General features: G+C 69.6%; 81 protein-coding genes and 1 tRNA gene (1 of these 82 running past the window's edge). 24 read left to right on the top strand and 58 right to left on the bottom strand.

From position 1 onward, the window contains the following. Positions 1 to 477: 477 nt before the first annotated feature. The 6 genes from ACUYTF_RS08100 to ACUYTF_RS08075 all read right to left on the bottom strand — a co-directional run bounded on the left by ACUYTF_RS08100 (position 478) and on the right by ACUYTF_RS08075 (position 8,276). Positions 478 to 1,884, bottom strand: coding sequence for an aminotransferase class V-fold PLP-dependent enzyme (locus tag ACUYTF_RS08100; RefSeq protein ID WP_434144610.1), 1,407 nt, complete (start codon positions 1,882 to 1,884; stop codon positions 478 to 480). A 276-nt stretch (positions 1,885 to 2,160) separates the two neighbouring features. Further along, positions 2,161 to 3,450: a tyrosine--tRNA ligase gene (gene tyrS / locus ACUYTF_RS08095; protein ID WP_434144612.1), complete on the bottom strand. Its 1,290-nt coding sequence runs from the start codon at positions 3,448 to 3,450 to the stop codon at positions 2,161 to 2,163. Between the two features lie 144 nt (positions 3,451 to 3,594). Then, positions 3,595 to 4,065 (bottom strand): hypothetical protein, encoded by a 471-nt coding sequence (locus tag ACUYTF_RS08090; protein WP_434144609.1) that lies wholly within the window; start codon positions 4,063 to 4,065, stop codon positions 3,595 to 3,597. A 21-nt stretch (positions 4,066 to 4,086) separates the two neighbouring features. Then, positions 4,087 to 5,553, bottom strand: coding sequence for an argininosuccinate lyase (gene argH, locus ACUYTF_RS08085; protein ID WP_434144608.1), 1,467 nt, complete (start codon positions 5,551 to 5,553; stop codon positions 4,087 to 4,089). Between the two features lie 38 nt (positions 5,554 to 5,591). After that, a complete protein-coding gene (argF, locus tag ACUYTF_RS08080; protein WP_434144606.1) occupies positions 5,592 to 6,515 on the bottom strand; it encodes an ornithine carbamoyltransferase in 924 nt (307 codons plus the stop codon). Positions 6,516 to 6,770: 255 nt separating this feature from the next. Then, positions 6,771 to 8,276: an NAD(P)-binding protein gene (locus ACUYTF_RS08075; RefSeq protein ID WP_434144605.1), complete on the bottom strand. Its 1,506-nt coding sequence runs from the start codon at positions 8,274 to 8,276 to the stop codon at positions 6,771 to 6,773. Positions 8,277 to 8,397: 121 nt separating this feature from the next. Here ACUYTF_RS08075 and ACUYTF_RS08070 point away from each other — a divergent pair, with 121 nt between their 5' ends. Together ACUYTF_RS08070 and ACUYTF_RS08065 are read left to right on the top strand one after the other, a co-directional pair. Continuing rightward, complete coding sequence (locus ACUYTF_RS08070) at positions 8,398 to 9,684, top strand: DUF6986 family protein (RefSeq protein ID WP_434144603.1); 1,287 nt, start codon at positions 8,398 to 8,400, stop codon at positions 9,682 to 9,684. Between the two features lie 72 nt (positions 9,685 to 9,756). Further along, a complete protein-coding gene (locus ACUYTF_RS08065; RefSeq protein WP_434144602.1) occupies positions 9,757 to 10,521 on the top strand; it encodes an HAD-IIB family hydrolase in 765 nt (254 codons plus the stop codon). A gap of 208 nt (positions 10,522 to 10,729) precedes the next feature. Here the strand turns inward: ACUYTF_RS08065 and ACUYTF_RS08060 are convergent, their stop codons facing one another. From ACUYTF_RS08060 to ACUYTF_RS08035, 6 genes are all read right to left on the bottom strand, one after another. After that, on the bottom strand, positions 10,730 to 12,214 hold the full coding sequence (locus ACUYTF_RS08060; protein WP_449279577.1) for a malate:quinone oxidoreductase: 1,485 nt from the start codon (positions 12,212 to 12,214) through the stop codon (positions 10,730 to 10,732). An 11-nt stretch (positions 12,215 to 12,225) separates the two neighbouring features. Then, complete coding sequence (gene radA / locus ACUYTF_RS08055; protein ID WP_434144600.1) at positions 12,226 to 13,560, bottom strand: DNA repair protein RadA; 1,335 nt, start codon at positions 13,558 to 13,560, stop codon at positions 12,226 to 12,228. 64 nt (positions 13,561 to 13,624) lie between these two features. Then, on the bottom strand, positions 13,625 to 15,655 hold the full coding sequence (locus ACUYTF_RS08050) for a helicase HerA-like domain-containing protein (protein WP_434144598.1): 2,031 nt from the start codon (positions 15,653 to 15,655) through the stop codon (positions 13,625 to 13,627). A gap of 41 nt (positions 15,656 to 15,696) precedes the next feature. Beyond that, positions 15,697 to 16,890, bottom strand: a complete 1,194-nt coding sequence (locus tag ACUYTF_RS08045; RefSeq protein ID WP_434144596.1) for an HTTM domain-containing protein — start codon at positions 16,888 to 16,890, stop codon at positions 15,697 to 15,699. Beyond that, positions 16,887 to 17,792: a DUF5819 family protein gene (locus tag ACUYTF_RS08040; RefSeq protein WP_434144595.1), complete on the bottom strand. Its 906-nt coding sequence runs from the start codon at positions 17,790 to 17,792 to the stop codon at positions 16,887 to 16,889. Before ACUYTF_RS08040 ends, ACUYTF_RS08045 begins: the two co-directional genes overlap by 4 nt. A gap of 198 nt (positions 17,793 to 17,990) precedes the next feature. Further along, a complete protein-coding gene (locus tag ACUYTF_RS08035; protein WP_449279576.1) occupies positions 17,991 to 22,529 on the bottom strand; it encodes a choice-of-anchor G family protein in 4,539 nt (1,512 codons plus the stop codon). A 456-nt stretch (positions 22,530 to 22,985) separates the two neighbouring features. Here ACUYTF_RS08035 and ACUYTF_RS08030 point away from each other — a divergent pair, with 456 nt between their 5' ends. Together ACUYTF_RS08030 and ACUYTF_RS08025 are read left to right on the top strand one after the other, a co-directional pair. Then, positions 22,986 to 25,412 (top strand): helix-turn-helix transcriptional regulator, encoded by a 2,427-nt coding sequence (locus ACUYTF_RS08030; protein WP_449279575.1) that lies wholly within the window; start codon positions 22,986 to 22,988, stop codon positions 25,410 to 25,412. A 104-nt stretch (positions 25,413 to 25,516) separates the two neighbouring features. Continuing rightward, a tRNA-Ser gene (locus tag ACUYTF_RS08025) sits at positions 25,517 to 25,607 on the top strand. 120 nt (positions 25,608 to 25,727) lie between these two features. Here the strand turns inward: ACUYTF_RS08025 and ACUYTF_RS08020 are convergent. After that, positions 25,728 to 26,801, bottom strand: coding sequence for an IS1249 family transposase (locus ACUYTF_RS08020; protein ID WP_449279593.1), 1,074 nt, complete (start codon positions 26,799 to 26,801; stop codon positions 25,728 to 25,730). A gap of 181 nt (positions 26,802 to 26,982) precedes the next feature. Beyond that, the gene (locus ACUYTF_RS08015) at positions 26,983 to 27,468 is read right to left on the bottom strand and encodes a YetF domain-containing protein (protein ID WP_434144243.1); all 486 of its coding nucleotides are present in this window, start codon (positions 27,466 to 27,468) and stop codon (positions 26,983 to 26,985) included. Between the two features lie 173 nt (positions 27,469 to 27,641). Between ACUYTF_RS08015 and ACUYTF_RS08010 the strand changes: the two genes are divergently transcribed. From ACUYTF_RS08010 to ACUYTF_RS08000, 3 genes are all read left to right on the top strand, one after another. After that, positions 27,642 to 28,124, top strand: a complete 483-nt coding sequence (locus ACUYTF_RS08010; RefSeq protein ID WP_434144244.1) for a DUF892 family protein — start codon at positions 27,642 to 27,644, stop codon at positions 28,122 to 28,124. A gap of 309 nt (positions 28,125 to 28,433) precedes the next feature. Further along, the gene (locus ACUYTF_RS08005) at positions 28,434 to 29,663 is read left to right on the top strand and encodes an MFS transporter (RefSeq protein ID WP_434144246.1); all 1,230 of its coding nucleotides are present in this window, start codon (positions 28,434 to 28,436) and stop codon (positions 29,661 to 29,663) included. A 94-nt stretch (positions 29,664 to 29,757) separates the two neighbouring features. After that, positions 29,758 to 30,822 (top strand): pirin family protein, encoded by a 1,065-nt coding sequence (locus ACUYTF_RS08000; RefSeq protein WP_434144247.1) that lies wholly within the window; start codon positions 29,758 to 29,760, stop codon positions 30,820 to 30,822. 217 nt (positions 30,823 to 31,039) lie between these two features. Here ACUYTF_RS08000 and ACUYTF_RS07995 read toward each other — a convergent pair whose 3' ends face one another. The 3 genes from ACUYTF_RS07995 to ACUYTF_RS07985 all read right to left on the bottom strand — a co-directional run bounded on the left by ACUYTF_RS07995 (position 31,040) and on the right by ACUYTF_RS07985 (position 34,919). Further along, a complete protein-coding gene (locus ACUYTF_RS07995; RefSeq protein WP_434144249.1) occupies positions 31,040 to 31,975 on the bottom strand; it encodes an ABC transporter permease subunit in 936 nt (311 codons plus the stop codon). A 1-nt stretch (position 31,976) separates the two neighbouring features. Next, the gene (locus ACUYTF_RS07990; protein WP_449279574.1) at positions 31,977 to 33,473 is read right to left on the bottom strand and encodes an ABC transporter permease subunit; all 1,497 of its coding nucleotides are present in this window, start codon (positions 33,471 to 33,473) and stop codon (positions 31,977 to 31,979) included. A 198-nt stretch (positions 33,474 to 33,671) separates the two neighbouring features. After that, complete coding sequence (locus tag ACUYTF_RS07985) at positions 33,672 to 34,919, bottom strand: extracellular solute-binding protein (RefSeq protein ID WP_434144253.1); 1,248 nt, start codon at positions 34,917 to 34,919, stop codon at positions 33,672 to 33,674. 203 nt (positions 34,920 to 35,122) lie between these two features. On the opposite strand from ACUYTF_RS07985, the gene ACUYTF_RS07980 reads away from it, so the two are divergent. Both ACUYTF_RS07980 and ACUYTF_RS07975 read left to right on the top strand, forming a co-directional pair. Then, positions 35,123 to 36,790, top strand: a complete 1,668-nt coding sequence (locus ACUYTF_RS07980) for a glycoside hydrolase family 13 protein (RefSeq protein ID WP_434144255.1) — start codon at positions 35,123 to 35,125, stop codon at positions 36,788 to 36,790. Between the two features lie 13 nt (positions 36,791 to 36,803). After that, positions 36,804 to 37,820 carry a substrate-binding domain-containing protein gene (locus ACUYTF_RS07975; protein WP_434144257.1) on the top strand — a complete coding sequence of 339 codons (1,017 nt, stop codon included), beginning with the start codon at positions 36,804 to 36,806 and terminating at the stop codon, positions 37,818 to 37,820. A gap of 109 nt (positions 37,821 to 37,929) precedes the next feature. Here the strand turns inward: ACUYTF_RS07975 and ppgK are convergent, their stop codons facing one another. Then, the gene (gene ppgK / locus ACUYTF_RS07970) at positions 37,930 to 38,724 is read right to left on the bottom strand and encodes a polyphosphate--glucose phosphotransferase (protein WP_434144259.1); all 795 of its coding nucleotides are present in this window, start codon (positions 38,722 to 38,724) and stop codon (positions 37,930 to 37,932) included. Between the two features lie 70 nt (positions 38,725 to 38,794). Then, positions 38,795 to 39,385 carry a phosphorylase family protein gene (locus ACUYTF_RS07965; RefSeq protein ID WP_434144261.1) on the bottom strand — a complete coding sequence of 197 codons (591 nt, stop codon included), beginning with the start codon at positions 39,383 to 39,385 and terminating at the stop codon, positions 38,795 to 38,797. Between the two features lie 384 nt (positions 39,386 to 39,769). On the opposite strand from ACUYTF_RS07965, the gene ACUYTF_RS07960 reads away from it, so the two are divergent. Both ACUYTF_RS07960 and ACUYTF_RS07955 read left to right on the top strand, forming a co-directional pair. Next, on the top strand, positions 39,770 to 40,072 hold the full coding sequence (locus ACUYTF_RS07960) for a hypothetical protein (protein WP_434144263.1): 303 nt from the start codon (positions 39,770 to 39,772) through the stop codon (positions 40,070 to 40,072). A 92-nt stretch (positions 40,073 to 40,164) separates the two neighbouring features. Then, positions 40,165 to 40,656, top strand: a complete 492-nt coding sequence (locus ACUYTF_RS07955) for an S-ribosylhomocysteine lyase (protein WP_434144264.1) — start codon at positions 40,165 to 40,167, stop codon at positions 40,654 to 40,656. A gap of 68 nt (positions 40,657 to 40,724) precedes the next feature. On the opposite strand, the gene ACUYTF_RS07950 is transcribed toward ACUYTF_RS07955, so the two are convergent. The 3 genes from ACUYTF_RS07950 to ACUYTF_RS07940 form a co-directional block, all read right to left on the bottom strand. Next, the gene (locus ACUYTF_RS07950; protein ID WP_434144266.1) at positions 40,725 to 41,069 is read right to left on the bottom strand and encodes a hypothetical protein; all 345 of its coding nucleotides are present in this window, start codon (positions 41,067 to 41,069) and stop codon (positions 40,725 to 40,727) included. A gap of 46 nt (positions 41,070 to 41,115) precedes the next feature. Further along, entirely contained in the window at positions 41,116 to 42,450 is a 1,335-nt protein-coding gene (locus ACUYTF_RS07945) for an amidohydrolase family protein (RefSeq protein WP_434144268.1), read from the bottom strand. Between the two features lie 88 nt (positions 42,451 to 42,538). Next, positions 42,539 to 43,324: an isoprenyl transferase gene (locus ACUYTF_RS07940; protein ID WP_434144270.1), complete on the bottom strand. Its 786-nt coding sequence runs from the start codon at positions 43,322 to 43,324 to the stop codon at positions 42,539 to 42,541. Between the two features lie 114 nt (positions 43,325 to 43,438). On the opposite strand from ACUYTF_RS07940, the gene trhA reads away from it, so the two are divergent. After that, positions 43,439 to 44,221 carry a PAQR family membrane homeostasis protein TrhA gene (trhA, locus tag ACUYTF_RS07935; protein WP_434144272.1) on the top strand — a complete coding sequence of 261 codons (783 nt, stop codon included), beginning with the start codon at positions 43,439 to 43,441 and terminating at the stop codon, positions 44,219 to 44,221. A gap of 168 nt (positions 44,222 to 44,389) precedes the next feature. Here trhA and ACUYTF_RS07930 read toward each other — a convergent pair whose 3' ends face one another. Then, positions 44,390 to 45,136, bottom strand: a complete 747-nt coding sequence (locus ACUYTF_RS07930) for a WHG domain-containing protein (protein ID WP_434144273.1) — start codon at positions 45,134 to 45,136, stop codon at positions 44,390 to 44,392. Between the two features lie 126 nt (positions 45,137 to 45,262). Between ACUYTF_RS07930 and ACUYTF_RS07925 the strand changes: the two genes are divergently transcribed. Then, positions 45,263 to 46,171 (top strand): NAD-dependent epimerase/dehydratase family protein, encoded by a 909-nt coding sequence (locus tag ACUYTF_RS07925; RefSeq protein ID WP_434144275.1) that lies wholly within the window; start codon positions 45,263 to 45,265, stop codon positions 46,169 to 46,171. 139 nt (positions 46,172 to 46,310) lie between these two features. Here ACUYTF_RS07925 and recQ read toward each other — a convergent pair whose 3' ends face one another. The 3 genes from recQ to mca are packed head-to-tail and all read right to left on the bottom strand — an operon-like array spanning position 46,311 to position 49,436. After that, a complete protein-coding gene (gene recQ, locus ACUYTF_RS07920) occupies positions 46,311 to 48,176 on the bottom strand; it encodes a DNA helicase RecQ (RefSeq protein ID WP_434144277.1) in 1,866 nt (621 codons plus the stop codon). Between the two features lie 13 nt (positions 48,177 to 48,189). Then, positions 48,190 to 48,570, bottom strand: a complete 381-nt coding sequence (locus tag ACUYTF_RS07915) for a hypothetical protein (protein ID WP_434144279.1) — start codon at positions 48,568 to 48,570, stop codon at positions 48,190 to 48,192. Further along, positions 48,567 to 49,436, bottom strand: a complete 870-nt coding sequence (gene mca / locus ACUYTF_RS07910) for a mycothiol conjugate amidase Mca (protein ID WP_434144281.1) — start codon at positions 49,434 to 49,436, stop codon at positions 48,567 to 48,569. The genes ACUYTF_RS07915 and mca overlap by 4 nt, the downstream gene beginning before the upstream one ends. A gap of 85 nt (positions 49,437 to 49,521) precedes the next feature. Between mca and ACUYTF_RS07905 the strand changes: the two genes are divergently transcribed. Then, positions 49,522 to 49,956: a DUF4307 domain-containing protein gene (locus ACUYTF_RS07905; protein ID WP_434144283.1), complete on the top strand. Its 435-nt coding sequence runs from the start codon at positions 49,522 to 49,524 to the stop codon at positions 49,954 to 49,956. Between the two features lie 131 nt (positions 49,957 to 50,087). Next, positions 50,088 to 50,573, top strand: a complete 486-nt coding sequence (gene greA, locus ACUYTF_RS07900; RefSeq protein WP_434144285.1) for a transcription elongation factor GreA — start codon at positions 50,088 to 50,090, stop codon at positions 50,571 to 50,573. 311 nt (positions 50,574 to 50,884) lie between these two features. Here the strand turns inward: greA and ilvA are convergent, their stop codons facing one another. From ilvA to ACUYTF_RS07880, 4 genes are all read right to left on the bottom strand, one after another. Beyond that, positions 50,885 to 52,126 (bottom strand): threonine ammonia-lyase, encoded by a 1,242-nt coding sequence (ilvA, locus tag ACUYTF_RS07895; protein WP_434144287.1) that lies wholly within the window; start codon positions 52,124 to 52,126, stop codon positions 50,885 to 50,887. Beyond that, complete coding sequence (locus ACUYTF_RS07890; RefSeq protein ID WP_434144289.1) at positions 52,123 to 53,319, bottom strand: AI-2E family transporter; 1,197 nt, start codon at positions 53,317 to 53,319, stop codon at positions 52,123 to 52,125. Before ACUYTF_RS07890 ends, ilvA begins: the two co-directional genes overlap by 4 nt. A 62-nt stretch (positions 53,320 to 53,381) precedes the next feature. Further along, the gene (locus ACUYTF_RS07885) at positions 53,382 to 53,681 is read right to left on the bottom strand and encodes a hypothetical protein (RefSeq protein ID WP_434144291.1); all 300 of its coding nucleotides are present in this window, start codon (positions 53,679 to 53,681) and stop codon (positions 53,382 to 53,384) included. After that, positions 53,678 to 54,994, bottom strand: coding sequence for an inorganic phosphate transporter (locus ACUYTF_RS07880; RefSeq protein WP_434144293.1), 1,317 nt, complete (start codon positions 54,992 to 54,994; stop codon positions 53,678 to 53,680). The genes ACUYTF_RS07885 and ACUYTF_RS07880 overlap by 4 nt, the downstream gene beginning before the upstream one ends. 248 nt (positions 54,995 to 55,242) lie before the next feature. Between ACUYTF_RS07880 and ACUYTF_RS07875 the strand changes: the two genes are divergently transcribed. Then, complete coding sequence (locus tag ACUYTF_RS07875) at positions 55,243 to 55,521, top strand: mycoredoxin (RefSeq protein ID WP_434144294.1); 279 nt, start codon at positions 55,243 to 55,245, stop codon at positions 55,519 to 55,521. On the opposite strand, the gene ACUYTF_RS07870 is transcribed toward ACUYTF_RS07875, so the two are convergent. The 7 genes from ACUYTF_RS07870 to truB all read right to left on the bottom strand — a co-directional run bounded on the left by ACUYTF_RS07870 (position 55,508) and on the right by truB (position 63,358). After that, complete coding sequence (locus tag ACUYTF_RS07870) at positions 55,508 to 56,545, bottom strand: ATP-dependent 6-phosphofructokinase (protein ID WP_434144296.1); 1,038 nt, start codon at positions 56,543 to 56,545, stop codon at positions 55,508 to 55,510. The genes ACUYTF_RS07875 and ACUYTF_RS07870 overlap by 14 nt on opposite strands. A 174-nt stretch (positions 56,546 to 56,719) precedes the next feature. Then, positions 56,720 to 58,858, bottom strand: coding sequence for an SNF2-related protein (locus ACUYTF_RS07865; RefSeq protein WP_434144298.1), 2,139 nt, complete (start codon positions 58,856 to 58,858; stop codon positions 56,720 to 56,722). A 129-nt stretch (positions 58,859 to 58,987) separates the two neighbouring features. After that, positions 58,988 to 59,935, bottom strand: a complete 948-nt coding sequence (locus tag ACUYTF_RS07860) for a bifunctional riboflavin kinase/FAD synthetase (RefSeq protein ID WP_434144299.1) — start codon at positions 59,933 to 59,935, stop codon at positions 58,988 to 58,990. Further along, positions 59,935 to 60,405, bottom strand: coding sequence for a hypothetical protein (locus ACUYTF_RS07855; protein ID WP_434144301.1), 471 nt, complete (start codon positions 60,403 to 60,405; stop codon positions 59,935 to 59,937). Before ACUYTF_RS07855 ends, ACUYTF_RS07860 begins: the two co-directional genes overlap by 1 nt. A gap of 115 nt (positions 60,406 to 60,520) precedes the next feature. Continuing rightward, positions 60,521 to 61,816 (bottom strand): haloacid dehalogenase-like hydrolase, encoded by a 1,296-nt coding sequence (locus ACUYTF_RS07850; RefSeq protein ID WP_434144302.1) that lies wholly within the window; start codon positions 61,814 to 61,816, stop codon positions 60,521 to 60,523. A 208-nt stretch (positions 61,817 to 62,024) separates the two neighbouring features. Then, complete coding sequence (locus ACUYTF_RS07845) at positions 62,025 to 62,381, bottom strand: hypothetical protein (protein WP_434144303.1); 357 nt, start codon at positions 62,379 to 62,381, stop codon at positions 62,025 to 62,027. Continuing rightward, positions 62,378 to 63,358: a tRNA pseudouridine(55) synthase TruB gene (gene truB / locus ACUYTF_RS07840; RefSeq protein ID WP_434144305.1), complete on the bottom strand. Its 981-nt coding sequence runs from the start codon at positions 63,356 to 63,358 to the stop codon at positions 62,378 to 62,380. Before truB ends, ACUYTF_RS07845 begins: the two co-directional genes overlap by 4 nt. A gap of 111 nt (positions 63,359 to 63,469) precedes the next feature. On the opposite strand from truB, the gene ACUYTF_RS07835 reads away from it, so the two are divergent. Further along, positions 63,470 to 64,354: an A/G-specific adenine glycosylase gene (locus ACUYTF_RS07835; RefSeq protein ID WP_434144307.1), complete on the top strand. Its 885-nt coding sequence runs from the start codon at positions 63,470 to 63,472 to the stop codon at positions 64,352 to 64,354. 21 nt (positions 64,355 to 64,375) lie between these two features. Here the strand turns inward: ACUYTF_RS07835 and rbfA are convergent, their stop codons facing one another. Continuing rightward, entirely contained in the window at positions 64,376 to 64,810 is a 435-nt protein-coding gene (rbfA, locus tag ACUYTF_RS07830) for a 30S ribosome-binding factor RbfA (protein WP_434144309.1), read from the bottom strand. 155 nt (positions 64,811 to 64,965) lie between these two features. Between rbfA and ACUYTF_RS07825 the strand changes: the two genes are divergently transcribed. Further along, positions 64,966 to 65,547, top strand: coding sequence for a DUF805 domain-containing protein (locus ACUYTF_RS07825; RefSeq protein ID WP_434144311.1), 582 nt, complete (start codon positions 64,966 to 64,968; stop codon positions 65,545 to 65,547). Positions 65,548 to 65,667: 120 nt separating this feature from the next. Beyond that, a complete protein-coding gene (locus ACUYTF_RS07820; RefSeq protein WP_434144313.1) occupies positions 65,668 to 66,630 on the top strand; it encodes a DUF805 domain-containing protein in 963 nt (320 codons plus the stop codon). A 425-nt stretch (positions 66,631 to 67,055) separates the two neighbouring features. Here the strand turns inward: ACUYTF_RS07820 and infB are convergent, their stop codons facing one another. From infB to ACUYTF_RS07790, 6 genes are all read right to left on the bottom strand, one after another. Next, positions 67,056 to 69,809 carry a translation initiation factor IF-2 gene (infB, locus tag ACUYTF_RS07815; RefSeq protein ID WP_434144315.1) on the bottom strand — a complete coding sequence of 918 codons (2,754 nt, stop codon included), beginning with the start codon at positions 69,807 to 69,809 and terminating at the stop codon, positions 67,056 to 67,058. 74 nt (positions 69,810 to 69,883) lie between these two features. After that, on the bottom strand, positions 69,884 to 70,141 hold the full coding sequence (locus tag ACUYTF_RS07810) for a DUF448 domain-containing protein (protein WP_434144317.1): 258 nt from the start codon (positions 70,139 to 70,141) through the stop codon (positions 69,884 to 69,886). Positions 70,142 to 70,229: 88 nt separating this feature from the next. Further along, a complete protein-coding gene (locus ACUYTF_RS07805; RefSeq protein ID WP_449279573.1) occupies positions 70,230 to 71,045 on the bottom strand; it encodes a carbohydrate ABC transporter permease in 816 nt (271 codons plus the stop codon). Beyond that, positions 71,042 to 71,995, bottom strand: coding sequence for a carbohydrate ABC transporter permease (locus tag ACUYTF_RS07800; RefSeq protein WP_449279572.1), 954 nt, complete (start codon positions 71,993 to 71,995; stop codon positions 71,042 to 71,044). Before ACUYTF_RS07800 ends, ACUYTF_RS07805 begins: the two co-directional genes overlap by 4 nt. A gap of 79 nt (positions 71,996 to 72,074) precedes the next feature. Further along, entirely contained in the window at positions 72,075 to 73,430 is a 1,356-nt protein-coding gene (locus ACUYTF_RS07795) for an extracellular solute-binding protein (protein WP_434144323.1), read from the bottom strand. 43 nt (positions 73,431 to 73,473) lie between these two features. Continuing rightward, positions 73,474 to 74,634 carry a PfkB family carbohydrate kinase gene (locus tag ACUYTF_RS07790; RefSeq protein ID WP_434144325.1) on the bottom strand — a complete coding sequence of 387 codons (1,161 nt, stop codon included), beginning with the start codon at positions 74,632 to 74,634 and terminating at the stop codon, positions 73,474 to 73,476. A 71-nt stretch (positions 74,635 to 74,705) separates the two neighbouring features. Here ACUYTF_RS07790 and ACUYTF_RS07785 point away from each other — a divergent pair, with 71 nt between their 5' ends. Further along, a complete protein-coding gene (locus ACUYTF_RS07785) occupies positions 74,706 to 75,500 on the top strand; it encodes a DeoR/GlpR family DNA-binding transcription regulator (protein WP_449279571.1) in 795 nt (264 codons plus the stop codon). After that, positions 75,497 to 76,843 carry a family 4 glycosyl hydrolase gene (locus ACUYTF_RS07780; protein WP_449279570.1) on the top strand — a complete coding sequence of 449 codons (1,347 nt, stop codon included), beginning with the start codon at positions 75,497 to 75,499 and terminating at the stop codon, positions 76,841 to 76,843. The genes ACUYTF_RS07785 and ACUYTF_RS07780 overlap by 4 nt, the downstream gene beginning before the upstream one ends. A gap of 339 nt (positions 76,844 to 77,182) precedes the next feature. Here the strand turns inward: ACUYTF_RS07780 and nusA are convergent, their stop codons facing one another. The 7 genes from nusA to ACUYTF_RS07745 all read right to left on the bottom strand — a co-directional run bounded on the left by nusA (position 77,183) and on the right by ACUYTF_RS07745 (position 88,197). Next, positions 77,183 to 78,178 (bottom strand): transcription termination factor NusA, encoded by a 996-nt coding sequence (gene nusA / locus ACUYTF_RS07775; protein ID WP_434144331.1) that lies wholly within the window; start codon positions 78,176 to 78,178, stop codon positions 77,183 to 77,185. Positions 78,179 to 78,204: 26 nt separating this feature from the next. Next, positions 78,205 to 82,794, bottom strand: coding sequence for an FtsK/SpoIIIE domain-containing protein (locus ACUYTF_RS07770; protein WP_434144332.1), 4,590 nt, complete (start codon positions 82,792 to 82,794; stop codon positions 78,205 to 78,207). After that, positions 82,791 to 83,435, bottom strand: a complete 645-nt coding sequence (locus tag ACUYTF_RS07765) for a hypothetical protein (protein ID WP_434144334.1) — start codon at positions 83,433 to 83,435, stop codon at positions 82,791 to 82,793. Before ACUYTF_RS07765 ends, ACUYTF_RS07770 begins: the two co-directional genes overlap by 4 nt. Beyond that, a complete protein-coding gene (locus tag ACUYTF_RS07760; protein ID WP_434144335.1) occupies positions 83,432 to 85,510 on the bottom strand; it encodes an alpha/beta hydrolase in 2,079 nt (692 codons plus the stop codon). The genes ACUYTF_RS07765 and ACUYTF_RS07760 overlap by 4 nt, the downstream gene beginning before the upstream one ends. Next, complete coding sequence (locus ACUYTF_RS07755; protein WP_434144337.1) at positions 85,507 to 85,812, bottom strand: hypothetical protein; 306 nt, start codon at positions 85,810 to 85,812, stop codon at positions 85,507 to 85,509. The genes ACUYTF_RS07760 and ACUYTF_RS07755 overlap by 4 nt, the downstream gene beginning before the upstream one ends. Before the next feature lie 46 nt (positions 85,813 to 85,858). Then, entirely contained in the window at positions 85,859 to 86,152 is a 294-nt protein-coding gene (locus ACUYTF_RS07750) for a WXG100 family type VII secretion target (protein WP_434144338.1), read from the bottom strand. Between the two features lie 281 nt (positions 86,153 to 86,433). Continuing rightward, positions 86,434 to 88,197 (bottom strand): proline--tRNA ligase, encoded by a 1,764-nt coding sequence (locus ACUYTF_RS07745; protein WP_434144339.1) that lies wholly within the window; start codon positions 88,195 to 88,197, stop codon positions 86,434 to 86,436. Between the two features lie 195 nt (positions 88,198 to 88,392). Between ACUYTF_RS07745 and ACUYTF_RS07740 the strand changes: the two genes are divergently transcribed. After that, the gene (locus ACUYTF_RS07740) at positions 88,393 to 90,033 is read left to right on the top strand and encodes a phospholipid carrier-dependent glycosyltransferase (RefSeq protein WP_449279569.1); all 1,641 of its coding nucleotides are present in this window, start codon (positions 88,393 to 88,395) and stop codon (positions 90,031 to 90,033) included. Positions 90,034 to 90,117: 84 nt separating this feature from the next. On the opposite strand, the gene ACUYTF_RS07735 is transcribed toward ACUYTF_RS07740, so the two are convergent. Next, a complete protein-coding gene (locus ACUYTF_RS07735; protein WP_434144343.1) occupies positions 90,118 to 90,849 on the bottom strand; it encodes a LuxR C-terminal-related transcriptional regulator in 732 nt (243 codons plus the stop codon). After that, complete coding sequence (locus tag ACUYTF_RS07730; protein ID WP_449279568.1) at positions 90,846 to 92,501, bottom strand: ATP-binding protein; 1,656 nt, start codon at positions 92,499 to 92,501, stop codon at positions 90,846 to 90,848. Before ACUYTF_RS07730 ends, ACUYTF_RS07735 begins: the two co-directional genes overlap by 4 nt. A gap of 113 nt (positions 92,502 to 92,614) precedes the next feature. Between ACUYTF_RS07730 and ACUYTF_RS07725 the strand changes: the two genes are divergently transcribed. Both ACUYTF_RS07725 and ACUYTF_RS07720 read left to right on the top strand, forming a co-directional pair. Beyond that, positions 92,615 to 94,519 (top strand): PspC domain-containing protein, encoded by a 1,905-nt coding sequence (locus ACUYTF_RS07725; protein WP_449279567.1) that lies wholly within the window; start codon positions 92,615 to 92,617, stop codon positions 94,517 to 94,519. Beyond that, positions 94,516 to 95,034 (top strand): hypothetical protein, encoded by a 519-nt coding sequence (locus ACUYTF_RS07720; protein WP_434144349.1) that lies wholly within the window; start codon positions 94,516 to 94,518, stop codon positions 95,032 to 95,034. Before ACUYTF_RS07725 ends, ACUYTF_RS07720 begins: the two co-directional genes overlap by 4 nt. Positions 95,035 to 95,206: 172 nt before the next feature. Here the strand turns inward: ACUYTF_RS07720 and ACUYTF_RS07715 are convergent, their stop codons facing one another. The 5 genes in view from ACUYTF_RS07715 to ftsH are tightly spaced (at most 20 nt apart) and all read right to left on the bottom strand, a layout consistent with a single transcriptional unit that may run on beyond the window. Then, positions 95,207 to 96,718 carry a histidine kinase N-terminal domain-containing protein gene (locus tag ACUYTF_RS07715; protein WP_434144351.1) on the bottom strand — a complete coding sequence of 504 codons (1,512 nt, stop codon included), beginning with the start codon at positions 96,716 to 96,718 and terminating at the stop codon, positions 95,207 to 95,209. 5 nt (positions 96,719 to 96,723) lie between these two features. Next, positions 96,724 to 97,236, bottom strand: coding sequence for a DUF3180 family protein (locus ACUYTF_RS07710; protein WP_434144352.1), 513 nt, complete (start codon positions 97,234 to 97,236; stop codon positions 96,724 to 96,726). Positions 97,237 to 97,256: 20 nt separating this feature from the next. Further along, positions 97,257 to 97,856 (bottom strand): 2-amino-4-hydroxy-6-hydroxymethyldihydropteridine diphosphokinase, encoded by a 600-nt coding sequence (folK, locus tag ACUYTF_RS07705; protein WP_434144354.1) that lies wholly within the window; start codon positions 97,854 to 97,856, stop codon positions 97,257 to 97,259. Beyond that, a complete protein-coding gene (gene folP, locus ACUYTF_RS07700; protein WP_434144356.1) occupies positions 97,853 to 99,142 on the bottom strand; it encodes a dihydropteroate synthase in 1,290 nt (429 codons plus the stop codon). Before folP ends, folK begins: the two co-directional genes overlap by 4 nt. A gap of 5 nt (positions 99,143 to 99,147) precedes the next feature. Then, positions 99,148 to 100,630 carry the 3' portion of an ATP-dependent zinc metalloprotease FtsH gene (ftsH, locus tag ACUYTF_RS07695; protein ID WP_434144358.1) on the bottom strand. It continues 755 nt past the right edge of the window, so only the last 1,483 of its 2,238 coding nucleotides appear in the window; its start codon lies beyond the right edge, outside the window; its stop codon occupies positions 99,148 to 99,150.

The following is a 100,630-nucleotide window of genomic DNA, read 5'->3' as shown; positions in this document are numbered from 1 at the left end:
CGGGATAAAAAATTGGCATTTGACAATCAAGTGCACACTATTGAGTTCTCAAAGACCAGACACCACCCGTACACACCCCATCACAAGGCTTCCGAACAGCAACCTGTCCAAGTACCCCCACCAACCTTCTGCGGGAGTCGATAACGCAACAAAATTGAGCCGGACTGTTTCTCGCCCGGCTCCGTCGCGCTGACAAGGGAAAACATTACGCCGTCCCGGCACGCAGGGCAACACGGGCACGACTCTCGGGCGTGTCGCCCGAGAGTCAGTGATGCTCCGACTTCGGGCCGGAGGCCCTCAGCGCTCGCTACGGACAGCCAGAAATGGCTGTCCGCCACACGCTCGCGCAGGCGTGTCGCGTGCGGGTACCGAGGCCCGGACGGCCTCGGCTACCCGCACGCGAAGGCCAGAAATGGCCTTCGCCCCCAGTGCGACAAGCAGGCGTGTCGCGCCCCTGAAGGAGGGCCCGCACCTGTGTCACCGCATGGTGTCGAGGATGCCGGTGAGCTGCTCGAACGTGGTGAGGGGGTTCACGATCGCGAACCGCGCGTTCGGTCGCCCCTGGTACGAGCTCGGCACCACGAAAGCGCGCTGCTCGGCGAGCAGTTCTGCCGACCACCGGTCGTAGTCCGCGCGCTCCCACCCGTCGCGTTCGAAGACCACGACGGACAGGTGCGGTTCGCGCACGAGGGTCAGCCCGTCGCGCTGGGCGATCTCTTCAGCGATCTGCCGGGCGAGCTCTACCGAGTGCGTGATCGCATCGCGGTAGACGCCGGCGCCGTAGGTGGCGAGCGAGAACCAGAGCGGCAGGCCGCGCGGGCGCCGGGTGAGTTGGGCCGCGTAGTCCGACGGGCTCCAGTCGGCGGCTTCGGTGAGCGTATCGAGGTACTCGGCGTGCTGGGTATGCGCGCGGCGCCCGGTCTCGGGGTTGCGGTAGATGAGCGCGCAGACGTCGTACGGCGCGAAGAGCCACTTGTGCGGGTCGACGATGAGCGAATCGGCGTGCTCGACCCCGGCGAAGCGATGCCGCGCGGCGGGCGACAGCATGGCGGTGAGCCCATAAGCACCGTCGATGTGCAGCCAGAAGTCGAATTCCTCCTTGAGCGCGGCGATCCCTGCCACGTCATCGACGATGCCGAAGTTCGTGGAGCCGGTAGTCGCGACGACCGCGATAACCCGGTCTCCGTGCCGCTCGAGCGCTTCGCGCACCTCGGTGGCGCGCAGCACTCCGCCCGCGTCCGCCTGCACCAGGCACAGGTCGACGTCCATGACCTTCGCGGCGGAGGCGATGGAGGAATGCGCTTCGGCGCTGCACACGATGACCCAGCGGCCGCGCTCCGCCCGCGGGTCGCCGCTGCGTTCGCGAGCGACCTCGCGCGCCGCGACGAGCGCCGATAGGTTGCCCGTGGTGCCGCCCTGCACGAACACTCCCCCGGCACCCTCGGGCAGACCGAACTCAGCGGCGAGCCAGCGCAGCACCTCGTTCTCGGCGTGCACGACCCCGGCGCCCTCGAGCCAGGAACCGCCGTAGAGCGCGCTCGCCGAGACGACGAGATCGAACGACACCGCAGCCTTCGACGGCGCGCTCGGAATGAACGACAGGAACTGCGGGTGATCGGTGGTGATGCACGCCGGCGCGAGCACATGCTCGAAGATCGCGAGCGCCCGCGACGACCCGATGCCGGCCTCGCTGATCGTGGTGCCGGCGAGACGGGTGAGTTCCGCCTCGGTCGCGGCGTGATCGAGCGGTACATCGGTGGCGAGAATGCGACGGCGAGAGTACTCGAGCACCTCGTCGACGATGCGGCGCGTCTCTCCCGAGACCGAGTGCATTCTCGCGAACGATTCGGGCTGCATCGGGGCCGTGGGGGTACCGGGGTTCATCGTGTTCTCTCCTTCGAGAAGCGCTCGCTTTGCTCGTGCTCGACCGCCGGATCTGCACCCGTCTGCGCGGCCGCATGGCGTCCACAGCCATCATGCTCGTGCCGGGGCGGGTCTCGCAAACCCTGAGCGGTCCGGGCGACGCCCGTGCGACGTCCGCACCATCGCGGGCGATGGTCAGCGCAGGTTCGACCCGCAAATGAGGGTCGCCCGGGTAGACGGGCACACCGGTCGTGATCGGCAGGGTGAGATCGATCACGCGCATGGCGGTGCGGCGTTCTACTCCGCCGCGTGCACCGCGGCGAGCGTCTTCTTGCCGCGCCGCAGCACGGCGTACTTGCCGTGCAGCAGGTCGTCCGCCGCGAGCGCGGCGTCATCGACCTCGACCTTGGCGTTGTTCACGTAGACGCCGCCCTGGGCGATCGCGCGACGTGCTTCGCCGAGACTCTTCACGAGCCCGGAGTCGACGAGCAGCTGCGCGATCGGCGATCCCTGGAGACCCGATGCCCGGGGCAGCTCGGCGACAGCGCCCCGCAGCGAGACCTCGTCGAGCGAGGCCAGCTCGCCCTGCCCGAACAGCGCGGCCGAGGCGTCGATGGCACCCTGCGCGGCCGCGGCGCCGTGCACGAGGGTCGTGACCTCGAGCGCGAGACGCTTCTGCGCGGCACGGCGGAAGGGCTCGTCGGCGACCTGCTGCGCGTACTCCTCGATCTCGGCGCGCGACAGGAACGTGAACACCTTGAGCCGGTCGATCACATCGGCATCGGCCTGATTGAGCCAGAACTGGTAGAACGCGTAGGGCGAGCACATCTCGGGGTTCAGCCAGATGGCGTTGCCCTCGCTCTTGCCGAACTTCGTGCCGTCGGCGTTCGTGATGAGCGGCGTGCCGATCGCGTGCGCCGAAACGCCCTCGACCTTGCGGATCAGATCGGTGCCGCTCGTGAGGTTGCCCCACTGGTCGCTGCCGCCGGTCTGCAGCATGCAGCCGTACTGACGGTGCAGTTCGAGGAAATCGAGGCCCTGCAGGATCTGGTAGCTGAACTCGGTGTAGCTGATGCCCTCCTCCGAGTTCAGGCGCTTCGCGACGATGTCCTTCTTGACCATCGTGCCGACGCGGAAGTACTTGCCGATATCGCGCAGGAAGTCGATGGCCGACAGCGGGGCCGTCCAGTCGAGGTTGTTCACGAGGCGCGCGGCATTCTCGCCCTCGAAGCTGAGGTAGCGCGACACCTGCTCGCCGAGCGAGTCGACCCACTCGGCGACGGTCTCGCGGGAGTTGAGCACGCGCTCCGCGGTCGGACGCGGATCGCCGATGAGCCCGGTCGAACCGCCGACGAGGCCGAGCGGCTGGTGCCCCTTCAGCTGCAGGCGGCGCATGAGCAGCAGCTGCACCAGATGGCCCAGGTGCAGGCTCGAGGCGGTCGGGTCGAAGCCGCAGTAATACGTGAACGGGTCGCCCTCGAACAGTTCGGACAGGGCCCCCGGGTCGGTCGAGACGTGCACCAGCCCGCGCCACTCCAGCTCGTCCCACAGGGTCGCGAAGCTGTCGTCGTTGCGCTGGGCCGCCATCATCTCGGCGCGTTCGTTCACTGCAGTCACGCCTGCCATCGTACCGCGCGCGGGCGCTCTGCGATCACGCGCGGGCTCGTACCGGTCGAGGCCGCACCTGCGCATGTTCGCGAATCCGAGGAGATCGGCGACCGGACGACTGGCTCAGCGCCGGGACCCGGCGAGCAGGTTCTTGACCGCGTACCAGCCGAGGGCGATGCCTCCGGCCCACATCAGCACCGCGAACACCCAGAACGGTGCGCGACGGTGCCCGGCGCCGACGATGCGGAGCCAGTCGTAGCCCGAGGCGAGCATGACGAACGGGCCGATCATGAAGCAGACCGCCGCGATGACGAGCATGACCCAGCCCCGGGTGGTGAAGCGGGGCCGGGCGGCCGGCGCTGGTGCCTCAGCACCCGCTGAGACCGCCCTGTCTTCCGGCGACTCGGGCTGCCGGGTGAAGAGCGCGGCGGCGCAGCAGAGCACGAGCCCCAACCCCATCGTGGTGAAGCCGACCCCGACCAGTTCGCCGGTACGCAGCGTGGTCGCGAACCCTACGATCGTGAACAGCCCGAAGAACACGGCCGCGAACCACAGTCTGCGCCGCGCCTTGCGCGGGTCCATCCGCGTCGCCATGACTCTCGTTCCCGGTGAACGCTACGCCGCGCGGAACTCCGCGATGCGCTCGTCGAGGCGGGCGAGCTGCTCGTAGACGCGCACCCGCGCCGTGCCGCCGGCGCCGACGCGCGAGTTCACCGACCCTTCGATGGTGAGCACGTCGCGCACGCCGGGCGTCAGGTGCGGCGAGACCGTGGCGAGTTCCTCGTCGGAGGGCTCGTGGAGTTCGAGGCCGCGCTCCTCGCAGTACCGCACCAGCTCGCCGGAGATCTCGTGGGCGTCGCGGAAGATGACGCCCTGCTTGACGAGCCATTCGGCGACGTCGGTCGCGAGCGAGAAGCCCTGCGGCGCCAGCTCGGCCATGCGGTCGGTGTCGAAGCTCAGGGTCGCGACCATCCCGGTGAAGGCGGGCAGCAGCATCTCGAGCTGGTCGACCGAGTCGAAGACGGGCTCCTTGTCCTCCTGCAGGTCGCGGTTGTAGGCGAGCGGCAGGCCCTTGAGCGTGGCGAGCAGTCCGGTCAGGTTGCCGATGAGGCGGCCCGACTTGCCGCGCGCGAGCTCGGCGATGTCGGGATTCTTCTTCTGCGGCATGATGCTCGAACCGGTGGAGTAGCCGTCGTGCAGCTTGACGAAGCCGAACTCCTTGGTGTTCCAGAGGATGATCTCCTCGCTCAGGCGAGAGAGGTCGATGCCGATCTGGGCGCAGATGAAGGTGAACTCGGCGACCACGTCGCGCGCGGAGGTGCCGTCGATCGAGTTCTCGAGCGGATCGCCGAGACCGAGTTCGGCCGCGACGAGGCGCGGGTCGAGTCCGAGCGACGAGCCGGCGAGCGCGCCGCCGCCGTACGGCGAGTGGCTCGCGCGCACCGACCAGTCGCGCAGACGTTCCAGGTCGCGCACGATCGGCCAGGCGTGGGCGCCGATCTGGTGCGCGAGCAGCACCGGCTGCGCGTGCTGCAGGTGGGTGCGCCCCGGCAGGATCGCGTCGGGGTGCTTGCGCGCCTGCTCGGCGATCGCGTCGAGCAGGTCGAGCAGCTGGTGCCTGATGATCGCGGCGTGGTCGAGAAGGTAGAGGCGCACGAGCGTGGCGATCTGGTCGTTGCGGCTGCGGCCGGCGCGCAGCTTACCGCCGAGTTCGACACCGGTGATCTCGATGAGCAGGCGCTCGAGCGCCGAGTGCACGTCTTCGTCGGCCTCGCCGGGCACGGCGCGCCCGTCGGCGACGCGCGCCGAGAGCTCGTCGAGGGCGTCGTGCATGCCGTGCAGCTCGTCATCGCTCAAGTAGCCGGCAGCGGCGAGCGCCGTCGCGTGGGCCTTCGAGCCGCGGATGTCGTACTGGGCGAGCGCCCAGTCGAAGTGGGTCGACTTCGACAGCACGGCGAGTGCGGGCGACGGGCCGCTCGCGAAGCGTCCGCCCCAGAGGGCGCCGGCCTCGGCGGCCCGATTTCCGTTCTGCGCGCCGGCCTCGGCCGCGCGGTTGCCGTTTTCGGGGTTCTCTGCAGACATTTCGCTCACCGTTCCAGCCTACCCCGCGGCGGGCGGGGTCAGGCGCGCTCGAGCAGCCACGCCATGAGGGCCTTCTGGGCGTGCAGGCGGTTCTCCGCCTCGTCCCAGACGACGCTCTGCGGGCCGTCGATGACCTCGGGAGCGACCTCGAATTCGCGGTAGGCGGGCAGGCAGTGCAGGAAGATGGCATCGGAGGCCGCGTGCGCCATGAGCTCGGGGGTCACGCGGTAGGCGCCGAAGGTCTCAATGCGTGCAGCCTTCTCGTCCTCCTGCCCCATCGACACCCAGGTGTCGGTGATGACGGCGTCGGCGCCCTCGACTGCGGCGATCGGGTCGGTGATGACCGTGACCGACCCTCCCGTCGACGCGGCGATGCGCTCGGCGTCGGCGACGATGTCGGCCCGGGGGTGGTAGCCCTCGGGCCCGGCGACGCGGATGTGCATGCCGGCGGTCGCGAAGCCGAGCAGGTACGAGTGCCCCATGTTGTTGGCGGCGTCGCCGACGTAGGCGGCGGTGAGGCCCGCGAGCGTTCCGCGGTGCTCGCGGATGGTCTGCAGGTCGGCCAGGATCTGGCAGGGGTGGAAGTCGTCGGAGAGCGAGTTGATGACGGGCACGGTCGCGTGCGCGGCCATCTCTTCGAGGCCGGCGTGGGCGAAGGTGCGCCACACGATGAGCGACACCATGCGCGAGAGCACCTGCGCGGTGTCGGCGATCGACTCCTTGGCGCCGAGCTGCGCCTCGCCGGGGTTCACGATGATGGGATTGCCGCCGAGCTCGGCGACGCCCGCGTGGAAGCTGAAGCGGGTGCGGGTCGAGGTCTTGTCGAAGAAGACGGCGGCCGACTGCGGGCCGGCGAGCGGCCTCGCCGAGTAGGGCTCGCGCTTGAGCCGGGCGGCGAGGTCGAGCACCTCGAGCTGCTCGGCGGGGCTCAGGTCGTCATCGCGCAGAAAGTGCCTAGTCACCCGGCCAGCTTACCGCGCGGTGCGGCGGCGCGGCGGTGCTACGGCGGTACGGCGGTGATGCGGCGGTACAGCGGTGCTACGGCAGCACGGCGCGGCGGTGCGATCCTCGACAGGGATCGCCGACCGCTGTCGAAAGCACCGAGGGCCGGCCGACCTCGCCGAGGGGGCGAGAATTCGATCAGGGATCGCGAGTTCGGGCGGATATTTCGCCCTTCGACGCCCTCGATCCCTCGATCCCTCGACCCTCTCCAGCCTCTACCCCAGCCCGAGCTCGGGGGCGGGCAGCCCGTACTCGCGCCGTAGCGCGGCGCGCGCCGCGTACCAGCCCGAGAGTCCGTGCACGCCGGGGCCTGGCGGCGTCGCCGACGAGCACAGGTAGAGACCGGCAACCGGCGTGCGCCACGGCTCCGTCGAGACGATGGGCCGGGCGAGCAGCTGCCGGAGCGAGACGGCGCCGGCGCTGAAGTCGCCGCCTCCGTAGTTGCGGTTGTAGCTCGCGAGCTCGGCGGCGGTCGTGACCTGCATCGCGGTGATGCGGTCGCGGAATCCGGGGGCGAAGCGCTCGATCTGGGAGATCACGCGATCGGAGACATCAACGTTCGAGCCGCTCGGCACGTGGGTGTAGCTCCACACGGCATTGACGCCGGGGGCGTTGCGCTCGGGGTCGAGCCCGGCGGTCTGCGCGAGCAGCACGTAGGGCCGTTCGGGGTGCCGGCCGCGGGCGACCTCGAGCTCGGCGGCTGCGGCCTCGTGCCGGGAGCCGCCGAGGTGCACGGTCGGCGCCTCGCCGACTCGCGGGTCCGACCACGGAATGGGGCCGTCGAGCACGAAGTCGACCTTCGTGGCGGCGTCGCCGAAGCGGAAGCGTTCGAGCGAGCGGCGGTAGGGCGCGGGCAGCCGTTCCCCCGCGATGCCGAGCAGTCCCTTCGCCGAGGTGTCGAGCAGCCGCACCCGGTAGCCGTCGAGCTCACCGAGGTCGTCGATCGCGTGCGAAGTCTCGATGCGACCGCCGTGCGCGATCAGATCTGCGGCGAGCGCGTCGCTGATGGCGCGGGATCCGCCGAGCGGCACGGGCCAGCCGCGGGCGTGGCCGAGCGCGCCGAGCACGACGCCGACGCCCGAGGTGGCGAGGTTCGGCATGCGGCCGATGCTGTGGGCGGCGACGCCCGAGATGAGGGCGGGCGCGGCGGCTTCGCGGAACCGGGCGTTCCAGAGCGGGGTGCCCTGTTCGAAGGTGCGCAGCGCGGTGGCCAGCGCGGCCGGCAGGTTCGACGGCCAGCGCAGCATGCTGCCGCCGAGAGCGAAGTCGACGACGCCGTCGAGGCGTTCGAGCAGCGGCCGGTAGAAGCGGTGGTAGGCGGCTCCGTCGCGGCCGAGTTCGGCCGCCGTGCGGTCGAGGCTGCGGTAGGCGATCGCGGCGCGATCCCTGTCCCCGCGTCGGCCGCGGCCTCGGCCTCGGCCGCTCCCGCCGGAAGCGCCGTCGAGGGGGTTCGCGTACGACGCTTCGGGCACGGCGAAGCGCACGCGGCGTTCGAGCTCGAACTCGCGGAAGAAGCCGGTGGCGAGCGCCATCGGGTGCACGGCCGAGCAGACGTCGTGCAGCACGCCGGGGCTCACGACTTCGGCGGTGCGGGTGCCGCCGCCGATGGTCTCGGCCGCTTCGAACACGGTCACGGGCACGCCGGCCCGGGCGAGGGTCACCGCCGCGGCGAGCCCGTTGGGGCCGGCGCCGACGACGGCCGCGCCGTTCGTATGCGTCATACCTCTCAGGCTACCGGGCCATGCACCCGATCCCCCGCTGACACCGCGCCCCTCGCGGAGTATCGTCGAAGTGGGCGGAGGCCGCCCCGCCCGAACCGCCCGGCTCACGATGGAGTGTCCTATGACCGATCTGCACCGTTCCTCGTTCGACGACGCCGACCTCGCGTTCGCCGATGCCGCGCTGGCCGGCACGGACGACCTGCTGCGCACGGCCTACCCGGGCGATACCGGGCTGCGGCAGCCGGTGCACACGGTCTACGTGCCCGCGCACCGGTTCGCCGCCCGGCTGGCCGCGACCTGGGGCGCCGAGGCGACGCGGCTGGTCGAGGCGGCGGGCGGGTTCGGGCGTCTGGTCGCGGAGCTCGAACTGCCCGACTCCGACAGCGGCCGGGTCGCCGAGCGCGTTCGTCTGAAGCTCGCGACCGAGCCGTTCGAAGACCTGCGCATCGATTTCGAGGACGGCTACGGCGACCACGGCGACGCGGCTGAGGATGCGGCGGCGACGGCGGCGGCGACGCAGCTCGCCGACGATATCTCGACAGGGATCGCACCGCCGTTCACGGGCATCCGCTTCAAGTGCCTCGAGCCCGAGACGCGTCGGCGCGGTCTGCGCACGCTCGATCTGTTCGTGACGGCGCTCGTCGAGCGGTCCGGCGGCTCGGTGCCCGCGGGGTTCGTCGTCACGCTGCCGAAGGTGACGACGGTGCAGCAGGTGGAGGTGGCCGCAGAGCTGTTCGAGCGGCTCGAGACGAGGCTCGGCCTGCCGCAGGGGGCGCTGAAGTTCGAGGTGCAGGTGGAGACGCCGCAGGTCATCATCGGGGCCGGCGGCACCCATCCGGTCGCCGAGCTGCTGCACCGCGGCGGAGGGCGCATCACGGGCCTGCACTACGGGACGTACGACTATTCCGCGTCGCTCGGTATCGCGGCGGCGCAGCAGTCGATGGAGCATCCGGCCGCCGATTTCGCGAAGCACGTGATGCAGGCGGCAGCGGCGGGCACGGGCGTACGGCTCTCGGACGGATCGACGAACGTGGTGCCCGCGGGCGGCAACGACGTCGACGGCACCATCGCGACGTGGCGGCTGCACAGCCGGCTCGTGCGGCGATCGCTCGAGCGCGGCTACTACCAGGGGTGGGATCTGCACCCCGCCCATCTGCCGAGCCGCTTCGCCGCGAGCTACGCGTTCTTCCGCGACGGGCTCGCCGAGGTCACCGCGCGGCTGAGGGGCTACATCGAGCACAGCGCGGCGGGGTTCCTCGATGAGCCCGCAACGGCGCGGGCGCTCGCGGGCTTCCTCGCCCGCGGGGTGCAGGCGGGCGCGGTCGGGCACGATGAACTGGTCGAGCTCGTGGGCATCACCGAGGAGGAGCTCGTCGCGCTCGCGTACCCAGTGCGCGCGGCCGGATAGCCGCTGCGGGCGCTGCGGGCGCTGCGGCCTTGCGTCGACCCGGTGCCTGCTCGGCTGTGGCACAATCGGGGCATGCCGACGATCCCTCGCCTCATCGCCTTCGATCTCGACGATACGCTCGCACCCTCGAAATCGCCCGTCGACCCGCGCATGCTCGCGGTGTTCGCGCGCCTGCTCGACCGCACGACGGTCGCGGTGATCTCGGGCGGCAATTTCGAGCAGTTCGAGATGCAGCTCGTCGCGCGCCTCGACGACTTCGCGGGGGTGGGCGAAGCGGCGCTGTCGCGTCTGCATCTGCTACCGACCTGCGGCACCCGCTACGAGCAGCGCGATGGCGGTGTCTGGCGCACCGTCTACCGCGAGAACCTCGAGCCCGGCGACCGCGATGCGGCCCTCGCGGCGCTGCGCGAGGAGGCGGAGCGGCTGGAGCTGTGGGAGGCGGAGCCGTGGGGCGAGATCCTCGAGGATCGCGGCTCGCAGGTCACCTTCTCGGCGCTCGGCCAGCAGGCGCCGGTCGAAGCGAAGCGGCAGTGGGACCCGACGGGCGAGAAGAAGAACGCGCTGCGCGCGGCGGTCGCGGCCCGGGTACCGCAGCTCGAGGTGCGCAGCGGCGGCTCGACCTCGGTCGACATCACCCGCCGCGGCATCGACAAGGCGTACGGCATGCGCAAGCTCGCCGAGTACACCGGCATCGCGCTCGACGAGATGCTGTTCGTGGGCGACCGTCTCGACCCCGACGGCAACGACTATCCGGTGTGGGCGATGGGCGTCGCCTGCCATGCGGTCACGGGCTGGGAAGACACGGCGGCCTTCCTGGAGCAGCTGCTCGCCGAGTAGTCGCTCACCGAGTAGTCGCTCACCGAGCCGCCGCTCGCGCTACGTTCTCGACAGGGATCGCCCCGCGCTCCTCTGCCGCCACGTCTATCAGCGGAGCACCGGAGCACCGGAGCACCGACGACAATGGGTCGCGAATTGCAATTTCATCGCTCAGAGATTGCAATTCGCGACCCATTGTCGCTGACCCGGCACGAGCGCCGGTTCGAGCTCAGACGCGGGTGTTCAGGCCCAGCACCTCGGCGGTGTCGGCGAGCGACTTCGCGGCGATCGCGGGGTCGGCATTGATGTCTTCGCCGAGCGACGGCACGTGCGACTTGAGCACGGCCTTCCACTCGTTCTCGAACTGTTCGGGGAAGCACTTCTCGAGCACGCCGAGCATCGCGTGCACGGCGGTCGACGCGCCGGGCGACGCGCCGAGCAGGCCGGCGATGCTGCCTTCGCCGCCGGTGATGACCTCGGTGCCGAACTGCAGCACGCCGCCCTTCTGCGGGTCCTTCTTCATGATCTGCACGCGCTGACCGGCGGTGATCATCTCCCAGTCCTCGGTGCGCGCGGTCGGCATGTACTCGCGCAGCGACTGCATCTGCTTCTCGCGGCTCGCGAGCACCTCGCTGACGAGGTACTTCTCGAGCGAGAACTGCGTCACGCCGACCTTGATCATGGGGCCGAGGTTGTGCGCGCGCACCGACCCCGGCAGGTCCCACCAGCTGCCGTTCTTGAGGAAGTTGGGGCTGAAGCCGGCGTACGGGCCGAAGAGCAGGCTCTCCTCGCCGTTCACGATACGGGTGTCGAGGTGCGGCACCGACATGGGCGGGGCGCCGACCGCGGCTTTGCCGTACACCTTGGCGCGGTGCTGCTTCACGATCTCGGGGTTGCTGCACTTCAAGAATTTGCCGCTGATCGGGAAGCCGCCGAAGCCACGGATCTCGGGAATGCCCGACGACTGCAGCAGCGGCAGAGCACCGCCGCCGGTGCCGACGAAGACGAACTTCGCGTTCACGCGCTGGTGCCCCATGCCCGAGCGGGCGGGCAGGTGCACATCCCAGGTGCCGTCGGCGCGGCGCGAGAGCTTCTGCACGGGAGTGCGCAGGTGCAGGCGCGCGCCCTCGTTCACGAGGTGCGAGATGAGCTGACGGGTGACCGAGCCGAAATCGACGTCGGTGCCGGTGAGCGAACGGGTCGCGGCGAAGACCTCGTCCTTGGCGCGGCGGTCGACGAGCAGCGGCGCCCATTCGGCGATCTGCGCCGGGTCGTCGCTGAACTTCATGTCGGCGAAGAGCGGCTCGCTCTGCAGCACCTGGTGGCGGCGGCGCAGGTAGTCGACGTTCGCTTCGCCGCGCACGAAGGTCATGTGCGGGGTCGCGTTGATGAAGCTCTGCGGCTCGCCGAGCACGCCGGCATTCACGAGCGATGACCACCACTGGCGCGAGAGCTGGAACTGCTCGTTGATCTGGATGGCCTTCGCGGGCGACAGGCTGCCGTCGGCCGCTTCGGGCATGTAGTTCAGTTCGCAGAGCGCGGCGTGGCCGGTACCCGCGTTGTTCCAGGCGTTCGAACTCTCCGTCGCGACCTCTGCCGCAGACTCGTAGATTTCGATCGACCATTCGGGGCGCACCTGCTTGATGAGAGTACCGAGGGTCGCGCTCATGATCCCGCCGCCGATGAGGGCGACGTCAACAGTGTTATTACTCACGGTGCTCCAGTCTACCCTCCCCCGGAACCGCCGAGCCCCGCGGCCGTTCGGGCATCGTCGAGGGTGTGCGCCGTCGAATCGATGATGCGCCGGTAGCCGAGCCTGCGCGCCTCGTTCGTGCGCTGCGCGGCCCCGACGACGGGCCTGATCTCGCCGGCGAGGCTGATCTCGCCGAACGCCGCGAGATCGTGCGGCAGCGGGGTATCGCGGGCGGCCGAGAGCACGGCGAGGGCGATCGCGAGGTCGACGGCGGGTTCGGTGAGCTTCACGCCGCCGACGGTCGAGACGTAGACGTCCTGGTCGTGCAGTTGGATCTTCGCCCGCCGTTCGATGACGGCGAGGATCATCGCGACGCGGGCCGGGTCGACGCCGCTCGTCACGCGGCGCGGGTTCGGCGTCGCGCTCTTGGCGACGAGCGCCTGCACCTCGACCGGCAGCGCACGGCGGCCCTCGAGCGAGATCGCGGCGCAGGTGCCGCTGACAGGGATCTGCGAGCGGCTGAGGAACAGGCCGCTCGGGTCAGGCACCTCGGAGATGCCGTCGCCGGTCATCTCGAAGCAGCCGACCTCGTCGGTCGGGCCGAAACGGTTCTTGAGGGTGCGCAGGAAGCGCAGCGGGGTCTGCCGGTCGCCCTCGAAGTGGCAGACGACGTCGACGAGGTGCTCGAGCAGGCGGGGCCCCGCGACCGAGCCGTCCTTCGTGACGTGGCCGACGAGGATCACCGGGGTGCCGCGGCCCTTCGCCGCACGGATGAGGGCGCCCGCGACCTCGCGCACCTGCGCGGGCCCGCCGGGAGAGCCGTCGATGTCGCCGCTCGCGAGCGTCTGCACCGAGTCGATGATCACGAGCGCCGGATCGACCTCCTCGATATGCCCGAGCACGGTCGCGAGGTCGGTCTCGCTCGCGAGGTAGAGCGCATCGTAGAGCGCGCCGGTGCGTTCGGCGCGCATGCGGATCTGCCCGGTCGACTCCTCGCCGCTCGCGTAGAGCACCCGTGCACCGCGCGCTGCGGCCCGGGCCGCCGCGTCGAGCAGCAGCGTCGATTTGCCGACGCCGGGTTCGCCCGAGAAGAGGATCGCGGCGCCGGGCACCACGCCGCCGCCGAGCACGCGGTCGAGTTCTCCGATGCCCGTCGGGCGGTGGCTCACCGTCTCGCCGTGGAGCTCGGTGATGGGCCGGGCCTCATGCCCGGCACCGGGCGCGACGGCGCGCGTCGACCGCGCACGGTTCTGCACGGCGCGCTCTTCGACGGTGCCCCACTGCTGGCACTCGCCGCAGCGGCCGACCCACTTGGAGGTCTGCCAGCCGCATTCAGTGCAGGTGTAGGTGCTCGTCGCTTTCGCCATGCCGCGAGCCTATCGGGCGCCGCCGACGTCGCCGCCGCTGCCGCCCGAAACGCCCGCCGGAGCGCTACTTCTTGAAGAGATTGCGCAGCACCTGGTTCACGATAGTGCGTGCGCCCGAGGTGACGACCGAACCGACTCGGTCGGTCGTCTTCTTCACGGCGGCGGCACGCTCGCGCTCCTTGCGCTCCGCTTCGCGCACCCGACGGCGCTCCGCCTCGGCGGCTTCGCGTTCGAGACGCTTCGCCTCCGCTGCGGCCGCCTTTTCAGCCTCCTTCTGCGCCTTCGCCTCGGCGGCCGCGGCCTCCTTCGCGGCGGCCGCCTCCTCTGCGGCCTGCGCCTGCGCCTCGGCCGCCGCGGCGCGCTGTTCTTCGAGCATCTCGGTCGCGGAGCGCGATTCGACGGCCTCGCCGTACTTCGCCTGCAGCGGCGACACCGTCACGGCGGCCTGCATGTTCGCGTCGGGAATCGGGTCCATGAGCCCCTGCGGCGCCCGCAGACGCGTCCAGGCGACCGGGGTGGGCGCGCCCTTCTCCCCCATCACCGTGACGACCGCCTCGCCCGTGCCCATGCTCTGCAGCACTTCGGCCAGGTCGTAGCCCGACTTCGGGTAGGTCGAGACGGTGGCCTTCAGCACCTTCGCATCATCGGGGGTGTGGGCGCGCAGCGCATGCTGCACGCGCGAACCGAGCTGCGCCAGCACATCTCCCGGTACGTCCTTCGGGGTCTGCGTCACGAAGAAGACGCCGACGCCCTTCGAGCGGATGAGGCGCACGGTCTGCGTGATCTCCTGCAGAAACGCCTTCGACGCGTCGGCGAAGAGCAGGTGAGCCTCGTCGAAGAAGAAGACCAGCTTCGGCTTGTCCTGGTCGCCGACCTCGGGCAGCGTGGCGAAGAGCTCGGAGAGCAGGTACATGAGGAAGGTCGAGAACAGCGCCGGCTTGTCCTGCACGCCCGGCACCTCGAGCAGGTTGATGATGCCGCTGCCGTCGGGGGCGACGCGCAAGAGATCCGCCGGTTCGAACGCGGGCTCCCCGAAGAATGCGTCTGCGCCCTCGGCGGCGAATCCGATCACGTTGCGCTGGATCACGCCGACGGTCTGCTTCGACAGACCGCCGATCTGCGAGATCTCGGCCTTGCCCTCGTCGCTCGTGAGGTAGGCGAGCAGGGCCTGCAGGTCGTCGATGCCGACGAGGGGCAGGCCCTGCTCCTCGGCGTAGTGGAAGACGAGTCCGAGGCTCGACTCCTGGGTCTGATTGAGGCCGAGCACCTTCGAGAGCATCACCGATCCGAAGCGTTCGATGGTGGTGCGGATCGGCACGCCGATGCCTATGCCGCCGAGAGTGAAGAACTCGGTCTGGGCGGCGCGGGGCTGCCAATCCTGCCCGATGCCCTGCGTGCGGGCGAGCAGCTTGTCGCTCGAGACGCCGGGCGCTGCGACGCCCGAGAGGTCGCCCTTGATATCGGCGGCGAACACGGGCACGCCCTGCGCCGCGATCTGCTCGGCGAGGCCCTGCAGGGTGCGCGTCTTGCCGGTGCCGGTCGCGCCGGCGACGAGACCGTGCCTGTTGAGCATGCCGAGCGGAATGCTGATCTGCACGTCGGCCCGCGGGTCGCCGTTCATGAGCGCGCCGAGGTTCAAGAGCGTCGGCCCGCCGCCCGCCGCCTGCGGGTAGCCGGCGACGATCGCCTGCACCTGCTCTTCGCTCAGCGGGCCGGGCTTCGCTTCCGATACGACCGTCGAGGCCGCCGGTGCCGCCGGCTCTACGGGTGCAGCAGCCGACTCGGGCTCCGCGGCCGGCTCGGCGGCTGCGGCTTCGGGCGGTGCGGCTTCGGGCGGTGCGGCTTCGGCAGCAGGCTCGGCCTCGGCCTCGGCAGGCGCCTCCGACGGCACCGCTTCCTGCGCCTCGGCGGCGACCGCGTCAGCCGCGGCCTTCGCCGCCGCTTCCGCCTTCGCGATGGCCGCCTGCAGCTCCTCCTGCGCCTGGCGCGCCGCATCGGCCGCTTCGGTCGCCGATACCTTCCCGTCGCCGTCGAGGTCTCCGGCGACCGCGTTCGCGGTCGGCTGGTCCGAGTTCTGCTCCTGCGCATCCGTCATGATGCGAGCATACCGTCAGCCGTGAGGGTCGAGCGAGAGGCTCAGGAGCGCCCCATCGAGGCCCGCCATCTGCGCGAGACGCCGTCGCCGAAGCGCTTCCAGCTGCGATCCCTGATGAAGATCGAGTCGATCGCGATCATCGTGAGCGAGAACCAGGGCAGGCCCATGAGCACGCCGATCATGATGTGGAAGCCGAGGATGCCGAAGAGCGCGATGAGGCGCGTCGGCCGCGACAGCAGCGCGAGCAGGAAGGCGCCCTGCAGGAGGATCGACCCCCACGTGCCGATGGCGACCATCGGACCCCATGCGGTGATGAGGTCGCTGAGGATGGGCCAGGTGCCGAAGCGTGCCGTGTGCAGCGGGTCGTACACCGCGTACCCCGATGCCCACGGTGCGCCCTGCGCCTTGTAGAGCGCACCCGAGCCGTACACGAACGCGACCTGCGCGGTGAGCGCGACGAGGGCGAGGTTGTGCAGCACGGTGCCGATGTGGTTCGGCGACGAGCCGGCGGCGAACCAGTCGCCCTTCGCGGCGCGGCGGCGCGCGTCGAGCGACCAGCGGGCGGCGGCGTCGGTGAAGAACATCAGGATCATGGCGATGCGGAACATGTTGTCGCCCTGGTCGCCGACCATGTCGTTCATCTCGATGAAGCCGACCCACATGACGAAGAACACGGGCAGCACGATGCGGAAGCGCCAGCCGATCGTGAAGAGCACGGCGAGGCCCATGAGTGCGATGTAGAGCACCGTGAAGGCGAAGTCGTTGGCGGCGGCATTGTGGAAGGCGCTGAACAGCCAGATCTTCGGGAAGTCGCTGAGGGGGCGGGCCATCTCGCCGTTCCATGCCGACCCCGACCCGAAGGTGTAGAGGCGGGTCGAGAAGTTCGAGAGGAGCAGTCCGAGGGCGGTGAGGCCGAAGACGATGCGCGTCACGGCGATGCCGTAGAGCGCCTTCTTGCCGCCGAAGAGCCAGCGTTCGAGAAAATCGACCGCATCGCCGATGCTGTTCGCGAACGACAGCCAGGCGGCGGCGATGACGCTGCCGATGAAGGCGAAGAACCCGGCGACCGGCGTGCGGGGCGCGGTGGTCGCGCCCGACGCCCGGCCGGCCTCGGGGCGCTCGCCAGAGGTCTCGAGGGGCTCGGGCGCCTGGGGGTCTGCGGTCTCGAGCGGCGCGCTGTCGCGCGTCTTCGTCTGCGGTCGCTGCGCAGTCTGCTTCGTGCTCGGCCGGTTCATCGGGTCGTCCTCTCGAACTGGTCGCGGAACACGTGGGTGAAGTTCTCGCTGCTCTGGTGCTCTTCGACGAGCGGGCCGCGCCAGCCGGGCAGCACGACCGTGGGGTCGGGGCGCTGCGCCTGCGCGTTGTGCCGGTCGGCGAAGGGGATGATGTTCTGGCGGCTGACCCGGAACTGCACCTTCTCGACGTCTTCGCCCCAGATGGCCGTGGCCACTTGAGTGGCGTAGGCGGTGGTGCGGTGCTCCTCGGCGAGCAGCTGATCGATCTCGGCGGTGTTCATGGGCTGGGTTTCGGCGCCCTCGGTCTTCGCGGCCTTCTCGTTCGCGTTGGTGATCTGCGCTTCGAGGGCGGCGCGCATGCCGACCTCCCACTGGTCGACTGCGAAGTCGCCGGAGACGATATTGCGCTGCGACGCCTCGACTTTGTCGTAGGCCGACTTGTAGTTCGAAGCCACTTCGCTCGACTGGATGCCGGCGCGCGGCGGGAAGAGGTTGTAGCGGATCATCGAGAGTTCGACGTCGGTGGCGCTCACCCAGCCGGTCTCGGTGCCGTCGGCGAGGGTGGCGCGCACGTTGAAGTGGTAGTCGCCGTTGATCGGCTCGGGGGCGAACACGCTCCACGATTGACCGAAGAACGGGATCATGTAGGCGCTGAGGGTCTGCTGCTGCCCGGGCACGACCTCGCGGGCGTTCTCGGAGTACGGTGCGATCCAGAGGAACGATGCCAGGATGTGCCAGCCGGTGAGCAGCACCGCCGCGAGGGCGACGAGGCGCACCCAGGTTCTCGGGGCGGGCGTCTTCGGCGCGGTCGGCTTCGCTACGGGCTGCTCGTCGACGTTCTGCGTCGCCTCGATAGCCTCGTCGGCCGGTGCACTCGCCCGTGAAGAGCGTGTCTTACTCAAGTTGTTCCCCCGAAGTACTCGAATGAAGTTCGTGAACAGTTCTGCCTGTTGCCGATCTGCGTGCCGCAGCTGTTCGCAGAATACTCACAGTACGGGATGCAGGGCGGGTGCAGAACCGCGTGTGGCCGGAATCGCTGGTGCAGTGATTCCGGCCACACGGTTCGGGGCCGCCGTCAGGCGGCCCCTTGCCTATTCAGTTCAGGCGTCGGCGTTCTCGCGACGACGCTTCACGACCACCAGGGTGACCGCGCCGGCGAGCAGTAGCAGGAGGCCTGCGGCGGCGAAGCCGGTCAGCGGGGCACCGCCGGTCTGCGACAGGTGCTTCGCACCCGCTGCAGTGGCCGAGCCCTGCGAGTTGCTCGATGCCGAGCTCGTCGCGGTTGCGGTCGAGGTCGCGCTCGCCGAGGCGCCCGAGGCGTTCGCCTTCGCGCCCTGGGTGTTCGCGCTCGCGCCCGAGGCGCTGGCGTCGGCACCCTGTGCGTTCGCGCTCGCACCCTGCGTGTTGGCGCTCACACCCGGGTCTGCGGCAGCAGCCGCGTCGGGGTCGGCCGCAGCAGCAGCGTCGACATCCGCAGCGGCGGTAGCCGATGCATCGTCCGACGAGGTGGCGTTCGCGGCGACCGAAGCCGCAGCAGCAGCGTCCGCATCCGCGGCGGCCGAAGCCGAAGCCGTCGAATCCGAATCAGCGGTCGAGTTCGCCGCGACCTGAGCCGAAGCCGCAGCAGCGGTCTCGGCCGTAGCCGAAGCAGCCGACGATGCATCCGGAGTCGCCGCAGCCTCAGCCGCGGCATCCGCCGTCACATCCGCCGCGGCCGAAGCCGTCGACGTCGCGTCTGCGAGAGCCGCAGCCTGCGCCGCGACCTGAGCCGAAGCGTTGCTGTCGTCATCCGCGTTCGCCGATGCCGAGGCCGAAGCCGAGGCGTTGACGTTCGCGTCTGCGTTCATATCAGCGTCCGCATCAACATCGGCGTCTGCAGCGGCGGTGGCCGATGCGTCATCCGACGAGGTCGCGTTCGCGGCGACCGAAGCCGCAGCAGCAGCGTTCGCGTCAGCGGCGACCGAAGCCGCAGCCTCCGAATCCGAATCAGCGGTCGAGTTCGCCGCGACCTGAGCAGCCGCAGTGGCCGCCGCCGTCACGTTCGACATCGAGGTCGCCGAAGCGTTCTGCGAGGCCTCGGCAGTCGCCGCAGCCTGAGCCGCAGCCTCCGCGTTCGGATCTGCCGCAGCCGAAGCCGTCGACGTCGCATCCGCGAGAGCCGCAGCCTGCGCCGCGACCTGAGCCGAAGCATTGCTGTCATCGTCCGCGTTCGCCGAAGCAGCAGCCGAAGCCGACGCGTTCACGTTCGCATCAGCCGAGGCCGACGCGTCCGGGTCCGCAGCAGCATCCGGATCAGCAGCAGCGTCCGGGTCAGCAGCAGTGTCAGGGTCAGCGCTTGCGCTCGCGTCTGCAGCGGCGGTAGCCGATGCGTCATCCGACGAGGTCGCGTTCGCGGCGACCGAAGCCGCAGCAGCAGCGTTCGCGTCAGCGGCGACCGAAGCCGCAGCCTCCGAATCCGAATCAGCGGTCGAGTTCGCCGCGACCTGAGCAGCCGCAGTCGCAGCCGCCGTCACATCCGCCTCGACCTCTGCCGAAGCAGCCGTCGACGCATCCGGATCAGCAGCAGCCTCAGCCGCAGCATTCGCCGTCACATCCGCCGCAGCCGAAGCCGTCGACGTCGCGTCTGCGAGAGCCGCAGCCTGCGCCGCGACCTGAGCCGAAGCATTGCTGTCATCGTCCGCGTTCGCCGACGCAGCAGCCGAAGCCGACGCGTTCGTGTTCGACTCAGCCGAAGCCGACGCATCCGGGTCAGCAGCAGCGTCCGGGTCAGCAGCAGCATCCGGGTCAGCAGCAGCATCCGGATCCGCAGCAGCATCCGGATCCGCAGCGGCGTCCGGGTCAGCGCTTGCGCTCGCGTCGGCAGCGGCGGTGGCCGATGCGTCATCCGACGAGGTCGCGTTCGCGGCGACCGAAGCCGCAGCAGCAGCGTTCGCGTCAGCGGCGACCGAAGCCGCAGCCTCCGAATCCGAATCAGCGGTCGAGTTCGCCGCGACCTGAGCAGCCGCAGTGGCCGCCGCCGTCACGTTCGACATCGAGGTCGCCGAAGCGTTCTGCGAGGCCTCGGCAGTCGCCGCAGCCTGAGCCGCAGCCTCCGCGTTCGGATCTGCCGCAGCCGAAGCCGTCGACGTCGCATCCGCGAGAGCCGCAGCCTGAGCCGCGACCTGGGCCGAAGCATTGCTGTCATCGTCCGCGTTCGCCGAAGCAGCAGCCGAAGCCGACGCGTTCACGTTCGCATCAGCCGAGGCCGACGCGTCCGGGTCCGCAGCAGCATCCGGATCAGCAGCAGCGTCCGGGTCAGCAGCAGTGTCAGGGTCAGCGCTTGCGCTCGCGTCTGCAGCGGCGGTAGCCGATGCGTCATCCGACGAGGTCGCGTTCGCGGCGACCGAAGCCGCAGCAGCAGCGTTCGCGTCAGCGGCGACCGAAGCCGCAGCCTCCGAATCCGAATCAGCGGTCGAGTTCGCCGCGACCTGAGCAGCCGCAGTCGCAGCCGCCGTCACATCCGCCTCGACCTCAGCCGAAGCAGCCGTCGACGCATCCGGATCAGCAGCAGCCTCAGCCGCAGCATTCGCCGTCACATCCGCCGCAGCCGAAGCCGTCGACGTCGCATCCGCGAGAGCCGCAGCCTGCGCCGCGACCTGAGCCGAAGCATTGCTGTCATCGTCCGCGTTCGCCGAAGCAGCAGCCGAAGCCGACGCATTCGTGTTCGCATCAGCGCCGATATCCGCGGCCTCGACTACAGTCGTCGCCGAAGCAGAACGCCCGCTAGTCGCACCGTCAGCCTTGAAGACTGCGTTTCCGGGCGCGTAGTCCGCAGGGACAGTCCAACCGAAACTGAACTCTCCATCCTCATTTGCAACCACATCGTCCCAAACGTCGCCGTTGGGAAGAGTGACAGTGACTGTCTCGCCCGGAGTGAAGCCCGAGCCGCTCACGGTCACGGTCTCTCCCTGCTTCACCGGGTTCGGCGTCGCGGTGAGCTCTGCGACCGGGTCCTCGGCCATGACAGTCGCCGAACCGATCTGCACAGGGATCGCGCTTCCGGTACCCGCCTGCGGCAGCACGTTCAGGCTCAGCGCCCGCACGGTGAAGCTGCCATCGCCCAGATCTCCGCCGGCTTCCTCGAACGGAGTAGCGGTGGGCTGCTCGTTGATGCGGAGCTGCACCAACTTGCTCAGGATCGGTTCGAGAGCGTTATCCATGAGATCGGTGACGAGCGGCTGCAGCGCGCTCATGAGCAGCGGCTGGACCTGTGCGACAACGTTCTCGACGAGGGGCTTCACCAGGCCGCCGATATCGCCAACCAAATCAGTGAGCAGGTCAGTGACGGGCTGTACCACAGAACCCACCGGGATACCGGCTACCTTGATCTTGCTGACGTCGACTGTTGCGTTGCCTTCGATGAACTCCCCCAGGGTGCCCTTCACCGTGACCGGTGCGTCGGCCAGGTTGATAACGCCAATCACATTGATGGCCAGGCTGAGATCGACGTTGAGTTCGACATCATAGATCCCGGTGGTCACGAGGTTCACGACCTTGGTGACGAGCGAATTCTCGCCGGGGCCGATCAGCGCGTCAGACACGCCGTCGAGAATGGCGTTGATCACGGTATCGCTGAGCACCTCGGTGTTCGCCGGCAGGGAGTTGAGATCAGCGGCGCCCGTGCTGTCCACCAGGACCTGGCCGAGCTTGACGTTGATCGTGCCGTCGGCGAGGTTCACCGAAATACTGCCTTCGGCGTTCTCGAGCGGAGCCTGCAGCAGCGCCGCACGAATTTCATCAGTCAGCGATTCTGTATTGACGGAGAGTTCATTCAGCGTCGCGCTCGTGTTGAGCACGAACGGAACATCCAACGCATCGATGCCTGACAGCACACCGCTGACCAGCGACTCAACTGCGCCGCCCGTACCGACCAGGCCTTCGACACCGCTGAACAGCTCGCCGAGCACGCCGTCGACCGTGCCGGTCAGCCCGCCCACGAGCGGGCTGCTGACATCGACGTTGAGGTCGGCGACCATGTACTCGCTCGAGATCTCGCCGTCGGCCTTCTCCGCACGAGCGCCGAGCGCACCGACCTCGATGCGCGCCTGGTCGATCAGGTTGTCCACCGCCTCCTGGCCGATCAGCTGGGCCAGCAATGCCGACAGATCGACGTGGGCAGATTCGAGTTCACCGTCGGGGTTCGCCTCGAGGTCGAGCGCGCCATCATCGGTGATGAGGCCTGATGCGGCCACGGAGTTGAGGTCGTCAGGAGACGACGCATAGCTCGAGATCAGCCCGAGCTCGCCGAGGGAGAGCAGTCCCTGCGAGTTCGGGTCGTCAGGGTTCTTCAGCAGCGGCAGGGTGACATTGCCGAGGTTCAGATCGAGAGCGCCCAGAAGGGTGGCGTCGATCTCGCTCTGTTCGGGTCCGACCTGATCGGGCGCGTACGACAATGCTGTGGCAGTGCCGAGAAGATCGAGCCCCAGCAGATTGGTGTAGAGCCCGTGACCGTGCGCGGCCGAGACCGTGCCGTCAGGCAGTTGGTCGGCCTGGTTGTCGGCCGAGGCCATGAGCGGCGCCGTGAGTACGCCGGCGGCGAGCGCTGTGACCGCCGCTGTTCCGAGCGCGAGTGGACGCAGACTGCGTCTGCGCTTCCTCACGTTGTGCGTGTTCGTTTCCAAGAGACTCCCCAATTGTCATCCCGCGAGTAGGTCTATCCGCGTACCCCTGCCCCATCTGTTCGCCCGTGAAGGTGCACAGCTGCCACAGAGATACCCGTACAGAAGACTCTCAGCAAAGAGAGACTGCGTCCACGGAAATGCGTACCTCGCACATGAAGGCCTCGAGATACTCATTCACAATCGAATTGCTACTGATAATCCAGTGATCGACTACGCAGAGAGATGCTCTGCGGGACACGCCCCGAGCACCGGAGACACGAGTCCGAAGCCTGCGTAAACGGTCAAGAATGCCTATTCTGGGATCACGTCGGGGCTCAAAGCTCTGATTCCAGTTGTCTGGACGAGCTCGGGGGGATGCTCATGCAGGGGGGAAGCACGTCGAATGCGAAACGGCTTGTTCACACGGTTCTCGGCACGGTCGATACGCAACGATCGGTGGTGCTCAGCGGACCGACGGGAAGCGGTAAGACGTACGCCCTGCGGGCGCTCTCAGTAGCCCTGTCGAAGCGCGACATCGCACACTGCTATATCGATGCGCTGGATCGCCGGGCATCGGAGGCATTGGATGATGCACCGCCGCGCGCGCTGCTGCTCCTCGACGACTACGTCGCCGCACCACCGGAGCTGCTGCGCGCGGCCGAGCGCAGACTGGCCGCGGGCGCCGCACTCGTCGGCAGCCTCACCGAGGCTTCGGGCGCTGATGCTCCCCTCTCCGGCATCGGGGGCATCGGGCTCGACGCCCCCGCGCTGCAACGCAGCCTCGACGATGCCCGCACGGTGCGGCTCGACCCCTATTCCGAAGACGAGATCGCCCGGCTCGTGCACGTGCACTCGGGCGCCTCCATCGATGCGGTCACGGCCGAAGCGATCGGCAGGCTCTCGTGGGGACGCCCCGGGTGGGCGCTCGACCTCATGAAGCTGCAGGCTGCGGGATCCCTGGAGCTCGTGCCGCGACCCCGCATCGGCCGGCTGCACATCGAGCACATGCGCCTCGCATCGCTGAAAGAGGCGGCCGACCTCGCGACGCGGCACCTCGATGCCGCGGGCATCGCCGCCGCTATCGTGCTCGCCGAGACCGGCGCGCGCAGCCGCAGCGGCGTCGCCGACCTCATCGGCGACGAAGCCGCCGCTCGGCTCGAGAAGGCGGGCATCCTGCTCTCCGTACCCGGCCCGGGCTCGCTCGTCGGGGTGCCGAGCCTGTACGCCGCAGCCCTCGAGCGGCTCGCCGACTCCGAGCAGCTCGCACGCACCCGCCTCGCAGTCGCCGACCATCTGCTCGCCCAGGAGTACTACGGCATCCCGCTGCCCGACCAGGAGGCCATCTTCTGCAGTCGGGTGCTGCACCAGCGCTCCGCAGCGGCGACCGACGCCGCCGGCACCGTGCCCCAGTCGCAGCACCCGCAGTTCTTCCACCGTGTCATCGGCGACCTCGTCTCGTTCGGCGAGGGCGCCCAGGCGCGCGACATCCTGCTGCGTCTCGGGCAGAACGGGCCCGGGCTCTCCGCCCTCGAGCGCGCCCGCCTCACCACGGTGCTGCGCGATGCCCACACCGGTCTCAAGGCGATCCTGACCGCCGAGCCGCCGCGGACCAACTCAGACCTGCCGTCGCTCGATGCGAGCCACCGCTTCGCGCTGCTGCTGCTCCGCGCACGGCTCACCGCGGAGTCCGGCATCCCGCACGAGTGCGACCCCGACATCGGGCCCGACGACGAGGCGTGGCTCGATGCGCAGCTCGTCGCGCACCGCTGGAACGACACCGAGCCGCTCGGTGCCGACATTCCGGCCCTGCTGCGCATCGCCCGCGGCCATCGGCTCCCCGAGGTCTCCCTGCTCGCCGAGCAGCTGATCACCTTCGAGGCGTCGTTCTTCGGGCTGCGCTACCGGAAGTTCGCCGGGAGCCGCGTCGAGCAGCGCATCGCTCAGCTCGCCGTGGGCGCGAACGATAGTTCGCGCGACGCGCTCGAGACCGCGACCGTCGCACGCAGCATGACCCGGCTCTTCTCGGCGATGTTCGCGGCGCCCGACGGCGGAACGACCGAACTCACCGCGATGCTGCCCGGCCAGTCGCGCCACCGCATCTGGCTCACGCACCTGCACGCATCGCATACGGCGGTCATGTGCGGTGCCGGCGCACGTGCGTTGCAGGAGTGGGATCAGTTCGCCGGCCGCGTGCCCCGCTTCCTGCCCTGGCGACTGCATACCGTGATCGAGCAGTCGGGCCGCATCCCGGCGCAGGAGGTCGCGCCGGCCCCCGTCACCGGGCAGCTGAGCCCGCTCTTCCAGTACTGCGTCGGCCTGCTCGACGAGACCGCCGCAGACCGGCTCGGCGCTCCCCTCGATGAGTACGCCCGGTACAGCGGCATCCGCATCGACGCCGCCGAGTTCGAGGAGGCGCCCGACCGCCCGGCCATCCGCCGGCACCTCGACGCGGTGCGCGACCAGAACCCCGCCGCGCTCATCCGCGCCGGCGAGGAGCTCGTGAGCCACGGCTTCTGGGCCCCTGGCCTGCACGCCTACCGCGAAGCGAGGCGCATCTACCTGCGCCGACGCGCCAGCGGCAGCGTGGCGAGCACCGACGAGCGCATCACGGCGCTCGAAGCGAAGATCTCGGCCGCGGTGCCATGGTTCGACGCCTGCACCCCGAGCACCGGTCAGCGCGAGCGCCTCACCCCGCGCGAGACGGCGGCCGCCAAGCTCGCCGCGACCGGCCTCAGCAATCGGGCGATCGCCGAGGAGATGCGCTGCAGCGTGCGCACCGTCGAGTCGCACATCGCGCAGGCGCGCGCAAAGCTCGGTCTTGCCACGCGCGACCAGCTGAAGGATCGCTTCGCCGATGAGACCAGCGGGCCCTCGGGGCGCTGACGTCCGCCGAAGCGGCACCGATGCGGCACTGATCCGGCAGCAACACGCCCGGCGATTTCCCCTCGATTCGCGTAACCCCCTCGTCATGTCGTATTCTTTTTCGCGGTGACGTGTCCGAGCGGCCGAAGGTGCAACACTCGAAATGTTGTGTAGGGTAACCCCCTACCGTGGGTTCAAATCCCACCGTCACCGCCACCGAAACCCCCGCTTGATCCCTTGAAACGACAGGGATCGCGGGGGTTTCCTCGTTCCTGCCGAACGCTCCGCGGCAACCACGGGTTACCGGCCAAAAAGAGTGGATGGCGTCGGGTGTGTTCATCCCCGACCTGCCCATCCGGCCCGCTTCCAGAGCCCGTCGGCTGCTTGGAGGCCAGTGTCGTAGAGTGCTGGCTTGTGCGGAGTTTCCGGCGCTCTCGGGGATGGTTTCTTCGGGACGGGTGCCGCGGTAGTGAGGGCTTCTCCGAGAGGGAGCTCTTGCAGGGTGAGGAACCATTCGGCGGCGCGTCTGCGGTGTTCCTCGTTCATGCCGCGATGCCGTTTCAGCACGTCCCGCAGTAGCGCGTTCACTCCGCCCTCGAGGGGTGAAGTCGTTCTCGGGTTCCCGTAGACGACGTAGGTGAAGAGGAGATCCTTCCTGACGACGTTCTGAACGAGGAGCCAGGCTTTGCGGAGTCGATCGTGGGTGTACCCGAATTCCCCGTTGCGCAGCAGGGTGCGCTCCCGAGTGAGGTATCCGAAGGTGCGCCACCATTCATCGAGGCGTTGCTGCCATACGATCGCGTCGTCCTCGTCTTGTACGTCGCTGAGCTGGGTGACGAGTCGACGCAGTGCTCGGCCAGCTGTGGTGCGGGGGTTTCTCGTGAGGTGCCGGGTGATGTTGAGTTGTAGGTGGAAGATGCAGCGTTGATGTTTCGTGTGGGGCCAGACTTGTCGGAGTGCGGAGGGGAGTCCGCTGCCGCCGTCCGAGACGAGGATTCCGGGTGCGGGGATCTGTTCGAGGAGGGCGGTCCAAGCGGCGCTGGTTTCCCCGCCGGACCATTGCCAGGCGAGGACGTGGCCGGTGTCGGAGAACGCGATGAGGAGGCACCAGGTCCCGATCCAAATCCCGTCGACCATGACGGCGTGGAAGACCGTGTCGCAGGGCGGTAGGGCTGGTTGGAGGTCCCAGCACCAGGCGGTTCGGCGACGGAACGAGCGGCCGGTGCGGGTGCCGTCGATCTCCGTTTGGGAGTGTTTCCCGGTGAGCCAGGTAACGAACTCGCGGAGCTGCTCACGCTGGGTGAGGTCAAGGCGTTTACGGGTACTCGAGGCGCCGCAGTTGCGGCATCTCCAACGTTGTGTGCCCGAGGGGTGTTTCCCGTTCTTGACGAGTTTGGTTCCGCATAGCACGCAGGTGGTCGTGTTGAGGGGGTTGGGCACAGTTAAGGGTGCCGGGGTAAGACGGGTGCGGGTTTACGGCGTGGTTATGCGGCTAGAACGAGTTTCCATCCACTATTTCTGGCCGGTAACCCGCAACCACCTGGCAACAGGACTGGTCTCGGCCGGCCGGAGGCGATCCGCGCCGTAGCGCTCAGCCGCCGGGGCGTTCGATCACGCTGATGGTGCCATTGGGCTCCACGAAGGCGCGGTAGACCCGGGCGATGTCGTCGATGCCCTGCTGGCGCAGCGCCGAATCGATCTCGGAGCGGGTGAGGAGCTCGCGGCGCGCGGTGCGCAGGTCGAGCACTCCTTCGACGATCAGTGGGCGCACGGCGGGCTTCACCAGCCGCGAAGCCCAGTGCCATCGGTACGATGCGACATCGAGCGCGATGCTCCACAGCAGAATCGTGACGACCACGACGATGCTGTCGGCGATCGAGTGCGCCTCGCCGCCGATGCCGATGCTCGCGGCCTCCGAAATCACGAGCACCAGAATGAGGTCCGCCATGTTCAGCTCCCCCGACTCGCGCCGGCCCGCGACCCGCATCAACACGAAAACGGCGAGATACAGCACCGTGCCGCGCAGCACGAGCTCGAGCACCGAGGTGCTCGGCAGGAACACCGTCTCCCAATCCATCCCCTGCCCCTTCCGTTCGGCCGCGTCTCCGGGTCTCGCCGCGGCCGACCGCCGGGCGCACGTCGACTTTCAGCCTGCCCAGAACTGCGACGACAAATCAACCCCCTGGAAACAGGGTGCGACCCTCAGCACACTGATGGAGCGTTCCGCAACGCGCAATCGAAAGGAATGACATGGCACAGCAGAAGCTCACGACTCCGGAAGAGCTCTTCCACTATCAGGTGCGCAGCGCGCTGAAGATGGAGGACGGATCGCTCGAAGCGCTCGGCCAGCTGCACGACGCAGCCCGAGACAGCAAGATCAAGAAACTCTTCTCGCACCATGCCGACGAGACCCGCGAACAGATCTCGAAGCTCGAGCAGGTGTTCGCGCTGCTGGGCACCGACGCGACTCGGGCGCCATCGCCGGCATCGACCGGAATCAAGAATCAGGCCGAAGCCCTGCTCGACAAGTCGGATGCGACGCTCCACAACCAGGTCGCGCTGATGAGCGCGCTCGGCAACGAGCACTTCGAGATCGCCACGTACTCCGGGCTCATACTGCACGCCGAGAAGCTCGACCTCGCAGATGCCGCGACCCTGTTGCAGGAGAACCTCGATCAGGAGACCCACACGAGCGAAGAGCTGAAGGCAGCCCTGCAGGAGCTCCTCGCGTAGCGCTCGATCGCCCCGCGGGGCCTCACCGCCGCGCCCAGGTGGAGGGGCCCCGCGCGCAGGTCACGGTTCGGTCTCCGTCGCCTCTTCGACTTGCGCTCACCAGTGTTCCGGGAGAGAGTGGTCGCAGCGAGTGTTCAAAGGCGAACATTCGCTCTCACCTCTCGCTTCCTCTCTCGTGTCGGCTGCGCCGCGTGCACCTGCGATCCCGTCCGGCGCGCACCAGAGGCCTGACGCACCCGCCGATCGGGATATGGTGATGCGGTGACCGCATTCGAACCGCCGAGGGAAGATCCGCGCCGATTCTCTGCAATGCGCAATCGCAGCTCGGCCCTGTACATCTCGGGCGGATCGCTGTCGATGATGGCCGACAACATCGAGCACGTGCTCGCCTACTGGGTACTCTGGCAGGTGTTCCACGAGCCGTGGCTCGTGGGCTTCCAGATCGTCAGCCACTGGCTGCCGTTCCTGCTCTTCTCGGTCTACGCGGGCGCCCTCGCCGAACGCTTCGACTGCCGCCGGCTGATCCAGATCTCGCAGGGCCTCTTCATGTTCGTCTCGGTGTGCTGGGGCGTGCTCTTCCTCACCGGCACCCTCGAGCTCTGGCACGCCTGCGTGCTGCTCGTGCTGCACGGCATCGCCGGCTGCCTGTGGATGCCCGCCGAGCAGATGATGCTCTACGACTTCGTCGGCCCCGCCCAGCTGCCGAGCGCGGTGCGCCTGAACGCGACGTTCCGCAGTCTCGCGTTCGTGGCGGGCCCCGCCATCGGCTCCCTGCTGCTGCTCGGCATCGGACCCGGGTACGGCATGTTCGCGAACGTGCTCTTCTACCTGCCGCTCACCATATTCCTCGCACGCACCCGGTTCACCGGGCACGGCCGCGAGAAGCCCCGCGAGGTCGCGGAGCGGCGCGTCACCGTCATCTCGGCATTCAGCGTTCTGGCCGAACTGCGGGGGCACCGGACGATTCTCGCCATGTTCATGCTCACCGCCCTCAACGCGCTCACAGTCGCGGCGGTCATGCAGAACACGATGCCCGAGTTCGCCGAGATTCTCGGCGCGGGCTCGGCTGGACTCGCCTACGGAGTGTTGCTGTTCGCGAACGGTGCGGGCGGTGTGGTCGGCGGATTCCTGCTCGAAGCGACGCGCAAAGTGCCGGCGACAGCGCCGACGGCCGTCGTCAGCGCGGTGCTGCTCGGGGCCGTGACGGTCGCCTTCGCGGCGAGCGGGTCGTATCTCATCGCCGTCGTCGCGCTCTTCATCGGCGGCCTCTCGAAGATCACCGCCGAGTCGACCGAGATGAGCATCGTGCAGCTCGAGGCGCCGCGAGGCCTGCGCGGCCGGGTCATCGGCGCCTACTCCATGTTCGCCCAGGGGATGATGACCTTCAGCGGCGTCACGATCGCGCTCCTCGGTGCGGCCGTCGGCATCCCGCAGGCGGTCGTCGTCAGCGGTGCCGCGCTCTGCATCGGCGCGCTGCTCGTCGCCGGCTACCTGTACCGGCCACGGCGGAGCGACGGTCGCGCCGCCTCCGCATCCTGAGCGACGCGACCGGCACGACTTGTGCGGGCGCGGCCGGCGCGCGAAGCTGGTACAGCGCGCACCGTTCGCGCAGCGATCCCTGCAGGAGGCGACCATGAGCAACCCGGACCCCGCGCCCAGCGAGACCATCTGCACGGCGCATCCGGGCGACCCCGCCTCCCCCGCGGCGATCGAGATCATCGCCCCCCGCGACGTGCCGCTCGGCGGCCTGCGCGCCATGAACGTGCGCCGCACGCTGCCGCAGCGCGCCCGCTCGCTCATCGGCGCCTGGTGCTTCCTCGACCACTACGGGCCCGACGACGTCGCGGCGACCGGCGGCATGAACGTGCCCGCGCACCCGCACACGGGTCTGCAGACCGCGAGCTGGCTCTTCTCCGGCGAGATCGAGCACCGCGACAGCGCCGGCTACCACGCCTTCGTGCGCCCGGGCGAACTGAACCTCATGACCGCGGGCGACGGCATCAGCCACTCCGAGCGCTCGACGCGAGGCACCACCGTGCTGCACGGTGCGCAGCTCTGGATCGCTCTGCCCGAGAGCGCCCGGCACGGCGAGAAGACGTTCGAGCACTACGCGCCGCCCGTGCTCGAAGGGCCGGGCTGGGTCGCCCAGGTCTTCCTCGGTACCGCCCTCGGCCACACCTCGCCCGTCGCGACCTTCACACCGCTGCTCGGCGCCGAAGTCTCGCTCGAAGCCGGTGCGACCCTCGATTTCGCCCTCGACCCCGCGTTCGAGCACGGCGTGCTCGTCGATACCGGCGAGATCACGGCGACGCTCGACGGCCGCGGAGCGCCGACCGAGGTGGCCAAGGATTCCCTCGCCTATCTCTCGACCGGGGCGGCGTCGTTGCGGCTCGAAGCGGGCGCCGCCGGCGCGCGCCTGCTCGTGCTCGGCGGCGAGCCGTTCCCCGAGCAGATCGTGATGTGGTGGAACTTCATCGGCCGCGACCACGACGAGGTCATGCGTGCGCGCGCCCAGTGGCAGGCCGAGATCGCCGCCACGGGCGTCGCCGACGTATCCGAGGATGCGCTGCAGCGACCCGCCGCGGCAGCGCAGGCGCCCGTCGGGGTTTCGCGCTTCGGGCTGCCCGACGACGAGCCTGAACCGCCGCTGCCCGCCCCGGCGACGCCGCTGGCGCGGCTCAGGCCTCGGACGCAGTAGCGGAGACGCGCCCGGCCCATTCGGCGAGCGCGATGCCCTCGCGCTCGATCGCCTTCGCGGGGCCCGCGGCGTCAACGTCGTGCACGACGAGGCACGGCGAACCGACTTCATCTGCGCGCTGTTCGTCGCCGGCTATCTGTAGCGCCCATGAGCTCGATAGCGGCGGCGACTGGGCCGCCGGAACACCGCCTCCGTTTCGGTGCGCATACGATGACCGTCACTTCACGCTGCCCGCGATGAGGCCTCCGGCGAGATATTTCTGAGACAGGAGGAAGAATGCCATCACCGGAAGCGCTGCGAGGATCGCGCCCGCGGAGAAGATGCCCCAGTTCTGCGATTGGAAGCCGGAGACGAGCTGGAAGAGACCGATGGCGACCGTTTGCGACTCGAGATCGGGCAGAATCACGCTCGCTATCGCATATTCGCCGATAGTGCTGATGAAGACGAGCAGGCCGACGACGATAAGCACCGGCCTGATCAGGGGCAGCATGATCGTGAAGAAGATTCGCGCGTGGCCGGCGCCATCGATGCGTGCCGCCTCGTCGATTGCGCGCGGAACCGTATTGAAGAACCCGTACATGAGAAAGATATTGACGCCGAGAGCTCCGCCGAGATACACCATGATGAGACCGGCATGCGTGCCGAGCCCGACTGCGGGGAAGACATCGCTGATCTGGATCATGAGCAGAAAGATAGCCGTGATGGCGAGCAACTGAGGGAACATCTGGATGACGAGCAAGGCACCGAGACCGACACGGCGACCTCTGAAGCGCATGCGCGAGAACGAATATGCTCCGAGAGCGCACAGCAGTACGGTGAGCAGACTCGTCACCGTCGCCACGAGGAGCGAGTTGAGGTACCAGGTCCCGTACGGCACGCTCGGGTCGCTGAAGAGCCGGCTGTAGTTTCTGAACGAGATCGAGGAGAAGAGTTCGTTCGAACCGGTCAGCGTGCCCACGGGATTGAGCGAGGCGGAAACGATGTAGAGCAGCGGAAGAAGCGCGAACGCGATCGCGGCCCAGGCGACGAGATGCCGCCAGCCGGTATCTGCGAACCGGCCGGCGAACGTGCGGCGCCGGCGCGGAGCAGGAGGGACCGCGTCTCCTCGGAGCAGGATTGCGCGAGTCGTCGCAGCGTCTGGGATTTCGGTCATATCAGGTCAGCTCCTCGAGGGACTTCGTGCGCCGGAAGCTCACGATCGCAACTATCGTGACGATGATGAAGATGAGTATCGACAGTGCGGATGCGAGGCCGAGGTCCCTGCCTCCTCCGCCGCCGAAGGCCACCTTGTACACCATGGTGATCATGATGTCGGTCGCTCCGATGTCCAGGGTCGTGTCCGTGAATCTCGGGCTTCCCCTGGTGAGCATGTAGATCACGCCGAAGTTATTGAAGTTGAAGGCGAATGTCGAGATCAATAGCGGCGCGACCGCGACGAGCAGGAGCGGGAGTTTGATCGCTCTGAAGATCCGCCACGAACTCGCGCCGTCCACCTTCGCAGCCTCGACGACGTCTTCGGGCAGCGACTGCAGCGCCCCCGTGCACACGAGGAACATGTACCCGTAGCCGAGCCACATGTTGACGAGCAGCACGCTGAGGCGCGCGAGCATCGGATCGGTCAACCATGGGATATGTGCACCGCCGAGCAGTACTTCATTGATGAAGCCGAACTGCTCGTTGAGCATACCGGCCCATACGAGTCCCGTCAGGTAGGCCGGGAAAGCATACGGAAGGATCACGAGAACTCGGTAGAGCTTTCGCCCGCGTAGCGTCGGATGGTTGAGGACGATCGCGAGCAGGAGGCCGAGGGCGAAGACGAGGAACGTGGATCCGGCAGCGAAGACGAAGGTCCATACCGTGACACGCAGCAGCGGATCGCGGATCTGCGGGTCGCTGAAGGCGTAGGCGAAGTTATCCGCTCCGACGACGACGCGCCATCCGGGCGTGAGCGATTCCCCCTCCGCAGACCGGAACATGCCGCGGCTATCGTCTTCATAGACGATGCCCGTCTCGTTGTCGATGAACGTGTCGGTCGTCTCGTCGTAGACGAGGTTCGAGGTGAAGACATAGGCGTTCTGCCCATCGGAGGTGCGCAACGTGCCGTCGTTGACATCGGGTGAAACAGGCACCCTCAGTGCGAGAATCTCGTCCTGCTGCTTGATGACATCGCCGAGCTGCAGTTCGCTCCAACCATCCGGCGCGGCTTTCACAGGTTCGAGCGGGTCGTCGGAGGTGCCGAACGCGAGTCCGCCATCCGGCTCCGCGACGAGCAGCCCGAATTCAGCGCCCTGCTTGAAGACCTGCACGGTATATGCGGGCGAGTCGGGGAGACGCGCCTGAGAGGTGCTCACGATCTGCGCGATCGCATCGTCCTTGGTGCTGTTGTGCGCATCGCCCGCGTTCGTGAAGGCGATGAGCCCGGTATAAGCGATGACGAAGATCTGGAACACCGCAAGGAAGAAGAGTCCCGGGGTGAGGTACTTGCCCGGAAGCAACCCGGGTTTCAGATAGATGACGTTGACGAGGGCGACAGCGACGACGACCACGGCCAGTGATACCCATTGCTCGCCGGCGATGAGCAGATAGACCGCGAGCACCGCAACGGCGTCGATGATTCCGAGCAGCACGATCTTCGTCAGCAGCGCGACCATGGCTCCTGATGCACGGCTATGTCGTACGGAAGACGTCCCCCTTCGGGGTCGCGGGTTCGGTCGACGCCGTCCAGCGTCTGCGGGGGCTTCAATCATCGACTTGCACTTCCTCGTCGCGTCGCTCAATTATCTCTCGGAGGCCGCCGCAACGCCGCGGAGCGTCTGCACTGCCCGCCCGCGACGTTGCGACCGACACGCTCAATCCGCGAGTTTCGCCTCGATGTTCGAGGCCATCTTCGCCCAGATCTCGGCCGGGTCTCCGCCCTCGCCCTTGATGATCTGCAGCTCCGCATTGCCCCAATCGCTCCATACCGCTCCCATCTCCGGGATCGCAGGCATCGGGACTCCGGCCTGACCGATCTCGCCGAGCGCCGCGACATCCGGGTCGTCGGCAGCAGCGCGCTCGTAGGCCGAAATGAGCGCTGGGGGGCGCCCACCCAGATCGTAGAGGGCCAACTGCGCGTCTTCATCGCTCAGATAGTTGACTATGAAGTTGGTAGCGGCGAGAGTGTTCGTCGATTTGCTGGAGAGGAAGAAGGCATTGACGCCGATGAACGGCTTCGCTTCCTGACCGCCGGCCGAGGGCAGCGGGTCGATCGCATACTCGATGCCCGCCTCCTTGATCGCGGGAATGTTCCAGGGGCCGGTCAGATAGTAGGGCGATTCGCCCGCGATGAAGAACTCGCGCGCGCGATCCCCGTCGATGTTCGCGTTGAAGACGCCCGAACCGTTGGCCCCCTGCGTCGCGAGCCACCGGGCGAAGTCGGTGCCGGCCTCGTCGCCGATGACCAGCTTCGAAGCATCGTACGAACCATCGTCGTTCTGCGCGAAGACCGCGGCACCGAACGAAGTCTGCAGCGGGTACATGTGGTAGGGGTCGCCCTGCTCGGGGGAGAGCCCGACGAGCATCCGATACTTCGTGCCGGCCGCCTCGGCTGCTGCGATGACATCATCGTAGGTCGTCTTCGCGTCGGAGACGAGAGCCGTATTGCGCACGAGCGCGACGTTCTCGATGGAGTACGGCATGCCGTAGACCTTGCCGTCGTATGTCACCGCCTGGACCGAGGCATCGGCGAGCTCGCTCGAAACCTCGCCGAGTTCGATCGGGGCGACGACGCCCGCTGCGACATACGCGCCGAGTTTATCGTGCGGACTCACGATCACATCGGGGCCCTTCCCCGTCGGTACCTGACTGATGAAATCCTGATCGACGGTTTCGAAATCCTTGGTCACGATCTTCACGGGAACGCCGGTGTCCTCGGTGAAGCCCTTCGCGACGGTGTCGAGCGCGGGCTTGCGCTCGATATCGACCCAGACCGTGATCGGCGTGCCATCACCATCCGCCTGACCGTCGCTCGACCCTTCGTTCGCCGAACATCCCGTGAGCGCGATGGCGCCGGTGATCATGACGCCCAGGGCGATCCTTGCTGCGGTTCTCACCTTCATCGGTGCACCTCTTCTGAGTGGTTGGAGTGCGATCGGCCCGGAGCGGCCTGCTCGTCACAGACTTGCAAATGCAAGCGCTTACACAATTGCATGATCGCACGACATTCGCAAGTAGCACATTTCAGATTGCAGAAATGAACTGAACGATCATCTTTGTGCAAGCGCTTGCTAAAAGTGCCGCCCTATCTCTACAGTGAGCAACCATGAGCAATGAATGGTGGCGCAGTGCCGTGATCTATCAGGTGTACCCGAGATCGTTTGCCGACAAGAACGGAGACGGGGTCGGCGATCTCGCCGGGATCACCTCACAGCTCGACTCCCTTGCCGAACTCGGCATCGATGCGGTCTGGCTCAGCCCGTTCATGACGTCTCCGCAGAAAGATGCGGGCTACGATGTGTCGGACTACTGCGACATCGATCCGCTGTTCGGCACGCTCGCGGATTTCGACGACCTGCTCGCAGCCGCTCACGATCGCGGCATTCGCATCATCGTCGACCTCGTGCCGAACCACTCGTCCGACCAGCACCCGTGGTTCAAGGAAGCGATCGCAAGCGCGCCCGGCAGCCCGGAGCGCGCTCGCTACCACTTCCGCGACGGAAAAGGCGAGGACGGCTCCGAGCCCCCGAACAACTGGGGCTCCGTATTCGGTGGACCCGCATGGTCGCGCGTGACGGATTCAGACGGCTCGCCGGGCCAATGGTATCTCCACCTCTTCGATTCGACGCAGCCAGATTTCGACTGGACGAACCCCGAGGTCCGCCAGGAGTTCGAACGCATACTCAGGTTCTGGCTCGACCGCGGAGCCGACGGGTTCCGCGTCGACGTCGCACACGGGCTCATCAAGGCAGAAGGGCTGCCCGATTGGACTCCCCCAGCTGACGCCGGGAGCATGGGCGCAGGAAGCATCGAACCTGCCGAGCCGGCACCCTACTGGGCGCAGGACGGCGTCCATGAGATCTACCGCGAGTGGCGCAGGATCCTCGACAGCTACTCCGGAGCACGCGTCCTCGCTGCGGAGGCGTGGGTCGATCCGCTCGAACGCACCGCGCTCTGGGTGCGCAACGACGAAATGCATCAGGCCTTCAACTTCGCGTATCTCGAAGCCAAGTGGGATGCTCGCGCCCTGCGCGACGTGATCGATGCATCGCTGACGACGTTCGGCGCTGTCGGGGCTCCTGCCACTTGGGTGCTGTCGAATCATGACGTCGTGCGCCACGCCACAAGGCTCGCACTCACCGAAACGAATCTCCAAGGGCACGGGCTCGGCCCTCGCTCGACCGGGCTCGGGGACGAAGAAACGGGTCTCCGGCGCGCACGGGCCGCGACATCCCTGATGCTCGCACTCCCGGGTAGCGCCTACCTCTACCAGGGAGAAGAGCTCGGCCTCCCCGAAGCGATCGATATCCCCGACGAAGCGCGTCAGGATCCGACCTGGGTGCGGACAGGCGGCGAACGGTACGGCCGCGATGGGTGTCGCGTTCCGCTGCCGTGGCAGGCCGAAGCGCCGGCTGCAGGGTTCAGCCCGAACGGGGCGAGCTGGCTGCCGCAACCCGAGCACTGGGAGAACTTCGCCCGGGATGTGCAGCGCGAGGACCCCGATTCGACGCTGTCGCTCTATCGGTCTCTGCTCGCGACGCGCAGGGCCCACGAGCTCGGCGCAGGTGCACTTGTCTGGAACGACGCTGATGCAGCTGTCCTCGACTTCACGAACGGCGCTGTACGGGTCATCACGAACTTCGGAGAGCACCCCGTCCCGCTCCCCGCCGGCGAGGTCGCGCTGGTCAGCGCTCCCCTCTCTGACGACGGAGAACTTCCCCGCGACACGACAGCCTGGGTCATCCGCCCGGATGCGCGCGCACCCCGGCACTGACTAGGCTACGACTGTGACAGTAGTGGGCATCGCCGAGGTCGCGCGGCTCGCGGGCGTATCGACGGCCACCGTCTCGCGAGCCCTTTCCGGACGCGGCGCCGTCTCGGCGGCGGCGAAGCAGCGCGTCGAACGCGCTGCCGCCGAACTCGGTTATGTGGTCTCTTCCAATGCTTCGAGCCTCGCTAGCGGTCGCACCCGGAACGTCGGCGTGCTCATGCCCGTGCTCGACCGCTGGTACTTCACCACAGTGCTCGCCGGCGCGCAACAAGCACTGCTCCACGCGGGGTACGACGTCACGCTGTACAGCCTCGAAGGGGCGCATGGCGAACGCAGTCGGGTATTCGAGCATTTCCTCCTGCGGCAGCGCGTCGATGCCGTGATCGCCATCGCGCTCGAGCTCAGCCCCGAAGAGGTCGCGCGCCTCCACCAGATCGGCAAGCCACTGGTCGGCGTCGGCGGTCCGATGCCGGGGGCGCCCTCGCTCGCAGTCGACGATATCGCCATCGCACGGCTCGCGACCCAGCACCTCATCGCTCTCGGTCACGAGCGCATCGGCCACATCGGAGGCGGCCCCGAGTTCGATGCCGACTTCCATCTGCCGCTCCGTCGCCAGCAGGGATTCTCAGACGCTCTGGGAGACGCCAACCTCGCCCCGAACCCGGCGCTCGTGCGCGATGCTGATTTCACGATCGAGGGCGGATACCGGGCCGCGAAGCAGCTTCTGGGGCTGCCCTACCGCGAACGGCCGACGGCGATCTTCGCTGCATCCGACGAAATGGCCATCGGCGCGATACTCGCAGCGCGCGATCTCGGCCTCGACGTTCCCACCGATATATCTATCGTCGGAGTCGACGACTACGACCTCTCTGATTTCTTCGGACTGACCACGGTCGCTCAGTTCCCGCGCGAACAGGGAGCCCGGGCTGCTCAGCTGCTCCTCGACCAACTCGCGAACGGCTCGGCCCCGATCGATACCGCGCTTCCATTCGAGCTGCGCGTGCGTTCATCGACTACACGACCGCGCTCGTAGCACCCGCAGCGTCCGCCTGAACGAAGCCGGCATCGCACCGCTGTGCACCCCCGACTCGAACAGCATTCACCGGGCCCAAGCCGGGAGCTCGAGCCGATGCAGGGGCGGCCTACGTCGCAGCCTCTTGCGCGGCGAGCAGAGCGGCACCGACGATTCCGGCATTATTGCGCAGGCGGGCCGGAATAACCGGCACCGATACTCCTGCGAAGGGAAGGTATTCGTCTGCCGCTTTGCTGATGCTGCCGCCGAGTACGAATCGATCCGGATTCATGGTCGTCTCGAGGTGCTGGAGGTAGCGTTCCACGCGCGACGCCCACTCGGCCAGCGTGATCCCTTCCCGCTCGATCACCTTCGCTGCGGCGTGGCGCTCGATGATCGGATGGCCGTCGAACTCGATGTGCCCGAGCTCGAGGTTCGGGACGAGCGCGCCGTCGTAGATGAGCGCCGAACCGATACCGGTGCCGAACACCAGCACGAGCGTGGATCCGTCGAGGCCGGCGGCTTCTCCGAATACGACCTCAGCGAGACCGGCTGCGTCGGCATCGTTCACGACGCGGCAGTGCGCCCCTGCGGCCTCCGAGATCAATGCGGTGGCATCAGTACCGATCCAGCTCTTATCGACATTCGCTGCTGTACGCATGATTCCGCCGCGCACGACACCGGGCAGGGTCACTCCGACGGGAATGCGCGCCTCGGCCGAGATCAGATCGCCCGCGACGAGCTCGGCACGAATCGCCTCGACCATGATTCCCACCTCACGGGCAATATCCGCAGGCGTGCCGCCGATGGGGGTGGGCACCTTATGCCGGGACGTGAGCTTCTCACCGGTTTCCGTGTCGACTCCGGCCCCCTTGATTCCAGTGCCGCCGACGTCGAGTCCGATCGCAGGATGAATTTGCGCCATGATCTCAGATTTTACTGCACTTCTCTCGCCGCCACCGCAGCGGCGCCGCGTGTCACAAGCGCGCCCTGCATCAGGCCTCGCGCAGCCCCGCGTCCCAGAATTCGCGCAGCTGCACGCTCTTGCGGGCCGCGATCGCATCCCACTCGGCGTCGGTCGTCGAGCTGTCGGCGAAGTCCGACGGCACCTTGAAGATCTGCAGCGTCGCCCCGAACTTCGCGCACAGAGCCGCGTAGGCGTAACCCTCCATGTCGACGAGCGCCGCGCCGAGGCCCGCGATGCGGGTGCGCTGCTCGTCGTTCTTCACGAACTGGTCGCCGGTAGCCATGACGGCGGTGCGCACCTCGGGCAGCACGACCTCGCCCGAGGGCCGCAGCAGCGGCGACGGCAGCGAATAGTCGTGCTGCACGAGCCCCGTCACCTGGTACACGGTGTCGAGGTCGAGACGGGCGGCGCCGTCGCCGACGACGCCCGCAGTGCCGAGCACGACGACGCGCTCCACGCCGCCCTCGGCGAGCGCCGCCGCGAGCGAGACGGCGGCGTTGACCTTGCCGACGCCCGTCACGCAGTGCTCGACGTCGGCGAACGCCGTCGCCTCATCGGCGTGCGCGAACACCAGCAGGGTGCCGGTCTCCGTCACCTGCTGCGGTACCGACTGCGTCATATCGTTCTCCCCACCCCGACCCGCGGGCGTGCTCGCGCCGAACTATCGAGAACACCCGGCACTGGCTTTTATCGAAACAATGTTCTAAACTAGCATGCTGGGCACGAAACCGACCCGCGTTTTCCGCCCTCGAGCATCTCTCGCCATTCTCACGAGCAGCTGCCGGGGCGACGAAGAATCGACTCCCGCGACGGTCGCTCCGACCCCAGCGCGCATCTGAAATGCTGCGCGAATCGGCGCCTGAACGGCTCCGGCGGCAGAAGCGTCACGCACGCCCTGCACCGCCGGCCCGCCAGCGCCAGCGCCTCCGCGACCCCGCGAGATGCGCCCCACCCCACCGCTCGCCGGCGTCGTCGCCCCGAGCAGGTATCGAAAGGACACCCCATGACGACACCACCACGCATCAGATCCATAACCGCGCACGCGGGCATCGCCGCCCCGAGCCGCACGCCGTACCACTCGCTCGGCGACGGCGAGATGGTCATCCCCGACTGGGCGCAGCGCCGCTCGGTCTACCGGGCCTCGGGCCGCACGCTCTACCTCGTCGACACCGACAGCCTGGGCGCGGCCGAGGGCGACCTCACCCACCTGGACCGTTCGGGCTGGGAGGTGCAGGTCGCCGAGCACGCCGACGGGCACGGGGCGCGCATCGCGCTCACCCGTCGCGGCATCGCCCACGCGGCGTAGGCGCACCGATGATGCCCGGCCCTCCGGCCGCGCGCCGCCACACGGGGTAACACTCGTCGACGCGGCGCGCGGGCCGCCCCTACACTGGCGGCATGAGCGATGTCGAACTTGCCGAGGTCGAGAGCTTCTCCCTCGACCACACCCGCGTGCTGGCCCCCTACGTCCGCCTGATCGGCGTCGAACGCGGCCCGAGAGGCGACGCGATCTCGAACTACGACATCCGTCTCGTGCAGCCGAACGCCGCCGAGATTCCGACCGCGGGCCTGCACACGATCGAGCACACGATCGCCGGTCTGCTGCGCACCCGCTTCGACGGCCTCATCGACATCTCCCCCTTCGGCTGCCGCACCGGCTTCCACCTCATCGCGTGGGGCGAGCCGACCCCCGCCGAGGTCGCCGCCGCCATCAAGAGCTCCCTCGAAGACATCGCCGAGCGCGTCACCTGGGCAGACGTGCCCGGCACGACCGCCGAGAGCTGCGGCAACTACCGCGACCACAGCCTGCACTCGGCCCGCGAATGGGCGCGCACCGTGCTCGAGCAGGGCATCAGCCTCGACGCGTTCGACCGGTCTCAGCTCGCCTGAGGCCGGGCCGTCGCAGGCGCCGAGACGCAGCGGCTCCCTCCAGGGATCGCCGAGCGCCCGACGCCGCTTCAGTCCGCTTCGAAGATGCGCGGGGAACGGCCGTGGCGGCGTTCGTAGTCGGCGATCAGTTCGAACTCCTCGACCGCCTGCCCCCGGTGCAGGCGCTCGAGATAGGGCAGCAGCCACTCCCCTTTCGCGTTCACGAAGTGCTCCGCCCATTCGGGCGATAGCGCCTCGTCGAGCGAGAGGCACGATCCATGTGCCCCGTGGGCGTCGCCCTCCGAGACGCCCACTCTCACCGGTAACGGCACGATGCTGAGGTCGACCGAGTACGGATGCACGTACAGGGCATCGGGGTCGCGCACGAGACGGTTCGACGCGAGCTTCAGATACCGGCGCATCTGCGTCCCCACGCTCGTCTTCGTGCGCGCTCGGGCCTGCCGGGACGGAGCATCGCCCTCACCCGGCCGACGCGTTCAGGCGGGTGCGCGCTTCTCGAGCGCGGGCGCGCACGGCGTCGGCATCGAGCACGAGGTGGCGGCCGTCGGCGTACACGTGCCGTCCGCCGATGAACACGTGTCGCACGTCGGCGCCGGTCGCGGCGAAGCCGAGATGCGCGACGAGTGCTTCGGGCACGGCTGCGAGGTCGAGCGGCGCCGCAGCTGTGCCGGTGACGTCGAGCGCGATGACGTCTGCGAGGCGGCCTGCTTCGAGGGCGCCGGAGTCGGGGAAGCCGATCGCTTCGGCGCCCCTCCGCGTCGCGATGTCGAGCACATCGGCCGCGCGCACGATCGCGGCATCATGGTGCGCACCGCGCTGCAGAATCGAGGCGGTCTTGACCTCCTCGAACAGGTCGAGGGAGTTGTTGCTCGCGACCGAGTCGGTGCCGAGCGCGAGCCGCACCTGAGCACCCTGCATCTCGGGCAGCGGCGCGATGCCGTTGCCGAGCTTCAGGTTCGAGACCGGGTTATGGCTGATCGATACACGGGCCTGGGCGAAGCGCTCGATCTCGGGCCCGGTCAGGTGCACGCAGTGGGCGGCGTGCACGTCGGCGTCGAAGAAGGCGAGCGAATCGAGGTAGACGCCCGGAGTACTGCCGTACTGCTCGGTGATCTGCTCGACTTCGGCGCGCGACTCCGAGATGTGCGTGTGGATCGGGATGCCGAGCCGTAGGGCGCGCTCGCGCACGTCGCGCAGGAAGTCGGGCGTGCAGGTGTACGGCGCATGCGGAGCATAACCGACCCGCACCTGCGGGTCGGCCGCGTAGAGCTCCGCGAGCCGCTCCGTCTCGGCGAGCACGTCGGCACCCGTCCAGCTCGAAACGCCGGGGAAGGCGACATGGTCGACGTTCGAGCAGGCGAGCCCGGCGAAGACGCGCATGCCGACGTCTCGCACCCGTTCGATGAGCGCCTCGTCCCAGTAGTACATGTCGGCGAACGCGACGGTGCCCGTCTCGATCATCTCGAGCATGGCGAGGTCGAGCCCCGCCGCGAGATCGTCGTGCGTGAGCTGCTGCTCGATGCGCTGCACCGTCGCGAGCCAGGGCATGAATCCCTCGTCGTCGGAGACCGCGCGCTGCAGCGTCATGGCCGAGTGGGTGTGCCCGTTGACGAGGCCGGGCATGAGCACGTGCCCCGGCAGGTCGAGCACGGGTGCTCCCTGCGCCGCGCCGTCTCGCCGCGGCCCCGCGTAGGCGATGCGCCCATCGGCGTCGAATGCGAGTTCGGCATCGGCGATCGGGCCCTCGGGCGTCAGCATCGCGTCGGCGCGCAGCGTCATCGTCTCGGATGTCATACGACCATCATCGCCGTTCGAGGCCCGGAACGCCGCATCCGAGCACTCCGACGGGCCGGTGCACGGTCACGGGCCGGTGGGCGGCGGATCAGGCGCCGAGGCGCCGCTGCCGCGTCGAGTAGTCGCGCAGGGCGCGCAAGAAGTCGACCTCGCGCAGGTCGGGGTAGAGCGCCTCGACGAAGTAGAACTCGGAGTGCGCGGACTGCCAGATCATGAAGTCGGAGAGGCGCTGCTCGCCCGAGGTGCGGATGACGAGGTCGGGGTCGGCCTGCCCGCGCGTCCACAGGTGCTCGCCGATCTCCTCGGGGGTGAGGCGCTCGGCGAGGGTGTCGATCGTGCCGCCTTCGGCCTGGTGCTCCGCGATCACGCTGCGCACGGCCTCCGCGATCTCGCTGCGCCCGCCGTATCCGACCGCGAGATTCACGTGCAATCCCGTATGGCCGGCGGTCTTCTCCTCGGCTGCGGCGAGCGCGCTCACGAGCCCTTCCGAGAGACCCGCGCACGAACCGACGTGCTTCACTCGCCAGTGCTCGTTCTCGGAGAGCTGCTCGGCGAGCTCGCCGATGATGCCGAGCAGGTCGTCGAGCTCCTGGCGATCCCTGGCTCTCAGATTGTCGGCCGAGAGCAGGTAGAGGGTGACGGTGCGCACGCCGGCCGCTTCGGCCCAGCCGAGCAGCTCGGGCACTTTGCGGGCGCCGGCGCGATGCCCGTAGGCCGCCCGCTCCTGCAGCCGCTGCTTCGCCCAGCGCCGGTTGCCGTCGACGATCATGGCGATGTGCTGCGGCACGCGGCCCGGGTCGATCTCGCGGCGCAGCCGTCGCTGATAGAGCCGGTAGAGAAAACCGGTGCGCGGCGTCGACTGCTCAGCTGTCACTCTCAGAGTGTATCGCCCGCGGGCTGCGCTGCTGCCCTGCGTCGCCCGCGCGCGAACCTGGTGAGACCCTACATATATGCACCGCTGGGACTGTGGCCTCCATACACTCGAGGCATGACCCCACGCGGCAGCACCGATCACGATGGCCCCCGGCGCGATCGCGCCGATCACCTCGGCTCCGACCGATCGGGCACCGCCCCCGACCCCCTCTCGCTGCCGCTGCTCGACGATGCGCTCGAACAGCGGGAGACGGTCGAGGCGAAGCCGCGCTGGCGCGGCTGGATCCATACCGGCATGTTCCCGATCACGATCGCCGCCGGCATCGTGCTCATCTGCCTCGCGCACGGCCCGATCGCGAAATGGGCATCGGCGGTCTACATGCTCTCGAGCATGCTGCTCTTCGGCGTCTCGGCGCTCTACCACCGCTTCAACTGGAAGCCGCGCACGAAACTCGTGTTCAAACGCCTCGACCACGCGAACATCTTCATCCTGATCGCGGGCACCTACACGCCGATCGCCCTGCTCGCCCTGCCGCTCGACCAGGGCGTGCTGCTGCTCGTGCTGGTGTGGGTGGGGGCGCTCGTCGGCATCGGGTTCCGCGTCTTCTGGGTCTCGGCGCCGCGCTGGCTGTACGTGCCGCTGTACGTGCTGCTCGGGTGGGCGGCGGTCATGTTCCTCGTCGACATCTACCGAGCGAGCCCCGCAGCCATGGTGCTCATCATCGTGGGCGGTCTGCTCTACACCTTCGGCTCGGTCGTCTACGGCTTCAAACGCCCGAACCCGGTGCCGGGCGTGTTCGGGTTCCACGAGATCTTCCACGCGCTCACCGTGCTCGCGTTCCTCTGCCACTGGACGGCGGCGCTGCTCGTCGCGCTCGACCCCGTCTACCTGCGGTAGCCTCACGCTGTGATCCCTGGGGATCCGCACCCCTGCCTCTCTCGCCCCCTCGTTCGCGTGGAGCCCGGTGCACCACTGGAGCCCTCGGGGCGGTGAACCGGGCTCCACGACTTCGGAGACGCGCGGGCGCGACGGGCAAAGTAGGCGCAGTGGGCGCGGGAGTCGTTCTCAGCCGAGGCCGAAGCGAACGACGGTGCGGGCGACCCAGCGCTCGAGCAGCTCCTCGCCATGGCGCGCGAGGTCGGGCCCGAGCTGCTCGAAGATCTCGGCGCTGATCAAGCCGATGAGCCCGGTCCAGGCTTCGATCGCGTCGGCGGCGAAGCCAGGCGCCTCGAACGCGAGCCGCGCGAACTGCGGGAACGAGTGCTGAGCGTCGAGATCCGCCACTCCCGCGGCGAGCACCGACGCGAGGGCCGGACTCACCCGCGGGCCGTCGGGGTCGCGTCTCGCGGCGCTCCCGCCGGCGAGCGCCCCCACGAACATCGCCATGACGCGCGTGCCGGGCGAGGTCGTCTCTCCGGCAGGCGCCTCGTAGCCGGGCACCGGCGATCCGTACAGTAGCGCCCACGATGCCGGCTGGGCGATCGCCCACTCGCGCATGGCCCGTGCGAGTCGCCCGAGCCGCGTCGCATCGTCGGCGCCGGCGGGGCCCTCCGGCCGCAGCCCGACGTCGATGCCGGCTTCGACGTGGCGGGCGAGCTCGGTGTAGGCGTCGACGACGAGCAGCGTGAGCAGCGCGTCGCGGTTGGCGACGTGCCGGTAGATCGCCGACGACGCGACGCCGAGGCCGCGGGCGATCTCCCGCACTGAGAGCGCCGCGGCTCCCTTCTCCGCGAGCTGCGCCCTGCCGTGCCGCACGATGCCCGCGCGCATCAGGGATCGCGCTTCTGCGTGCGTGCGACGTGGGCGATCCATGGCTTCATGATGCCAGCGTCGGGCTGCTCGCGCAATTCAGAGATCACTGCTCTTGATTTTGTCGAGCCCTTCACGTAGATTCGTTCTCGAAATTCAGAGAGCACTGATCACAGAACATGGAGCACCATGCACTATCTCATCACTGGAGCCGGGCAGATCGGACGCCAGCTCGCCGCCGACCTCTCCGGGAGCGGACACGACGCGACCATGCTCCGGCGCGGCACGGGAGCGGTGCCCGGGGCACGAGTCCGCTCGGGCGACGCCGGGGATCGAGCGGAACTGCGGGACGCAGCATCCGGGGCCGCCGCGATCCTCCACTGCATCCACGCGCCGTACTCCGCCCGCGCCTGGCGGCAGCAGCTGCCGCAGCGCGAACAGGCGGTCATGGATGTCGCCGCAGAACTCGGCATTCCGGTCGTCTTCCCCGAATCGGTCTACGCGTTCGGGCACGGCGCCCGCCACCTCGCCGAGTCGTCTCCCATCGCACCGGTATCCCCGCTCGGAGAAGTGCGCGCCGAGCTGCTCGCGGCGCGGGCCGAACATCCGGCGCTGACCGCTTCGGTGGTCGCCTCCGACCTCGTCGGCCCGACGGCCGTCGCGCAGTCGTCGGCGATCGTCGCGACCGTGCTCGCCCCTGCGGCCACCGGGCGGCGGGTCTGGGCGATGGGCGATCCCGATGCCCCGCACGCGGTGACGTCGATCCCTGACCTCGCCCGCGCGCTGATCGCCGCGATCGCGCTCGCAAGCGCCGACGGTACGGTGCTCACCGCCCCGACACCCGCCGCCCGATCCCAGCGCGACATGGCGCGCGACGCCGCTCGCACGAACGGGTCGAGCGACCCGACCGTGAGCCCGCTCCCCCGCGCGATACTCGCTGCGGGCGGCATCGTGTCGCCCATGCTGCGCGAACTCGCGCGACAGCACTACCTCTGGGCCGCGCCGAGCGAGATTCGCCCCGGGCGCCTCACGACCGAGCTCGGCCTCGCGCCGACGCCGTGGGACCGCACGCTCGCGGAGTGGCACGCGGCGCGCTGAGCCCGGCCCGGCATTCCTCACAGGAGCAGACCCCGGTACTGCCGTGGAGCCTGAGGCACCACCGGAGTGCGCCGATCGGTGCGTGAGGCTCCACGACTCCGGATCGAGCACCCCGAGGGCCGGGCATCGAGTCGCCCCCCTATTCGGCCGCGAGCACCTCGAGCACCGCGGCGCCGTAGCGTTCGAGCTTCACCTGACCGATGCCCGAGATCGCGAGCAGCTGCTCGTCGTTCGTCGGCAGGTGCGCCGCGAGCGCGGCGAGCGTCGCGTCGCCGAAGACGACGTACCCCGGCACGCCCTGCTCCTTCGCCTCGGCAGCACGCCACGCGCGCAGCCGCTCGAAGACCTCGGCCTGCTCGGGCGAGAGCTCCGCCGCGGCGGCCGAACGCTTCGATCCCGATGCCTGCCGACCCCCGCCGCCCGCCCGCGTCATGACCTCCTCGCGCATGTGCACGGAGACCTCGCCGCGCTGCACCGCGAGCGCCTCGGGCAGCGGTGCGAGCACACCCCATTCTCCCCGGGCCTCGAGCAGGCCGGTCGCGAGCAGATGCCGCACGACCCCGCGCCACTGCGCCACCGACCACTCCTTGCCGATGCCCCAGGTCGACAGCTCGTCGAGTCGCAGCTGAGCGACGCGCTCGGACTGCACGCCGCGCAGCACGTCGATGTGCTGGCCGGCCGCGAAGGTGCGGTTCCGCTCGCGCTGCGTGCGCACGATCGTCGAGATGAGCATCTGGGACGGCGTCGTCGCATCCCACGTCTTCGGCGGGTTCAGGCAGACATCGCAGTTGCCGCAGCCCGCGGGCCGGCCCGAAGCATCGGGCGCCGATCCCTGGCCGAAATACCGCAGCAGAAAAGCGCGTCGGCACTCGACGCCCTCGCAGAGCGCCAGCATCGCATTCAGGTGCCGGGTCTGGTTCGCGCGCGTCGCCTGATCGCCGTCGCCCGACTCGATCATCTGCCGCTGCTGCACGACATCCTGCAGACCGTAGGCGAGCCACGCCTGCGACGGCAGACCATCGCGGCCGGCGCGCCCCGTCTCCTGGTAGTAGCCCTCGATCGACTTCGGCAGGTCGATGTGGGCGACGAAGCGCACGTCGGGCTTGTCGATGCCCATGCCGAACGCGATCGTCGCGACCACCACCACGCCGTCCTCCCGCAGAAAGCGGGTCTGCGCTTCGAGCCGCTCGTGCGCGGGCAGCCCCGCGTGGTAGGCCACCGCGTCGACCCCGGCCTGGCGCAGCGCCGCAGCAGTCTGCTCGACCCGCTTGCGGCTCAGCGCGTAGACGATGCCCGCGTCACCGGCATGCTCGCCCTTCACGAACGAGATCAGCTGGGCGCGCGCGTTCTGCTTCGAATCGATGCGGTAGCGGATGTTCGGGCGGTCGAAGCTCGATACGAAGTGCTGCGCCTGCTCCAGGTGCAGCCGCTCCGTGATCTCGCGGTGCGTCTCGGGGGTCGCGGTCGCCGTCAGGGCGATGCGCGGCACATCGGGCCAGTGCTCCGCGAGCGCGCCGAGTCGCAGGTAATCGGGCCTGAAATCGTGGCCCCACTGCGACACGCAGTGCGCCTCGTCGATCGCGAAGAGCGCGATGCGGCCCCGCTCGAGCAGCTCGACCGTGCCCGGGGCCGCGAGCCGCTCGGGGGCGAGGTAGAGCACGTCGAGTTCGCCGGCCGCGTAGGCGCGCTCGACCTCGCGGCGCTCATCGAGGCTCAGCGCCGAATTGAGCGCGGCCGCACGCACCCCGGCGAGTCTCAGCGCCGCGACCTGATCGTGCATGAGCGCGACGAGCGGTGACAGCACGATGCCCGTGCCCTCGCGCACGAGCGACGGGATCTGGTAGCAGATCGATTTGCCGCCGCCGGTCGGCATGAGCACGACCGCGTCGCCGCCCGCGATGACGCGGCGCACGATCTCCTCCTGCTCGCCGCGGAAGGAGTCGTAGCCGAACACCTCGGCGAGCACCTCGCGCGGGTCGCGGCCGACGTAGCTGCCGACGCTCATCGAAAGCTTCCGCCTACTGCTGAGGGGTCGCGGGGTTCCCGGGGCGCTCCGGACTCCCGGATCCCTCGGGGTCCTCGGGGCCGTCGGGGCCCTCGGCCGAGGCACCGGACGCACCCTCGGAACCGGCAGTGCTCGCGTCGCCCGCCGCACCTGCCGCGCCCGCCGCCGCGTCGCGCTCGGCCAGTTCGAGCGCGATCTGCTCGCGCGCATCATGTCGGTACTGGTTGCGACGGAGCTTGCGCACGAGCAGGAACCCGAGCCCGATCACGAGCAGCGCGAAGAGCCCGGTGACGAGGAAGCCCGCCACCCCCGGCGACACGATGTTCGGGTCGAACTCGGTGTCCTCCTCCGCAAGCTTCGCCGCCACGGTCCACACGCTCAACGGCATGCTCATGCGTTCTCCTCCTCGATCCCCTGGAACAGGTCTGCTTCGAATGCGCTCGTCGCCACGCGCGACGCCGCCAACCGGTAATCCTCGAACGGCCACGCCTCGCGCTGCAGCTCGTTCGGCCAGAAGAAGAACGGGCTGTCGGGCGGCACCTGGCTCGCGTGCGCGCGCAGCGCTGCGTCGCGGCGCTCGAAGAATCGGCCGACCTCGATCTTCGCCGTACTATCGGAGGGGCGCAGCGAGAACCGCTCAGCCAAGTCGGTGAACTGGCCGATGAGCGGCGACTCGGGGTCGCGCTCCTGCAGAGTCTCGAGCATGCGGCTGATGCGATCGGCGTTGAAGATCGACTCGTAGTACATCTTCTTGATGGTCCACGGCGCGCCCGCTTCGGGGTAGCTCTCCGCATCGCCCGAAACCTCCCAGGCCAGCTTCGAGATCTCGTGGCAGCGGATGTGGTCGGGGTGCGGGTAGCCGCCCTGCTCGTTGTACGTGATCATCACATGCGGGCGGAACTCGCGCACCACGCGCACGAGGGCCTCGGCCGACACCTCGGTCGGAATATCTGCGAACGACCCGGCAGGGATCGCTTCCCCCTCATCGGGCAGCCCCGAATCCTGGTAGCCGAGCCAGCGGTGCTCGAAACCGATGATGCCCTGCGCGCGGGCCATCTCATCGCGGCGCAGGCCGGCGAGATCGCGGCGGCTCTTCGGATCGCGTGCGACGAGGTCGTTGAGCACGTCGCCGCGCTCGCCGCCGGTGCAGCTGACGATCAGCACTTCGGCGCCCGCATCGAGGTAGTGCGCGTACGTCGCGGCTCCCTTGCTCGACTCGTCGTCGGGGTGCGCGTGCACGGCGATCAGCCTGAGCGTCATTCGCGTCCTTTCACAAGTGCCTCCCGGGCGACCCCGATACGCTGGCACAGGCATCAAGTCTACCCAGCACACTTCGGAGGTTTCCGTGTCGGAGGCGCATCCCCCCGTTTCGGGCGCTTCGGCGACGCACGACCTCGACGACCGCTACGGCACGCGCCGCAAGGGCCGCTTCGACCGGCGCTTCGCCTGGGCCGCCGCAGTGCTCATGGTGCTCGGCGGCGCCGGCTATCTCATCTGGAGCGGCTGGGAGCAGACGACTCAGATCGAAGCGCAGGACATCGCCTTCTCCGCCGCCAGCGACTCCGAGGGCACCGTCAAGTTCATGGTGAGCGGGCCCGCCGAGACTCCGATCGCATGCGCGATCGAAGCCCTCAGCCCGTCGAAGGCGACCGTCGGGTGGAAGGTCATCCTCGTGCCGGCGTCGGCCGAGCGCTCCCACACGATCACCACGCGCATCTTCACGACGACGCCCGCGACCGCCGGTTACGTGAAGGAGTGCTGGGCCGTCGAAGCCGCGTAGCCCCGCGCGGCTCCACGGTTTTCCCGGCCGCACCTGCTAATCTGAGGCGACGCCCTGAGGTTCTCAGGGCGTTTGCGTTACCCGCCCCTGCGGCCTGACGCAACGGACCCACACGGAAACGAGGAGCACCGATGGCCGAGCCTGCACAGACCTGGTTGACGCAGGAAGCCTTCGATCGTCTGCAGACCGAGCTCGATGAGCTCTCGGGCCCCGGACGACGCGACATCGCATCCCGCATCGAAGCGGCGCGCGAAGAGGGCGACCTCAAGGAGAACGGCGGCTACCACGCCGCGAAAGACGAACAGGGCAAGATGGAGGCACGCATCCGGGACCTCGAAGAACTGCTCAAGCACGCCGTCGTCGGCGAAGCGCCGCAGGCGAGCGGCATCGTCGAGATCGGCACCGTCGTCACGGCCGAGATCTTCGGCGACGAGGAGCGCTTCCTGCTCGGCAGCCGCGAGCTCGCCGACGGATCGGACCTCGACGTCTACAGCGCGGACAGCCCGCTCGGTCTCGCGATCATCGGCATGAAGATCGGTGAAGAGGCGAGCTACGAGGCCCCGAACGGCAACCGGATCCCCGTCAAGATCCTCGCCGTGGAGACCTACGCCGGCTGACGCCCCGGCAGATCGCGAGAGGCCACTTCCGACGCTGTCGGGGGCGGCCTCTCGCGATTCTCGCTTCGCGCCGTGCGCTCGTTCGGATGTGAGCGCTCGTTCGGATCTTCCGGCCGCTGTTCGTCCGAATGAGCTCGCAAATCCGAGCGAGCTAACGGCAGGGCACACCGCCGGCCGCAGTGGCGGCCGCGAGCGCCACGGCGCGACACTGCGCGTCGCACTTCTAGTAGCGCTCCACCCCGCGCAAAGCTCCGTGGGCCGGCCGCTGTAGCGGCCGCGAGCGCCACGGCGCGACGCTGCGCGTCGCGCTTCTAGTAGCGCTCGCCCACCCTGACGGTGTAGCCGGCATCGCGCAGCGCCTGCGCCACCGCATCGCCGTGCGCGTGGCCGCGGGTTTCGATGTGCAGCTCGAGCTCGACCTCGCTGACCGGCAGCTCGGTCGCGTGACGGGTGTGAATCACTTCGACGACGTTCGCGTTCTGCTCGGCGACGATCGTGGCCGTGCGCACGAGCTGGCCCGGCACGTCGGGCAGCAGGATGCGCAGCTTCATGTAGCGGGCCGACGCCGCGAGACCGTGGCCGATGACGCGCTGCAGCAGCAGCGGGTCGATGTTGCCGCCCGAGAGCACCGTCGCGGTGACGCCCTGGGCCTTGACTTTGCCCGACAGAATCGCCGCGACTCCGGCCGCACCGGCGGGCTCGACGACGAGCTTCGCCCGCTCGAGCAGCATGACGATCGCACGAGCGATATCGTCGTCGCTCACCGTGACGATCTCGTCGACGTGATCGCGCACGATCGCGAACGTGAGATCGCCCGGCCGCGCCACGGCGATCCCGTCGGCGATGGTCGGCTTCGTCTGGATCGTCACCGGGTGACCGGCGTCGATCGACGGCTGGAAGGGCGCAGCGTTCTCGGACTGCACGCCGATGATGCGCATCGGCCGCCCCTCGCGCTGAGCCCGCAGCTTGGCCGCGAGCGCGACGCCCGAGATGAGGCCGCCGCCGCCGATCGGCACGATGATCGTCTCGACGTCGGGGCGGGTCTCCAGGATCTCGAGGGCGACCGTGCCCTGCCCTTCGATGACCGCGGGGTGGTCGAAGGGCGGCACCATGATCGCGCCCGTCTCCTCCACGAACTTCTTCGCCGCGACCTTGGTGTCGTCGAACGTCGCGCCCTCGAGCACCGTGTCGGCGCCGTAGCCGCGGGTCGCCTGCAGCTTCGGCAGCGCGACGCCGCGCGGCATGAAGATGGTGGCCTTGATGCCCAGCTCGCGCGCCGCGAAGGCGACGCCCTGAGCGTGGTTGCCCGCCGAGGCCGCGACGACGCCGCGGGCGCGCTCCTCCTCGGTGAGCTGCAGCAGGCGGTTGTAGGCGCCGCGCAGCTTGTAGGCGCCCGTGCGCTGCAGGTTCTCGCATTTCAGGAAGACCTGCGGTACATCGAGCACTTCGGCTAGATATCGTGACGACTCAAGAGGTGTGCGCTGAGTAATCTTGTGGACCACCCCGAGCGCGCGTTCGAAGTCTTCGAGAACGGGGGCACCCTCAGTCATCATCTTCCTTCCTTGCGCCGCAGACTTGCGACATGCTTTGCCCGGTTCCGGGCCCGTTGTGAGATCTTGTCGAGACGGTGGTACTCGGCGACGGGATCCGTGCCGGCCTCCCACTCTTTGCGGACCAGCGTGTTGACGATCGAGTTCGCCGCTGCGGCGAGCGGCACCGCGAAGAGGGCGCCCGGGATACCGGCGAGCAGCGCGCCGGTCGACACGGCGAGCACGACGCCCAGCGGATGCACGCGCACGGCGCTGCCCATCACGAGCGGCTGCAGCACGTGGCCCTCGATCTGATTGACGAGGATCACGACGCCGAGCATGATGAGGGCGTTCACGGGACCGTTGTAGACGAGCGCGATGAAGGTCGCGAGCAGTCCGGTCGTGATGGCGCCCAGGAACGGGATGAACGACCCGAGGAAGACGAGCACTGCGATCGGGATGGGCAGCGGCACTCCGAGCAGGGCCGCGCCGACGCCGATGCCGACCGCGTCGACGAAAGCGACGAAGATCTGCACGCGCACGTACTGGCCGACCGACACCCAGCCCGAACGGCCGGCCGCCTCGACCGGCGCGTGCGCGCGGGCGGGCAGGAAGCCGAGCACCCAGAACCAGATGCGCTTGCCGTCGATGAGCAGGAAGATCAGCGAGAAGAGCGTGAGCAGCATGCCCGTCACGAACTGGCCGGCAGAGGTCGCGACGCCGAGAGCGCCGTTCCAGATCTCGGACTGGTGATCCTCGATCGTCTTCATCAGCTGCGCGGTGAACGCGTTGACCTCGCGCACGTTGATGCCGAACGCGTTGTTCTCGATCGATTTCAGCAGCTCCCACCACACCTCTTCGGTGCGCGCGGCGAGATCGCCGAAGCCCTTGCGCAACTGCGTGACGATCAGCGCGACGAGCACGGTGACGCAGGCGATGAACGCGACGAGCGCGGTGACGACGCCGAGCCAGCGGGGCGCGCCGCGGCGCTCGAACCAGCGCACGATCGGCGCGAGCAGCGCCGTCAGCAGAATGGCGACGAGCAGCGGGATGACGATGATGCGCACCTGCACGATGAGCCAGAGCGCCCCCGCGCAGGCCATCCCGATGAGGATGAGGCGCCACGACCAGGCCGCGGCGACGCGCACGCCGAGCGGTAGCTCGTGCTCGGCGTTCACCGGCTCCCGGGGTGCGTCGTCGCTCGTTGCCTTCTCCACGGGATCATCCTAGCGAGCGGCGCGTACCGTTCTCTTCATGCGATTCGCAGCCGGGCGGCGCGTCACCAGAAGTGGAGGGCCGGAATGATGAGGAAGATGCCGACCAGCACGACGAGCACCGACAGGCCGAAGCAGATGTTCGCGGCGACGGTCGCCCACCGCGGGCGCCCCAGGTCGTCGACGTCGTCGTCCTCCTCATCGCGCGAGGGGCCGTTCGGTTCGTAGGTGCCGTCAGCCCGCGGCACGGGAGGCGCCGGGGTAGCGAGGAAGCGGATGCCGAGCGAGTAGAGCGCGACGACGAACACCGCGGCGAACAGCGCGGCGGCGAACACGAGGACGAAAGCCAGCCAGTCGATGTTCATCGGTTCCCTCCCTTCGCGCCGCGCTTCGCGGCCTTCTTCGCTGCAGCGGCCTCGGCGGCCGCGAGCTTCTCGGCCTCGCGGGCCGCGCGATCGTCGCGCACGGCCGACTGCGCGACCGAGGTCAGGTCGCCCGTGTCGAGCTGGCTCTTCTTGAGGCGGTTCTTGCGGATGCGCACCGCGTACCCCGACTCCGCGACATCGGGCACAGGGATCGCGTTGTCGGCGTCGACCTTGTTGCGGCTCGAGCGCCAGAAGATGAACAGGATGAAGGCCAGCCCGACGACGGCGTCGATGATGACGCCGACGGTGCCGAGGTGGGCGATCAGCGCGGCGACGGCGCCGACGATGCCCGAGGCCGGGAGCGTGAAGAGCCAGCCGAGGCCGATGCGGCCGACGGCGCGCCAGCGCACGCTCGAGCCGCGTCGCCCGAGGCCCGAACCGATGACCGAGCCCGACGCCACCTGCGTGGTCGAGAGCGCGAAGCCGAGATGGCTCGACGCGAGGATGGTCGCGGCGGTGCTGGTCTCGGCGGCGAAGCCCTGGGCCGGCTTGACCTGGGTCAGGCCCGCGCCGAGCGTGCGGATGATGCGCCAGCCGCCCGAGTAGGTGCCGATCGCGATCGCGAGGGCGCAGGCGATGATCACCCAGAGGTGGGGGCCGGTGCCCGGATCCTGCATATTCGCGGCGACGAGGGTGAGCGTGATGACGCCCATCGTCTTCTGCGCGTCGTTCGTGCCGTGGGCGAGGGCGATGAGCGAGGACGACGCGATCTGCGCGTAGCGGAAGCGCCCGCGGCCGTCCTTCTTGCCGTCGTGACGACGCGTGATCGCGTACGCGACGCGGGTGGCAGTGAAGGCGACGATGCCCGCGGTGAGCGGGGCAGCGACCATCGGGATGAGCACCTTCGACAGGAAGACGCCGCCGTTGACGGCGCTGATGCCGGCGCCGACGATCGCCGCGCCGATGAGGCCGCCGAAGAGCGCGTGCGACGAGCTCGACGGCAGACCGTAGAGCCACGTCACGAGGTTCCACACGATGGCGCCGATGAGCCCGGCGAAGATCATCTCGGGCGAGATCAGCACCCCGCCGTCGCCCTCGTTGATGAGGCCGCCCGAGATCGTCTTCGCCACCTCGGTCGAGAGGAAGGCGCCGACGAGGTTGAGGATGGCGGCCAGCAGAACGGCCGTCTTGGGCTTCAGCGCGCCGGTCGCGATGGGCGTGGCCATCGCGTTGGCGGTGTCGTGGAAGCCGTTGGTGAAGTCGAAGAAGAGCGCCAGTACGATGACCAGCAGCACGATGATGGTGAGTTCCACCGGCGTCTTTCGTTAGATACGGGCTCAGGGTCTAGGTTCGACACCTGCCACTCGAATTTCACGAACTGTTCAGCGAAACCCGTTGACACGCGCGCTATTCATGGTTCCACCTTGTCAGCACATGGTCAAGCCGAGCCCCGCGAGTTCACTCGGCGTTCACTTCACGCCGCGGCCCCAGCGACCGCTCGTAGACTGGCGGTACACGACCGCACGCACTCCGGCCCGACGGCCGGCGTTAGGAGCACCAGATGAGCACCCCAGAACTCGGCGATTTCACCCCGGCCGACGGCACCATCACGATGTTCTCGACCGAGTGGTGCGGCTACTGCAAGCGCCTATCGCTCATGCTGAACAAGACCGGCGTCGACTATACCGTCGTCGATATCGAGAAGACTCCGGGCACCGAAGAGCTCGTGAAGGCCGTCAACGGCGGCAATGCGGTCGTACCGACCGTCGTCTTCCCCGACGGCACGACCGCCACGAACCCGTCGCTGCAGGAGGTGCAGGCGCGGCTCAGCCGAAGTTGAGCCGCGCTTCGGCGTAGCGCGTCTCGGGCACCATCTTGAGGTGCCCGACCGCGCGTTCGAACGGCACCATCTCGATACGGTCGCCGTGCAGGCCCGCCATGGTGCCCCAGAGGCCCGCCTCCGCCGCATCGGCGGCCGCGATGCCCGACCGCGTCGCGAGCACCCGGTCGAACGCCGTCGGCGACCCGCCGCGCTGCACGTGCCCGAGCACGGTCGAGCGCGATTCGACGCCCGTGCGCTCCTCGATGAGCGAGGCGAGCACGTCGGCGACGCCGCCGAGCCGCGGCCGGCCGAACCCGTCGAGCCCGTCGCGCGTGACGGCCTGGTCGATGCCCTCGAACTTGAAGCCCTCGGCGACGACAACGAGCGACGAGCGGCCGCGATCCCTGACGCTCAGCACCCATTCGCAGATCTGCTCGATCGATTCGGGGAACTCGGGGATCAGGGTGACCTGCGCGCCGCCCGCCATGCCCGCGTGCAGCGCGATCCACCCGACGTCGCGGCCCATGACCTCGAGCACCATGCAGCGGCGGTGGGAGTCGCCGGTGGTGCGCAGGCGGTCGATCGCTTCGGAGGCGATGGAGACGGCCGTATCGAAGCCGAAGGTGTAGTCGGTGCCGTCGAGGTCGTTGTCGATGGTCTTCGGCAGGCCGACGACCGGGATGCCGGCCGCGGTGAGGAGGCTGCCGACGGTCTGCGTGCCGTTGCCGCCGATCAGCATGAACGCATCGATGCCGTATTCGGCCATGCGGGCGCGGATCTGATCGATGGTGACCTCGTCGCCCTGCTCGGTGAGGAAGGGCTGCACTCGGCTGGTGCCGAGCATGACGCCGCCGAGCGGCGAGAGCCCGCGCACGGCGGGGCGGTCGAGCGGAATGAGATCGCCCTCGTGGAAGCCGCGCCAGCCGTCCATGAAGCCGACCATCTCGAAGCCGTGCACCTCGACGGCGCGCAGCACGGCGCCGCGGATCGCCGCATTCATGCCCGGACTATCGCCACCTGAACAGAGAACGCCGATGCGCACTGGTCCCCCACTTCTTCACCATCGAGACGCGGATGTCCCGATAACCCATCCCATGCTAGCGATGGCGGTAACTATCCGAATAGATGCAATCGCGCCAACTTCGGGACCGAAGCTGCCAGGGGCGCGCTTCGGTCGGCGGTCCGGAGCGGGCCGGTGTCGAGCGCCCCGCCCGGCTCAGGCGGTCCGATCCCCCAGCGCGCCCTGCAGCACGCCCATGAGCGCGCGCAGCTGCACCGAATCCTCGTCCTCCTCGGGCGCCGCGGCGCCGTCGAGGGCGCGGGCCGCGAGACCGGCCTTGCCGTCGATGAGCTCGGCGATCTTCGCGTCGATCGTCTGGGCGGCGATGATGCGCCACGCGGTCACCGGCTCGTCCTGGCCGATGCGGTGCACGCGGTCGATCGCCTGCGTCTGCTCGGCGTCCGTCCAGCTGAGCTCGGCGAGCACCACGTTCGACGACGCCTGCAGGTTGACGCCCACGCCGGCCGCGGTCAACGAGCAGACGGCGACGGCGACGTCGGGGTCGTTGTTGAACGCGTCGATCTGCTCCTGCCGGAAGGCGGAGGTCTGGTCGCCGCGGATCGACACCGTCTTGAGCCCGGCCTCGGCGAGCTGCTGCTCGACCCGATCCATGACGTCGATGTGCTTCGCGAAGAACACGACCTTCCCGACCGAGCGGGCGAGCTGCGCCGCGTAATCCGCAGCGAGCCCGGCCTTCGCCTGACCGATCTGGCGCACCATCGTGAACACGTTCAGGCCGTCGGCCGAGGCGTTCGCCTCCTCGAGCTCCTGCGCGCACACCATGCGGATGATGGCGTCGTCGCCGAGCTTCTGGCCGAGCTTGCCGTTCTTGACGGCGGTGAAGCGGTCGACGAGCTTTCGCGCCAGTTTCGCCTCCGCGTCGCGGATGCCGCGGCCGAATTCGTCGTCGAGCTCGACGGGCAGGTCGACCACGCGCTTCGCGGGGAGGTCGGCGGCGACGTCGACCTTGCGCCGCCGCACGATGCCCATGTCGATGACGCTCTGGCGCGCTTCGGGGTAGAACGCCGGGTCGGCCGGGGTCCAGCCGTTGTTCTCGAGCTTCGCCATCAGCTCGGGGCCGGGCTTGTCGGCGTCGGTCCAGCCGAGGAAGCGCCAGATCGCCCGGAAATCGTCGATGTCGTTGATGAGCGGGGTGCCCGTGAGCGCGATGAGCAGCGGCGAGGCGCCCGGCGTGCGCTCGCGGATGCTCTCCGCGAGCCGCAGCACGTTGCGCGAACGCTGCGACTGCACGTTCTTGATCATGTGCGCCTCGTCGACGACCATGCCTTTGAAACCGAATCGCGAGATCCAGCTGAGGTGGCGGTCGAGAATCTCGTAGTTCACGACGAAGACGTCGGCGAAGGGATCGAGGCCCTGCCCGTCGCCGTGGATGACCGTGACGCGGCGCTGCGGGGTCCAGCGCTGGGCCTCGCGGGCCCAGTTCATCTTCACGACGTTGGGCACCACGACGAGCAGCGGGTAGGCGTCGGCGACGGAGGCCGCGAGCACCGACTGCGCGGTCTTGCCGAGGCCGGGCTCGTCGGCGAGCAGGAAGCTGCGATGCCCGTCACCGACGCTCGCGAGGAAACGGGCCTGGTGCGGCATGAGCTCGAGGCCCGCGGGCGCGAGGCGGTCGGGCACGGGCGGCTCGGGCAGCTCCATGCAGGCGGCCGCTCCGCCGCCCTGCTCGAACGCCTTCAGCATCGGCGAGAACAGCTCCCAGTTCGCGAGGCGCACGACCGGGGTCGGCTGCTTCGGCGGGGTGAGCACCGGGCTGAGGAAGGGGTTCGCGAGCATGCGGCCGTCGATGCCGGTCGGCTCGACCTGGCGCTCGGCGAGCTCGGGCGGCACGTAGGCCTGCACCGGCTTCGTCTCGGCCTCGGGCAGCTCGGGCAGCTCGATGCCGGCCTGGGTCAGCATCTTGCGCTTGAGCAGGCGGGTCGCATCGGTGATCGGGGCGGCCGGCTCGAGCAGCGTGATGAGGCTCGTGTCGCGCGCCGCGGTCTTCGCGAGGATCGCTGCGACGCCGTCGAGCCGCTTCAGCGTCTCGGCGCGCTCGGCCTCGCTCACGTTCTCGTCGGTCTTCACCCGTGCGCGTTCCTCGCGCATGAGCAGCGCGATGACATGGAACTTGGTGCGGCCCGCGGGCGAGGCCTTGCCGCGCTGCGCCGATGCTTCGACCTCGCGCACGGCGCGGGCGAGCAGCGGGATGATGCCCTCGTTGTGGCTGTGCTTACGACGCGCGCTCGCGCGTCCCTTCGCGCCCGAGTGGCGCGTGGCAGTGGTGGTTGCCAATGCGTCTCCTGATCAGAGTGGTTCGCCCCGGAGATCTCACCGGAACGAGAACGGCCTGCGACAGTGGGCCTGACACGTGAAATGCACGGGGCCGAAAAACAGCTGCGCGAAGCGCGACCTCCGACTAGTTTACCACTCTTCGGTCATGGCTCGGGTGCACAGGGATCGGGTTTGCCGCACATCGGCGTGCATCTGCTCGATCAGGCCTTCGAGGGAGTCGAACCGCACCATGCCGCGCAGCCGCTCGCCGAAGAAGACCTCGATGCGCTCGCCGTAGATGTTCTCCGAGAAATCGAGCAGGAACGCTTCGACCCGCGGTTCGCCGTCGGGCTCGAACGTGAGGTTCACGCCGACGGAGATCGCGGCGACGTAGCGCCGGCCGCCGACCTCGGCCCAGCCGGCGTAGACTCCGTCCGCGGGAATCAGCCCTTCGATACGCCCGCCCAGATTCGCGGTCGGGAAGCCGAGCTCGCGCCCGCGCGCGTCGCCGTAGACGACCTCGCCGCGCACAGCCGGCGGACGGCCGAGCATGCGCGCCGCCGCGGCGATGTCGCCGCCGGTGATCGCTTCGCGGATGCGCGACGACGACACCTGCTCGTGGTGCGGGCCGCGCACCCAGTCGACGACCTCGACCGCGAAGCCGAGGCGCTCCCCCATGCTGCGCAGCAGTGCGGCGTCGCCCGCGCCGCGATGGCCGAAACGGAAGTCGGCGCCGAGCACGATGAGCTTCGCCCGCAGACGGCCGACGAGCACCTCTTCCACGAAGCGTTCGGCAGGGATCGCCGCGACGCTCTCGTCGAACGCGATCATCGCGCAGGCGTCGATGCCAGCCGCTGCGAAGGCCTCGAGCCGCTGCTCGCGGCTCGAGAGCGCGGGCGGGCAGCTGCCGGGCCGCAGGAACGACAGCGGGTTGTTCGCGAAGGTGAAGACGACCGAGCTCAGCGGCGCCGCATCGCGCACCCGGTCGAGGATGGCGCGGTGCCCGCGATGGAGCCCGTCGAACTTGCCGATGGCGATGGCAGTGCCGTCGGGGAAGGCCGCGGGGTCGATCTCCTGGATCGTCTCGTAGATCTGCACTATGCGCCGCTCTCCTCGGTCGCGCGGCCGCTGCGCTTCAACCAGACGAGGCCGAGCACGGGCAGCACCAGTGGAATCAGCAGGTAGCCGCTGCCGAAGTGCGACCACACCGACGGGTGCGCGAACCACTGGGGCGCTGCGAAGCTCAGCACGCCCACCACGAGCACACCGCACAGTTCGAAGAACAGCGCGGCCCAGGCCACCCGGCGCCAAGCCCCGGAGTCGCTGCGGCGCCCTTTCACGAGCGCGATCGAGGCGACGATGTAGACGACTCCGGCGACCGCGGAGAGCGCGTACGCGAACGGGGCCTCATCGAACTTGCGCAGGATCTGGTAGACCGAGCGGAAGGTTGCGGCGAGCGCGAGGACGATGTAGACGGCGACGAGCACGCGACCGAGACCGCCGATGCGATCGTGCGCTGCCCCGGGGGTCGCTGCAGTGACCGGTTCTCGGAGTTCGGCGTCTGACACGCGCTCCAGTGTAGCGCGGGGCACCGTGGGCTTCGCTCAGATGACTTCGGATGCCGGCGCTCCGGCGGGAGGGGTGCACGCCCTCGCACCGGAGCACCGGAGCGCCTGAACCGGCTCAGGCCGTGGCCCGCTGATCTTCGACGACGCTGCCGTCGGCGCGCTTCAGCGGCGAGGTGCTCCCGTCGGGCTCGATGCGGCCGTCGGTCGAGCATGCGTAGCCGTCGTCCTTCGGCTCCTTCGGGTCGATGAACATCGGGACGATCACCCACGTGCCGTCCTCGCCGTCGAGCGCGCGGCACATCAGCTCGGTCTTGTTCCGATCGATCACCAGGCGCAGCTCGGTCGCGTCTTCGAGGAAGGTGACATCGGTGTCGGAGTCGCCGGCGCCGAAGATCTGGCGTTCATCCGCCGGCGCCGGTTCGAACGCGGCCGCTCCCGTGACACCGAAGATCTCCTGATTGGCCCAGCAGCGCTTGCCGTCGATGTAGGTCATGACGCCGTCCTCGCCATCCGCAATCCCACCGCAGCCCTCGAGCGACGGCACGATCTTGCCGTCGGTCACCAGGTTGCGCACGCCGATCGCATGCTCTGCATCGATACCGACCTCATCCGCCCACGCGAGCACTACCGGCTCGGCGGATGCCGAAACGATCCACGGTTCGATGCCGTCCTCCTGCATCGCACCGATGAGATCCTTGATCTGCGGGTAGACGCGCACATAGCCGTCCACCTCGGTCGTGCCGACCGTCCATCCGGCACCCACCTCCTCCGCGAGCAACGCGCTCTTCGCCTCCGTCGCCAGCCCCTGCGCCTCCTCCGGGGTGTACCCCGACAGGAGCGCGGCGCTCCAGGCGTAGGCCGCGTTGATGCGTCGCGCGTCGTACCCCTCGAACGCCGTCTCCCCCGACGTCGTCTCGCCGTCGAGCACCGCGACGAGCTCGTCGGCGCAGACCGCGTTGCTCGAGGTGGGCAGCGGTGCGCCCGCAGGAGTATCGACGCCGCATGCCGCGCTGAGCGCCGACGCCGCCGCCGCTGTCAGGTACCGGCTCGTCGTGCTCCAATCCTGGCCTGCGGGCTGCAGCACCTTGTCGTGGTTGATCATCCAGTAGTTCGTGCCGTAGCCGATGTCGTTCTTCACGACGGTGTTATCCCAGTCGAAGATGGCGACCGGTTCCGCCGTATCGCTGCTCGATCCCCCGTCGTCGGCGCACGACCCCTGCGTCGTGAGCATCTCGTCAAGGGCTTCCCGTGCGTTGTCGGGCCATTCGATCTTCGGATCGAGCGTGCGGCATTCGGAGCCGGGAGCTGCCTGCATCGCGTCGTTCTGAGTCGGGCTCGAACAGGCGGCGAGCCCGGTGATCAGCACGGCCGCCGCTCCGAGAGCGATCAGTGGGCGTGTGGAGTGTGGCATGTGTATCCTTACTGCCGAGACGCCTTGCGCGCGTCTCGGCCTCGTCGTTGAGGCACAGCAAATCTAATGGTCTTTTTTTGGACCATTAGATTGCCCACGTTCCCACTCCCGCCGATCGCTGTCAAGAGCGGCGCCGCAATTCGCAGACTTTCGCCCAGACTACGAACCGGGGCGGCTCACCTCGTCGCACCGGTGCCCGATGCGCCGTCTACCCCCAGATGACGAGCATGCGGTACGTCATGACGGCGACCGACAGGTTCACCACGACCAGCACCAGGTTCGCCCAGCGCGAGCGGTCGATGAGCGCCCAGAAGACCGCGGCGACGGGCAGCAGGAAGGCGACGATGAGATACATCCAGAACTCGAGCGGGTCGCCGGCCGGCTCGTTGCCGGCGAACGGGGCCGCGATCGAGATGACGATCTGCACGAGCAGCAGCAGCGCCCCGACGAGCGTCGCCCCAAGCGTGTAATCGTTCGGCGGCTGCTTGCGCAGCGCCATGACGAGGCACAGCACCGCCGCCGCGACACCGACGACGATGACGACCGCCGCGAACCAGGCGATCACCGCGCCGCCTCGGGCCCGCCGACGGGTACCGGGAAGTTCGTGACGACGCGCGTGCGCCCCTTGCGCACTTCGACGAGGCCCACGAGCCGACCGTCGGGCGCGATCGCCGCCACGAGCGGCGCATCCCGGTGCTCGCCGACCTCGAGACGCTTGCCGTTGCCGAGGTCGACCGCCTGCTCGTCGGTGAGCGGCAGCTCCGGGAACAGCATGCGCGCGATCTCGGTGGGCGAGAACAGTCGACCGACACGCCCCTCCGCGAGGTCTGCGACAGGCGTCGCCCCGGACAGGCCGAACGGCCCGACCCGCGTGCGCCGCAGCGCGACGAGATGCCCGCCGACCCCCAGCCCCTCGCCGAGGTCGCGTGCGAGCGCGCGGATGTACGTGCCCGACGAGCACTCGACGATCGCATCGACATCGATCACGTCGAACGGCGTCTCACTGCCAGAAAGGCTCGCCGCTGCCACGAGCCGCGGCTCCTCGATCTCGAACGAGTGGATGGTCACCGGCCGCTTCTTCAGTTCGACCTGCTCGCCGTCGCGTACCCGGTCGTAGGCGCGCTTGCCGTCGACCTTGATCGCGCTGACCGCGCTCGGCGCCTGCTCGATGGCGCCCGTGAGGTCGGCGACGCCCGCTCCGATGCGCTCCGGATGCGCTGCCAGCTCCTCGACCTCGACGGGAGCCGCGATGTCGAGGATCGACCCCTCGCGGTCGTCGGTCACGGTCGAAGCGCCGAGCCTGATCGTCGTCTCGTAGGTCTTGCCGAGCCCCACCAGATGCGTCAGCAGCCGCGTCGCCGGGCCGACGCCGAGCACGAGCAGCCCCGTCGCCATCGGATCGAGCGTGCCCGCATGGCCGACCTTGCGCGTGCCGAGCGTCCGACGCGCCTTCGCGACGACGTCATGGCTCGTCCAGCCCTCCGCCTTGTCGACGAACAGTATCGCGCCCTGCTCGGGCGTTCTCGCAGCCTCGTGAATCACCCCACCAGCCTACGGCCTGGCCGGGCCGCGATCCTGACGCCGCCCGGGTACCGCGGCCGCACGGGCGGCCCCTGCACCGCCGCCCGGGAGCGCGGGCCTAGACTCGGGCTGATGGATGCGGAACGGATTGCGAGCGAGACGAACGACTGGTTCGCGCGAGAGGCGCGCGACCTCCCCTGGCGCTCCCCCGGCACCGACCCGTGGGGCGTGCTCGTCTCGGAGTTCATGCTGCAGCAGACCCAGGTCGACCGGGTGCTGCCCCGGTGGCTCGAATGGATGGAGCGCTGGCCGACGCCCTCCGCGCTCGCCGCCGAGGCACCCGGCGAAGCGGTGCGCGCGTGGGGCCGCCTCGGCTACCCCCGCCGCGCGCTCTGGCTGCACCGGGCCGCCGTCGAGATCGCCGAGCAGCACGGCGACCGCGTTCCCGCCGACGTCGAGCAGCTGCTCGCGCTCACCGGCATCGGCCCCTACACCGCCCGCGCAGTGGCCGCATTCGCGTTCGGCGAGCGCCACCCCGTCGTCGACACCAACACCCGGCGCGTGATCGCGCGACTGGTGCACGGCCGCGCCGCCGCAGGCATGCCCGCGCCCCGCGACCTCGACGACATGGAGGCGCTGCTGCCCGACGCCCCGGCCGCCGCAGCACGGTTCAACGCCGCCGCGATGGAGCTCGGCGCCACCGTCTGCACTGCCCGCGCCCCGCGCTGCGACGCATGCCCCGTCGCGGCGCTCTGCGAATGGCGCGGCGCCGGCTACCCCGACAACGCCCCCGCGAAGCGCCCGAAGCAGGCCAAGTTCGCGGGCAGCGACCGCCAGGTGCGCGGCCGCATCATGGCGAAGGTCCGGGCGACGAGCGGGGCGATCCCTGTCGAGACCGCGCTCGCCGCAGGTGCCGCGCCAGGCACGGCCGACCCCGCGCAGGCGCGCCGGGCCTACGATTCGCTCATCGCCGACGGGCTGCTCATCGAGCGCGCCGGCACCGCACGACTGCCCTGACCACGCCGCGCGCGACCGGCACTACTCGACGTCGTCGGCCTCGCGCGGCTTCACGTACGGGTCCGCCTCGCCCGCGTACTGGGCGCCGGCCGCGAGCTGCGCAGCCGCTTCGTCGCGCCGCTTCGCTTCGGCGAGCAGATCGTTCAGGTGCTGCGCGTTCTCGGGCAGCTCGTCGTGGATGAACTCGAGCGTCGGCGTGAGTCGCGTGCCGAGCTGCTTGCCGACCTCGCTGCGCAGCATACCGGTCGCGGCCTTCAGCGCGGCGGCCGAATCGGCCTGCTCCTGCTCGTCGCCGAACACGGTGTAGAAGACGCTCGCATGCTGCAGGTCGCCGGTCACGCGCACATCGGTGACGGTGACGAAGCCGAGGCGCGGATCCCTCAGCCCCTTCTCGAGACGCCTCGCGATGATCTGCTGGATGCGCTCGGCAACCTTGCCCGCACGTGGATTACTCATGCGTCCCAGCCTACCGTCGAACCGGCACCGGATTATCGCAACGCGGCGACGCAACGTGGCATGCGGGCGCGCATGCGCCTAACCTTGATAGGAACGGGATCACGCCCGCTCGAACACCCACCCGAGATTCGATCTCGTGATAGGAAGCACACACCATGACTTACCCCCCGCAGAGCCCGAACCCGCAGCCGCAGTATGCAGCCCCCGTCGGTGGCGTCGCGGGCCCCGGCGAGCCGTTCGACGGCGCGACCACCCCTGACGACCTCACCCGCCCGCTCTACGGCGCCAGCTTCGGCCAGGCCATCAAGCGCTTCTTCAAGAACTACGCGAACTTCAAGGGCCGCGCATCGCGCAGCGAGTACTGGTGGACGATGCTCTTCACCTTCCTCCTCGAGCTCGTGCCGCTCGTCCTCATCATGATCGGCGCCTTCAGCGTCGCCGGCAGCGCCATCTCCGGTTCGACCACCGATGTCTACGGCGAGACCACGCTCACCCCCGAGGCGGCCACCGCGGCAGGCGGCGGCGTGGCGGTCGCGATCGTCGGCTACATCCTGCTGGTCATCATCGGCCTCGCGATCCTCATCCCGACGCTGGCCATCAACTGGCGCCGCCTGCACGACGCGAACTTCGCGGGCCCGTTCTGGTTCCTGTCGCTCACCTCTGTCGGCGGCATCATCGTGCTCGTCTTCACGCTGCTCCCCCCGAAACCCGAGGGCCGTCGCTTCGACGCCCGCTAAGCGGCCCGGGGCCGACCGGGTGCGCTTCGGCAACCCGGTCGGCCCCGTCTCCCAGCCCATCACCGCAGGGAGAGGGATCGCCCCTCGCCCTTCACCCAACTCGATCAGGAAGCCAACACCGTGACGCTCCCCCCGAACCCCGACAGCCCCGATACGCCCGAGAACGCCTCGGGCACCCCTGCCGCGAACACGCCGGCGGCGAACCCCGAGCACTCGAACGCCGAGGCTCCGAACAGCCCGGCCCCGAACGGCGCGCAGCCGCCGGCTCCGGCTGCTCCGGCTGCTCCGCAGTACGCGGCGCCTCAGCAGCCGCCCGCTGCACCGCAGGCACCGCAGACCCCGCAGGCACCGCAGTACGGCGCACCGCAGGCACCCCAGTACTCGCAGCCCCCGGCTCCACAGGCGCCTCAGGCTCCGCAGTACGGCGCGCCCCAGCAGGGCGTTCCCCAGGCGCCGCAGGCCCCGCAGTACGGCTCGGCCTATCAGCAGCAGTACGCCGCACCGCAGTACGCGGCGGCCGCCTACGGCGCGACCCCCGGCCCCGGCGGCCCGTTCGACGGCGCGACGAGCGCCGATGATATGACCCGCCCGCTGTACGGTGCGAGCTTCGGCCAGGCCATCAAGCGCTTCTTCAAGGGCTACGCGAAGTTCAACGGCCGCGCGTCGCGCAGCGAGTACTGGTGGGCTTCGCTCTTCATCTTCCTGGTGCAGCTCATCCCGACCGCACTGCTGATGATCGGCATGTTCTGGTACTTCGGCTCGATGTCGACCGCCATGTACGACTACGACTACAGCAGCGATTACGGCCCCTCGATGGGCGGCGCTGCGGCCGGCGGCGCGATCGCGCTCATGGTCATCGGCGGCATCCTCGCCGGTATCGTCTGGCTCGGCACCGTGCTGCCGACGTTCGCCATCGGCTGGCGCCGCCTGCACGACGGCAACTTCGCCGGCCCGCTGTACCTGATCGTTCTGGGCAACTACATCCCGTTCGTCAACTACATCGCCTGGCTCGGCAGCATCGCAGTGCTCGTGCTGACGCTGATGCCGTCGAAGGCCGAGGGGCGCCGCTTCGACCAGCGCTGACCCCGCGCGCCGGCGCTGACCCCGGCATCCCCACTGCGGCCCGCCACGACTCGTTCGTGGCGGGCCGCAGTGCTGTTAGGACGCAGTGCAAGCCGGGAGCCCTGAGAGCGGCGCGCGCGGTGGCGGTGAGCGCGCGGTGAGCCCGGTGGCCGTGAACGCGCGGTGCCGTTACGCACCGGCGGTGCCGTTAGGCACCGTGTTCAACGGCACCGCGCGTGCGTACGGGCACCTCCCACGCGGTGAGCCCGGCAGGGCAGGGACAGAACGGCGGGCTGAGCAAGGCCCAGCGGGCCGGGCAGGCACGGGCCGGGCTGAGCAAGGCCCAGCGGGCCGGGCAGGCAGGGGCCGGGCGATCCCTGGAGAAACACAAGCGCCCGGGGAGTTCGTGACGAACTCCCCGGGCGCTTCCGTGTCGGCTTGCAGCCCTAGGCGCGAGGCTTCTCGACCATCTCGGTGGTCTCGATCTCGTCGCCGATCTGGATGTCGTTGAACTTGCCGAGACCGATACCGGCCTCGAAGTCCGTCTTCACCTCGGTGACATCGTCCTTGAAGCGGCGCAGCGACTCGATGGCCAGGCCATCGGCCAGCACGACGCCCTCGCGGATGACGCGGGCCTTCGCGTTGCGCGTGATGGTACCGCTGCGCACGATGACACCGGCGATGTTGCCGAACTTCGAGGAGCGGAACACCTCGCGGATCTCGGCGACACCGGACTGGACCTCTTCGTACTCGGGCTTGAGCATGCCCTTGAGCGAGTTCTCGATGTCGTCCAGAGCGTTGTAGATGACGCTGTAGAACCGGACATCGATGCCCTCGCGCTGAGCGCGCTCGCGAGCCTTGACGTCGGGGCGCACGTTGAAGCCGATGACGATGGCGTTGTCGATGGTCGCGAGGTCGATATCCGACTCCGTGATCGCGCCGACGCCGCGGTGCAGAATACGCAGCTGCACCGAGTCGTCGACCTCGATCTTCATGAGCGACTCCTCGAGCGCCTCGACGGCACCCGACACGTCGCCCTTGATGATGAGGTTGAGCGATTCGACCTTGCCGTCCTCCAGCGCCTGCGTGAAGTCCTCGAGGCTGATGCGCTTGCGCGCCTTCGCCAGGAGGGCGTTGCGCTCGACCGCCTCGCGCTTCTCGGCGATCTGGCGGGCGGTGCGATCCTCGCTGGTGACGATGAAGTTGTCACCGGCGCGGGGCACGCTCGACAGACCCTGCACCGACACCGGGCGCGAGGGCAGGGCCTCGAGCACGGCGTCGCCGTTCTCGTCGTGCATCGCACGCACGCGGCCGTAGGCCGTGCCCGCGACGATCGCATCGCCGACGCGCAGCGTACCCGACTGGATGAGCACGGTCGCGACCGAGCCGCGGCCCTTGTCGAGCTTCGCCTCGATGGCGACGCCGCGCGCCGCCTTGTCGGGGTTGGCGCGCAGGTCGAGACCCGCGTCTGCGGTGAGCAGCACTGCTTCGAGCAGGCTGCCGATGCCGATGTTGTTCTTCGCCGAGACGTCGACGAACATGACGTCGCCGCCCCATTCCTCCGACACCAGACCGAACTCGGTGAGCTGCTGGCGCACCTTCTCGGGGTTCGCGTCTTCCTTATCGATCTTGTTGACCGCGACCACGATCGGCACACCGGCCGACTGCGCGTGGTTCAGCGCCTCGATCGTCTGGGGCATGATGCCGTCGTCGGCCGCGACCACGAGAATCGCGATGTCGGTGACCTGCGCACCACGGGCGCGCATGGCGGTGAACGCCTCGTGACCCGGGGTATCGATGAAGGTCAGCGCGCGCTCGACGCCCTCGTGCGTGGCGTGCACCTGGTAGGCGCCGATGTGCTGAGTGATGCCGCCGGCCTCGCCGCCGCCGACGTCCGCCTTGCGGATGGCATCGAGCAGTCGGGTCTTACCGTGATCGACGTGGCCCATGACGGTGACGACCGGCGGCCGCGGCTGCAGCACGTCGTCGCCCTCGTCTTCGAGCTCGCCCTCGATATCGATGTCGAAGCCCTCGAGCAGCTCGCGGTCCTCGTCCTCGGGCGAAACGATCTGGATCTTGTAGCCCAGCTCGTCGCCGAGGATCTCGAACGTCGCCTCGTCGAGCGACTCGGTCGCCGTCGCCATCTCGCCCAGGTGGAAGAGGATGGTCACGAGGTTCGACGCGCTCGTCTCGATCTTGTCGGCGAAGTCTCCGAGCGATGCGCCGCGACGCAGACGCACCGGCGTGTTGCCGTCGCCGCGAGGAACCTGCACGCCGCCGATCGACGGCGCCTGGCGCATCTCGAATTCTTGCCGCTTCGCCCGCTTCGACTTGCGCGCCTTGCTCTTGGAGCCGCCGCGACCGAATGCACCGGCAGTGCCGGCACCGCGACCGCCGCGACCGCGACCTGCGAAGCCGCCGCCGGGACGCGGGGCACCGAAACCGCCGGGCCCACCGGTGCCGCCGCCGGCGCCGCCGGGACGGTTGAAGCCACCGCCGCCACCGGGCCGACCTGCGCCGCCCGGGCGACCGCCGGGACGTCCTGCGCCACCGGCGCCGGCGCCCTGCGGGCGCGGAGCAGGGCGGGGAATGTTGCCGGGGTTCGGTCGACGCCCCATGCCCTGGCTCGGAGCGAACGGGTTGTTGCCGGGGCGCGGCGGGCGGGGAATGCCCATGCCCTGGCTGGACGCGAAGGGGTTGTTGCCGGGACGCGGCCCGGCGGGCTTCGGCGCACCGGGCTTCGCGCCGGGCTTCGCAGCGGATCCGGGCTTCGCAGCGGTGCCGGGCTTCGGGGCGGCCGAACCGGGCTGAGCAGCCGCGGCGCCGGGCTTGGAGCCGGCAGCATTCTGCTTCGGAGCCGGAGCTTCGGCCTGCGGTGCGGCCGGGGCAGCGGGCTTCTCTGCGGTTTCAGCAGCATCGGCTTTACCGCGGCCGGGTGCGGGCTTGGGGCCCGGCTTCGGGCCGGCAGGCTTTTTCTGGGCCGGCTTCGGGGTCGCCGAAGCGGCCTTCGCGGGTGCGTCGCCCTCGGGCTTCGCCGCGCCATCGGCCGCGAGTGCGGCCTTGACCTTGCGCGCCACCGGGGGCGCGACTGCGGAAGAGGGCGCCTTGACGAACTCTCCCATTTCCTTCAGCTTGGCCAGGACGACCTTGCTGTCGACACCGATCTCCGTAGCGATCTCGTGTACGCGTGGGTTTGCCACTTTTCTCCTGTCTGGGTTCACGCCAGACAGGCGAGAACCATAATTAGCGGACGGGCCTCATCGTGAGCCGCTCATCAGTTATCCATGAGTAATTTCAGCCTGTTCTCTAGTGGGCCGGCGTCGAGTCTCCCCGACACCCGCAGGGCACGCGAAAAGGCTCCGCGCGCCACTGCCTGTTCGAGACACCGAGCCGTGGGATGAACCCAGGCCCCCCGCCCCGGCAGCACCGCACGATCGTCGGCGATGAGACGCCCGTCGTGCTGCACTACGCGGAGCAGATCTGCGCGCGACGCATGCTTGCGGCATGCCACACAGGTCCGAACCTTGAACATTCTACCAGTTTCCCACACTTCGGGTGGGCCGGGACATTCAGGGAGGCCATGACACGCCGACGACCGCACCGAACCGGCGCCCGTGCGACTACTCCTTCATGGCGCCTTCGAGCATGCCCCGGATGAAATGCCGCTGCAGGAAGAAGTACAGCACGACGATCGGGAGCGCGACGAGCACCGCGCCGGCAGCGAGCAGTGCCGTGCCCTGCGTGTACTGGCCCTGAAAGAGCGCGAGCCCGAGTGGGGCCGTGCGGAAGGCGCCGGTCGGCGACATGACCAGCGGGATCAGGAACTCGTTCCAGGTCCACATGAAGAACAGGATGATCATCGTCGTGATCGCCGGTCGCGCCGTCGGTACGAGCACCTGCCACAGGATGCGCCGCGGTGTGGCTCCGTCGATGCGGGCGGCCTCGATGATCGACCCGTTCAGGCCGCGGAAATAGGCCCGCATCCAGTACGTTCCGAACGCGGTCGACTGCGCGATCTGCGGCAGCGCCACACCCCACAGCGTGTCGGTGAGCCCCAGGGATCGCAGGTCGAAGAACAACGGAACGATGATCGCCTCGGTCGGCACCATAATGCCGAGCAGGAAGACGTAGAACAGCAGGCTGCTGCCCCGGAAGCGCATGGTGCCGAACGCGTAGCCCGCGAGAATCGAGACGACCGTCGCGACGCACACGACGACCACTGCGACGAGCACCGACGTGAGCATGTACTGGCTGAAACGCCCTTCCACCCATGCGGTCACGAAATTCTCGGGGTGGAAGGCTCCCGTTTTGCCCGCGGACACGCTCGCCGGGCCGAAGGCCTTGACGAGGATCGTGCCGAGCGGCCAGAGCACGATGAGCCCGAAGACGAGGAGAATGGCGTAGTTCGCCGATTTCTCGAATGCCGAAACTCTCATCGTTCACGCTCCCCGATGCGGTTGACCACGAGGTTGATCGCGAAGATGAGCAGCGTGAGCGTCACGCCGACCGCTGCTGCCGAGCCGACCTCGCCGCGTTCGAACGCCCGGCGGAAGACCTCGTAGCTCGGCACCGTGGTGCTCGCCCCCGGGCCGCCGCCCGTCGTGACGTAGACGAGGTCGAAGGTTTTCAGCGAGGCGATGATCGTCAATGTGAGCGCCACCGTCACCTCTGCCCGAACAGCCGGCACGATCACCGAGAAGAACTCCTGCACCGGGCCCGCGCCGTCGAGCCGCGCGGCTTCGAACTGCTCTTTGGGGATGCGCGCCATGCCGGCGAGCAGCAGCACGGTGACCAGTCCCGTCGACACCCAGGTGCCCACCAGGCCGACCGCGGGGAGCGCGAAGGCGTAGTCGCCGAGCCAGGCGCGCGCGACGCCGCCGAGGCCGATCGCCCGGAGCACCGTATTGATCGCGCCGTCGGGCGCGTAGATCTGCCGCCAAGCCACGGCGACGACGACCATCGCGATCACCTGCGGCAGGAAGACGAGCGTGCGGAACACGCCGATCCCGCGCACCTTCGCCCGTGTGAGCACTGCCGCGAGCACGAGGCCGATGCAGACCGGAAGGATCGCGAAGAAGAAGATGAGGATGAGTGCGTGCCCGAAGGCCGCGATCAACCGGTCATCGCGGAAGACATCGAGATAGTTGCCGAACCCCACGAAGGTCGCGAGCGAGAGCCCGTCCCAGTCGTACAGCGACAGATGCACCGAGCGCCCGAGCGGGTAGAGCATGAAGGCGCCGTAGACGAGCACGGCCGGAAGCAGGTAGAGATACGGCCGCCAGCGCGGGCCGGCGAGCCCGCCGCCGCGCGGCCGCCCGGCATACCGCCGCTCCGCCCGCCCGGCAGGCGATTCGGCCAGGGCGAGGACGTGGGTCTCCGACGGCACGCCCGCCCCGTGGCCGCCTCGCGGGTACGCCGCGCCGCCCCCGAGGTCGTCGGAGGCGGCGCCGCGTCGGCGCGGATGGCTACTCGCCGGTGAAATCCGCATAATCGGCCTCGAGCGTCTCAGTGAACTCCTTCGGCGTCACCTTCCCGTCGAGCAGCTGCTGCAGCGCCTCGCCCAGCGTGTCGGCGAAGGTCGGCGTCGCGTAGTCGAGATACGGCAGCAGCACGCCGCTGCCCGTGACTTCGCCGAAGGTGCGGAAGACATCGGCCTGCACGCCGCTCTCCGGCGCGTACTGCTCGGTGTTCACGACGGGCAGGTTGCCGGTGTCGGCGAGCACCTGCATCGCATCCTCGCTGGTGATGAAGTCGATGTAGGCAGCAGCAGCATCCGGGTTCTTCGTCGCCGAGGTGACGGCGAACGGAAGACCGGTGCCGCCGGTCGTGTGCGCGCCCTCGCCCGCGGTGACGGGCGGCGCGAAGAAGCCCACGTCGTCGCCCATCGCGTCTTCGAGGTCGGCCGCGAGCCAGGATCCGCCGATGAGGAAGACGCCGTCGCCCTTGGCGAGGCTCTGCCAGGCATCATCGTAGTCGGTGCCGTTCACGCCGTCGTTGAAGTAGCCGTTCTTGCCCCAATCCGCCACGGTCTGCGCGGCCGCTTCGTTCTCGGGCGTCACCCACGATGCGCCCGGGTTGCCAAAACCGAGCTTCTGGATCTCCGCGGCGTCGACGTTCGCGCCCTGCACGGGGCCGAAGACGTGCACCCCCGGCCACTTCTCGATATTGCCGAGCAGCAGCGGCGTCTCGCCCGCGTCCTTCGCGGTCTGCAGCGCCGCTTCGAAGGCCGCCCAATCCTGCGGCACCTCGAGCCCGAGCTGCTGCAGCTTCGGCTTGCTGTAGAACACGCCGACGACCTCGCCGACCTGCGGCAGACCGTACAGCGACCCCGAACCGAACGTCACGGCGTCGTCGCTGTAGCGGGTGTAGTTGAGCACGCTCTCGGCGAAGCGATCTTCCCAGCCGTACGCGTCCGACCAGAGGTCGAGCGGAATGAGCTGCCCCGCTTCGACGAACTGGCCCATCGAGTTGCGCGCGTTGTTGGCCTGCACGATGTCAGGCGCGTCATTGCCCGAGAGCGCGAGCCTGAGCGTCTTGCCGAGGTCGTCGAACGACTGCGAGTTCCGCTCGATCGTGACGTTCGGGTACTGCTCCTCGAACGCCTGGTTGAGCTGCGTCATCTGCTCGTTCTGGCCGCCACGCACTTCCTGATCCCAGATCGTGAGGGTGACGTCGCCGAGCTTCGAGACATCGGTCTCGACCTCGTGCCCGCTGAGATCGACGGCTTCGGTGCTCGCACCCGGCGTGCACCCGGTGAGCACCAGGGCCGAGGCGGCCGCCAGGGCGACCCCCGTGGTCATGAGTCTGAATTTCCGCTTCATTGCAATCGCTCCTTCGTGATGATCGATCCGTCTCGTGGCATGGTCAGTTCCCGCTCGGCCGATTCACATCGGCGAACTCGATGGTCGCCCGCGCCCGCTTGGCCGCGCCGGCCCCGGGCTTCATCACGCAGTCGATGAAGTCGAAGCGGCGCGCGAGCGCTTCGGCGGCTTCGTCGTGCTGCGACGCGGCGAGGGCCTGGGCCCGCCAGTCGTAGAGTTCGCCCCAGCCCGGCGACCCGAGCGAGCCGCCGAAGTTCTGCACCGCGAGCCCTGCGCAGAGGGTCGCGAAGTTCAAACGGTCGATGAGCGGCCACGCGCGCAGTGTTCCGGTGATCATCGCCGCTGCGAAGACATCGCCGGCACCGGTCGCATCCAGCATCCGCGTGGGGATGCTGGGCACCCGGGCCTCCTCGCCGGTCGAACCGTCGATCGCGATCGCGCCGTCCCCGCCCATCGTCACGACGGCGAGCGGCACCAGCTCCCCGAGCTTGCGCACCGCGGCCTCGGGTGAATCCGTGCGCGTGTAGGCCATCGCCTCCACATGGTTCGGGAGGAATGCGTGGCAGCCGTCGAGCTTCTCGAGCCGCTGCTGGTTCCAGGTGCCGGAGCCGTCCCAGCCGAGATCGGCGAAGATCAGCGTGTCGGTGCCGCGCGCCGCATCCCACCACGGCTCGCCCCCGCCACTCGCCGCGGCGTCCTCGACGGTGTCGCCGAGATCGACGAAGTAGGCCCGGGCGGCGGGCCGTTCACCGCCGATGAGCTCCTCGAGCGCCAACGGCATCCGGTCGGCGTGCGTGATCATGCTCCGGTCGCCGTGCATGTTGAGCGAGACGGTCACCGAGGAGTGCCACCCGTCGATGACCCGGGACCGGCTGAGGTCGATGCCCTCCCGCTCCCCGAGCGCAGACCAGTTCCAGAGCCCGTAGGCGTCATCGCCGAACCCCGCGGCGAGGCCGGTGCGCAGGCCGAGCCGAGCCGCCGCCACCGCCATGTTCGCGACCCCGCCCGGCAGGGATCCCATGCCGTCGGCCATGACCTCGGTACCCGGCTGCGGCTCGTCGTGCAGCCCGGTGAACACGATGTCGAAGAACAGCGGACCCGCGAGGAACAGATCGAGCGGTTCGACCCCGCTGAGCGGCTCGCTCGAGGTCGCTGCGGGCGCGCTGGCGGCAGCGTTCATGCGGACGTCATCGGAGCCTGGCATGCCTGGACATTATCACGCACAAATGATCAAGTTCAAGCACTTTTGCTTGATCGTGATCGAAACTGCGCGTTATGATGTGGAGCATGCTCGCCGACACTCGTCACGCCAGAATCCTGTCAAGGGTGGCTGACGTCGGCGAGGCCTCGGTGCAGGACCTCTCGGACTGGCTCGATGTGAGCACCGCGACAATCCGCCGCGACCTCGCCGCACTCGACGCGCAGGGGCGTCTGCTCCGCGTGCGCGGCGGCGGCCGGGCGATCCCTCGCCCCCCGACCGAGGCACCGTTCGAAGAAGCCGAAGAGCGCCCCTTCCAGGAGGTCGCGCTGACCTCGCACTCGTCGAAGGGCGACGTCGCCCGCCGCGCAGCCGAACTCGTCGCCGACGGCGACATCGTGATCCTCGACATCGGCACCACCACCTCGCTCATTGCCCGACAGCTGCGCGGCCGCGCGGTGACCGTCGTCACCGCGAGCCTCGCCGTCCTCGACGAGCTCCGCGACGACCCCTCCGTCGAGCTCGTACTCCTCGGCGGCACCCTCCGTCGCTCCTACCACTCCCTCGTCGGCCCGATCACCGAGATGGGGCTCCAGCATCTGCGCGCCACCATCGCATTCGTCGGCACCTCCGGCATCGCGCCCGACGGAACCGTGCTCGATACCACCGTCGTCGAAGTCCCCGCGAAGCGCGCGATCATCGCTTCGGCGGCCCGCGTGGTGCTCGTCGCCGACGAGACCAAGTTCCCCGGTACCGGCCTCCTCTCGGTCTGCGAGCCGGGTTCCATACATACGCTCGTGGCGTCCAAGCGGTCCGACGCCGCCACACTGTCCACCCTCTCGGACCTGGGAATCGAGGTCATCTACGCATGAAGCTGACAGTCATCGGCGGGGGCGGCTTCCGCATCCCCCAGCTCTTCTCCGCGCTCGGCGACGAACTCGCCCCCATCCGGGTCACCGACCTGCACCTGCACGATGTGCAGCCGGAGCGCCTCGATACGATCCGCAAGATTCTCGACCATCTGGCCCCCGGCCTCGCACGACCCCCCAGAGTCACGACCGGCACCGACCTCGATGCCGCCGTCACCGGAGCCAACTTCATCTTCTCGGCCATACGCATCGGCGGCATCGACGGCCGAATCGCCGACGAACGGACCGCGCTCGACCTCGGCGTGCTCGGGCAGGAGACCGTCGGACCGGGCGGGCTCGCCTACGCCCTGCGCACCGTTCCCGTCGTGACCCGCCTCGCCGAACGCGTGCGCGATCTCGCCCCCGAAGCCTGGCTCATCAACTTCACGAACCCCGCCGGCCTCGTCACCGAGACCATGCGGCGCATCCTCGGCGACCGGGTCATCGGCATCTGCGACACCCCGATCGGCCTGATGCGCCGCGCCACTCGCGCCGCCGGCGCGGCACCGGACCGCGTCGAGTTCGACTACGTCGGACTGAACCACCTCGGCTGGCTCCGCAGCCTCAGCGTCGACGGAGTCGATCGGCTCCCCGGGATACTCGCATCGGACGATTCACTCACCGGCATCGAGGAAGCGCGCCTCATGGGCTTCGACTGGATCCGCACCATCGGCGCCCTGCCGAACGAGTACCTCTACTACTACTACTTCACCCGCGAGGCGACCGCGCGCATCCGTTCCGGAACCGAGACCCGGGGCGAGTACCTCAAGCGCCAGCAGGATCGCTTCTACGCCGAATCGCGCGGCGCCGGGCCCGCCGAAACGCTCGAGATGTGGCAGGCCGCGCTGCGCGACCGCGAGTTCAGCTACATGGCCGAGAGCCGCGCTGAAGCGGATCGCGACGCCCGCCTGAGCGAGGACGTCGAGGACGGAGGCTACCAGCGAGTCGCGATCGAACTCATGACCGCGCTGTCAGGCGGCTCGCCCGCGACGATGATCCTGAACGTCGGCAACCGAGGCAACGTCGCGGGTCTCCCCGACGAAGCAGTGATCGAAGTGCCGTGCAGAGTCGACGCAGCAGGCGTACACCCCCAGCGGGTCGCCGAGGTCGCCGGCGATATGCTCGGACTCATGCAGCAGGTGAAGGCCGCCGAGCAGCTCACACTCGAGGCGTCCCTGCACCGGGACGCCCGCCTCGCGTGGCGAGGCATCGCGGCGCACCCGCTCGTCGACTCCGTCGCGGTCGCGCGTCAGCTGTTCGACGCGTATCGCGAGCGCATCCCCGGAGTGCGGGCGGTCTTTGATTAGTCGCTACCGGCAGCCGGCCGCAGACGCGCACGGCCCCCGGAGTATTCGAGTTGCTCCGGGGGCCGTGCGCTGTGCAGGCTCAATCATTCATGATGCGACGCAGTGGCGTCGCCGCCGATCGCGCGAAACAGCCATGCTGTTTCTCACAAGCGATCGGCGCCGGCTGGATGTCGACAATCCGGACATCCCGCGTCGCGCCTGCGGGCGCTCCGCAGGATGCGCGAAGATCGACATCCGACTCAATCATTCATGATTGAGTCTGGCTGGATGTCGACAATCCGGACATCCCGCGTCGCGCCTGCGGGCGCTCCGCAGGATGCGCGAAGATCGACATCCGACTCAATCATTCATGATTGAGTCTGGCTGGATGTCGATCTTCGCGCCCGTCAGCTTGGCGGCGAGGCGCGCGTTCTGCCCCTCCTTGCCGATGGCGAGCGACAGCTGGAAATCGGGGACGAGCGCGCGCACCTGCTTGAGCGACTCGTTCAGCATGAACACATCGGTCACCTTCGCGGGCGACAGCGCGTTCGCCACGAACTTCGGCAGCTCGGACGAGTAGTCGACGATGTCGATCTTCTCTTCGCCGAGCTCGCTCATGACGGCGCGCACGCGGCTGCCCATCTCGCCGATGCAGGTGCCCTTGGCATTGATGCCCGACTGCTTCGCGCGCACCGCGACCTTCGTGCGGTGGCCAGCCTCGCGTGCGAGCGACACGATCTCGACGAGCCCCTCGCCGAGCTCGGGCACCTCGCGCTCGAACAGCTTGCGCACGAGACCGGGGTGAGTGCGCGACACGATGACCTGCGGGCCCTTCGTGCCCTTCGAGACGCTCGTCACGTAGACCCGCAGGCGCGTGCCGTGCGCGTAGTCCTCGCCCGGCACCTGCTCCTCGGGGGGCAGAACCGCCTCGAGCTCGCCGAGATCGATGTGCACCATGCGCGGGTTCGGGCCCTGCTGCACGACGCCCGAGACGATCTGGCCTTCCTTGTCCTTGAAGACGCCGAGCACTGCGTCATCCGAGAGGTCGCGCAGGCGCTGATTGATGACCTGCTTCGCGGCGCTCGAGGCGACGCGGCCGAACTCGTCCATCGTCACGTACGCCTCGCCGATGACGGCGCCGTCTTCGTCGGTCTCGGGCACGAGCACCGAGACTTCACCGGTCTTGCGGTCGAGCGTGGCGCGCACCTGCGACTCGGGCGGCACCGGAAGCTTCTGGTTCTCGGCGTGACGCACGTACGCGGTACGGATGGCCTGCTCGATGATTTCGGCGAGCTCCTCGAAGGGGATCTCCTTCTCGCGCTCAAGCCCTCGCAGCATGGCAAGATCGATCTTCACGGTGACTCCTCGGGGTATTGAAATGTCTATTCAGCTGTCGACCCGAAAAACGGATCAAGCTTCGATTTTATCCCAGCTCTCCGAGCACGTCCATTCACCGCCGTCTCAGGTTCGGGTGGCACGGTCTCGTCGGTGAACGCGACCTGCACGCGCACCGTTCGCCCGTTCTCGATCGCGAAGCCGCGCCCCGGGGCGAAGTCGGCCCGCCGCACCCGCCCCAGGTCTTCGCGGAACGGGCTCTGCGATTCGGCCCGGTCGGGCTGCAGCGACAGCCCCCATCGCGGCTGTTTGAGCGCCTGGTAGAGATCCCAGATACCTGCTCCCGTGCCCGGCTCGAATTCGAAGATCACCAGCGTCTCGGATCGGCGGGCTGCCTTCGCGAGGGCGACGAGTCTCGGCAGCGCGACCGTGTCGGCTGCTCCGGCCGGCCGTTCGACGACGATCACCCGGCGGTCTCCGGTCGCCCCGTCGAGATCAGCGCACAGCGACTCGGCGCACTCCGCCACGGCGGACGCCCCTATCGCGATGCGCGACCAACTCCCGGTACGCCTGAGTCCATCGGGGTCGAACGTCAGCAGCACGGTGACGGTGGTGGTGCCGTGGTCGGCGGCGGCGCGTTGCACGGCCGCGGCGCAGCTGCGCGCCGCCTGCGAGACTCCGGCGCCACTCGGCCCGGCGATGACAGCCAGACCCTGAAACGGGAGCGCGACCGGTGCCAGATCGAGCACGTCGATGCCGTATACCGGACGTCTGTCGGCCTGAGCGGGGAGCGTCTCGAGCATCACCCGCTGCGGTGGATTGCGCACCCGTGGCGCGCGCGATACCCCGCGCGCCTGCAGCTCGGCGGCAAGGGTTTCGAGGCCTACCACCTGGCCGGCGAGGCCGTCGGCTCCGACGAGCGCGAATTGCGACTCCCGTGCATCGCCGGTGCGAAGCGCGCGGCCCGGAGGCGCGTCCTGCAGCACTTCCGCATCGACCCCGAGCGCACCGTAGTCGAGCGGGCCCGCGAGACGCAGCACGAACTGCTGCTGCAGGCTCGCGCTCAGCACCGCGGGAATCGCGGCCGGCCGATCGCAGGTCAGCACGACGTGCACGCCGACCGCACGGCCCTGCTGCATGATCTCGCCGAGCGCTCCCAGGGGGTCGCGCGCCGTACCGAGCGCCTCGCCGCTCTGCCGGAATGCGGCGAAGCCGTCGATCAGAAGGACGATGCGCGGTTCACGCGTTCCCGTCTCCGACGCACGGAACGCGGCGAGGTCGCCCGCGCGCCTCGCCGCGAAGCGCGGACCCCGGTCGGCGATGATGCCGCTCACGTGCCTGAGCACCCGGTCCACGAGCTCCGTGTCGTTCAGCGGAGCGACCGCGGCCGTGACCGGGAGCGCATCGACCGCGCCGAGCGCCCCGCCTGCAGCGTCGATCGCGAAGAGCTGCACCGGGTCCGCCGCCGTCTCTGCGGCGAGCGCGGCGGCGACCGTGAGGAGCGCACTCGTCTTCCCGGTGCCGCTCGCACCGATGATCGAGATGTTGCCGGCCTCGGCGAAGTCGATGCGCAGCGGGTACTGCGCCTGGGCCGCGGGGTCGTCGCAGAGACCGACAGCGATGCCTTGTCGGGGCCCGGGCTCCGCTCGTTCGACGCTGTCGAGGAGCAGCAGGTCGGGCAGTTCGGCGAGCCAGGGGCGGCGCGGCGCCGGAATACCCCACCGCTCGGCGGCGTCGACGATGCTGTCTCGCACCCGCTCGATGTCCCGCGGCCGCAGCTGCCGCGCAGGCCCGGGGCTCGGCTCCGCCGGGCGGTTCCAGGGTTCGCCGACCTCAAAGGCCAGAGTGCGCATCTCGATCCCGGCTGTTCGCCGCCCCTCCGTGCCGCGCCCGCCGAGGTAGCCCGTCTGGAAGTGGGCGAGACGGCCCGGCCCCGCCCGGAGCGCACCGCGCCCCGGTTCATCCGCTGCGAAGAACGCGGCGTCCGTCGTGCCGATGACGTCGAGGCTGTCGGCTGCGTCGGCCATGCGCAGGGCGATGCGGAGGTTCGTATTGGCGCGCAGGTTGTCGGTGATGACGCCGGCGGGGCGCTGGGTCGCCATGATGAGGTGCAGGCCGAGCGACCGGCCGCGCTGCGCGATGTCGATGACGCCGTCAACGAACTCCGGGGCGTCGGTCGCGAGTGCGGCGAACTCGTCGATCGCGATGACGAGCAGGGGCGGGGCCGCGACGTCGGATGCGCGTTCCAGAGTCGCGAGATCCTTCGCACCGTGAGCGGCGAGCAGCGCCTCCCGGTGCCGGAGCTCGGCGCGCAGCGAGGCGAGCGCGCGACGCACGAGATGCGGGGTCAGGTCGGTGACGAGCCCGACCGTGTGCGGCAGGTCGACGCATTCGGCAAATGCCGCGCCGCCCTTGTAGTCGACGAGCAGGAAAGTGAGGCGCTCGGGGCTGACCCGCGCTGCCATGCTCATGATCCAGCTCTGCAAGAACTCGGACTTGCCCGACCCCGTCGTGCCGCCGATGAGCGCGTGCGGCCCTTCCTCGCGCAGGTCGACGACCATCGGGCCGGCAGTGCTCTGACCGACGGTCGCCGCGAGCGACACGGGAGCGCGTTCGCGTCCCCGTACCCACTGCGCGATGCGCGATCCGCTCCGCTCCCATGCCCGAGCGATCGCCGCGGCTCCGGTACGAGGGTCGTCTTCGAACAGATCGCAGAGCTGCACGCTTCGCGGCAGATCGCTCTCGTCGAGCTCGCGCGCGGCGACGTCTTCGACCGGCGCGAGACTCCGGGCGATGCTCTGCGCGACGGCGGCATCGATGTGCTCGTGGGCAGTGAGCTCCACCGACCGCGCCGAGCGCACGTAATGCACGGTCGCGTGTCCGGGGCCGATCTCCATGAAGGTGCGGCAGGCCGCGGGAAGCCCGCTCCGATCGGGCGCGACCCAGATGACGTGGATGCCGCGGTCGGGGCCGTTCTCCGCGATCTCGATCAGTCTCGCCGGGTCTCCACCGCCGTCTTCGAGCACGAGGACCACGATGACGGGCAGCGCGGGGAGACGCGCGACCGATGCGTGCCCCGAGTCGGTCCGATCGAGTCGCTCGTCGAGATGCGAGCGGATCGTACCGTGCCCGCCCGATGCGCTCCGCAGCGCGAGCAGCCCTTCGAGCGCGGCGAGCAGGCGCGTCGACGAGGCCGGCGTATCGGCGAGCGGCCAGACCGGGAGCGGGCTCGCGACCGGGTCGACGTGCGGCAGCCACTTGAGCCACGACCATGCAGGGGTGTGCCGCTCCCCCGCGAACGCGGCGATGAAGAGTTCGTGGGGCGAATGCAGCCCGGCCAGCTGCAGCACCAGGGCCGCCGCCGCCCCTTCCGCCCAGTAGCTCGGGCCGGCCACTCCAATCGAGCCGCAGCGGTCGAGGTTGTCGGTGACCGGAACTGGCGAAACGGCGGCGAACTCCTCGGCCGTTCGTCGCAGCGTTTCCCAGTGCGGGTCGGGTCCGCCGCTGCGCTCCGGCACGATGACGCGGGTGCGGCTCGGCAGCGCGCCCGCGCCGAACCGTACCTCGAGGAAGGAGCGATGCTCGGGCCGCCGGTTCCACAACCCTTCGTCGCGCCGTTCGATGGAGGACTGCACCTCCCCCAACGACGGTGATTCCTGCGCACGCATCTCGGTTTCTCGGGTACGGAGCTCGCTCAGCTCGTGCTGCTCGGCGCGCAGCGCGTCGGCGAAGCGCCGGATCTCGCGTCTGCGCCCTCGCCCGCCGCCGAACTTCCCATCGAGCCACGATCCGATCATCATCAGCGGCGTGAACGCCACCATCGTGAGGCTCATCGGCGAGCGCGTCACGGCGTAGTGGGCTCCGCCCATCAGCATCGGAGCGATCATCGCGAGCAGCGGGATGCGCGAGGGCTGCCGCGGTGCGGGCGGCGCGGGGAGCTCTCGCTCGGACGATGGGAAGCGCGGCGCGACCCGCGGGGGTCGGGTGTGCAGGACGCGATGCGGATGCCCCTCGGCAGCGAGCATCGCGGGCCCCGGGGTGATGCGAAGGCCGATGCCGCCGAGGCGGATCACCGTCTGGCCGATGACGCGGACCCTGCCGCTGCGGGCGCCGTCGTGCACGACGCCGTTCGCGGAGTCCAGGTCGACGATCCGGCCGCGTCCGTCCGAATCGAAGAGCACCTCCGCGTGCTGCCGCGAGACGCTGCGATCGATCAGGTGCACCCGGCACGCCGGGTCGCGCCCGATGAGGTTGCTCCCGGCGATCAGGCTGAAGACGACGCCCTGCTGCGCTCCGGTGAGCACCTCCGCGTAGCCGGCCGCTGCGACGAGCCGCTCCGCGCGCCCGGTGCTCGCGAACTCCGCGACGGGCTGCACCACGGAGCCCGAGTGCAGACCGGATTCGGCGATGACCGCCATCGGGTCGAGCAGCACGGGAGGCCGCCCCGGGGCGGCCGCAGCGCGAAGCGTCACGGGCGCGAGGCGCCGCTCCGCGATCATCGCGAGGCGCGGGTCCGCACCGAATCCTGCCTCGATCAGGCTCCGGGCGATGTCGGCGACGGTCGTGGTGGCATCGCACGACAGCACGATGTCGTGCGTGCCGCCGTGCGGCAGCACGATCGAGAGCCGGAGCTTCATCCAGTATCGCCCGCCCCGAGGTCGTCTCTGCGGCGATCGAGCTCGTCCTGGAACGGATTGCCCGGGTCGTCGGGGTGCGTGTCCCACTCCATGATGCCGCTGTGCGTCGAGCATTCCGCCCGCACGGACATGCTCATGCCGTTGACGTTCGCCTGCATCGAGAACGTGCCCTCACCCGGGATCTCGACGATGATGTACGGCTCCGTGTCCTGGTGCGTGTCGTAGAGATCGCGCACCGGCAGCCCCTCGCCCGCGAAGTAGGCGCGTACGCGTCCCACCGCTGCAGCACGATCTACTGAAGTACTGTTCAGCAGCGTCGAGCTCACGTGACCTCCTCCGCCGCCGCACTTGTCCGGCAGCCAAGCGCCGACGAGCAGCTCGCGGTCGTCGGGGCGGTCAGCCGCCCACAGCACATCCGTCCAGTAGAGATCGACCCAGCCGTCGGGCACGCCGCTCGCGGCGACCCCGACGTCGAACATCTCGGCGACCCACGCGCGCTGCTCCGCCAGCGTCATAGTCGACGTTCCTCCCTCCGACGACACGATCGGCCGTTCGTTCACGCATGCGGGCAGCGTCGCTGCCGCGCACACCGTCGCGGCCGCGACGAGCATCGACCGCCTCGCCCTCGCTCCGATATTCATCCGCACTCCGATCTCTCCAGACGCACTCCCCCGATGACCCCGGCCCGGACGCCGACGCAGGCGCGCTCGGTGCGCGCGAATGCGGCCGCCAGATGCTCGCCGACTGCGCCGGTGGTGATCTGCGCGATGCTGTCGAGTGACTGCGTGTCGGGGTCGAGGTAGCCGTGCCGGTACGAGGCGAACATGCCGAACGGGTCGCGCGATTTCCGGTCGCCGATGATCGAGTGCCCGTCGGTCGCGAGCAGGCCGCGCTCGCCGTCGCCGTCGGACGAGAAGGCGAGCCCGCCGCCGTACACGGGGCTGAGGTGCTCGAGGCCGAGCACGCCCACCGCCCCGGGGTTCGGCTGGCCGCGCAGCGAGAGCCCCGCCCCGCTCGGCGCGAGGCGGTCGTCGCTCGCGTGGGTGGTGAAGACGGCGCGCTGACCGGGGGCGAACTCGTTCACGCGCAGCGCGCCGTAGTCGGGCACGGTGCCCTGGTCGAGCCCGGCGGAGGCGATGAGCGTGAGCGTGTCGACCGGCTGCCCGACGAGCGTCAGCGCGATCGTCGCCGTCGTCGTGCCGTAGGAGTGGGCGAGTACCCCGGTGAAGGGCAGGCCCGCGACCCCCGCTGCCCTCGCCGCGTGGCCGCCGTCGAGCTCCGCGGCGAGCCGGCGGGCGCCGACCCGCGCGGCCTCCGGGCTGAGCACGCTGTCGGCGCCGATGAGGTTCGGGAACGGGATGTCGGGGGTGTCGTAGCCGAGCCACGCGATCACCGAACCGGTTCCCGAATCGGCCTGACGCTTGCGCTGCGCCTCGTGGAGGTTGCGGGAGGCCTCGTCCCAGCTCTCGATCGCGAGATGCGCATCGCTCTTCATGCCGGGTACCGCCCACGCTACATGGCTCGCACTATCGGCATCGCCGTAGCCCAGGGCGACCATCGGCACGTCGCCTGCGAAGTGCAGCGCGACGACCTGTACCGGAGGCCGACCGATGCCGTATCTGTCGATCTGAGCAGCTTCGCGTCTGAGCACCTCCTGCACCGCCGCCGCGGCCCGCAGCTGCTGAGGCGACAGCTGGGCCGGGCTCTGCGAGGCGAGCTCGAGCGAGCGCCGGTTCGCCAGGTCGCGCGCGGCGAACGGCAGCCCGGGCAGATTGCCGATCACCCAGGGCGCTTCCCGGATGAGGCGCCCGCGTGCGGCCTCGTCCAGGGCGGCCCACCACGCGGCGGCGGCCTCCGGGGCGGGCGGCGCGTCCCAGACCCGCGATCCGTCGCCCTCGGGGAGCAGACCGGCGAGATCGGGGTGCTGCGCGACCACGGGAACGGTGGCCGCCGCGCGGCCGCGCAGCTCGCCCGCGATGCCGTGCGCGACCGCGAACTTCGCGCCGGGGCCGCCGGCCACCGACCCGACGCTGATGAGCTGCCCCAGAGTCGACCCGCGCAGCGCTCCGAGCAGTGCGCGCTCCGCACGCTCCCGCTCCTCGATGAGCGACGCCCAGACCCTCGAATCGAGCCGGATCGCTTCGGCCGCCGCGTCCCAGGACACCACCGCTCGGCGCCACGTCTCCTCGTGAGATGCCGCGACGGTACGCCGCACCGCTGCGAGCTCAGCCGCATCCATACCGGTCGTGCGGTCGGCGTCGAGCACCGGCTCCGGCATCGCGGGCGAAGGCGGCGCATCCCATTCGGCGCCGAGCGGGTGACCGATCTGGGCGGCGATGCCGCTGACCGTCGCGGCCTCGGCACGAATCGTACCGAGGTGGTCGTCGACCGACTGCTGCACGGCCTGCGCCTGCCGGTGGATGCGTTCGACCTCGGCGGCGTAGGCGGTGAAACCGCGCCGCGCCTCCTCGGCGCTCCGCCGCATCTTCGTCGCGCCCTCCTGCAGCACCGTGTCGAGCTTCGCACGATGCGCCGCGACGGCGGCGCCCGCGGTCTCGCTGAGGCGGGTGGAAGCGAGCAGCAGCGCCGTGCCGTACGAGACGCAGCTCTCGGCCGCTTCGGCGGTGAACGCCGCCGCCTGCTCGATCGAAGCGGGGTCGCCCGCGACGGGCGTCCCGCCGGGCAGCACCGCCGCATGATTCGCCGGAACCCTCATGCCTCGCGCCCCGGTACGGCGAACCCCGCATCGAGCGCCGAGGCGTGCGCGGCATCGAGCGATGACATCTCGTGCAGCAGCGTGCGCAGCCCCCGCCCCGTCGTCTTCGCCGCATCGGCGAGGGCGGCCCGACCGACGTGCACGCCGCGTAGGAATACGTCGACCTCGGCGGCGATGCCGGTCAGACTCTCGAAGCCGCCCGTCGGCCGGGAGTTCCGGCCGACCAGCATCTCGTGTTCGGCGGCGACGATATGCCCGATGGCGTCTTCGATCGCCGCATCGATGAGCAGTAGTCCGGCCATGCCCGCAGCACCTCCCTCCGGCGCAGTCCGCCCGAACCGGACCGTGTTACGCGATCCGTGCGGCGATCTGCGCGTCGAGGTCGCGCATCGCGGCGGAGGTCTGCGTGAGGAAGCCCTGGATCTCGGTGAGCTTCTCGATGACGGTGTTCGCACCGACCGTGTACTGGTGGTAGGCGTCGGTGAACCGCACCGAGGCCTGATCGGTCACGAAGCCCGATGAGACGAGACCGTCGATGCGGCCCTGCATCGCCTGGAGCTTCTGCGTGATCTCGTCGCGACCGACGCCGAGCTGCGTCGCGGCCTGTTCGATCTCGTCGTACGAGACTCTGATGTTCGACATGGGAGGCGCCTTTCGTCGTGCACGACCGCGATGACGGCGGCCGTTCTTCCGTGATATTGCGACGAGGCTAACCGCGGCTCCCCGGGGCGGGGCAAGCGGCGATCCCTGATTGTGAGTAACTCGCGGCATAAACCCGCAAATGCCGTGTTGTGGAGGAAGAATAAGCACCTCCTGTGAGGCGCCGCCGACCCGGCACCGCCCGCACCGCGCACACAGCAGCGCCCCGCCCGATTCGCAAAGGCGAACGGGGCGGGGCGCGATCGGCGCGTAGTCGGGAGGGCCTAGGCGAAGAGCGCGGCGACCTCGCTCAGCGCGACGCGATCCTTGGTACCCGCGGCGCGGTCCCAGACCTCGCCGAAGCCCTCGGCCGCATCGCGGCCCACGACGACGACGCGGGGCACGCCGAGCAGCTCGGCATCGCCGAACTTCACGCCGGGCGATACCTTCGGGCGGTCGTCGAAGAGCACGTCGACACCGGCGGCCGAGAGCTCGGCGACGAGCGACTCCGCCTGCTGGTGCACGGCCGGATCCTTGCCCGTGGCCACCACGTGCACGTCGAACGGCGCGATCTCGCGCGGCCATACGAGACCGCGGTCGTCGTGGTTGAGCTCGGCGAGCGCCGCCATGATGCGGGTCACGCCGATGCCGTACGAGCCCATCGTGACGGTGACGAGCTTGCCGTTCTCGTCGAGCACCTTCAGCCCGAGCGCCTCGGCGTACTTGCGGCCGAGCTGGAAGACGTGCCCGATCTCCATGCCGCGCGCGAGCGTCACGGGGCCCGAGCCGTCGGGTGCCGGGTCGCCCTCGCGCACGCTCGCGACGTCGACGACGCCGTCGGCCGTGAAATCGCGACCGGCGACGAGGTAGGCGACGTGCTTCTCGGCCTGGTTCGCGCCGGTGACCCAGGAGGTACCGGTCACGACGCGCGGATCGAGCAGGTAGCGCACGCCGGTCGATCCCTCGAGCCCGAGCACCTGCGCGCCGTCGAGCGCGGGGCCGATGTAGCCCGGCACGAGACCCGGGTGCTGCTTCAGATCGTCGGCGGTGGCGGGCTCGACCTCGCAGTTCGGGAAGGCGACCTCGACCCGCTTCATGTCGACATCGCGATCGCCCGGGATGCCGATGACGACGATCTCGCGCACGCCCTCGAGATCGGTGACGGCGAGCACGACGTTCTTGAGCGTGTCGGCGGCGCCCCACTCGCGGCCGTCCTCGCGCGGCAGCACCGCGTTCGTGTGCGCGACCAGCGTCTCGATGGTGGGGGTGTTCGGCGAGTCGTAGACGAGCGCCGAGCGCTGGCCCTCGACCGGCAGCGCCTCGGGCGCCTGTGCCTGATAGGCCTCGACGTTCGCGGCGTATCCGCCGGCCGAACGCACGAAGGTGTCCTCGCCGATGTCGATCGGCAGCAGGAACTCCTCGGAGCGCGAGCCGCCCATGGCGCCCGCGTCGGCCGAGACGATGACGTACTCGACGCCGAGGCGCGTGAAGATGCGCTCGTAGGCGTCGCGCTGCTTCTGGTAGGCCTCGTTCAGCCCTTCATCGGTCACGTCGAACGAGTACGCATCCTTCATCGTGAACTCGCGGCCGCGCAGCAGGCCGGCGCGGGGCCGCGCCTCATCGCGGTACTTGTCCTGGATCTGGTACAGGCTCAGCGGCAGGTCCTTGTACGACGACACGATGTCCTTCACCATCAGAGTGAAGGCCTCCTCGTGCGTCGGCGCGAGGAGGTAGTCGGCGCCGTGGCGATCCTGCAGGCGGAACAGGGCATCGCCGTACTCCTCCCACCGCCCCGTGTCCTCGTAGGGCTCGCGCGGCAGCAGGGCCGGGAAGTGCACCTCATGGGCGCCGGCTGCGGCCATCTCCTCGCGGATGATGTTCTCGATACGGCCCTTCACCCGCAGACCGAGCGGCATCCAGCCGAAGACGCCCGGGGCCTGGCGCCTGATGTATCCCGCGCGCACCAGCAGCTTGTGGCTGGTCACCTCCGCGTCTGCGGGGTCCTCGCGGAGCGTCTTCAGAAAGTAGGAACTGAGCCGGGTAATCACCCGTCTATCGTAGCGCCGCCGAACGAGCGCTGCGCCGCGCGCCGGCGCGGAACAGCGCGCCCGTCGTTCGGCCCTCACCCGTATTTCGGATGGAAGCGGCGGTTTCGGTCCGAAATACGGGTGAGAGCCGAAGTTCGGGCGAAGCGCACGGACACGCAGACCCCGTGCGCCCGCAGGCACGAATACGCTGGGAGGATGAGGATGCTGCGCTGGGCCGTGCCGATCGCGGTGCTCGCGGTCGCGGCGCTGCTGCGCTTCTGGGCGCTCGGCCGGCCCGGCACCCTCGTATTCGACGAGCTCTACTACGTGCGCGATGCGATCAGCCAGCTCGCCCACGGCTTCCCGACCGTCTGGCCCGATGACGAACCGGGCATGGCCGCGGGCCGGGCGCTCGCCTTCACCGATGACCCGTCGTACGCGGTGCATCCGCCGCTCGGCAAGTGGCTGATCGGCCTCGGCATCCTCGTCTTCGGCCCCGACACGGGGTGGGGGTGGCGCAGCGCCTCCGCGCTCGCGGGCGTCGCGACGGTCGGCCTGACGATGCGCCTCGGCTATCTGCTCACCCGCAGCCTGCCGATCGCCTGGCTCGCCGGCCTGCTGCTCGCGCTCGACGGCGTGCACGTGACGCTCAGCCGCGTCGGTCTGCTCGACGGGTTCCTCACGTGCTTCGTCGTGCTCGGAGCGGTGCTCGTGTGGCGCGACCACGAGCAGGTGCGGGGCGCGGGGCGGAGCGCGCGGCGCGGCGACGGTACGAGCACGAGCACGAGCACGAGCACGAGCGAGGGTACGGGCACGGGTACGTGTACGAGCACGGGCAGGGGCACGGGCGGGGCAATCCCTGTCATCGTGTGGCGCCCGTGGCTGCTCGCCGCGGGCCTCGCCTTCGGAGCGGCTGCGGCCGTGAAGTGGTCGGGGCTCTACCCGCTCGCGTGCTTCCTGGTGCTCATCACGGTGCGCGATGCGGTGGTGCGCATCCGGCAGCGGTCGCCCCGCCCGGTCGGCCGCGCCGCACTCCAGGCTGCAGTCGCGGCCGTCACCGCCCTGCCCGCCGCTGCGGCGGTCTACCTCGCGAGCTGGGCCGGGTGGATCGTGCGCCCCGGCGGCTGGGGGCGCGACGCGGGCGCGAACTGGTTCGACTCGCTCGTGCAGTACCACGCCGAGATGCTCGCCTGGCACGGCACGCTGAGCGCTCCGCACCCCTACCAGGCGCATCCGCTCAGCTGGCCGCTCGCGCTGAGACCGACGGCGATGTACGAGGTCGATTGGGGCGCGGCCGAGGGCTGCCCGTGGTCGGCATGCGTGTCAGGGATCACCCCGCTGCCGAACCCGCTCATCACCTGGGCGGGAGTCGCCGCCCTCATCGCGCTCGTGGCGCTCGTCGTGCATGCCTGGCGGCACGGGCCCGCGCGCCCCCGCCCGGTCGACCCGCTCGTCATGGCCGGGTCGTTCGTGGTCGTCGGCTACCTCTCGGGCTGGCTGCCCTGGGTGCTCACGTTCTCGCGATCGGCGGTGTTCCAGTTCTACGCGGTCGTCATGACTCCGTTCGCGGCCCTCGCACTCGCCCTGGTGCTCGGGCTGCTCTGCGGCTTCTCGGTGCGGGGCGGTCCCACGGCACGGAGCGGCCCTGCCGGGCGGGGCGGTGGCCCGGGCGGGGCCGCGCTCTCTTCAGGGATCGGCGATCCCTCCCCCGAAGCCCTGCGCAGCCGGCGCCTCTCGGTCGCCTGCTTCGTCATCGTCGCGGGCCTCGTCGCGCTGCTCTTCTTCCCGATCTGGTCGGGCATGCCGATCGCGGAGTGGTTCTGGCGGGCCCACATGTGGTTGCCCGGATGGAGCTGAGCGGCAATCATCTGCGCGGGTGCCCGATCTGATGCAGAATGACGCGCTGATTCTGCACCAAATCGCGCACCCGAGCCTCCGGAATCAGAGCAGGCGGCGCGAGAGCGCCCAGGCGGTCAGCTCGTGCCGGTTCGACAGCTGCAGCTTGCGCAGCACATTCGACACGTGCGTCTCGATCGTCTTCACCGAAAGGAAGAGCTCGGCGGCGACCTCTTTGTACGCGTAGCCGCGGGCGATCATGCGCATGACCTCCTGCTCGCGGGCCGAGAGCCGGTCGAGCTCGTCGTCGGTCGCCGCGGTCTCGCCGCCGCCGGTGCCGAAGGCGTCGAGCACGAAGCCCGCGAGCTTCGGCGAGAACACGGCATCGCCGCCGTGCACGCGCACGACCGCCGCGGTCACCTCGGCGCCAGAAGACGTCTTGGTCAGGTAGCCCCGCGCTCCCCCGCGGATCACGCTCACGACGTCGTCGGCCGCGTCGGAGACGCTGAGCGCGAGAAACCTCGGCGCGCCCGCCACGGCACGGCCGAGCCGCTGCAGCACCTCGACCCCGCCGCCGCCCGCGCCGCCGGGCAGGTGCACGTCGAGCAGCACGACATCGGGGGCGGTCTGCGAGATCACGGCGACGGCCTCGTCGACGTCGGCAGCCTCGCCGACCACTGCGAGCTCGGGCCCGAGCTCGGCGCGCAGCCCGGTGCGGAAGATCTGGTGGTCGTCGACGATGACGACCCGGATGCGGTCGGCCGTAGCATCTGCCGTCGTGACTGCCGTCGCGTCGGGTGCTGGGTGGGGTACGGCATCGGCTGCTGCGTCGCTCATGCGTTCCTCTCGGTATCGGTCGGGCCGGCGCCCGCAGGTTCTGGGCCGGCGGGTTCGGAGTCGACGGATCCGGAGCCGACTGGTCCGGGATCATGCGGGACGCCGGTCCTCGGGACTTCAGGGGCACCCGGGGTATCCGGAGCACCCGGGGTATCCGGGGCATCCGAGGCACCCGGGGTATCCGGGGCACCCGCGAGCGGCATCGCCAGGCGCACCGATGTGCCCGTACCGCCCGGCCCCGGCACGAAGCGCGCAGTGCCGCCCGCGCGCTCCATTCGGCCGATGATCGATTCGCGCACGCCCATGCGCCCCTCGGGCAGCCGGTCGAGGTCGATGCCCGGCCCGCGGTCGGTGATGTCGATCGACACTCGCTCCCGCCCTGCCTCGACGTAGACGGTCACCTCCCCGCCGGCATGCCGCGCCGCATTGAGCATGGCCTCGCGCGCCGCGGCCACGATCGGCGCCGGCGCTGTGGTTCCGGCCCCCAGACCGACGCCGACGACCTCGAACCTGACGCCGTGCTCCGCTTCGAGCAGCGCAGCGTGCGTGCGCAGCTCGCTGCCGACCGCCTCGGGCTCGGGCGCTCCGCCGTCTGCGGTGCGGAACAGCCATTCGCGCAGCTCGCGCTCCTGCCCCCGCGCGATGCGCGCCACTTCGCTGCCCGGCTCGGAGCGCTGCTGGATCAGCGCGAGCGTCTGCAGCACCGAATCGTGCAGATGCGCGGCGATGTCCGAGCGCTCGGCCTCCCGAGCACGCGCGGCCCGTTCGGCGAGCAGCTCGCGGTTGAGCCGCAGCAACCACGGGGCGAGGGCGAGGGCGACGCCGGCGAGCACCGCGAGCGCGGCCGCGATCACCGTCCAGGTGCTCGGCTGCCGCGACGTCACGAAGAACATGAGCACGCCGACTGCGACGAGCGCGAGCGCCCCGAGCACGCGCGGCAGGGCGTGCCGATCCGGGCGATCCCTGTCGGCGATCTGCCACCAGGCGAGCCCGACCCCCACGAGCACCGCGAGCGCGGGCAGCATGAACTCGAGATTGATGCGCACGCCCAGCCGATCGAGCACGAGCCCCGCGCCGGCGATGAGCAGGCACGCCCCGAGCAGCAGCTCGGCGATGGGCCAGCGGCCCCGTGGGCGCGACCGTTCCGCTGCGGGCCGCGCCTCGGTCGCGGCGCCCAGGGCGCTCGGGGCGTTCGAGGCGTTCGAGGCGTTCGAGGCAGGCGCCGTAGGGGCTGATGTCTGAGAAGCCGACGCCGGAGCCATCGGCGCCGCCGAAGCCGCTGAAGCCGCCGGAGCCGCCGGAGCCGCCGGAGCCATCGAACCCGGCCCCGGTGCCGCAGTGCCCTGATTCGCCACCGGAGTCGGAACCTCTGAGCTCCGAACCGTCTGAGCCGCAGACCAGGCCCGCGTCGGCTCATCCGCGGGCCGCATCAGGGCACGCCGCATCGGCACGACGCCCTCGGTCTCGCCTTCATTCGGCACCAACGCCCAGAGCCAGACGTAGAGCAGACCGCCGAACCCGCCCGCGACCGCGAGCACCAGCATGCCGATGCGCACCGAACCCACCGGAAGACCGAGGTGCCGCGCGAGCCCCGCGCACACTCCTGCGACGAGGCGGTCGTCGCGCAGGCGGTGCAGCGGTGGTCGTTCCATGAGACTATCCAAGCACCTCCGCTCTCATCGGGGCATGCCCCGGGGCGAGGCTCAGGGGCGAATCAGGGGGATCCCCGATGGCCCGCCCGTCGGCGAAGCGCCAGACTCGAAGTATGCACACGACACCACCAGCAGGAGGCCCCGCCGACCCGCACGGCGCCGGCCCGCACGGACCACACGGCACCGGACCCCACGGCACCGGACCTCACGGAACCGGGCCCCACGGAACCGGACCCCACGGCACCGGCCCGCACCGCCCTTCGAACGGCGGGTTCTTCGCCTGGCTGCGCGGCCTCGGCATCATCCGCGGCCAGGAGCACTGGTTCGCGGGCGTCGCCGGCGGCATCGCCGCGAAGGCCGGCATCGACCCGCTCATCGTGCGCGGCGCGTTCGTCGTGCTCGCGCTGCTCGGCGGGCCGGGGCTGCTGCTCTACCTCGCGGGCTGGCTGCTGCTCCCCGACGACACCGGCCGAATCCATGCGGAGGACATCGTCCGGGGGCGAGCATCGGCCGGGGTACTGACGGGGGCGATCGTACTCGTCGGCGTCGTCGTATTCCCGGCGTTCCTCGGCATGGTCTTCGGCGCCGGCATCACCCCGTCGCTCAGCATCTGGGGCTGGGGCGTGTGGGACATGCTCGGGTTTCCCCACTGGCTGCGCGTCACGATCGCGTGGTGCTTCTGGCTGACGGTGCTCGTCGCCGCGGGTTTCTGGGTGCACAGCGTGCTGCTGCAGCGCGGCAGGGATCTCGGATCGCAGCGCGCCTCCGCGCCTTCCGCGTCGTCCGAGCCGTCGTCCCCCGCGTCGTCGTCTTCCGCACCGTCGTCTTTCGCACCGTCGTCCCCCGCGTCGAGCGCACCTCCACAGCCCGGCGCTGAATCGGCGCCCGCGGGCGGTGCGACGTTCTCCGCAGGTACCGACCCCACTCAGACCACGACGGCTCACGCCTCGAGCGCCGGGGCCGCATACGCGGAGCCGGCCCCGGGCACCGGCACGAGTGCCGGTTTCAGCGCGGGCACGGACGCGGGGCCGAACGCAAGGGCGAGTTCGAGTTCGCGTCCGGGTTCGCACCCCGAGGATTGGGCGCGCGATATCGGCGAGCGCACCGAGCAGTGGGGCCGCGACCTCGGCGAGCGCGCGAACCGCTGGGGCGCCGATGTCGGCAAGCAGGCCGACGAGTGGACCGCCCGCTACTCCGAGCACCACGACGCGCATAAGCTCGGCGCGGGGCACGTCGTGATCTCGTTGGCCTGCGCGCTGCTCGCGGGCGGGGCCGCGGCCCTGCAGGTCTCATCGCTCGATACCGCGGCGTTCGAGGGGAAGATCGGCACGGGCGGCCCGCCGGCGCTCGTGGCCGGCATCACTGCGGCGCTCGCGGTGCTCGCGATCTCCCTCATCGTCGCCGGCGTGCGCGGGCGGCACACCGGCTGGATCGGCTTTCTCTCGTTCTGCGGCGTCGTCGGCCTCTTCGCGACGGTCGCTTTGCCGGTCGGGTCGACGTTCCAGCCCTTCGGCACCGTCGCGATCGACGGGCAGCGGGCGACCGGCACCGTGGTAGTCGCCGGTACGACGCAGGTCGATCTGAGCGATCTCGATCTCCGCACCGATGCCTCCGACATCGTCGTCTGGCAGCTCGCAGGGCGCTCGGACATCGTGCTGCCCGAGAACGCCGCGGCGCAGATCGAGGTGCGCGTGCTCGCGGGCCGCGTGGGCAGCGAGGAGGCGGGGCGCGGCGAGGACTCCGGGTACGAGGCCGGCGTACTGCTGCGGCGGTCGATCACGGTCGATCCTCAGACCTCCGCGAACCGCGACGATTCGCGGGGCAGCACCGACCAGTCGGCCGACGCGACCAAACCGGCCGAGGCCAACGCGCCGGCACAGGTCTCGATCTATCTGCTCGGCGGCGACGTCACCTTCTCCGCTACGGAGTCGAGTTCGTCTGCCGCAGCGAAGCAGCTGAGCACGGTGGGGGCCGCGAGCGCGGCCGCACCGAACGTTGAACAGGAGCACACGCGATGAGCGACCACAGCGGCCCGGCGAACGATCGCACGGGATCCGAGAGCACCGGGTTCGAGAGCACCGGGTTCGAGAGCACGGAGCACGACCGCACCGGGCCCGCACCGTTCGAGCCTGAACGCTCCGTACCCGAGCAGCTCGACCCCGAGCAGCTCGAACCCGCACGGTTCGGGCCTGCACCGACCGGTCCTCCGCAGACCGGGCCCGCGTACGAAGGCGCAGCGCCTGCTGGCGATCAGGCTGCGCCGGCGACCGCGCACGTTCCGCCGGGACCGCAGGTCAGCGCATCGGCGACACCGGTAACCGATCGCGTCGTCAAGCCGGGCCCGCGCACCGGCCCCATCGTCTGGGGAGCGCTGGTGCTCGCTTTCTGCGGCTACGTCGCGCAGCGCGTCTTCGGTTCGGGAGCCTCCGACACCGGTTGGTGGGTCGCCGCGACCATCGTCGGCCTCGGAGCGCTGCTGCTCGTCGTCGGCATCGTCGTCGTGATCCGCGGGGCGCGCTCGACCCGCCGCTGACTCGCCGCACGGCTCGCGCTTTCGAACTCTGCAGCACTCTCCGCCGGCCACACAAAGGAGCAGTGCGACTTCGTTCGGAGATGAGCGCTCGTTCGGACCGATTCGCCTCGAAACGTCCGAACGAGCGCTCAGATCCGAGGGAGCTCACGGCTCGAGGATCAACGACCGCCGACTACGCCTCGACGCGCGGGATCTCGCGGGTCTGCGTCGAGATCCAGTGCAGCGGAACCTCGATGACGACGCGGGTGCCGCCGCGCTCGTCGGGGCCCCACGAGATCGACCCGCCGAGCTCGCCCTCGACGAGGGTGCGCACGATCTGCGTGCCGAGACCGTCGCCGACGGTGCCGCCGGGCAGGCCGGTGCCGGTGTCGATGACCTCGACGATGAGCCGTTCGGGGTTGCGGTCGGCGCGGGTGACGACTTCGCCCTCGCTGCCGGCGAGGCCGTGCTCGACGGCGTTCGTGACGATCTCGGTGAGCGCGAGCGCGAGCGGGGTCGCGTACTCCGAGGGCAGCTTGCCGAACTCGCCTTCCTTGCGCGGGTGCACGGTCGTGTTGTGCAGGCTGGCGACCTCGGCGGCGAGGCCGAGCACGCGGGCGAAGACCTCGTCGAAGTCGACGATCTGCGACAGGCCGGTCGCGAGCGTGTCGTGCACGACGGCGATCGCGGCGACGCGGCGCATGGCCTGGCCGAGCACCTGCTTCGCCTCCTCGCTGCGGGCGCGGCGGGCCTGCACGCGCAGCAGCGACGCCACGGTCTGCAGGTTGTTCTTCACGCGGTGGTGGATCTCGCGGATCGTCGCATCCTTCGTCACGAGCTCCTGCGCCTGCTGGCGCAGCTCCGTGACGTCGCGGGTGAGCACGATGCCGCCGACGCGGGCGCCGTCGCGGACGACCGGGATCGACCGCAGCGTGATCGTGTGCCGGCGCACGTCGAACTCGGCGCGCTTGGCGACCTTGCCCTGCGCGATGAGCGGTAGCGACTCGTTCGTGTCGAACTGGCCCTTGACGACCTCGGCGACGACGTCGGCGAAGTTCTCGCCTTCGATCTCATCGCGGTAGCCGATGCTCGCGAAGGTCGACTGCGTGTTCGGGCTCACGAACTCGGCGGTGCCGTCGAGGTTGAGCCTGACGAGGCCGTCGGCGGCGCGGGGCGACCCCTGCTCGCCGCCGCGGGTGTTGCCCTTCGGCGGGAAGAGGCCCTGCTCCATCATGTCGAAGAGGTCGTCGGCGACTTCGTGGAAGGCGGCGCCGATGCGCGAGGCGTTCTGCGAGTCGACGACGCTCGAGTGCACGGTGGCGACGGCGAAGGGGCCGTGCAGTTCGCCGTGCTCGTCGCGACGGCTCACCGCGTGCGCCGTGAGACGCATCGGGTTCTCCTCGTACCAGGCGGGCGACGTCGAAATGGCGGGCCGACCGGTCTCCATCGCCTCGTCGACGAGGCTGCGCCAATCCGAGCGCAGGAAGTCGCCGATGACCTCGCGGTAGAAGAGGGTCACGGAGCCCGCCGGGCGGCTGTGCGCGACGGCCAGGTATTCACCGTCTTCGGTGGGCACCCAGAGCACGACGTCGCTGAGCGACAGGTCGGCGATGAGCGACCAGTCGAGGGTGAGGCGTTCGAGCCACTCGATCTCCTCTTCTTCGAGGGCCGAGTACTTCGTCGCAAATTCTCGCAGTGTGGTCACGGGTTCTACCTTAGATCGGCGTCGGGCTGTTTACGGTATGCGGTGCCTTCGGCGCGGCCGGGCGCGGCATCGTCGCCGTCGCCGTCGGGGTCGTCGCTCGGGGGTACGCGGCAGAGGTGCTCGGTGATCGCGGCGCAGACGACGAGCGCTGCGCCGGCCGCGAGGGTGAGCACCATGGGCAGCCACATCTCGACGGGGGCGGGCACGGTGCGGCCGATGAGCGAGAGCGCGAAGCCGCCGCCGAGGCCGCCGAGCAGGGCGCCGACGAGCTGGCCGGCGCGGGCCGCCGCCAGCAGACGCACCGCGTGGAACGGATTCACGGCCCCCGGGCGCTTCGCGATGGTGCGGCGCAGGCGCACCCCGAAGCAGACGAGCACGGCCGAGATGAGCGCGAGCGTCACCGGCAGCGAGATCGGCGGTACGAACGGCGCGGCCCCGCGGCCCGAGAGCGCGAACTCCACGACGAGGCCGACAGCGGCCCCCATCGCGGCAGCGGCCGCCGTCACCTGCGGGTTCATCCGGTCGATCCTGCGCATCGTCAGCTCTGCGCTCCGCCGCCCGCGGCATCGGTTCCGGTGGCACCTGTACCGGGGGCAGGCGCACCGGGGGTGTTCGCACCGGTGTCCTCGCCAGGGATCGCCGCCAGCGGCGTCGTACCGTCGCCGATGCGCGCGAGCAGGTCGGCGACCCGGCCGTGGCCGGGCAGCACCGCGTTCGGGTCGAGGTCGAGCCAGGGCGAGAGCACGAAATCGCGTTCGTGGGCGCGGGGGTGCGGCACCGAGAGGCGTTCGTCGGCGATGACGCGACCTCCGTAGAGGATCAGGTCGATGTCGATGGTGCGCGCCCCCCAGCGCACGTCTCGCACGCGGCCGAACTCGTGCTCGATGCGCTGCATCTCGTCGAGCAGGCGGTGCGGTTCGAGGGTCGTGCGGGCGGCCGCGACGCCGTTGAGGTAGCGCGGTGCGTCGGGGTCGGGGCCGTCGAGCGTGACGGCGATCGACTCGCGCAGCGGCGATGCGACGAAGCCGGTGATGCCCGGCGTCTCGGCGAGCGCCTGCTGCGCCGCGATGATGGTCTCGCCGCGGTCGCCGAGATTGGCGCCGAAGGCGAAGAGCACCGGCACGATCTGCGCGATCACCGCGCCTCCTCGGCCCGGCGCACGACGGTGACGGAGACGTCGGCGAAGACGGCGTCGATCGGCGCCTCGGGCTTGTGCACCGTGATCTCGGTCTCGATGACGCCCGGGAAGCGGAGCGCGGTCGCGGCGACGCGTTCGGCGACGGTCTCGATGAGGTCGACGGGGTCGCGGCTCACGTCGGCGACGATCGCTTCGGCGAGTTCGCCGTAGTGCACGGTACGGCCGAGTTCGTCGTTCGCGGCGGCGGCCTCGAGGTCGACGGTGACGGCGGCGTCGATGAGGAAGCGCTGGCCCTGCTCGCGTTCGAATTCGAACACGCCGTGGTGGGCGAATACTTCGAGACCGGTCAGGGCGATGCGGTCGCGGGTCTCGCGGCGGCCGTGACGTGCGCCGGAGGCGGTGCCGGCACCCGCAGCGGCGCCGGTCTGTGCGGCACCCGGCGCGTCGGCGCGGCGCGGCGCGCCCCAGGCCCGTTCGACGGCGAGCGCCTGCACGGTCGCCCCGACGTCGTGCACGCGCACGCCCCAGACGCCGGCGCGGGCCGCGAGCGCGCTCGCGGTGGCCGTCGCGAGGTCGCGCTCCTCGGGGGTGCCCGAGTAGCCGTGCACGTCGCGCAGCGCCTCGGCGATCATGCGCTTGCGCGAGGCGCCGATGAGCACCGGGTACCCGAGCGACGCGAGCGCCCCGATGCCGTTCAAGAGCTCCCAGCTCTGCGCGCCGGTCTTGTCGAAGCCGAGGCCGGGGTCGACGATGATGTGCGCGGGGTCGACTCCCGCGTCGATCGCTTCGCGGGCGAGGCCGGCGAGGGCGTCGCGCACCTCCGCCACGACGTCGTCGTAGTGCGAGCGCTCGTGCGCGGTGTCGGGGATGCCGCGCCAGTGACTGATGATGTAGCGGGCTCCGTGCTCGGCCGATGCCCAGGCTGCGGCGGCAAACATGCCCGGGTCGTGCAGCCCGCCCGAGACGTCGTTGATGTAGCGCGCCCCCGCGGCGACGGCGGCCTGCGCCGTTTCGGCGTGGATCGTGTCGATCGAGACGGCGATGCCCTCGTCGGCGAGCGCCCGCACGACGGGCAGCACTCGGCGCAGCTCCTCATCGCGCGGCACCGGCACGGCCCCCGGCCGGGTCGATTCGCCGCCGACGTCGATGAGGTCGGCCCCGAGCGCGACGAGGCCGCGCGCGTGCTCGAGCGCGGCCTCGGGTTCGAGGTAGGCGCCGCCGTCGCTGAACGAATCGGGCGTGATGTTCAGCACGCCCATGATCATCGGGCCGGTGCGTGCAGCCATGCGGCTTACCTTCCGTCGTCGCTATCGCGGATGCCGAGATTGCGGGGCGGCCGGCTGCTCTCGCCCGGCGCGAGCGGTGTCTGCGGATCGGCGGCCGGCTCGGCGGCCGGTTCCGGCTCCGCGGCAGGCTCCGGATCGGCGGCCGGCGGTTCGGGCAGCACGACGGCGCCCTCGAGGTTCGGCGCTTCGGGCTGCGGCGAGGGCTGCGGAGCGGGCGCCGGCGACGGGCCGCCGGGCACGACCGCGGCGCCTTCGGAATCGCCGCCCGATACTTCGACGCCCGCGGCGTTCGCGCGCTCGCCGTCGGTGCGCACGGATGCGGGCACCTCGATCGGCGGGCGGTCCGACACCGGGCGGTCGCCGCTCGAGAGCCAGATGGGGCGCTCGGGCAGCTTCTTGACGTCGCGGAAGATCTCGGCGATCTGGTTGTGGTCGAGCGTCTCCTTCTCGAGCAGCTCGCGCGCGAGGTCGTCGAGGATGTCGCGGTTCATCACGAGCACCTCGTAGGCCTCGTCGTGGGCCTGCTCGAGCAGCGCCCGCACCTCGGTGTCGATGGTGACGGCCACGCCCTCGGAGTAGTCGCGGCTCTGGCCGAAGTCGCCCATGAACGCGCCCGGCTGCGCCTGCCCGAGCTTCACCGGGCCGACGGTCGTGGTCATGCCGTACTCGGTGACCATCTTGCGGGCCGTGCCGGTCGCCTTCTCGATGTCGTTGCCCGCACCGGTGGTGGGGTCGTGGAAGACGAGCTCTTCGGCGACGCGGCCGCCGAGCGCATAGGCGAGCTGATCCTGCAGCTCGTTGCGGGTGACCGAGTACTTGTCCTCGAGCGGGATGACCATCGTGTAGCCGAGGGCGCGGCCGCGCGGCAGGATGGTGATCTTCGTGACGGGGTCGGTGTGGTTGAGTCCCGCCGCGACGAGCGCGTGGCCGCCCTCGTGGTAGGCGGTGATCAGCTTCTCGCGATCCTTCATGACGCGGGTGCGGCGCTGGGGGCCCGCGATGACGCGGTCGATCGCCTCGTCGAGGGCGCGATTGTCGATGAGCTGCGCGTTCGAGCGGGCCGTGAGCAGGGCGGCCTCGTTGAGCACGTTCGCGAGGTCGGCTCCGGAGAAGCCGGGCGTCTTGCGCGCCACGACGTCGAGGTCGACGTTCTGCGAGAGCGGCTTGCCCTTCGAGTGCACCCGGAGGATCTTGAGGCGGCCCGGCATATCGGGCGCGTCGACGCCGACCTGGCGATCGAAGCGGCCGGGGCGCAAGAGCGCCGGGTCGAGCATGTCGGGGCGGTTGGTGGCCGCGATCATGATGACATTGGTCTTCGGGTCGAAGCCGTCCATCTCGACGAGCAACTGGTTGAGCGTCTGCTCGCGCTCGTCGTGGCCGCCGCCCATGCCCTGGCCGCGGCGCTGGCCGACGGCGTCGATCTCGTCGACGAAGATGATGGCGGGAGCGTTCGCCTTGGCCTCTTTGAAGAGGTCGCGCACGCGGCTC

This window comes from Leucobacter sp. GX0328, assembly GCF_053567315.1.
The sequence above is the reverse complement of the archived record's forward strand: the minus strand, read 5'-3'. Positions and strand labels throughout refer to the sequence as shown.

Excerpts from the sequence above, each read along its gene's own strand:
- ACUYTF_RS08100 (WP_434144610.1), bottom strand. The coding sequence starts at position 1,884 with ATGAACCCCGGTACCCCCACGGCCCCGATGCAGCCCGAATCGTTCGCG.
- tyrS (WP_434144612.1), bottom strand. The coding sequence starts at position 3,450 with ATGGCGGCCCAGCGCAACGACGACAGCTTCGCGACCCTGTGGGACGAG.
- ACUYTF_RS08090 (WP_434144609.1), bottom strand. The coding sequence starts at position 4,065 with ATGGCGACGCGGATGGACCCGCGCAAGGCGCGGCGCAGACTGTGGTTC.
- argH (WP_434144608.1), bottom strand. The coding sequence starts at position 5,553 with ATGTCTGCAGAGAACCCCGAAAACGGCAACCGCGCGGCCGAGGCCGGC.
- ACUYTF_RS08075 (WP_434144605.1), bottom strand. The coding sequence starts at position 8,276 with ATGACGCATACGAACGGCGCGGCCGTCGTCGGCGCCGGCCCCAACGGG.
- ACUYTF_RS08070 (WP_434144603.1), top strand. The coding sequence starts at position 8,398 with ATGACCGATCTGCACCGTTCCTCGTTCGACGACGCCGACCTCGCGTTC.
- ACUYTF_RS08065 (WP_434144602.1), top strand. The coding sequence starts at position 9,757 with ATGCCGACGATCCCTCGCCTCATCGCCTTCGATCTCGACGATACGCTC.
- radA (WP_434144600.1), bottom strand. The coding sequence starts at position 13,560 with ATGGCGAAAGCGACGAGCACCTACACCTGCACTGAATGCGGCTGGCAG.
- ACUYTF_RS08050 (WP_434144598.1), bottom strand. The coding sequence starts at position 15,655 with ATGACGGATGCGCAGGAGCAGAACTCGGACCAGCCGACCGCGAACGCG.
- ACUYTF_RS08045 (WP_434144596.1), bottom strand. The coding sequence starts at position 16,890 with ATGAACCGGCCGAGCACGAAGCAGACTGCGCAGCGACCGCAGACGAAG.
- ACUYTF_RS08015 (WP_434144243.1), bottom strand. The coding sequence starts at position 27,468 with ATGGATTGGGAGACGGTGTTCCTGCCGAGCACCTCGGTGCTCGAGCTC.
- ACUYTF_RS08010 (WP_434144244.1), top strand. The coding sequence starts at position 27,642 with ATGGCACAGCAGAAGCTCACGACTCCGGAAGAGCTCTTCCACTATCAG.
- ACUYTF_RS08005 (WP_434144246.1), top strand. The coding sequence starts at position 28,434 with ATGCGCAATCGCAGCTCGGCCCTGTACATCTCGGGCGGATCGCTGTCG.
- ACUYTF_RS08000 (WP_434144247.1), top strand. The coding sequence starts at position 29,758 with ATGAGCAACCCGGACCCCGCGCCCAGCGAGACCATCTGCACGGCGCAT.
- ACUYTF_RS07995 (WP_434144249.1), bottom strand. The coding sequence starts at position 31,975 with ATGACCGAAATCCCAGACGCTGCGACGACTCGCGCAATCCTGCTCCGA.
- ACUYTF_RS07990 (WP_449279574.1), bottom strand. The coding sequence starts at position 33,473 with ATGGTCGCGCTGCTGACGAAGATCGTGCTGCTCGGAATCATCGACGCC.
- ACUYTF_RS07985 (WP_434144253.1), bottom strand. The coding sequence starts at position 34,919 with ATGAAGGTGAGAACCGCAGCAAGGATCGCCCTGGGCGTCATGATCACC.
- ACUYTF_RS07980 (WP_434144255.1), top strand. The coding sequence starts at position 35,123 with ATGAGCAATGAATGGTGGCGCAGTGCCGTGATCTATCAGGTGTACCCG.
- ppgK (WP_434144259.1), bottom strand. The coding sequence starts at position 38,724 with ATGGCGCAAATTCATCCTGCGATCGGACTCGACGTCGGCGGCACTGGA.
- ACUYTF_RS07965 (WP_434144261.1), bottom strand. The coding sequence starts at position 39,385 with ATGACGCAGTCGGTACCGCAGCAGGTGACGGAGACCGGCACCCTGCTG.
- ACUYTF_RS07960 (WP_434144263.1), top strand. The coding sequence starts at position 39,770 with ATGACGACACCACCACGCATCAGATCCATAACCGCGCACGCGGGCATC.
- ACUYTF_RS07955 (WP_434144264.1), top strand. The coding sequence starts at position 40,165 with ATGAGCGATGTCGAACTTGCCGAGGTCGAGAGCTTCTCCCTCGACCAC.
- ACUYTF_RS07945 (WP_434144268.1), bottom strand. The coding sequence starts at position 42,450 with ATGACATCCGAGACGATGACGCTGCGCGCCGACGCGATGCTGACGCCC.
- trhA (WP_434144272.1), top strand. The coding sequence starts at position 43,439 with ATGACCCCACGCGGCAGCACCGATCACGATGGCCCCCGGCGCGATCGC.
- ACUYTF_RS07930 (WP_434144273.1), bottom strand. The coding sequence starts at position 45,136 with ATGGATCGCCCACGTCGCACGCACGCAGAAGCGCGATCCCTGATGCGC.
- ACUYTF_RS07925 (WP_434144275.1), top strand. The coding sequence starts at position 45,263 with ATGCACTATCTCATCACTGGAGCCGGGCAGATCGGACGCCAGCTCGCC.
- recQ (WP_434144277.1), bottom strand. The coding sequence starts at position 48,176 with ATGAGCGTCGGCAGCTACGTCGGCCGCGACCCGCGCGAGGTGCTCGCC.
- ACUYTF_RS07915 (WP_434144279.1), bottom strand. The coding sequence starts at position 48,570 with ATGAGCATGCCGTTGAGCGTGTGGACCGTGGCGGCGAAGCTTGCGGAG.
- mca (WP_434144281.1), bottom strand. The coding sequence starts at position 49,436 with ATGACGCTCAGGCTGATCGCCGTGCACGCGCACCCCGACGACGAGTCG.
- greA (WP_434144285.1), top strand. The coding sequence starts at position 50,088 with ATGGCCGAGCCTGCACAGACCTGGTTGACGCAGGAAGCCTTCGATCGT.
- ilvA (WP_434144287.1), bottom strand. The coding sequence starts at position 52,126 with ATGATGACTGAGGGTGCCCCCGTTCTCGAAGACTTCGAACGCGCGCTC.
- ACUYTF_RS07885 (WP_434144291.1), bottom strand. The coding sequence starts at position 53,681 with ATGAACATCGACTGGCTGGCTTTCGTCCTCGTGTTCGCCGCCGCGCTG.
- ACUYTF_RS07875 (WP_434144294.1), top strand. The coding sequence starts at position 55,243 with ATGAGCACCCCAGAACTCGGCGATTTCACCCCGGCCGACGGCACCATC.
- ACUYTF_RS07850 (WP_434144302.1), bottom strand. The coding sequence starts at position 61,816 with ATGCCACACTCCACACGCCCACTGATCGCTCTCGGAGCGGCGGCCGTG.
- ACUYTF_RS07835 (WP_434144307.1), top strand. The coding sequence starts at position 63,470 with ATGGATGCGGAACGGATTGCGAGCGAGACGAACGACTGGTTCGCGCGA.
- rbfA (WP_434144309.1), bottom strand. The coding sequence starts at position 64,810 with ATGAGTAATCCACGTGCGGGCAAGGTTGCCGAGCGCATCCAGCAGATC.
- ACUYTF_RS07825 (WP_434144311.1), top strand. The coding sequence starts at position 64,966 with ATGACTTACCCCCCGCAGAGCCCGAACCCGCAGCCGCAGTATGCAGCC.
- ACUYTF_RS07810 (WP_434144317.1), bottom strand. The coding sequence starts at position 70,141 with ATGTTCAAGGTTCGGACCTGTGTGGCATGCCGCAAGCATGCGTCGCGC.
- ACUYTF_RS07805 (WP_449279573.1), bottom strand. The coding sequence starts at position 71,045 with ATGAGAGTTTCGGCATTCGAGAAATCGGCGAACTACGCCATTCTCCTC.
- ACUYTF_RS07795 (WP_434144323.1), bottom strand. The coding sequence starts at position 73,430 with ATGAAGCGGAAATTCAGACTCATGACCACGGGGGTCGCCCTGGCGGCC.
- ACUYTF_RS07790 (WP_434144325.1), bottom strand. The coding sequence starts at position 74,634 with ATGCCAGGCTCCGATGACGTCCGCATGAACGCTGCCGCCAGCGCGCCC.
- ACUYTF_RS07785 (WP_449279571.1), top strand. The coding sequence starts at position 74,706 with ATGATGTGGAGCATGCTCGCCGACACTCGTCACGCCAGAATCCTGTCA.
- ACUYTF_RS07780 (WP_449279570.1), top strand. The coding sequence starts at position 75,497 with ATGAAGCTGACAGTCATCGGCGGGGGCGGCTTCCGCATCCCCCAGCTC.
- ACUYTF_RS07770 (WP_434144332.1), bottom strand. The coding sequence starts at position 82,794 with ATGAAGCTCCGGCTCTCGATCGTGCTGCCGCACGGCGGCACGCACGAC.
- ACUYTF_RS07765 (WP_434144334.1), bottom strand. The coding sequence starts at position 83,435 with ATGAATATCGGAGCGAGGGCGAGGCGGTCGATGCTCGTCGCGGCCGCG.
- ACUYTF_RS07760 (WP_434144335.1), bottom strand. The coding sequence starts at position 85,510 with ATGAGGGTTCCGGCGAATCATGCGGCGGTGCTGCCCGGCGGGACGCCC.
- ACUYTF_RS07755 (WP_434144337.1), bottom strand. The coding sequence starts at position 85,812 with ATGGCCGGACTACTGCTCATCGATGCGGCGATCGAAGACGCCATCGGG.
- ACUYTF_RS07750 (WP_434144338.1), bottom strand. The coding sequence starts at position 86,152 with ATGTCGAACATCAGAGTCTCGTACGACGAGATCGAACAGGCCGCGACG.
- ACUYTF_RS07740 (WP_449279569.1), top strand. The coding sequence starts at position 88,393 with ATGAGGATGCTGCGCTGGGCCGTGCCGATCGCGGTGCTCGCGGTCGCG.
- ACUYTF_RS07735 (WP_434144343.1), bottom strand. The coding sequence starts at position 90,849 with ATGAGCGACGCAGCAGCCGATGCCGTACCCCACCCAGCACCCGACGCG.
- ACUYTF_RS07730 (WP_449279568.1), bottom strand. The coding sequence starts at position 92,501 with ATGGAACGACCACCGCTGCACCGCCTGCGCGACGACCGCCTCGTCGCA.
- ACUYTF_RS07725 (WP_449279567.1), top strand. The coding sequence starts at position 92,615 with ATGCACACGACACCACCAGCAGGAGGCCCCGCCGACCCGCACGGCGCC.
- ACUYTF_RS07720 (WP_434144349.1), top strand. The coding sequence starts at position 94,516 with ATGAGCGACCACAGCGGCCCGGCGAACGATCGCACGGGATCCGAGAGC.
- ACUYTF_RS07710 (WP_434144352.1), bottom strand. The coding sequence starts at position 97,236 with ATGAACCCGCAGGTGACGGCGGCCGCTGCCGCGATGGGGGCCGCTGTC.
- folP (WP_434144356.1), bottom strand. The coding sequence starts at position 99,142 with ATGGCTGCACGCACCGGCCCGATGATCATGGGCGTGCTGAACATCACG.